The organism is Virgibacillus sp. (assembly GCF_013393565.1).
Classification (GTDB): Bacteria; Bacillota; Bacilli; order Bacillales; family Amphibacillaceae; genus Virgibacillus; species Virgibacillus dokdonensis.
In genome coordinates this window covers 1-115,343 of sequence record NZ_JABXHF010000002.1, presented here as the reverse complement: position 1 = coordinate 115,343, position 115,343 = coordinate 1, and the positions used below count along the sequence as shown (strand labels likewise).

Below are 115,343 nucleotides of genomic sequence, written 5' to 3'. Positions count from 1 at the left end.
TTTGATAAACAGTCCGATCCGTAATCCCATCTCCATTATCATCAATGTCATCTATTAATGTTTGAGCATTATGGTAATGACCGGATAATACAGCGAATACATTCTCATTTGGAATAACAACTTCTTCAAACAATTGATCGCCAGTAGGGCTTCTGCTTCCAGTAGCTAATAAATATTCATGCACATTAAGGATAGCTTTGCGATTTGGATGTGCTTGTAACACTTTATTTAACCATTCAATTCCATCCTCTTCAATCCCCCAGCCAAGATGAACCATAATAAAATCAATTCCATTCACAGACATCAGATCATAGTGGCCGCGGTTGTGTTTAAATGAACCACCATAAAATTGTTTGTCTTTAAAACGGTCTTCACCAAAGAAACGTCCATAATAACTGTAATCACGACTTTTGTTGTTTACATCATGGTTGCCAGCAACAACGCCGTAAGGGATATTAGCCTTATCTAGTATATTCATTGACCGGTTAGCTACATCCCATTGTTCTAGATCGTCGTAAACATCTACTAGATCACCTGAATGAAAGACATACTCTATATTTAAAGCTTCTTTATTCTCTGCAATCCATTCTGTTTGTCTTTCATAAATATGTGGATAACTTTCTGAATAGTATTGGGTGTCCGCCATCCAAACAAAGCTGAAGTTTTCTCCAAGGTCAGCAATTTGATCTTGAACAATAACACTAACTTTTTGGTCTTGCATATACTCTGTTCCTTTTACAGAGCCGATGAGTTCAAACGGATCTGTGCCAGCAATGGTGGATACAAGCGCATCCCACTTGCTTGTCGCATAGTTCCAAGCGTACATCGTTACTTTTCGACCCTCTAAGGAAGAACCATCCCAAACAATTTCTATTTCGTCGTTTGCATCTACTTGTTCATCAACCGTAACGTCAAAACGATGATATGGAAATTGGTAATCAGAGGTCGTATCTATTTGATTGCCATCGATTGTCTGTAAATGCTTCAGCTGTTTTTTTGTTAATCTTTCTTCGCCCTCTGGTAAATAACTTTGCGGCGGTTCTGTGTCTACAGCATTTTGTGAAATGGTGATATTTGGATCATCTGCTGTATACTGGTAGGATTGATAAAAATCAACATCCATGGCATCGTTGGTTGGGTCATGTACGGTAACAGATAAGTTGGCACTTGTGCTATCAGAATTATTCCCTAACCAATTAGGTAGCAGCGGATGTTCTTCGTCTACGTAAAATGTTACTTTCTTTTCTGTTTGGTTATTTGCTGTATCCGTAGCTTGAAAACTGAGCTCATGTTTCCCAGGCTCTAACAGGGAAGAAGAGGTATTATACGGTAAGGATATATGATCTCCATCTAACTGAGCAGTTATAGATTCAACGTTGCTTGTTGCATCTTTGGCATCAGCGTCAATGGTAAAAGCTCCTTTATATGTTTCACCATTTTTTATAGAAGGCGTGATCGTTGGAGCAGTATTATCTGTAATCACCTGTTTGGTTACTTTTTCATTCTTTAAAACCGTTTTTATTTCATGCTTTCCATCGTCCACTTTGGTTGTATCGAAAACATAAGCTGTCGATGCAAATGCCCTTTCATCCAATGTGAAAGTGAAATCATAGACAGGCTTTTTGCCTGAGCTATCGCCAATGGAGTAATCTTGATTCGGTTTACTGTACGCTGGGTCGTAAATCGTCGTCCCATCGGAAAGCACGAGGCGAATATTTTTAATTGTGAAATCATCTCGGTTCTCTTGAGATGTTGCATCAAAAGGGCTGACTTTATTACCTGCTCGAATGGAGATCGTGTTTTCTCCTTGTTTTAATTTATCAGCAGAAACTGGGACGGTAATCGTAGTAAATTTTGTATGTGTATCATCAAATATGTGGAGTATTTCATCTCTCATAGTCACCCCATTTTTAAAGTAAATATTTGTCTCACGTACATCAAACGCGAAATAAGCGTCCGCTTCCATCGCTTTAAATGTATCTGTTACTTGCTTTTGATCAACAAATAAGCTCGGTTCTACTTCTGTATTGTCAGCGGTAGCTTTTATGACTTTTTTCCCAGAAATAAATTCATTATCTTGTATATTAAGTCTTAGCCCTTCTTGCAGTGTTGGGTTATCAATGGAAACAGTGCTTATAGGAGAAGTAGTTTTGTTTACTCCATCACTCGCTGTAAAGTAATATTCTAATGTATCTTTTCCGATTAACTCTGGCTCATAAATGATATGCTCATAACGGTTAGTTGCTTGTGTCTCCAAATTCGCCTTTCTAAACTCTCCCCCTTCTGTACGATAATGAACAGATACGCTTTTGACGTCTGCATTATCGGTAATGGTGGCAGATAATGTAAAAGGCTGTTCCGATGTAATTTCTTTTTTCTTGGTTGTATTTTTAATGACAGGTTTTTCCGTATCTTTAGGAAAGACAACTTTCTTTCTAGGAACTTGTTCTGTTAATACTTCACCTGGTGTAGCATCCCATTCGCCTGCACTTATTTTAGCAGTATGCAAGCCGCCATCTGTCGGGAAACGGTAGAAAATACCTTTATCCGCTGTTGTATCATCAACATCAACTACATCGTTATACGTGGAGTAAGAAAGTTCTTTTCCAGTTTTCGTAGCAACGATGAGTGACCGTTTACTCCCGTTGGCCATTCCATTGTTATACATTTTAAACAAATTTTTACCTTCTGTTAAATGGGACCCATAGTTTGCATTGAAATCGGCTGCAGTTTTTTCTTTATTGCCGTGGTTGATGATCCAAAAAACAACTGTTTCGCCCGGTGGAATGATCACTGTGTCCTTCTCGTTTGGATTCCAAAGTAAATCGTTACCTGCGTCTGTGTTCGGATAGCGATAACGGATCGTATAGTCTTTAAAGTCAATTGCTTCTGTTGTATTGTTATAAACTTCGATAAATTCATAGGCATCAGCACTATTGCTATTCGTCGTATCAGGAGTTATTTCTGTAATGAACAGAGGTGGAACTTGTTGATAGTCTATCTCCTTCGTTGGTAGCTGATAAGAATGAACATCTGTTTTTGTCTCGCCGGCCTCATTGGATGCAGTGAAGTAGTACTTGATGCTGTCACTCCAAATCTCCTCAAGTGGGATAGTTATTGAATAGGTATTTGAACCGTCCTCAGAAGCTTGCGCTTGCCATGTTTGATATGTCGCTTCAGCACTTTGCAAGATAGAAAGACTAGCTCCTAATATTGGTTTGTCTGATTTAATCTCTATTTGAGCGGTTATTCCTTCCTCATCCATGGAAAGTTCTGGCTTGCCAAAAATAGGCTTTTTCGCAGTGTCATCCACTATGACAGGTTTTTTTGGAACTTGTCCAGGCAGGATAGACAATGGCGTCATCGCTTGTCCTAAACCAGTTTTTATCATGCTTGTCCCTTGATTCGGATAACGGTAAACAATTCCTTGGTTTGGAGATGTATCATCCTTTTCCGTATCATTATACGTAGCGGATACGATTTCGTTGTTAAATTTATCAGCAACGACTAAAGTGCGTTCTCCGCTATTAGCCATGCCAGCATTGTGAATTTCGGTTACATGACTTTCTGGCATATGTAAGCCATACTGTTCATTAAAGTCAGCTAAAGTTAAACGTTGGTTACCTTCATTTTTAATCCATACAACAAAGCTTTCCTGGGGTTTGATTTCTTTATTATCACTTATACCCCATATTTGATCAGGCATATCATCTGGATATTGATAGAATAATTGGTAATCATTCATGTTAATCGTTTGATTTGTATTGTTATAGATTTCAATGAATTCATAGGCATCTTTTTGATTTACGTTTGTCGTGTCGGGAGTAATTTCTGTAATTAACAATGGGGGTATTGTTTGTGTATCATCCGTATCAGTTTGTTTGATCGTAACATGTATAGGCTCCTGTTCAGGATAGGGTATGCTTGTACCATCTTTCGTTTGAGCAACAATTTGATAGTAAAAGTTTGGTGACCACAGTTTTTCTTTAGGAACTGTAACGGAATAGGTAGTGGCATCTTTATCTTTCGTGAATGGCAATTCCTCCATTTCCATTTTATTTGCAGTCTGGAACTGAAGGTTAAGCTCGGTTACTTCATCGGTTAAAGTTGCTGTAATTGTAAGGTCATCTGTAGCTGTCGCATCATAAATGGCTTCATGTTGGATGAACGAATCTGTTGTAACGTTCTTTTCATTTTTCTTGTTATCTAATTCTGTATCTTTTGATTGCTTTTTCTTTTCTTTCGTCACCACGTCTTCATTGGTATTTTTTTCTTTAGAGCTTTCGGGTTGTTCTGCTTTTACTTCCATTCTTTCAGCTGGAACTTGTCCAGGGAAAATCTCACCTGGGTTCGCTTCTGTTGTAAGTCCGCCACCCCGCCCTGTTTTTTGGTCTGTGTAATAGAAAAGCTGCCCTGCCATATTCTCTGTGAAGTGAACATTTCCTTCTGTTACAACTTCATTGGTGCTGTTTTCTATGAATGATAGTTTATTGATAGTGGAAGGAAGTAAAGTTTTATTTACAGCGGTTACTTGTTGTTTATTTGGTTGCATTTCATAGAAGCTATGAAACGTATTCATATCTGCTTCTTCGTTAGCAAACCAAATAATATGACTTTTTCCTGATGCGATCAATAAAGATTGTTCAAAAGAAATTTTTTGGTTCTCTACTTGTAATGAATAATCTTTTACATCAATGGGGTGTGATGAATGGTTGAAAATTTCGATAAAGGGTTGTTCACCAAACCCTACTTCTGTAATCATTATTTTAGGCAGTGCTTGTACATTCGTACTAGTTTGCGATTGTATTGGAACAGTATATGGATCTGTTTTTCCTTGGTCTGTTGCTGACTTTCCCTCAAACCAATACGTTATATGGTCAGACCAAGTTGCTGATTTGGGAATAGCACCAGTGTATTCACCATTGTCTTCTTTTTTCATGTCAATTTCAATCGGTTTAGAAACCTTTGTAGATTGATAAAACAAGCTTACTTTCTCTGCGTGAGGTGCAGTTACTAATAATGAATGCTGTTGCAGACGTTGCATCACTTTAGGTGCAACATGCTGCATAATCAATGTATCATTATTCATAGTTTCACTATCTTGATTTGGTAATTCTTGCTGTTTTTCCTCTTTAGTTTTTGTTGCTTGTTTAGGGGTGGAAACAGTGGCATAAGCAACCGATGTTGGTTGTAAGAAATTGGCGATTATTATTACGATCGCCGTCAATGCTGCTAAAAGCGTGCGAAACTTCTTGTTTTGCATTTTTTATCCTCCCTTTGCATGTATATGTCTAAGTATACGGGAGCAGTTGTTAATAATTGGTTAAAGTAGTGTAAAGATTTACTATAAATATGTGATTTATCACTAACCTCTATGGCGATAGCTGTAGTTAAAACTTAGAATTCTATCCTACTCTATAGTTTAAGCAAAACAAACATAAATACGACTATCGTTTTTACTAGTACTATAGGAAAGCATAAAAGTATAAAAGTGTATAGTATAAGAAAAACTACGCCTTTCGCCAAGTCCTATGGCGAAAGGCGTAAATGCAAGCTAACATATAAGTGCTACGTTCTTTGTTAAAATGACAGAGGTCCATGTTCATTGATGAGCATGAATTACAGAAAAAACATCATTAATTGTGTTGAAATAGCAACAAAAATAAGTGAAAATGGGTAAGCAGCGGCGTAGGCAATAACGGCATCATCGGAATCTATCACTTGATTTAATGCACCTAAAGCAGGAGTGCTCGTCCTACCGCCGCACAGTGAACCAAGTGAGTGCACAATGCTAAGCTTAAATAGTTTTTTTGCTACTAAATAACCGATAAAGAGTGGCACAAGCGTGATGATCGTTCCTCCAACCGCAAGCTTCACTCCTTCTGTTTGTATCACATTTACAAGTCCCTGTCCCGCTGTTGTTCCAGCACCTGCTAGAAATAATACAAGACCTAATTCTCGAATGACATGGTTTGCTGGGGCATAATAACGTACATGTATGGGTCCAATGTTACCGAAATGACCAACAATTAAAGCAACAAAAAGTGGCCCGCCAGCTATTCCTAGTTTAATTGTTCCTAACCCTGGAATGAAAATGGGGAGCATACCAACAATGATTCCTAATAATAGTGTTATACTGATCGAGAAAATGTGTACATTGGTGACGGCTGGGTTTTTTCGCGAAAATAGTTTTTCAACTTGGTTCAAACGATTTTCCGTGCTTACAATGGTTAAAACATCACCTCGGAGCAAGCGCATCGTAGGATGTTGCTTTAATTCTAGTCCTTCACGTTCAATTCTAGTTACGGTGGCACCATATTTTTTTCTCAATTTTAATTCCTTCATGCTTTTTCCAATAACGGACTCGTCTTCTACAGTGATTTTTTTAAACCGTATATTATCTGGGTTTTCTAGTTGCGTGGTTACTTTTTGTCCGACATAAGTACCAAAAGATTTCAGTTCATCTTCTTCTCCAACAGTAACAAGGTTGTCCCCCATAAGTACAGGAGTATCGCTGAGAGCAATCATCGTATGTCCGTTGCGAATAATTCTGCTAATTACGACATCCTTTTTACTAATCGCAAGCTCTTTTAAGGTTCTTCTATGAAGTTTTGGATTGGTTACTTTAAATGACATCACTTCAGGTGAATGTTCATCTTTAATTGGATTTTTTGATGCCTCTAAATCTTTCATTAAGTCGACTTTACTAAAACGAGGCAAAAGCTGAACAAATAAAATGATTGCTAGCACACCGAAAGGGTACCCAATTCCATAACCGACAGAAGCGATGGAATCGTTTGTTGCTTGTAATGCTGCAGCTAAACCAGGAGTACTTGTTAATGCTCCGGTCATTAATCCAATGCTTAGCGCTGCTTCAAGATCAAATGTTTTTGCAACTATAATGGTAGTGATGACTGCACTGGTAACAATACATAAAGAGATACTACAAAATATAATTCCATTAGAACGGATCATTCTGAAAAATCGTGGGCCAGCCTGTAAACCGATAGCTACTATAAATAAGCTCAAACCTAGGTTTTGTACAATTGGCGATACGTTATATCCAAAATGTCCAAAAATCATAGCAACAAGTAAAACTCCGGCAGAACCGAAGCTTAGTCCTTTTAATTTAAGTTGACCAAGAAAAGAGCCAATTAGTAAAATGGCAAAAACTAAAATAAGTTGTTCGTCTAGTAAATCGTGAAGTAATGTTTCCATTTTCCTCTCCTCTTTCTTTCATAGTATCTATTTTACTACAACGAAAGAAAAAATCTTGTTCTTGGGAAGATTGTTCAAAAATTTTTCAAGCTTTGAATGATTGAAAAACATTGTAATCGCTTTAATATCCTGTTCCAACCATTTTTAAAATATATTACTGAAAGGTGGGTGAGAATCTATGAAATTTATCAGTTGTTGAATGAAGGGGAAAGAGGTAAAAATGTATAGTAAAAGGAATTTTTCAACTTTTAAATGCATTGTGTAACCTCGAAGTTGTAACAAAAGTATTCAGAACAAAGAAAAACATGAACGAGTAGAAGTAGTTCATGCCTCTAAAATGCTCTGCAAAACATGTTGCTTTTCGTAAGTGGTTGGATAACCCCTCGTGCAGGCACAATGTAGGGGCTCACCAATGCCTTCTTATTACAGTGTCTACGTCTATTTCCTCTGCACACCTTTAGAACGTACAACTTGAGATATAATGAAAATGGAAACCAAACTTTTAATAGAAAATGCTCTAGAATTCATAAACTTGTCGAACTGCTTCCGTTAGAATTTCAACACCGTTGATGAGTGCATCAGAATTAAATGTCATTTGTGGGTGATGTAATCCTGGCGTTAAATCACAACCGAGACCTAGCATAGTCGCTTTTAATTCTGGCTTCTTAATCGTATAGAAGTGAAAATCATCTCCTCCAGGAGTAATTAAAGGGGGCTGAACGGCTTCTTGCCCTAACACATTGGTAATTGCAGTTGTCATTATAGATGTTGCTTCCTTATTTGTTTTGGCTGCAGCAATGCCATGGTTCTCCATAATGTCTATCTTAATTGGGTAAAGATGTTGTATTGAATCAAAAATGGCTCCTACTTGCTTATCTAGCTCATCCATCGCTTCGTTCGTTTGTGCCCGCATGTCGATTGCAAAGGTAGCACTTCCAGGTATAATGTTGGTGCTCTTACTACCAGCTTGGAAGTTCGTCATTTTTACAGAATGGGGGACGGTTGGATCTAAATGAATCTTACTCAGTAATTGTACAATTTGTGCACCAACTTCAATCGCATTCGTATTTAAGTGCGGTCTTGCCCCATGTGCGTCTACACCAATAATCTTCGCTTTGTATGTTTTACATGCTCCATGCACAATAACTGGAGCTGCATCGTGCATCGGTGTCTCTTGTTTTGGTCGTAAATGGACGCCAAATAAATAATCGACATCTTCTACAACACCTTTTTCTACTAATTTTAATGCGCCAGTTCCTGTTTCTTCTGCAGGTTGAAAAATAAACTTTATCGCTACCTTGTCTTGAAGACTGGGGCTTTGTTTTATTTTCCATAACACCCCTAATACCATAGCCATATGTGCGTCATGTCCACAAGAATGATTGGCTTGAAATGTGCCATCTACCTCTTGCCAAAGTGCGTCGATATCAGCTCGAATGGCTACCACTGGTAAATCTTTTTCAAAGTTTCCAAATCGCCCAATAACCCCTGTGTGATCTGTGAATGTATGCACATCACACCCTGCTTTTTGAAGAATGTACTTGATATAGTTGGTCGTTTCTTTCTCTTCCCAACTAATTTCTGCATGGTTATGTAAATGATGGAACGTGCCTTTTATCTTTTGTTCTAAGCTAGTCATGAGAGGTAATCTCCTTTCCTGTTTATAAAGTGTTGTAAGTCTTCCACTTTAAGAATTGAAAGAGATGGGTTGAAAAATCAAAGTCAGCTAACAGCATCTCCATTCCTTTTTTGTAAGAGGGGTGTAGGTCATACCCATAAAATACGAAACAATTAGGGGAGAATGAAAGACTGCCCTAATTGATATTCACTTTACAAGAGTGGAAGTTTAAAAAGTTTTTAAACTATTATTTTAATTTAGTATTGAAATAAATTATATGCTTTATTATAATATCATGCAAGTTAATAAAATTTAGAAAAATCGGAGGAGATTATGAAAAATTCATCAGGATTCACACAAAAAGACAAGAAGAAGCTAGGCTTGCCAGATGCTTATGTTATTTTATTTATGATTTTAGTGCTAGCTGCTATTGCCACGTATATTATCCCAGCGGGGAGTTTTGAGCGGGAAACAGTGGATGACAAAACGATAGTAGTGCCTGATAGTTATCAACAAGCCGAGCAAGAGCCAGCTTCATTTATGGATTTATTTGTATCTATTCAACAGGGAATGATTGATTCAGCAGGACTTATCTTCTTAGTACTTATCATTGGTGGTGCTTTTGGAGTTATTGAGTATACAGGAGCTATCGATGCACTTATTATGAAGACAATTAATAAAACGAAGAATAAGGAATATTTACTGATTATTCTCGTTAGTACGTTATTTTCGATATTTGGAGCATTAGGAATTATAGTAAATGCTGTCATTGCATTTATACCAATTGGGATTATCCTAGCGCGTTCTATGAAATTAGACGCTATTGTTGGCGTGTCCATTATATATTTGGGAGCTTATGCAGGGTTTAACACAGCATTTCTTGATCCGTTAACAACAGGGATGGCTCAGGAAATTGCTCAAGTTCCTCTTTTCTCAGGTATTAGCTATCGAATCCTCATTTATGTAACTGTACTTGGATCTACGATTGGCTATATTTGGTGGTATGCGAATCGAATTAAAAAAGATCCAACCAAAAGTGTATTAGGAGACAACCCATTTCCAAAATCAGAAGAAAAAGCTTTCGAAAGTATTCCTGCACAACTTACCACTGTTCATAAGTTAGTATTAACATGGCTAGCGGTTGGCATAGCTATTTATGTGTTTGGTGTCTTTCAGTATGATTGGTCGCTAAACCAAATGGCCGCTATGTTTATCGTTATTGCAATAGGAACAGCTTTTCTTGCTAGAATGCATCCTAATGAACTCGTTACACAATTTTTTAATGGTTGCCGTGGTTTAGTATATGGAGCATTAATTATTGGAATGGCTCGTTCTATCGTTGTTGTTTTAGAAAACGGTCAAATTTTGGATACGATTGTCCAAGGGATGGCTACAATCATGGACCCATTCTCCAGTGCATTAGGCGCAAATATGATGTTTTTAGCTAATTTTTTGTTTAACATCATCGTTTCCTCTGGAAGTGGACAAGCAGTAATTGTCATGCCTATTATGACCCCTTTAGCAGATATGATGGAAATTCCAAGACAAGTAGCCGTTCAAGCATATAAAATGGGGGATGGATTTTCAAACGTCCTTACACCTATATCAGGAATTTTAATGGCTACCTTAGCAATAGCGGGTGTTTCCTGGGTGAAGTGGGTTAAATTTATTATACCTTTAGTAATTATTTGGTTTATTATCGGTATTGTCTACTTAACTGTTGCAGTATTTATTGGTTGGGGGCCTGTATAGGCTTTACGTGTATCAATATTGCCAAAATCATGAATGAATGGAAGAGAAAGAATATATGTGTAAAATATTTCTTGGTGAGGAAAGCCACGGAGACGAAAATGATTTCGATGTTTCGCTGTTGTGGATTTCCTTGTCCTGTGGGAAAGCGTAGTGTTTTTCCGCAGCGGTCATTAGCTACATTTCGCTTAGCTGGAAATATTGAGGTTGCAAAAATGTCGAGAAAAACTTGACATATATGAAAGGATTTGCTGAAAGCATCCTGTAATTATACATGATACTATGTAAACAGGAACCTAAATTTTTCCGAAAGGCTAATAAAGTCCCAATGGTAATTTGTTTTAATAAAGATAAAAGGAGTAGATGACTAGTGGATATTTCAGAAATTATTTTATATCAATTGAAAATGAAAATGAAACACCCATTTACAACAAGCTTTGGTACTGAGCAAGATCGTGATTTTTTATTAGTAGAGGTGAAAGATGCTAGTGGTCGATCTGGCTGGGGCGAAGGTGTAGCTTCCGAACGTCCGTTGTATAGTGAAGAATTTACGCAACAAAGCTGGATGATGCTTGAACAGTTTCTCATTCCAGAGGCAATGAAACAAGAGATAAGCCACCCAAACGATTTACAACATACGTTTAAACCGTATAAAGGCAATTATATGGCTAAATCAGCTTTGGAAGGTGCTATGTGGGATTTGTATGCAAAACAGCAAGAAAAGTCTTTATCTTCCATGCTAGGTGGAACCAAAAAGCAAATCGAAGTGGGGATTAGTTTAGGAATTGAGGAAAATATTGAAGAATTATTAGCGAATATTCGGGAAAAAGTGGCTGAAGGTTATAAACGAATTAAAATAAAAATTAAGCCTGGTAAAGATGTGGATGTAGTACGAGAAGTACGTAAGCATTTTCCAGATATTCCTTTAATGGTAGATGCAAACTCTGCTTATACACTGGATGATATTGACACGTTGAAAGCTTTGGATACGTTCCATTTAATGATGATCGAGCAGCCGCTTGCAGCAGATGATATCCTTGACCATGCTACGTTACAAAAAGAAATTGAAACACCAGTGTGTCTAGATGAAAGCATCCATTCTTATGAAGATGCTCGGAAAGCAATTGCTTTAGGAAGTTGCAAAATAATTAATTTAAAAATCGGTCGTGTAGGCGGATTGACCGAATCAAAACGAATTCATGACCTATGTGAACAAGCAGGGATACCCTTATGGTGTGGGGGGATGTTAGAGTCTGGTGTTGGACGCGCACACAATATTGCTATTGCTTCGCTAGCCAACTTTACACTTCCGGGAGACACAGCGTCTTCTTCTAGATATTGGGAAAAAGATATTATTAATCCGGAGGTAGTGGCAGAAGACGGTGTCTTAACAGTAAATGATGCGCCAGGAATTGGTTATAAAGTTTTAAAAGATGAGGTTGAAAAGCATACGATAAGAAAGAAACAGTTTAAAAAGTAATAGAAAAAATCAGTGGAGGTTGCTTTTGTCTCCACTGATTTTTAGTAGCTCAAGCGTATTACTTTAATACTTCTTACGAAAAAAGACATAGGTAATGTTATCACCCATGTAGACTTTTTACATCTTCTAATTAGTAAAGTAGGAGTCTTATAAAAGTGCTTGGTTGCATTTAAATAAACTACATTAAGCTTTTCGTCATTAAGAATGGAAGATAAGCCAAGTATGATCATCATCACTTTTCTTATGGGAATTTGCGGTCATTCAAGTTTTCTATAAACGTGAACTTTGTTTTAACATGTTAACAGATGATGATCATTTGTGAAAAAATGTTCAAATAGAGGTTGCAATATATTGGTCCCTATTTTTTTAGAAGAAAACTAACACAAATTGAGCGGCAACCGTACCAAAAATAAGTGAAAAAGGATAAGCCGCAGCATAAGCAATGGCTGGTTCTTCAGAATCTATTTGTAAATTTAAAGCACCGAGTCCAGGCGTACATGTTCTACCACCACATAAAGTACCTAGAGAGTAGACAACGCCGAACTTGAACAGTTTTCTTGCTGCAAAATATCCGCATAAGATGGACACAGTCGTTATAATAGTTCCACTAACAACTAATACGACACCTTGCTTTTGGATCACATCAATTAAACCTTGGCCTGCTGTTGTTCCAGCGCCTGCCAAAAATAAGACAAGACCTAATTCGCTTATAACGTGAATAGCTGGACCGTAATATCGTACATGGATGGGACCGAGTTTTCCAAAGTGCCCAATGATTAAAGCAACAATTAAAGGGCCTCCTGCTAGCCCAAGTTGCATCGTTCCTAATCCTGGTATAGGAATTGGAAGCATTCCAACTAAAATACCGACTAAAAGCGTGACACTGATGGATAGGATGTGAATATTTGTTACAGATAGTTTTTTACGAGAAAAGAATTTTTCTATTTCTTCTAATCGATTTTCACTACTTACCATCGTTAAAACGTCTCCACGAAGTAAAGGAGTATTTGGATTTTGATTTAGCTCGATTCCATCTCGTTCAATTCTGGTTACGGTTGCCCCATAATCTCTCCTCAGTCTAAGTTCTTTCATATTCTTACCAACTAAGTCTTCATCCTCAACCGTAATCTTCCGTAATTGTATATTATCAGGGTTATCCATCGTTGCATTGACTGGTTCACCAACATGTTCTCCAAAAGCTTTCAGTTCATCAGCTTCACCAACGGAAACGAGGTAATCTCCTAATAAAATAGTAGTGTCGTGAAGTGCAATCATGGTATGAACTCCTCGGATAATCCGGCTGATCACGACCGAATTACGACTAAAACCGAGCTCGCGTAATGTTTTTTTATGCAATTTTGGGTTCGTTACTTTAAATGTCATTACTTCTGGCGAGTGTTCTGTTTTTATCGGGCTGTTTGTTTTTTCTAAATCTTTGGCAAGGTTTATCTTCCCAATACGCGGTAAAAGCTGAACGAATAGTATAATAGCAAGCACGCCGAATGGATAGGCAATCCCATAACCAACAGATGCCATCGGGTCATTGGTTGCTTGCAGGGCTGCTGCTAAGCCTGAGGTATTTGTTAATGCTCCTGTTAATAACCCAATAGCTAGTGCTGTTGGCAGGTCGAAAATTTTAGCAACGACAACAGAAGTTACAGCTGCACTAATGACGATAAATAGAGAAATGAGACAAAAAACGATACCATTAGAACGCATCATACGGAAAAAACGCGGCCCCGCCTGTAGACCGACAGCAACTATGAATAAGCTAAGTCCCAAATTTTGTACTGCTGTTGATACTTGATAGCCAAAATGTCCAAAAAGCATCGCAATTACTAAAACGCCAGCTGATCCTAGACAGATGCCTTTCATTTTTATTTGTCCTAATAATGATCCTAAAAACAAAATAACAAAGACTAAAATAAGCTGTTCATTAAGTAAATCGTGTAGTAAATCTTCCATTTTAATCTCCCTCTTTTATTCTACCCAATCTATCTTACTACATCTAGATTGAAAAAACGAAAGAACTGATAAACGTTATTAATTTTTTACAATACAGTAGAAATCATTCTCGTTCACATAGAGCGAGTGACTATTTATCTTATAAATAAAACAAAGGCTTTTGCCATGTTTTCTCACGAACTCACGTGGCGACGCTACATCATCACCAACAAAAGTATATATTTTAAAAGTTTTATAGTAAAGGAAAACTACAGTTTCCGTTATAAGGTTTCGGAAAAGCCAAGTTTTTCTAAAGAGTAATGGGGTGATGATTATGTGAAAGGAAAATAAATTATAAATTAGAACATTGCACCAGTTGTTGAAAGTTTGTCACACATGAAGGAAAATGGCTTTGATAAACTATAAAAGAGTTCAAACATCGGAGGATAATATATGCATTATAATCAAAAGCAACTATGGGCAGAAGCTGTACACTTTTTGCAACTGTATCACAATGAATGTGGATTAGAAAAAGAGCTTGAATACCGACTACAAGAGGTACAACGTGAAATGGAACAAACAGGCACTTATGAGCATACGTATGGGGAATTAACCTACGGGGCGAAAGTAGCTTGGAGAAATTCTAACCGTTGTATTGGTAGGTTGTTTTGGGAGCGTATGGAAGTTATTGATGCGCGTTCTGTGAACAAAAGCCAACATGTTTTTGAAAAGTTATTGCATCACATTCGTTACGCTGGAAACAGCGGGAAAATTCGACCGTTAATTACGATATTTTCACCAACAAAAAATGGACATGCTCCAGTAAAAATATGGAACCATCAGTTGCTTCGCTACGCTGGTTACCAATCAGAGAATGGAGTGATAGGTGATCCTAATTCGATTACTTTTACACAGCAATGTCAAAAACTTGGCTGGAAAGGGGAGGGAACTCCTTTTGATTTGCTCCCATTAGTCATCCAAGTTGATGATGGGGAACTAGAGTGGATGGAGATTCCTAGCGATATTGTTTTAGAAATTCCCATCCAACATCCAACGGAAGATATTTTTGCTCAGCAAGAAGTAAAATGGTATGGTGTACCAATTATTTCTGATATGTGCTTGGAAATAGGTGGTATAAGTTATCATGCTGCCCCGTTTAACGGATGGTACATGGGAACTGAAATTGGGGCGAGAAACCTTGCTGATGAGAACCGTTATAATTTATTACCTTTAGTGGCGAAACAGTTAGGGTTAAACACAAAGCATTTAAATACATTATGGAAAGATCGCGCTTTAGTTGAATTAAACATTGCGGTTTTAGAGTCATTTAAACAAGCAGGGGTTTCCATTGTTGATCATCATACAGCAGCTAAACAATTTGCCGTATTTGAAAAGAATGAACAAAAACAAGGTAGAACAGTTACTGGTAAATGGTCATGGCTTATTCCTCCATTGTCACCAGCAACTACACATATTTTTCATAAGCCATTTGATAATACAGTGCATAAACCAAATTTTTTCTATTCAAAACATAATCAGGGTTGATTGCAAATTATAGAGGTTTTAACACTACTTTTATCAATTATCCAATAGCTATATGCAGAAAGCTTATTAAATTAGCACAACTGCTGAAGATATATTAACATATGCTTTTTCTGCGGTGGTCATTTCAAGCCTTAAGCTGTAAGAGATTCAATCTACTTGCAATATTTCTAGCTAATCGTGCATAATGTTTCCTGTAGTAACAACAAGTTATCATTGTACGTATTGTCAATACTGCTTTAAGGAGATAAACATTTTGAACACGTTTACGGTTAAGAAATCACTAAATAATAACGTCCTCATTGCTTTGGATAATCAACAAAATGAAGTCGTCTTGATTGGTAATGGAATTGGTTTTCATTATAAGAAAAAAGACATTATCCATAAAGAGCAAATAGAAAAGCTGTTTGTATTACGTGATGAACAGGCGCAGGCGCAATATAAGCAATTGCTTCCAAACATAGATCATACATTGTTGGATTCCATTGTTAAAGCGGTAGAATTAATTCAGAAACGATCACATGTTATGTTGAATGAATCCGTTCATGTGGCTCTAACTGATCATGTGTTGTTTGCTTACCATCGTATGCTAAAAGGTTTGGAAATAAAAAATCCTTTTCTTGCCGAAACAAAAGCATTATATCCTTTTGAGTATGAGATCGCCTCAGAAATTGTTGAAGACATGAATCATAGGTTAAATATTCATCTTCCTGAAGGGGAAATTGGCTTTATTGCTTTACATGTACACAGTGCCATATCGAATAAAGCTCTCTCCGATATTAATAAATACTCCCAATTGGTTACACAATTTGTCGATATTATTGAAGAACAATTGAAAATTAAAGTGGACAGAGGCGGGATAGAATACGTACGCCTTGTTCGGCATGTACGCTATACGATCGAACGCGTGTTAAAAGGGGAAACAGTAGATGAACCAGTTAAGATAGCTTCCCTCTTGAAAAAGGAATACCCAACATGTTATAATCTAGCGTGGAAATTGATTAAAATGATGCAACAAACATTAAAGCAACCTGTATATGAAGCGGAAGCGGTGTATTTAACGATGCACTTGCAACGCCTCTATCAAAAACATGACTCATAATACATTTTCCGTGTTACTGATACGATCAGGCATGAGTGGAAAGATTATGAAATAGGACAGTAGGGCACACGTATAGCCTACTGCTTGTTTCTGATCTCTACTCATGCCTTTTTTGTTCTCTGAAGTATAAATTTTTTAGGGTTTATCGTATAAGAAAAATGATGACGTTCGAGTGTTATAAATACTTTGGCGAAAAGCTGCGTTTTTCTAAAGTTTATAGTGTGAAGTAAAATGAAGGATTTCTTCATGATACTTGCTAATAAGTCATGTTTTTTTCATTTTTCTTATAGATTTTGGGAAGGATAAATGTTAAAGAAAGCTTCTCGAAATTTTAATGTTTGTTGTTGCATAAAGGAGGAAAAAAGATGTTTAAGAAAGCTTTTGGTGTTTTACAAAAAGTTGGTAAAGCACTTATGCTTCCAGTCGCGTTATTACCGGCTGCTGGTTTATTGCTTGGATTTGGTAATGCTGCCCAGCAAGAGACGATGTTAGGATACTTACCGTTTCTAAAAGCGGATTGGATTCAATTAGTTGCTACTGTTATGGAAGATGCCGGTGGAATTATTTTTAGTAACTTGGCGCTTATCTTTGCGATTGGTGTAGCAATCGGTTTAGCGAGTGATGGAGCAGCTGGTTTAGCAGCTCTTGTAGGTTATTTAGTCTTAAACCAAGTGATGGGTTCTTGGATCGATGTTACCCCAGAAATGATCGAATCAGACCCTGGATTTGCTTCTGTATTAGGGATTCCTACGTTACAAACAGGCGTGTTTGGAGGTATCATTGTAGGTTTGATTGCCGCGTTTTGTTATAATCGCTATCACAATATTGAAATGCCCGCTTTTCTTGGTTTCTTTGCTGGAAAGCGATTTGTACCAATTGTTACGGCCGCGTTCTCATTTCTTGCAGGTATTGCGCTATTATTTGTTTGGCCACCTGTGCAAGATGCGATGAATAGTGCATCCTATTGGTTAATTGAGGAAGGAACATATTTAGCTGTTTTCTTCTTTGGATTTGTAAAAAGATTACTTATTCCATTTGGATTGCACCATATTTTCCATGCACCGTTTTGGTATGAATTTGGTTCGTATACTACCGTAGCAGGTGATTTAGTTCGTGGAGATATGACTATTTTCTTTGCCCAGTTAAAAGATGGGGTAGAAATTACAGCTGGTAACTTTATGGCAGGGGAATTTCCAGTTATGATGTTCGGTTTACCAGCAGCAGCATTAGCTATGTATCACACAGCACGACCAGAAAAGAAAAAGATAGTTGCTGGTTTGTTAGGTTCTGCAGCATTAACATCCTTTTTAACAGGGATTACAGAGCCGCTCGAATTTTCATTTATGTTTGTTTCGCCGCTATTATTTCTCTTACATGCGGTTTTAGATGGACTTTCATTCGTACTAATGACGTTCTTTAGTGTTAATGTCGGCTATACATTCTCCGGTGGTGCGATTGACTTTGTATTATTTGGAATTTTACCGAATAAGGAACCGTGGTGGATCACCATCCTATTAGGATTAGCATTTGCTGTTATTTACTACGTCATTTTCCGCTTTTTCATTCAGAAGTTTAACTTAATGACTCCAGGTAGGGAGAAAGTAGAAGAGGAAGAGGAAAGTAATAGTGGACAAACTGGTGAGCTTGCTTATGATGTATTAGAAGCAATGGGTGGTCAAGAAAATATTGCGCATTTAGATGCATGCATTACACGTTTACGCGTATCCGTTAATTCAATTAAAAATGTCGATAAAGAAAGATTGAAGAAGCTAGGGGCTTCAGGTGTATTGGAAGTTGGCGACAACATCCAAGCCATTTTTGGTCCACGTTCCGAAACGATTAAAGGACAAATGCAAGATATTATGTCTGGTAAAACACCACGTCCTGTGGAAACAGATCAAGAAGAAGAGGTTCAGCAACAGATTGAAGAAGTCACCCCAGAGGCAATACAAAATGAAGCTGAAACAGAAGCAATTGTTTCACCAATGAAAGGGGATCTATTGCCAATTACAGAAGTTCCTGATCAAGTATTTTCTGGAAAAATGATGGGTGATGGTTTTGCAATTGTACCAGAAGACGGACTAGTTGTTTCGCCTGTAAATGGGAAAGTGGTAAATGTTTTCCCAACTAAACACGCCATTGGTTTACAGTCAGATGGTGGAAAAGAAATTCTTATTCATGTTGGTATTGATACGGTTAATTTAAAAGGAGACGGCTTTGAAATGCTCATTGAAGAAGGAGATAAAGTCGAAGCAGGACAACCACTGCTTAAAGCAGATCTGTCCTTTATTCAAAGTAAAGGAATGCCGGTTATCACACCGATTGTATTTACCAACCTCAAAGAGGGACAACAAGTATCACTTGAGAAGAGTGGAAAAGTAGAAAGTAAAGAAGAAAACATTATTACATTGTAATAAAAAAGCTAGTTAGGGTTCTGCCTTGACTAGCTTTTCTTATTACGCTATTGAAAAACATAAAATTCAGAGCAAATGGAAGGCTATTGCCAAACCTTTATGGCAGTAGCCTTTGTTTGGCTAAGAGAGCAAGCAGACTTAACTACTAAAATGACATCCTCTATCATATACTTTTTAATACGTACGATAAAGTGAAATTTTAATTAGTTGCAGTTTTTCAATCTGCTGCTGATTGTTCAGCTCAATGCTATGACGTAAAGGCTTATAAATGACTTTATGCTGTTATCTTTTATCTTTTGTTTAATGTCCAAGCTAACATTTTCACATTCTTGAAGAAGTGGTACAGCATTTTATATTCGTGATAAAGGAGGATACAACTCATGACCACCTTGAATATTGCTATTCTTGGAGGAGGTTCAACATCTACGCCACAGTTAATAAGTCAATTTATCCAACACGAGGAAGCATTACCTATAAAAAAGATATACCTTGTTGATATTTTAGCAGGGAGAGAACGTTTATCTATCATTGCATCTTTCGTTAGACGTATGATAGAACAGGAAAATAGTAACATAGAAATAATTGAAACGCTCAATAGGCGAGAGGCATTGAAGCAGGCTGATTTTATTATTAATCAAATCAGAGTAGGTGGCTTGGATATGCGTCAAGCAGATGAAACGTTATGTTTAGAGTATGGTATCATAGCAGAGGAAGCTTCAGGTCCGGTTGGATTTATGAATGCTTTAAGAACGATACCTATTATGCTTGATATTTGTGAAGATATTGAAGAATTAGCACCAGATGCTTGGTTACTTAATTTGACGAATCCTTGCAGTATAATCACAGAAGCGATAGATAAGCATACGAATGTGAAAGTTATTGGTATCAATGATGGGCCAATGGCTTTTCGTAATCAATTTGCAAAGGCGTACGGTGTTGTCAAGAATGATATAAGTATGCAACTAATAGGGACAAGTCAATTGTTATGGGTTACGGATTTATATGTTCGTGGAAAATCAAAAATAACAGATGCCATACTTTATAAAAAGTTGCATAGTAGAAGGCAACGACAAGATATTACTGTTGATGCATATTTTTTACAAACATATGGCGTCATTGGTTGCGAATATCAGCCTTATTATTATCAGGCTGACCAAATTTTAGCAAAGCAATTAGATGTGTTTAAACAAGGTGTGCTTCCATCTGATTTTGAACTGGAAGAACGCAAGCAATTATTATCTCTATATGAACATGCAAAAACAGCTACGTTACCAAATGGAGTGGGAGATAGGCGAGGTGCAGCAGCTTTAGAAGGGGTGCTCGAGGTTATCCAAACAATCCATTATGATTTAAAGCGCATTTTACCAGTAAATATTAGAAATAATGGAGCAGTAGAAGGCTTACGGAACGATGCTTGTGTCCAGGTAAATAGTGTAGTAGAAAGACATGGGATTACACCAATCCAAGTACCTGAAATCTTACCGCATGTTCACGGATTATTACAATATATGAAAGCTTATGAATCACTGACTGTGGAAGCAGGAATATCCAAAAACATCGGGGTAGCCATTCAGGCGATGACCATGCATCCATTTGTGCCATCTGCGGAAATAGCTCATAAGCTGCTTCAAGATATGTTTATTGTAAATGAAGCTTATGTTCAACCGGTCATTTATTAACTCGAAGCAAGAGGGGTGACGTGTATGCATCGTAATTATTTTACAATGTATACTTTAAATAGTAGGAAAAGGGAAGCCTTCTATAGAACAGGAGGTTTCCCTTTTGCTTCACTATAGAAAAGTATAAAATTCTACAGCTTCCGCCATAAAGACTTGACGGTAAGTTAAGCTTTTCTAATATGAAAAGAAAGTATAAAATTTGTTGCTTTGGAATACCGATTTAACGGAATAGCCACGTCCGGCTTAAGCGCCCAGAAACTAGGCGACTTCCCGAATTGCCCTACGATAAGTCATCATCGGTCGTGCTAAATAGGAAGGCCGACTAAAAACGGGCTTGTCTTAGTGCGTCGGCATACCCCTGTTTTAGTGGCATAATTCCTAAAACTTTAGTTGATTCGCTCCATTCACTACGTTGCTAAACTGGCGCCCCGAGCCTTTGTTTTACAATAGATTTCCAATCGATACGTATTTGGTTTCTAAGTAAGGTTCAATACCTTCCAGTCCACCTTCACGACCAAGCCCACTCTCCTTCATCCCACCAAATGGGGCGTGAGCGGCAGATGGTCCGCCGTCGTTCCAGCCAACAATGCCATAATCTAAATGCTCATACAAATAAGTACCAGTACGGTAATCATTTGTAAAAAAGTAGGCAGCTAAACCAAATGGCGTATCGTTAGCAAGGCGTACAGCTTCCTCGATATTTGTAAAAGTAGTTATAGGAGCTACTGGACCAAATGTTTCCTCATGCATAATTGTCATATCCGCTGTTACTTCATTAAGTATGGTTGGGTATACAAAATAATATCCTTTCTCATGGTCTGCTTCAAATGTATCTCCTAACAATACTTTAGCACCTTTTTGCTTAGCATCATCAATATGTTCTTTAATTTTGTTATAGCCTTGTTCATTAATGATTGGTCCAATATCAATATTATCATGAAGTCCATTGCCAACAGTTAAATGTTTGGCACGTTGTACAAAAGCTGCTGCAAACTGATCTACAATGTCTTCGTGAACGATAATTCGGTTTGCACACACGCATGTTTGTCCAGCATTACGAAATTTTGAGATGATCGTTTGTTCAGCTGCAAATTCAATATCCGCATCTTTAGCAACAATCAATGGCGCATGCCCACCAAGCTCCATGGTGACATGTTTGACCGTGTTTGCACTTCCTTTAATTAAGTTTTTCCCTACAGCAGTGGAACCTGTAAAGGTAATTTTACGCACATAGTTACTTTCTGTAAATAATGCGCCAATCATTTTCCCAGAACCGACGACATATTGAATAGCGTCTTCTGGGATACCTGCCTTATGAGCTAATTCAATTATTCGAATGCCTGTTAGCGGTGTTTCAGAAGCAGGTTTGACAATAAAAGTACACCCAGAAGCTAGTGCTGGTGCTGCTTTTCTTGTCATCATGGCTGCGGGAAAATTCCAAGGTGTAATAGCAGCTACTAGACCAACAGGCTCTTTACGAACGAGGATTCGTTTTGATTCGGTGTTTGCTGGAATTGTTCGCCCGTAAATTCGCTTTGCTTCTTCTGCATACCAATCAATATAACTTGCCGCATATTCTATCTCACCATAAGATTCCTTTAGTGGCTTTCCGTTTTCCTTCGTCATCAGTTTAGCAAGTTCATCCTTATGCTCTCTGATTTGTATTGCCCAATGTTGCAGTAATTCTGACCGTTTATGTGCATGTATGCTTGCCCAAGTTGGAAAGAATGCGTACCCCTTATAAAGCGCTTTCTTTACTTCCTCACTAGGCCAGGCACTCAATTCTTCCAGTATCTCTCCAGTAGCCGGGTTTGTAACGGTGATTTTGTTAGCCAAATAGAAAACCCCTTTCTTATCACTTTAAATATAATCTCTATTTTAGTATATTCCTTGATTCATCGGAAAGAAAACATATCATATCGAAAAGGTTTAAAAATTATTGTAAGTCATTTTATGCATAAAAAAGTGGTTGCGTTTTCATGAAAAGTAACCGTTTCCGTCTTTAAAAGGAAAAAGTCTATGTTTAGTTATCCACTTGCTTAACTTAAACTAAAGAAAGCAAGAGAAATAAATCAGAAATTTTTAGGAGGAAACAAAAATGAAACATATTTTACTTGCGTGTTCAGCAGGAATGTCAACGAGCCTTTTGGTTTCCAAAATGAAAGAAGTAGCAGAAGAAAAGGGGATAGATGTGAAGATTTGGGCAGTTGCTCAAGATAAAGTAACGAAAGATATTGAACAAGCAGACGTGTTATTAATTGGTCCACAAATGCGTTTTTTAAAGAAAAAATTAGCCAAACTCGCGGATGAAGTAAATGTACATCTTGATGTTATTGATCCAACTGCTTATGGAAGAATTGATGGCGAAGCAGTCTTAAATAGAGCACTCGAACTAATGGAAGAAGCTAACTAATGGGGGGTGTTGAAAAATGAATAAATTTATGGAAATGCTTGAAAATGTATTATTACCAATTGCTGATAAATTAAATAACAACCGTTATCTAACCGCTCTTCGTGATGGATTCATGGTTGCTTTACCATTAATCATCTTTGGTTCCATTTTTGTTGTTATTGCGAACCTACCATTCCTCGATCGCGTTATAAGTGAGGATGCGTTTGCTGCTTATCAAAGTGCTTTAGGTCCTGCATCAGCAGCAACGTTAAGTATTATGGGAATGTTTGTCATTATTGGGATTGGATACAAATTGACCGAGCATTACGAAAATGAAGCTATTTATGGCGGGGTAGTTGCATTAACTGCATTTTTAATTCTGACACCGCAAGTACTTGAAGGACTGACGGGAGTTATTCCAACGGCAAGTTTAGGTGCGCAAGGTATGTTTTTAGGAATTTTTACTGCATTTATAGCAGCGGAACTTTACAATTTCTTTGTTAGAAAAGATTGGACGATTAAGATGCCAGCTGGTGTTCCCCAAGCAGTATCAAGGTCATTTAGTGCATTAATTCCAATTACATTAACATTGTCATTTTTTCTAATTATTCGAATTATTTTTAGCTACACGGGCTTTGACACAGTACAGAACTTTATTTATACAATTATTCAACAACCATTAACTCAACTCGGTAGTGGGTTGCCAGCAACTATTGTAGCTGTTTTATTAATTCAGGTATTTTGGTTTTTCGGATTACATGGACAGATTATTGTTAACTCAGTTTTTGATCCGATATGGTACACGTTAAATGAGCAAAACCTATCGGCTTTCCAAGCAGGAACGGAATTACCGAATATCGTTACAAAACAATTTATCGATTCATTTATTGTTGGAATGGGTGGATCGGGAATGACGTTAGCAGTTATAATCCTCATCTTTATTATTGGTAGAAGCAGACAAATGAAAGAGTTGGGTAAACTTGGGGCGCCAGCAGGGATATTTAATGTGAATGAGCCAATTATCTTTGGTTTACCAATTATTATGAATCCGCTTATCATTATTCCGTGGTTACTTGCTCCAGTAGTGGTTACCATTATTACGTATTTTGCTATGGCGACCGGGCTTGTTCCACCACCAGCTGGAGTTATTGTTCCGTGGACAACTCCTGTTGTATTAAATGGTTTTTTAGCTACAGGAAACGCTTGGCAAGGCGGGTTGTTGCAAGCAGTCAACTTAGTTGTTGTTATGATGATTTGGTGGCCATTCTTGAAGATTATGGACAAGAGTTATTACGAGAAAGAAAAAGCAGCAAAGAAAAGTTAATGAGTAAATGGACGAGGTGAGAAATATGGATCAAACAACTGAAATTGCTTTTCAAATTATTTTACATGCTGGTAATGGAAAATCTAGTGTGATGGAAGCAATCCAAGAAGCGAAAATAGGGAATTTTAATAAAGCAGATCAATTAGTTGAAGAAGCAGCAGAAGAACTTGGAAAAGCACATGAATATCAAACGAAATTATTACACAATGAAGCTCGAGGAGAAGGAAACATTATTAACGTTATGCTCATCCACTCACAAGACCATTTAATGACTTCTATGACGATGAGGGATTTAGCAATCGAAATTATTGAGATTTATCGTAATAAATAGTTGAGGAGGTATTGCATTGACAGTAGAATATAAATTTCCAGCAAATTTTTGGTGGGGAAGTGCAACGTCTGCTACGCAAATAGAAGGTGCAGCAGAAAAAGATGGGAAAGCGAAAAACATCTGGGATTATTGGTATGAAACCGAACCGAATCGTTTTTTTGACCAAGTAGGTCCAGCGAGAGCATCTGATTTTTATCAACGATATAAGGAAGATATTCAATTAATGAAACAGATTGGACATAATAGTTTTCGTCTATCTATTTCATGGTCCCGTTTAATGCCGAACGGACAAATGAATGAACAAGCGGTAGAATTTTATAATGGTGTGATTAATGAATTAATAGACAATGATATCGAGCCATTCGTTAATCTATTTCACTTTGATATGCCACTTGCTTACCAACAATTTGGTGGATGGGAAAATCGCGAAGTTGTAGATAGCTATCAATCTTATGCGGAGATGTGTTTCAAACTTTTTGGTGATCGAGTGAAAAAATGGTTTACATTCAATGAGCCGATTGTCCCTGTTGAAGGTGGGTATCTGTACGATTTTCATTATCCTAATATTGTGGATGCTCAAAAAGCGGTGCAAGTAGCATACCATACGATGATTGCTAACGCAAAAGTAATTAAGGCTTTTCGTAAGCTAAATGATCCACATAGTCAAATTGGAATTATATTAAATTTAACACCATCTTATCCAAGAAGCAGTAACCCAACTGATCTACGTGCTTCAAAAATAGCAGATCTATTTTTTAACCGTAGTTTCTTGGATCCAGCTGTATTAGGTGAATATCCTGATGAGCTAATTGCCATCCTAAAAGAACATGGTCAGTTACCGCAAACAAAACAGGGTGATAAAGAACTACTAAAAAACAATACGGTAGATATTTTAGGAATTAATTATTACCAGCCACGTCGTGTGAAAGCAAAAGAATATTTACCTAATCCATACGCTCCATTTATGCCTGATATGTTTTTTGATCTTTATGAAATGCCAGGTAGAAAAATGAACCCGCATCGTGGATGGGAAATATACGAAAAAGGTATTTACGATATCTTAATGAATTTAAAGGAAAACTATGGTAATATATCGTCGTTTATTTCTGAAAATGGCATGGGCGTTCAGAATGAAGAGCGATTTATAAAAGAGGGTCAAATTCAAGATGAATACCGCATTGAATTTATTCGGGAACATTTAAAATGGGTACATCGAGCTGTGCAAGAAAAATGCAATGTGAAAGGGTATCATTTATGGACATTTATGGATAACTGGTCTTGGATGAATGCCTACAAAAATCGCTATGGATTTTATTCTGTGGACTTAAATACGATGGAGCGGAAACCGAAAAAGAGTGCAGAATGGTTTAAAGAAGTGTCTCTAAACAATGGTTTTTAGCATTTAGATACCCATCCACACGTCCACATGGTGTGGATGGGGTAGAACAAAGGCTTAGGGAGCCCGTTTAGCAACGTAGCGACTGGAACGAATCAACTAAAATAAAGGAATCATGCCACTAAAACAGCGGTATGCCGACGTGGGGGCGGCAAGCCCGTTTTTAGTCGGCCTTCCTCTTAGTTACGAACCGATGATGACTTACTTAGCTTAGGGCAATGGAGTGAAGTAGTATAGTTGCTGGGCGCTGGAGCCGGACGTGGCTTATTTGGTTATGGTGTTATACACAAGCCTCTAAGTTTATACTATCTTATCTTTTAAAAAAGAAGATATAGATTTAAATAAAGTTATTTGAAAAAATAAGAAAAGAGAATTTCGTTGTCTATATTGTCCTGTCCCCTTGATTTTAAAGAGAATAATGAGGAGAATTTAGATGCTTACAACTAGGATGCGAATGATATTAAAAAAATTAATGCTTGTTGATTCTCCGTTGACAGGGAAATTTTTGGCTCAGTTAAATAAGGTTACAGCAAGAACGACAAGAGAAGATATAAAAAAACTGGATTCATTAATACGTCAATATGGAGCCAAGGTAGAAGCTGTTGTGTCAAAAGGTTATCAGCTGACTATTTTTGATGAAGAAAAGTTTCGCGATTTTTTGCATACAATCGTTCATCTGGAAGATCAAAAAAATAGGTCTATCTCACAATTACCTGAAGACAGAGAGATACAAATTATTCGTCGGTTATTAGTAACGAAAGGTTATGTGAAGCTAGAGCAATTAGCTGATGAACTGTATGTTAGTAAATCTACTGTGCAAAATGATTTAAAACAAGTAAAGGAGCGGCTAAAGCTTTATTCGATTCAGATTCATGCAAGACCAAACTATGGTCTTAAATTACAAGGTGACGAATTGAAATTACGCTTTTGTATGGCTGAATACATTGTTGATCGAACACATAGACATGGTGAGCCTCCCCATCATCCTGCAATCCCATCCATACGTAAGGAAGACTTTGTTGCCATTGACAACATTATTATGGAACAAATAAAACAGAATCATATTAGTATGTCGGATGTAGCGATTCAGAATTTGCTCATTCATATATTAATTGCTTATGAACGAATAAAAGACGGCAAATATATAACATTGCAGTCTAGTGAATTGGAACAAATTGTTAATCAATCGGAATATGAAGTAGCTAAACGCATTGTTCAGAACGTAGAAAGGCATTTACACATACAGTTTCCTCATTCAGAAACAGCCTATATCGCCATTCACTTATTGGGAACAAAAATGATCGCTCCACTTGAACAGGCAGGCGGATTGGAAGAAAACTTAGTTGCACCTGATATTTTGCCAATTATTATGCAGATGCTAAAAAAAATAGATGAAGAGTATCATTTAGGGATTCAACATGATAAAGAACTGATAGTCGCTTTGGGGTTACATCTCAAGCCTGCTATTAATCGGTATAAATATGGTATGAACATTCGAAATCCATTATTAGCAGATATTAAAAAAAGCTATCCATTAGCTTTTGAATCAGCCGTTCTAGGCGGTATAATTATTGAAAAAATGACAGGTAGTGAATTTGATGAAAACGAGATCGGGTATATTTCTTTGCATATCGGTGCGGCAATGGAGCGGAAAAATTTCCACACGGGACCAAAGCGTTGCTTAATTGTATGCGCATCAGGGTTTGGTACAGCACAATTAATATATTATAAAGTAAAAACGGAATTTAGAGATGCTGTTGAAGTGATTGGTGTTATTGAATTGTATAAGTTAAAGGACTATCAACTAAGTAATATAGACTTTATTATTAGTTCTGTAGCAATTGATCAAGACATAGGCATACCTGTAATTCGAGTTAATGCTATATTAGAAAAATCAGACATGGAAAACATTACATCATTTATTCATGATCAAGAATCGATTAGAACCTATTTTCAGCCACAGCTCGTATTTTTGCAACAAGATTTGAAGAATAGGGATGAGATACTTCACTATTTATATCAGCAAATAAACCAGATGGGATTAGTACCAAATAGTTATTTAGAACACATTTATGAACGAGAGGAAATTGCTGCCACGTCATATGGTAACTTAGTTGCTATTCCTCACCCTGTCATGCCTCAATCTAAGAAAACTTTTTTAACGGTTTGCACATTAAAAAGGGCAGTGGATTGGGGAGGTAAACCTGTTCAATTTATTTGTTTATTAAATGTACAAAAAGATAGTAAAGAAGATCTGCAAGGAATGTACGATTTATTAGGAACGATCGTTAACTCAGAAAAAATCGTCCAACGTTTAATTCAAGCAACAGATTACTATGACTTTATCCGTGTTTTAGATGAATATCGTAATTGACGAGTTTATGATCCTCAAAAGCTAAATATTTTGCATGCTACCCCTTATTTCTTGATAATGAGGGGGTTTTTATGCTATCGGGAAAAACTGTGGTTTTCTACTGAATTGGCAACAAGCCAAGTTTTTAAAATATTATTTTTATTTGTGATTAGTCGAACGAAGTTATACATATGGAGAAATTGTTATGATACAGTATACTAGAGTGTGTGCTCAGTAAAGACAGTTATATAAGTTAAGTTTTCCTGTGTGCATACTGTACACAAACTATGTTAACAAGGAGGGGCTAAGATGAATGCTAGACAGAGAAAGATTATAGAAGTTCTATTATCTTATGGCAACCGTCCAATTTTAGTCAATGATCTTGCTAAACAACTTGATTGTTCAGAAAAAACAGTTCGTAATGATTTACGAACAATGGATGTTTATCTGCAAAACTACTCTTCTGCATGTTTAATTCGAAAACCTGGAACTGGTATTTATTTAGAAATAAATAAACGAGATAAGCAAAACTTGTTTCATGCACTTTTTCGTGAAAATAAATCATCGTATCAACGGCTTATGGAAATAGCTTATCGTTTATTAACTGATAAAAACCCACTCACGTTGCAACAGCTTAGTATGGATCACTTTGTCCATCATACTGCTATAAAGAGTGATCTTGAAACGATTCAGCAGTGGTTTGAAAGTTTTGGATTGGTTATTGAATCAAGGCAAAAGCTAGGTCATTACTTAAAAGGGGAAGAATTAAACAAACGAATGGCTTTGGCACATATAGAGGAAATTGCGAATCAACAAGCAACGTTTTTAAAAAATGTATTTGCGCCCTTTGAAATTGCTACAGTAAGACAAATACTAGACCAAATGATAGAAAAATGGAAAATTCCCATGACAAGTCATGCGCTAGATAATTTAGTTGTCCATATACTTGTTATGGTACAACGTACAAAGCAGTCTAACCCAATTATAATTGATAAGCATGGTTTATCTATGAATGATACGAACGAGTATCGAGCGGCTGCTTGGTGTTTAGATCAGCTTGAACACAAATTTGGGATTACGTTAGCTCATGACGAGACGATATATTTAACTTGGCATTTACGTGGAAGTAAAAAATATTCGCTACATACATCCACGGAAGAAGAAATCACCTACCAGGTATTATCGACAATGATTGAGACAATGCAACAGTTGACGCATGTATCCTTTCATGAAGATGAACAACTAATCAATGGACTTATGATTCATTTAGAAGCTGTTACCAATCGTTTGCTGTATGGATTTCCAATTAGTAATCCATTGTTACAGGACATAAAAAAGATGTACCCGTATATGCTGAGTATGGTGACGCTGTCTTTAGAGAAGGTGAGTGAGAAATTTCCATTTGATATACCTGAGGAAGAAGCAGCTTATATAGTTCTGCATTTTCAAGCTTCCATAGAAAGGTTAGATGCTGAAAATTATGCAGTACCTCGAGTGTTAATTGTTTGTGATATGGGAATAGGGATGTCTAGATTACTGCAAGCAAAAGTGGAAAAACAGTATCAAGAAATGAAAATTGTAGGAACTGTTGGGAAGGGAGAAGTGCAACGTTTTATAAAGCGAGAACAAGTGCATTTAATTATATCGACTACGCCTATAGAAAAAATTAATATCCCAACGATTATTATTTCTCCGCTTTTAGAAGCAACTGATAAAGAAAAATTGCAACGATTTCTGAAGAAAAAAGCGGGTCGTTCTTCTGTTTTGGCTACCAGTCCTCAAGTTTTACATGATTTTATGGAAGAAGAATTACTGTTTCTAAATATTAATCCTCAACATCGTTTTCAAGTAGTTGAGATGCTAGGAAATGCGTTATACAAACAAGGTAAAGTAGAGAAATCATATGTCCACCAAGCGCTTTTGCGTGAAAGGAAGTCAGCTACAGCAATTGGTGGTGGCATAGCTATTCCACATGGAGATCCGACACTTGTTATTGCTTCCACGATTGCCATTGCTGTTTTAACCGAGCCGTTGGAGTGGGGAAAAGAAGAGGTGTCAATTGTGTTTATGTTGGCTTTAGCGAATGAAAAAGCGAATCCAATTAAAGCAATTATTCATAAGCTATCATCACTATCAAACGACCCAATGACAGTAAGAGATTTATTAAATGCTACTGATAAGCAAACATTCTTACGTGTGTTGACAGAAAAAGAGTGGTAAGTAACGGTTCGTCGTGCTTTTTTATTTCCACTATAGGAAAGTATGAAATTTTAAGGTTTATAAGAAAAACTACAGCTTTCGCATAAGATAAGACTTGGCAACAAGCCAAGTTTTTCTAATAAGAGTTGAAGGTAAGCTACGTTTTCTTTCATGCGAATGGAAAAAAACAACCGTCTAGAAACATTGAAATATTAATAAAATATTATTACCATAGTTCCGGAAAGAATAAAGAATATATTGTAGGTAAAGCTACTGTATACTAAGTTTGTAAGCAATTATAAATCATAAATGTAAAATAGATGAGTAGGAGGCGTAATGATGAAAATAGTTGCTGTTACAGCGTGTCCGGTAGGAATTGCTCATACGTATATGGCGGCTGAAAACTTACAAAAAGCTGGTGAGAAACTAGGTGTTGACATAAAAGTCGAAACACAAGGTTCTATTGGTGTAGAGAATGCATTGACGGATGAGGATATTGAAGAAGCAGATGGTGTAATTATAGCAAGTGATAAAGAAGTCACGAAGGAACGTTTTATTGGAAAAAGGTTAATTGCTACTGGAGTACAGGAAGGGATAAAACGTCCAGAAGAATTAATAAACCGATTTGCCACCGAAGATGTACCTGTTTATCAAGCTGATTTAATGTCCGCAAACGACGTGAAAAAAAAGAAAAAAGAGAAAGAAAACCCCATATATCGACATTTGATGAGTGGAGTTTCCTATATGATTCCTTTTATTGTAGTTGGTGGATTGCTGATAGCTCTTGCACTAACTTTAGGTGGTGAACAAACACCAGGAGGAATTGTTATTCCTGAAGATTCGTTTTGGAAAAAGGTAGAAGAAATTGGCGCGGCATCCTTTAGCTTTATGGTGCCTATATTGGCAGGTTTTATCGCTGTTAGTATTGCTGACCGTCCAGGCTTAGCTCCCGGAATTATTGGTGGGTTTATCGCTGCAAATGGTAGCTTTTATGGAAGTGAAGCAGGTGCAGGTTTTATTGGCGGTATTATTGCAGGTTTTCTTGCGGGTTATATTACATTAGCTATTAAGAAGATTAAAGTGCCACAAGCCATTCAACCTGTAATGCCAATTATTTTTATACCAATCTTAGCAACTTTAGCAGTTGGGTTATTATTTGTTTATGTTGTTGGTGCGCCAGTAGCACAAGTGTTTGAATCGTTAACGGCATGGCTAGAAGGGATGCAAGGAGCAAGTTCTATACTGCTCGCTCTAATTTTAGGGGCTATGATTTCCATAGATATGGGTGGTCCTTTTAATAAAGTAGCCTTCTTATTTGGTTCAGCCATGATTGCAGAAGGAAATTATGAAATTATGGGACCAATTGCTGTTGCTATCTGTATTCCACCTTTAGGAATGGGACTAGCAACGTTTATGAATAAACGTAAATATCAGCCCGCAGAGCAACAAGCAGGAAAAGCAAGTTTCACTATGGGACTATTTGGCATAACGGAAGGAGCGATTCCTTTTGCTGCGCAAGATCCATTGCGAGTTATTCCAAGTATTATGATTGGTTCCATGACCGGTTCTGTCATTGCGATGATTGGGAATGTGGGTGATCGAGTAGCTCACGGTGGTCCTATTGTCGCTGTACTAGGAGCAGTAGATAATGTGCTTATGTTCTTTGTAGCTGCCATCATCGGTACGATTGTTACGGCTTTCATGGTTAACTTTCTTAAAAGAGATGTATCAGGAACGCACAAGGGAAATAATGCATCACCTAAACGAGCGGAAGAAGATGCTTCATCTAAAACGACTGAGATCACGAAATTAACGGATATTGTAACGAACGATTTAATTCATTTAGATCTTCAAGGAAATACAAAAGAAGAAGTATTAGATGAGTTAATAGCTAGTATGAAACAAGCAGGAGTAGTACTTGACGCAGAAGCATATAAGCAAGTTGTCATCGCTCGAGAGCATGAAGGGACGACAGGAATGGGGATGAGCATTGCTATCCCACATGGAAAATCCGAAGCAGTAAAAGAACCGGCTGTAGCTTTTGGTATGCATCGCGCCGGAGTTGATTGGGAAAGTTTAGACGGAAACCCTGCTAAATTAATATTCATGATTGCCGTGCCTACAGAGAGGGCTGGAGACGATCATTTAAAAATATTACAAATGCTTTCAAGGAAATTAATGGATGACAATTACAGAGAAAAATTACTTCATGTAACAACAAAAGATGAAGCGCATCGATTATTAATGGAAATTCAATAAAATGAAATTACAATAAGTTGTTTTTTTATCCCAGGCTGCTTGTTCGTAGCCAAAAAAATTATTATGGGGAAAGCCACATTTTTTGTATGAGAAATCTCTGTAAGTGCTTTTCATAGTACATGGTGGCTTTCCCAATTGAGTTATGGTTTTTTCTTATACGATAACCACTAAAATTTGATGACTTCCAAATAGTACATGGGGTTACCTAAAGGCTATGAAATAAGGTATGTAGTAGGTGCTGGCATCTCGCATTTCAACGGGTCTAACGCGCAAATTCTGTTCCTGAAATGAGAGTTTTTACAGCTCATAATATAGCGATAAACATGAACGCGGCTTCCGTTTATACTATAAGAAAAACGACAGCTTTCACCATAAGACTTGGCGCCAAAGCAAGTTTTTCTAATGAGCGAGAGGTGAGATTTAAGCTCATTCCTTTTCTTTGGTATAATAATGTCGTTCAAGCTATCACATGAGCACAATTCGTGAAGAAAAATGGGGTGCATCATTGAAGTTTGAGATGCTTTTCAACTATGTTCGTACAATTGGAGGAATGAATGTGTATCAAGAACCGATCTTTTTAAAACCTGTATTTCAAGAGAGAATATGGGGTGGAGGAAAGTTAAAGTCAATGTTTCAGTATGCTATTCCATCAAATCAAACTGGGGAAGCGTGGGTTATTTCTGCTCATCCTCATGGACCAAGTGAAATAATAAACGGCCCCCTTGCTGGTCAAACATTAGCAGATGCGTGGAATAACCATCGTGAATTATTTAACAAAGAATCTAATCGTAGTGAAGCATACCCGTTATTGGTGAAAATACTAGATGCAGATGATAATTTATCTGTACAAGTACATCCTGATGATACGTACGCAAGAAAGGTAGAAAAACAGCCGTATGGTAAAACAGAATGCTGGTACGTTTTACAAGCAGACTCGGGTTCGGAACTTATTTTAGGACACCATGCCAAAACAAAAGAAGAGCTAGCCAAGATGATGGATGAAGGAAAGTGGGACCAACTATTACAACGAATTCCTGTAAAAGCAGGTGATTTTGTTTACGTACCTAGTGGCACTATTCATGCGATAGGTAAAGGTATTGTTATACTAGAAACGCAGCAAAGTTCAGATATTACGTATCGAGTCTATGATTATGATCGCACAGATAGTCATGGAAATACACGAGAATTACATTTGGAGAAAGCAAAAGAAGTTACAAATATTCCCCACCAAGCTTCTGTATTTGATCAGAAACAGAGTCAAATAGATGATTTGCAAATAAAGCAATTGGTTAAAGAACATTATTTCACCGTCTACCACTGGAGAATAAATGGACAAGTAACAAAACAGTTAGACGCTGATTTTCTTCAATGTAGCGTAATCTCTGGGAAAGCAGAAATTGAAATAAATGAGCAGTCATTCGCCATACAAAAAGGTGATCATTTTATTTTGCCACATGGAATTACCACTTATCGCTTGGCAGGGGATGCTGAATTAATCGTTTCGCATACGTGAAGTCTATATGATGCCTTATAAGTTAGCACATTGTGAATAACGATTTTTTCTATTGCGTTCACTGTATCATTCGTCCGTTTTGCCAACCACGGATTTTAATGTAAATTCAAGATGTATAATTCCAATTCGCCTGTATCAAAATAGTAAAAAACGAATAGCAGGTTGGTGATTGAAAATGGTATACAGGCGATTTTTTTACATTTGTAGTATCACTTTATTTTGTACTATTTCTTTTGGCTGGTTGGACAGACCGAACCATTCTTATGGAGCTATTTTGCATGAATGGAAGCAAGAAAGCTCAGATATTAATTACATACATACGGGTAGTCATGAATTTACGTACTGGAAGAATTTTATGAGACATAAACGTACGTGTCATATATCACAAAAAATAAAAACAACCGTATATTATTGTGATTTACATAATCACACAAAATCCAAAACCGTTCATGTAGAAACTGTACATAGTGAACAACATTCATAAGTGAGTTATTCATAATATAAATATTGTGTTTTTTTTGTGTTTAGCAAAACACGTGTTGTCGCAATTTTCATGGCGAAAAAACGCTGTTGTTTTGCTTTTACCGCAACATTTTATACTCCCCTATAGCAAAAAGACTCTCTTATAGAAAACCTTACCTAAAAAAGTAGAGAAGATTTTAGTTATTGATGTGCTCGAAAATATACTTTTTTTCATCCAAGCAGGATGTTCTGTATTTTCCATGTTAAACGTTGGAAATTGCTGTTCAACTGCTCTACAACAATAAAAAAATAATTACATTTTATTTAACGGATGTAGGATGGGGTCTCCTGATTGAACGATCGTTTTCTTTGTGCTAATAATTGAAGTAGTCAAAGGGGAGGGATGTTACGTGATTACACATTTACAAGATACTGTCTTGTTAAATAATGGAGTAGAAATGCCTGGTTTGGGCTTAGGCGTCTATAAAGTTGAAGATGGAAAAACGGTTCAAACTGCAGTCCAAGCAGCATTGGAGACAGGCTACCGTATGATAGACACTGCCTCTTTTTATGACAATGAAGTAGGTGTTGGGGAAGCCATTAAGCAGTCAAATCTTCCCCGTGAAGAGTTATTTGTTACAACAAAGGTATGGAATGACGAACAAGGATACGCAAAGACGAAGGAAGCTTTTGAAAAGAGCTTGCAAGGGCTTGGCTTGGACTATATAGATCTCTATTTAATTCACTGGCCAGTGAAAGGGATGTATGTAGAGACTTGGAAAGCTATGGAAGAACTGTATGAAAGCGGTCAAGTCCGTGCGATTGGAGTTAGCAATTTTCACCAACAGCATGTAGAAAATTTGTTAGCTAATAGTAAAATAGTTCCTGCTATCAACCAAGTTGAATATCACCCCCATTTAACACAGGAGCCGTTGTATGCGTTTTGCAAACAACAAGGTATCCAGTTAGAGGCATGGTCCCCTTTAAAACGAGGGCGACTAATGGACGAGCCGTATTTACTAAGCTTAGCTGAAAAATATGAAAAGACTGTAGCCCAAGTTATTTTGCGTTGGGATATTCAAAACGAAGTAATAACGATTCCGAAATCAACGAATCCCAGACGAATTAAAGAAAATGCTACTATTTTTGATTTTTCATTAACTGAAAAAGAAATGCAAGAAATTAGCTGTTTAAATCAAAATGAACGAAGTGGAACAAACCCAGATAGTTACGATTAACAATGATGTCTACGGTTTCTCTCCTTATTCTACTTGTCAGCTCTAAAATCAGGCTTATTCCATTGTAAACGTATGAAAATAAACGATTTGGGAAAAACAATACATATATTGCTACTAGCATCGCAAAGCAAATATGTTACTATACGTTTGGAGGTATACAATGGAAAAGCAAATGCTTCACCAACAATTAGAGTTGGCTACACGGCAATTTACAGACGCTTACGAGCTTATCCAACAGGCTAAAACAAGTGGAAATGAGGAAGAGTTGATGCAAGCACAAAACCAGCTGTTACAGGTGGACCACTTATTGAAACAAACACAGTATCAAGCAGGACAAGATGCTTTAGACAACCCGCAATTTCAACAAACCTTTGAAAAGTTGCATAATGCAAGACAAGAAATTGAAACGTATCGACAAAATCACCAATAAAGTGAATGTACAAGCCGTGGTGGGGCCTTTCCCTCACGGCTTGTACATGTTTTTAGGGAATCTTGACTCAGCACCAGAAAATGCTATCATATATTTCCTTCTTCTTTTTTTGCAATCTATCAAACATTTCGCTAGGCTATGGCCTACATTTCCATTTTTATAACAGGTTGCTGTACTGTTATTACCCACTTGTCTTACAGTACTAAATCCCCTTTTTCGTAAGAGGTCTTTATCCCCCTTGGGCTACTAAACCTTCGTGTGAGATAAAAGAAAAGCCCCACAGAGATTTATTTTAAGGTTGGAGTGGTTTGTAGAGTATGTATAAAAACAGGCTAGCAAACGATAGAGCTAGTTGTTATATTTTCCACCTGGTGAAGTGGAAATTGATATTACAAATATAGCTACAGTTGATACTGTTAAGCAAGCGTAGTGTTTTTCTATATTGGTCTCTAGTTTCAACTGTTGTATTAAAAAAATGTGAAAATATAGATGTTATAACTATGTAGAAAAAACTTGACACACATCTCTCTACTATATCATTTGTAAAGAATTGAAAAACTTGAGACAATGAGTTGTATACATATCGGAAATGGGTTAATTTGAGGAGGGCATTTACACAGAATGAAGAAAAAAGTATACATGAACCACGATGGTGGAGTCGATGATTTAGTATCGTTATTTTTATTATTGCAAATGGAAGATGTTGATCTAGTAGGTGTTAGCGTCATCCCAGCAGACTGTTATTTGGAACCCGCAATATATGCAAGTCGCAAAATAATTGATCGGTTTGGGCAAGGAAAAGAGATAGAAGTAGCAGCTTCTACTTCACGTGGAAAAAACCCATTTCCCAAAGATTGGCGCATGCATGCTTTTTATGTAGATGCACTACCAATACTCAATGAGCATTTACCAATCCAAACGAAGGAAGCAGAATTACCAGCACATCAACACCTTATTCAAACTTTAAGAAATAGTAATGAACGAGTGACATTATTATTCGTCGGTCCATTAACGGATTTGGCAAGAGCATTGGACGAAGCACCAGATATTGAGGAAAAGATTGAAAAACTCGTTTGGATGGGTGGCACGTTTTTATCGAATGGAAATGTAGAAGAGCCTGAACACGATGGAACAGCTGAGTGGAACGCATTTTGGGACCCAGAAGCTGCAAGAATAGTCTGGGATAGTGAGATTACTATTGATTTAGTAGCATTAGAAAGCACGAATAATGTGCCACTAACGGTAGATGTTCGTAATAAATGGGCGAAAGAAAGAGAAGATATAGGAATAGACTTTTTAGGACAATGTTATGCAATGGTGCCCCCACTTGTCCACTTTCAAACGAATTCAACATATTTTCTATGGGATGTACTTACAACAGCAACGATAGGAAATTCAAATGTAATTAAAAGGAAAATCGTTCGATGTTTCGTTCATCCTGATGGAAAAAGTCAGGGACGAACAGAACTGAATAAACAAGGGCGTGAAGTAAACCTTGTCTATGAAGTGAATCGGGAACAATTTTTTTCCTACATAACAGATCTCGCTAGACAAAAGTAGTGTAGTTATATCGCCAATTCTTTAGAGAGTCTAAAATGTACTATTTTATACTTTTTTATCGTGTTGAAAATAGAATACATGCATCATGATTGACATGAAATATCATTTATGGTATTTAAAAATATGAGTTTAAGTAGAGGAGAGGATCTTATGGCAAAACAGCAATTTAAAGCGGAATCCAAACGTTTGTTAGAATTAATGATTAATTCCATTTATTCGCAGCGTGAAGTGTTTTTACGAGAATTAATTTCCAATGCAAGTGATGCGATGGATAAAATGTATTACCGTAGCTTAACAGATGAAAATTTAACTTTTAATCAAGAAGATTATTATATTAAACTTATCCCAAACAAAGAAGATCGTACTTTGCAAGTTATTGATACGGGAATTGGCATGACGAAAGACGAACTAGAAACAAACTTAGGAACAATAGCAAAAAGTGGTTCATTTGCTTTTAAAAATGACACGGAACTAAAAGATGGCCGTGATATTATTGGGCAATTTGGTGTTGGTTTTTACGCGGCATTTATGGTGGCAGATAAAGTAACGGTGATTACGAAATCAGTGGATAGCGACCAAGCATACCAGTGGGAATCAACAGGGACAGATGGTTATACTATTACACCGGCCGATAAAGAAAGCGTAGGCACAGAAATTATTGTAAAGATGAAGGAAAACGAAGAGGAAGACTCGTTTGATACATTTTTAGACGAGCATCAATTACAACAAATTATTAAAAAGTATTCGGATTTCATTCGTTATCCAATTAAAATGGATGTTACAAAGAGCAAGCCGAAAGAGGAAGAAAGTGAAGAATACGTAGATTATGTAGAAGAAGAAACGATTAATAGTATGATCCCAATCTGGAAAAAGAATAAAAGTGAATTAACAGAAGACGATTACACGAATTTTTACCAAGAAAAAAGATATGGTTTCGATAAACCGTTAAAATCAATGCATATTAATGTGGATGGTACAGTTCGCTATAATGCTATTTTATTCATTCCAGAAAATGCACCATTTGATTATTATTCGCCAGAATTTGAAAAAGGACTCGAACTTTATTCCAACGGTGTATTAATTATGGATAAGTGTGCAGATCTTCTACCAGATTATTTTAGCTTTGTTAAAGGTATGGTAGATTCAGAAGATTTGTCTTTAAATATTTCACGAGAAATGTTACAGCATGACAGACAGTTGAAAGTGATTGCAAAAAACATGACGAAAAAAATTAAAACACAACTACAGCACCTATTACGTGATGATCGTGAAAAGTATGAAACATTTTATCAAGCCTTTGGCAGACAGCTGAAATTTGGTGTATATAATGACTTTGGTGCGAATAAAGAAACACTGCAGGATTTGCTTATGTTCTATTCATCAAAGGAAAAGAAATTAGTCACGCTGGATGAATATGTACAACGTATGCCAGAAGACCAGTCGTATATTTATTATGCTGCTGGTGAATCTATTGATCGCATTGAAAAATTACCACAAACGGAGATGGTAGCAGATAAAGGGTATGAAATTTTATATTTCACCGAAGAAGTAGATGAATTTGCAATTAAAATGATGCGAGAATATAAAGAGAAAGAATTTAAATCTGTATCTAGTGGCGATCTTGGTTTAGAGGATGACACAAAAGATGAAGCAGATGAAGAGATACAAGAAGAAAATAAAGCATTGTTTACGGCCATGAAGGAACATCTAGGAGATAAAGTAAAAGATGTCCGAGCTTCTAAACGTTTGAAATCACACCCTGTATGCTTAACAGCTGAGGGCGAAATTTCTTTGGAAATGGAAAAAGTAATTAATGCAATGCCGAATAATCAACAAATAAAGGCTGAAAAGATATTAGAAATTAACGTAAATCATGACGTATTCCAAACATTAAAGTCTCATAAAGATGATAAGGAAAAAATAGGTTTATATACAAACCTATTGTATAATCAGGCGTTATTAATTGAAGGTATACCTGTAAACGACCCTGTTGAATTTACGAATGATATTTGTAAAGTCATGGTTTAAGGAACGAAGGCTCGGAGTGCCCGTTTAGCAACCAACGTAGCGACTGGAACGAATTTAGAAATCATGCCACTAAAACAGGAGTATGCCGATGCCAGGCGGCAACCTCGTCTTTAGTCGGTCTTCCTTATTAGGGACGAACCGATGATGACTTAGCTTAGGATGATTTCGTGAAGTCGCCTAGTTGCTGGGCGATGGAGCCGGATGTAGCTATTCGGTTATTTCCTTATCCCACTAGCACCTCATTTTATACTTCCTTATTTTATAAGAAAAGCCAGACGCCAATCTTCCAAACATGGGAATGCGTCTGGCTGATTTTTTTTGCACTGTAGAGATTTCACTCTGGCAAGACATCTTGTCTCGTAATTAGTGAACTACCAACGTGAAGAAAAATCGGTTCTGGTGTGGAAAAAACTTTATATACGCACCGATTTTTTCTAAAAGACTATTCGTTACTGTAAAAATTGTGTATCTACTAACCCTTTCAGATTTGGTTTGTCTTTGAGAAACTCTAAATCATAGGAAGCATTAGAAAAATCCTGTAGTACATCGCTATCCACTTCGGATGTGAAATCAATACGCTTCCACGCCTTATCAATGACTTGTTTGGACAGCTTTTGTTCCGTAATGTCTGCAATCTTTTTAATAGCAATCGTTTTGGCTTTCTCAGGATTATCTTGAATAAACGCTGTTGCTTGCTGATGTGCGTTCACCATATGTTGCACGAGCTCTTGATTGTTTTTGGCTAAATCTTGAGAAGTTACAAATACTGCAGCAGGCAATATTTCTCCCCAAGCGACTTCAGGTGTGTCGATCAACACTTTTCCGCTTCCTTCTGCTTCAATTACAGATGCCCAAGGTTCTGGCACTGTAGCAACATCAATCTTCTCAGAGATAAACATACTGTGATAAGTTGCAGGCTTTCCAGTCACATGTTTCATTTTTCCTTGGACTCGATCAGATGTTAGATTATATTCTTTCTTCATCTGAGCTTCAAATTGTACATTATGCGTACAACCAACTCGTGGAGAAATAAACGTCTTATTTGCTAAATCTTTCGGGCTTTCAATCCCTGCTTTATTGCGAGCCATAATGACAGTGCCACCAGTCGATCCTCCTGCTACAATGTTAATCTTTGCCCCGCTAGCAAAGTGGTTCATTGCGGGGCCAGGACCAACAAGACCTCCTTCAATTTCACCAGTTTCTAATGCAGTCATAAATGCAGAACCATCAGGAAAATATTGATATTCAACTTTTATACCGTTTGGCATCTCGGATTCATACATTTTTTCTTCTTCTGCGACCATTCCTGCAACATGATTAATATTGGGAAAGTAACCAATGGTTATTTTTTCTTTATTGTCAGCATCCTTATTTCCTTTAGCACAACCTGCTAACACCGCAATGAAAACAATAAATAAATATAAAAACAGTTTTCTCTTTCTCATTTTCGTCATCCTTTCTAAATACATATTTGAACTAGCATGTAAGGATAGGGAATCGGCAAAGTTTATTTTCCTATTGTTTTAATAAGCCCCAGCGTTTCATGACATTACGTTCAATTTTAGAAAAGATGCCATGATCTACAGTTGCTCCTATAACACCAATAACTATAATGATTGCAATGACTTGATCCATCCGAGCATAATCTTGCGCATATCTTAGTGAATAGCCTAACCCAGGGCCATTACTTAATAATTCTCCTGCCATTAATGCACGCCAGCTAAAGGCCCATGCAAGCCTAATACCCGTCATATAATATGGCGTGCCAGCAGGCATTTCAACTCTGTAAAAAAGTTGCAACCCACTAATCCCCATCGTTTTTGCTGCACGTATTAATGGAGGGGAAATGTTTTGAATGGCTGATCTTACTTGAAGCGCCATGACAAAAGTTCCTCCTAGCACAACTACGAATACAACAGAAAACTCGGTAAAACCAAACAACATAATCGCAAGTGGCACCCAAACAATACTTGGTATACTTTGCATTCCTATCAAATACATTCCTACCGTTTCATTGGCAACTTTTGACTTGCCAAGAATAAGCCCAATAACAGTTCCTAAGAATAATGCTGTGGTCATTCCAAGTAGAAGGTGCTTAAAGCTTGCTCCCAAAGCAAATAAAAAATCGCCGTTCATAAATCCGTTATATAGGGCATGAGCTACAGCTTTAGGGGAAGGAAATACGATTGCTTCAAAAATACCTACCGTGTGAACCAATTGCCAAATAGTTATAAGGAAAACCAAAAATAGTAGTTGCTTGCTAAGCATTTTGAATTTCATTTGACCATTCATCCTTTAATGCTTTATTCCATTCATCTTTTAAAAGCTTTCTAATCTTTTTCTCCAAAATAATGATTTGTTCATCTTCTCGTTTACGTGGCCTGTTTAGATTGATATTTACATCACTTATTATTCGTCCGGGATTGGTTCCCATGACTATGACTCTGTCAGAAAGGATGAGTGCTTCCTTAATGCTATGCGTTACAAACAATATCGTTTGCTTCTTTTTCTGCCAAATATCAAGCAATCTGTCTTGAAGGTTCTCTCTTGTTTGCTCATCTAAAGCGGCAAACGGTTCATCCATTAATAATATTTTTGGATTCATTGCTAAGGCACGAGCAATGGCTACTCGCTGTTGCATCCCACCTGAAAGTTCATGAATATAATGATGTTGAAATTTATCTAGCTGAACTAACTGTAGAAAATAAGCAACTTGCTCTTCTGCTTCCTTCTTTTTGAACCGTTTTTTAATTGGAAATAAGATGTTTTCTTTAACGTTGAGCCATGGAAGTAAGGAAGGTTGCTGGAACACCATTCCTCGATCTGGCCCAGGGCCACTGATAGGTTCGCGGTTTAGCTTTATCGTTCCTTCTGTTGTCTCCTCCAGACCAGCAATCATAGAAAGTAAAGTCGACTTCCCACAACCAGATGGGCCAAGTATAGAGACGAATTGATTTTCATTTATACTTATCATCACATCTGAAAAAACGGGGAAATGTACTTGTTGTTTGTCATCCCAAAAGGATTTATTTACATGTTCGATTTCTAAAAGCAAAGATGAAAACCTCCTTGGCAACATAAAGTTTATTATTCCTATAATAAAAGTAGGAATTATTGAGGTTATTATACGCAAACAATGGTGGTTTCGTCAACGAAAATTACAAAAATAGTACAATTAAATAAATATGTAGCCGATTGATTAAGATAGTTAACATAGCAAAAGCCGAACAATTAAATAAAATTGCTCGGCTTATTAGCGGTGCTATTAGAAAATTAAATTTTAAGATTTACCGTATAAGAAAGATGATAGCTTGTGTTAAAAAACTTGTCGATAAGCCAAGTTTTTCTTAACCTTTATCATACCTTAACGATTATTGCATATGCATTTACTACACAATAGAAGTGGTTTAAAATAATACACTTACTGTTTTATAGCATATGCTTCGCTAACTTTTTCCACCCAATCAAATGGATCTACCTCTTTACCGTATTGAATGTTCGTCAGTGTTGTATATAATGATTTAGCTAATTCACCTGTTTTCCCATTGTTAATGATTAAATCTTTACCTTCCCAACTTAGTTGACCAATTGGTGAGATAACTGCTGCTGTTCCTGTGCCGAAAGCTTCTTCCAATTCTCCATCAAGATATGCTTGATATAACTCTTCCATTGACAGCTTTTCTTCCATAACAGGAATATTCCAGTGTTTCAATAACTGAATAACAGAATTACGCGTAACTCCTTCTAGAATACTTCCATTTAGTATAGGAGTATAGACATTTCCATTTATTCTAAAGAATACATTCATACTTCCAACTTCTTCAATATATTTCTTTTCCACTCCATCAAGCCAAAGTACTTGAGCAAATCCTTTTTGGGAGCATATTTCTTGTGCCTTTAGGCTCGAAGCGTAGTTTCCGCCTGTTTTTGCTTCCCCAGTACCACCTTTCACTGCTCGCACGTACTGGTTTTCCACAGCAATTTTCACGGGGTTAATGCCTTCTTTATAATAAGCTCCCACTGGTGATAAAATGATTATGAACTTGTATTGATGGGAAGGTGCCACGCCAATATAAGGTTCTGTTGAAATAATGAATGGGCGAATATAAAGCGATGTTCCTTCTGCAGTTGGTATCCACTCTTTATCTAAATAGATTAATTGTTTTAGAGCTTCCAGTATAAACGCTTCATCAATCGCAGGAATACATAAGCGATCATTGGATTTGTTTAATCGCTGCAAATTCTTTTCCGGACGAAATAATTGAATTTCTCCTTCAGGCGTTTGATATGCCTTTAATCCTTCAAAAACGGATTGGCCATAATGAAAAATCATTGCTGATGGGTCAATCGTTAAAGGTTGATAAGGGACAATGCGAGCATCGTGCCAACCTAAAGGCTCAGAATAATCCATGACAAACATGTGATCGGTAAATATTCTCCCGAATTCTAGTTGGTCTGTTTGAGGTTTTTCCTTCTTGACTGCACAATGGTTAACTTTAACTGTCCATTCTTCCATGATACTATCCCCTTAGCTGTAAAATTTTATTAACTATATTAGTCTATATTTTCAATAAAATCAACCCTAAATACTTACTTTTTCTATTTTTCGTAAAATGTTGTATACTTTACATTATTGTATGTAAGGCTAAAAGGAGATGTATGGATGGTTAAAGCAATTATTTTTGATTTGGACGATACACTCTTATGGGATAAGAAAAGTGTTGCTGAATCTTTTCGGGCAACCTGTAATATGGCGAGAGATGTGTATCCGCAAATTGATCTCGAGCGTTTAGAGCAGAATGTGAGAACAGAAGCACGTGCCTTGTATGCGTCTTTTCCGACGTATGCATTTACACAAATGATTGGGATTAATCCTTTTGAGGGGCTTTGGGGAGACTTTGATGATGGCGGAAGAGAGTTTGACAAATTAAAGCAAATTGCCCCTGAATACCGAAAATCAGCCTGGAAACGGGGGTTAGAAAAAACTGGGGTCTTAGATGAACAATTAGGGGAAACGTTGGCGGAAGCATTTCCTAAGGTGAGAAAACAGAAACCGATTGTATTTTCTAGTACATTTAAAGTGTTAGACGCATTACGTGCAGATTATAAATTAGGTTTATTAACAAATGGTTCACCGAGTTTACAACAAACGAAACTTGATATGACCCCTCAGCTGACGCCTTACTTTGATGAAATCGTTGTTTCAGGCGCATTTGGGAGTGGGAAGCCTGATCCAGCCATTTTTCAACATATGCTTGAAAAATTAGAGGTAGATCCATTCGAAGCTTTAATGGTTGGTGATAATTTAACTACAGATATAGTAGGGGCCTTCAAAAGTGAGATGGCTTCTATATGGATAAATTGGAATAATATAGACAGTAACGGTTGCCCCACTTTTGAAGTAGATGACTTATTACAAGTATTAGATGTTGTTTATAACAGGCTTGGGAAAGCAAAAGGCACTTTCAAAATTTGAAAAAATTTTAGGGTTAGCTTATAAGCAAAAGGAAGGCTGTCGCCAAATAATTGGCGATAAGCCAAGTTTTTTATTTAATGAAGCATACCCAATACATCTGTTCTTTTTCTTGTAGCGAAATTCCCCTGTATCCTTTCTTAATCAATTGCTGTTGTTTTGTAATATCTTGTATGTTTACTGCCTGTTTGTCACTATAAAATGGAGTATCATCGGTTGTATGCAAATCACGAAATAGGATGTAGCGTAATTTACCATTGTATTTTTCTTTAAGCGAACAAATAGCCATCCTTAAAGCAAGTTTGTCTTTTAAGCTAGCAATATTTAATGGAGCAACAGTCGTAGCTACATAGCGGAAGGATTGCTGATCAATTTGATCAAATAATAATCTCCCCATGTAGGTTTGCAGCCGATTGCCTCGAAACGCAGGATGAACATTTGATATTTCCGAATAAAGCATTTTTTTACGTTGATATTCGTTTAGCCGGAGGTCTATTCCTAAATGTTCGGGATCATTCATTTTGGGAATGAGCATAGCACGAAATGCAATTAACTTGTTATTAACAAAGACCCCAATGATAGAACCATAGCCTCCTAAAATAGATTTATATTCCTCTGCTGTTAAGGGTTGAAGAAAATCTGGCACTTCCAAGGCATTTTTAACCATTGTCTGCAAATGTAAGATCTCATGTATATCTTCTTTATGTAAAAAACGAACGAAAAATGCTTGACCATGCAAAGGTAATTTCCCTGTAGTAATAATCGATGTATGCATGCAATCCCCTTCTTTTATTTAGATTTTTTGTTTACTTGATTAAAAAGTATAAATCTTTAAATATTTATAGTGTAAGCATAACGACGGCGTTTTGTCGCCATAAAAGCTTAATGATAGCTAAAGTTGGTTTAAAGGCTTACATTGATTTTTTTCTAATCAATGTCGTCTGCTGAGAGCGATCTGTTTTTTCAATTTTTGTAATGGTGAACCCAGTATAGGCATAAATCAAGGCAATAATTGGTACGGTGAAATTTAAAATAGCATAAGGTGCATAACTAAAGGCATGCACCTCTAGAGTTGTGTAGATGAAGACCCCACAAGTATTCCAAGGAATAAAGACAGAAGTTAGTGTTCCACCATCCTCTAGAGATCTTGATAAGTTCTTCGAATGTAAGCCTTTCTTTTTATATACGGTAGCAAACATTCTAGATGGAACGACAATGGAAATATACTGCTCAGAACATGTTGCATTCGTTAAAAAAGCTGCTCCTAATGTAGATGCAATTAAATTCCCAGTTGATTTTATGAATTTTAATAGTTGATCCATCATCGCTTTTAGCATCCCCGAATATTCCATGATCCCTCCAAAAGTCATAGCGACAATGGTCATCGACACGGTATACATCATAGACATCAGTCCACCGCGATTAAATAATTCAACAACCATTTCGTTGCTTGTATCTATCGTGTAGCCATTTTGCAACACTTGTAGCGCATAGGATGGGTCGTCTCCTTGCACGAATATTTGCGAGAAAAAGCCCATAACGATTCCGGTTGCGATAGCAGGCACAGCGGGTACTTTGAACATAACCAGTACGATGACAAGTAGTGGTATAAGCAAAAGATATGGAGACATGACAAAATTCGCCTGCATGTCTAAGATGGTTTGCGTAATTCTTTCATTCTCAATGGCATCTTTTCCGAAGTCTCTTCCTATGTAAGTAAAAACGAGTAAAGCAATGATTAAACTTGGTACTGTTGTATATAGCATATGTTTAATATGAACGAATAAATCTGTATTTGTCAAACCTGAAGCTAGATTCGTAGTGTCTGATAAAGGAGACATTTTATCTCCAAAATAAGAGCCTGAAATAACTGCACCTGCAACTATAGGAGCTGGGATTCCCATACTCATTCCTATTCCCATGCCAGCAACCCCAATCGTTCCCATTGTTGCCCAAGAGCTGCCAACGGTTAAAGCTACAATAGCGCATATAATTGTAATCGTTACCAAAAAAATAGACGGTGAAATGATCTTTAAACCGTAATAAATCATGGTGGCAACAATACCACCACCAATCCAAGCACCAATAGTTAATCCAACAAGCATAATAATGATAATGGCCGGTAGTGCTAATCGTATGCCGCGAAACATCATCTCTTCTATTTCTTTCCATGAATAGCCTTGTTTCCAAGCTACAAGCGCGGCTGTTCCTGTGCCAATAATGAGTGGCAAGTGGGGTTCTCCTTGAAAAGCCACAATGGTTAGTATCATGGAAGTAATCATCACACAAAGAGGTGTAAGCGCCCACCAAACGCTAATATCTTTTTTAGATATTTCGGTCATGCAAAAGCTCCTTTCTGTAAAAAATAAAATAGTAAAATTCATTTTAATTAGAAATGAAAGAATTGTCAATTTATTGTTTCTTAGTTTACAAACGTTGAGGGTGTTCTGTTGGGGGCTATTCATTGGTGAGTCATATGAAAATAGGTTAAAAAAACAATCTTTGGTAGGAGTTTTTTCGTGCTAGATAAGGGGGAGAATACGAACAGTGAACGTTTCTCATGGTACAACAAAAGCCAAACAACTAGCATTTAATTGTTCGGCTTTTGTTATATAGTAGTTGCTGATCTTCAACATGAGCGCAAAAATATAATGTGTTATAAATCGATAGAAATAGCTTTATGAATTTCTTCAAGCTGTTCTAATGCTTCTAATTCTATCTTTTCTATATGTCTGTCTACTGTCATAACCATAATGGCATTTCCACCAACATCGGCACGATCTACTTGCATGGTTGCAATGTTTATCTCTTTTGTAGCTAGCAGGCTGCCCATTTTACCAATAACGCCTGGTTGGTCTTGATGGTGGATAACTAAAAGATGTCCTTTTGGAGTTACATCAACACTATAAGGATCTACTTTAACAATTCTAGGGCCTAATCCATTAAGCAGTGTACCGGCAACGCTTTTCTTTTCAGATTTAGTTACTATTTCTACACGCATTAAGTTTGTAAAGCCTTGCGTGGAAGAAGTCATGTTTTCATGAATAGTTAAGCCTCTTTTTTCTGCGAGGTAAAGGGCATTTACATCATTTACGTGATCACCTAAATGGCGAGCTAGCAGTCCTTTCACTGCATTCCTCGTGATTGGACCAATCTTTGGTTTAGCCACATCCCCAGAATAATAAAGGTTAATTTCTTGAATTGGTTCATTTGCTAAATGAATAAGAAATTGGCCAAGCTTTTCAGCTAAGAGGAAATATGGCTTAATTTCTGTTAAGGCTTCTCGCGGAATAGAAGGGAGATTTACAGGATTATGAACAGCCTCTCCACGCATGAAGCGAATGATATCTTCACTAACATCTATCGCAACACTTTCTTGTGCTTCTACCGTACTTGCGCCTAAATGAGGAGTAGCAATTATTTCAGGTAATTCTAATAAACGGTGTTCATAAAATGGCTCTTCTTCAAATACATCGAGAGCAGCTCCAGCAACTTTTTTATTTTGGATGGCATCATACAGTGCCGCTTCATCAATGATTCCACCTCGAGCACAATTAATAATGTAAACACCGTCCTTCATTGCTTCGAAGGCTTGTTGATTTAAAAGATATCGCGTTTCCTTTAATAATGGCGTGTGAATGGTAATGAAATCCGCTTGCGCATAAACATTTTCAAGGGAACCTTTTTTAATACCTAATTTACTTGCTTGTTCTTCTGTTAAAAACGGGTCGTATGCGATTATACGCATCCGTTGTCCTTTCGCTCGGTAGGCGACTTCTGCTCCGATACGACCAAATCCAATGATGCCTAATGTCTTATTTTTTAGCTCTTTGCCAATATATTTTTTCCGATCCCATTGTTTGTTTTTTAAAGATAAATATGCTTGTGGAATTTTTCTAGATAAAGCCATCATCATTGCCATTGTATGTTCAGCTGCTGAATTTGTATTACCATTCGGTGCGTTTACAACAATGATTCCTTGCTCTGTTGCAGCATCTAGATCAATATTATCAACCCCCACACCAGCTCTGCCAATGATTTTTAAATGGGTTGCTTTCGCAATGAGTGCACGCGTTACTTGTGTTTGACTTCTAACTATTAAGGCGTCATATTCTGAAATTCGTTCAAACAGTTCCGTATTTGTCCATTCTGTTCCAATATCTAATTGAATCTCTTCTGTTTCTAATAAAGGGGTAATTCCTTCTTGGCTTAAAGGATCAGCAATTAATACTCTAAATCCCATCTTTCGTCTTCCTCCCAGTGTAATTCGTTTTATTATATATAGAATTGTTTGTTTTACAGCAATAGAATCTATGAGGCAACGTACATATCCCCAGATAAATTTATTATATGGTACAATATATTTTTTTTATTTTAGAAAGGATGAAATTTATTTACAATTTGTCATCAACCCTTCATTTTCAAATAGGCAGCTTGGGCAGCTTGTACGCCTGTTCCAAGCTCTACGTGTTTACCAATTTGTTGTAAACCAATTTCGATAATGCTTATTACTTGTAACACATCAGCAGGGGAACAGTAGCCCATATGTCCAATTCGAAAAATTTGTCCTTTTAAATGTTGCTGTCCTCCCGCTAAAGTTAAACCAAAATCGTTTTTAACGATCTTTCGTAAGTCTTCAGATGCAAAATCTCCTGGTTTTACAGCAGTAACTGTTGGGGAAGCATTTTTATCCGATGTAAGCAATGGAATGGATAAAGCTTTAAATGCTTCCCGAGTCATATTCTTCATCATCTCATGGCGATGGAAAATATTTTCTAATCCTTCTTCCTCCACGAGGGTAAGGGCTTGTTTTAAGCCTTGTAGTAAGGATACTGCTGGTGTGAAGGGGGTCGAATCTTCTTGAAGTTTAAGACGATACCTGCGCATATCTAAATAAAATCTAGCATGTGGATTTTTTTCAATAACGTCCCAGGCACGTTTGCTTGCAGCTATAAAAGCTAGTCCTGCAGGGAGCATCATTGCTTTTTGCGATCCGGTTACAACGACATCTAATCCCCATTCATCCATTTTTGTTTCTGTTCCCCCAATACAAGAGACGCCGTCAACGATAAATAGTGCTTCCGATTCATTGTGCACGACTTCTGCAAGTTGCTTAATTGGATTTAATACGGCTGTAGAAGTTTCACAGAAAGTCGCAAACACTGCTTTAACATTGGGATGTTGTTGCAGTAAAGATGCTAATTGTTTCGGGTCAGCTGCTTCCCCCCAAGGGACCAAATATTTATGGGCTTCAATGTGATACTCATCACAAATTTTTGTAAAACGTTCACCAAATGCGCCTGTGACAATTACAAGCACTTCTTCTTCCGGTTGTACGGTATTTACGACTGCTGTTTCTAATGCTGCGGTACCACTTGCAGTATAAATAAGTACATCCTCTTTTGTACCAAAGATAGGTTTTAATTTTTCCTTCACAATCTTTAACAGTTCTTTCATTTCTTGTCCTCGGTGTCCAAACATAGGCTGTGCCATTGCACGTTCTACACTAGGTGGAATTGGTGTTGGGCCAGGAATTCTAAGTAGATGTTGATCGGGTTGCATGATTATCTCCTTTCAAACTAGTTGCTTTATTTTGATATTTTTTCTGAATAATAGTTAACAGCATAGCAGAACTTTATATATTGTCAATAAATTTAAGCTATTTGTTTTAAATTTTTTGACTGTAGATAAGTATAAAATTATAGGATTCTTTACACTATAGAAAAGGATAAAAATTTAGGGGTATACCTTACTATGAGTAAAATGAAGGCTTCTACTCGAATGAATTGTCAATAGATCTTTCGTTTTTCTAAAAAGCTTCATGAACCCTTTGTCATAAAGAATGGTGACAGCTAATTTTTTCTTATACTATAACCCTTAAAACTTTTATACTTGCCTATAGTGTAAGAATAGAGCGTCGCTAATTAGATTAGCTAACTATTTTTTGTTTTCGTTCCTGAAAAATAGTTTATAATGGAAAGTATAGATGATAACTTAGCGAGGTGTAACCATGAAGTTTGTGTTTGATTTAGACGGAACGATATGTTTCAACGGTAAACCACTTTCAAATACGATTGTCCAATGTTTAAAACAGTTAAATAAAAATGACGTTATCTTTGCATCGGCTAGACCAATCAGGGATATGCTTCCAGTGCTTCCTAAAGATTTTCATTCTTATACGCTCATTGGTGGAAATGGTTCACTGATTTATCAAGATAATAAGCTATTACACGCCCAAACATTTACCAATCAACAGCTGCGTGTCATTTTAAAGCTAGTTGAGGAGCAGGAAGCGACTTTCTTAATGGATAGTGATTGGGACTATGTGTATACAGGCCCAAAGGATCATCCGATTGTACACAATCTGGACCAAGGAAAATTAGCTCAACATGTAGCCGTTGATCAACTTTCCTCTGTAGTAAAAATATTATTCATTACGATGAAGGATTACGAAATTTTATTCACTCAATTACAGCACTTGGACATAACTGTTCACGAACATCGTAATGAACAACTTATTGACGTAAGCCCAAGAAATATTGATAAGTGGAGTGCGTTACAAGTATTAGGTATAAAGCCGAACAGTTATATAGCTTTTGGCAATGATGCGAATGATATCTCCATGTTCCAACATGCTGCACAGGCAATTATGATTGACTATCACGATCAATTGTCACGATTTGCTGATGAGCACGTTTCTTACCAAGAAGATGGAGAAAAAGCAATTGTGGAAAAAATCCAATCCATCTATTCTGAAACCGTGTATATTTAGTATGGTGCTTCATGCAAGTAGCTTTGGAGTTGGAATATCGTACAGCTTTGTAATTTGTTGCAGCACGTATACAATAAAAGGAAAGTTGATATCAAATATGAGGAGAAAGATATATGTACAAAAACTCAGATCGATTCTTAACTTCTTTTAATCGAATTGAAAAAATGCTCCGTTCTTTCATGATACATAAAAAGGATGTAAGCTTTTCTAAAACAGTAAAAATTCTGCGGAATTCAAATGCATTAGTGAGCCAATACAGTGATGATTTGCTTGAGTTTGCGGAACTTAGAAATGCAATCGTGCATAATAAAGTGGATATGACTTATGCCATAGCTGAACCACATGATGAAATTGTTGAAAGAATTGAATGGATTGAAGAGGAGCTAAGAAAGCCTAAACTCGTTATTCCTACGTTTCAAAAGTATGTATATTGTTTTCAAAGTAATGATGAATTAAATAAATTGTTAAAGGTTATTCATGAAAAAAGATTGTCTAAATTTCCCATTTATGAAGGTAAAGTGTACCGAGGTTTGCTTACCCAAAAAGGAATTACAAATTGGTTGGCGAGCATAGATCAACGAGGTGAAATGTTAAAAAGTAGCTATCACTTAAAAGATATTTTTCCTTTTGAAAACAATGAGAATTCGAGGTTTATTGCTCAGGATACCACTTTGTATGAGGCAATTGAAATGTTTAAAGAACATACAAGTAGGGGCAAGCGATTAGAAGCCTTGCTCATCACTTCGAATGGTGAACCTTCAGCCGAATTATTAGGTATTATTACAGCGTGGGATATTTTGGAGATTTCATAGTTTGAAATAGCTTGAAGCGTTATGTAGCTTGTCTGTAGATGGCATGATCAATGAAATGATTGGCTATGCTATAGTAATATCATAACTAAGATAAATCATGTCGGCATAGTAACTGTTGCGAGCTTAGTAAAGGCATGTGATCTCCAATCTACCCGCTTATTAATAGTTCTTTTAAATGGATTATAAATAAATTTTAGTTTAAGATAAATAGTTTAAGTTTAATGATTAAGGTGGATTCTAATATGACTCTAGTATCAATTGATTTTGAAACTGCTAACGAAAAACGGACAAGCCCTTGTGCAGTTGGCATCGTTGTATCAGATGGGACACAAATAGTGGATGAGTACTATAGTTTGATAAATCCGCTTACAGATTTTCGAGCAATGAACATACGAATACATGGTATTACGCCAGAACATGTTCGTTATGCTCCAACTTTTACAGATGTTTGGCCAGTCCTTTCTACATACTTACAGCAAGGTATGGTTATTGCTCATAATGCGAGCTTTGATATGAGTGTTCTAAGAAATACATTAGATCGTTTTGGGTTAACATACCCTGACTTGAATTATCTATGTACAGTTATGCTTGCAAAACAAATATGGCCACAGCTACATAATCATAAATTGGATACATTGGCTACCTTCCATCAAATCCCTTTTGAACATCATCATGCTTTAGAAGATGCCCGTGTTGCAGCAAAACTTTTTTCTAAATCTTTAAATGAAAGTAAACAGCATACAATAGAAGGCTTATTAGCTATGTATCATATACAAAGTGGTAAGATTTTTCATCATGGGTATCATGCACCAAAGAAAAAGAAAATGCGTCAATATAAACAGATTTTTCTTACTTAAATCCCCTTTGTATAAAATAAAGATAACTGCATAGGAAGTTGCTGCTTGGATCACACTATTGTAGTAGGAGGTGTGATCCGTGAAAGAAGAGCAACATGCATATCGTTCTAAGCGTGCTCAAAGTAGTGTCAATCCGCAAGGTCTGTCTGAAGATAAAAAAGATCATCGTCCAAAAACGCAACTAGAAGATAGGGCGAAAAAGAAAAATACGAAGATCTAATAGTAGATAAATTGCAGAGCTATTGATTCCTAATCTAAGCATCTGTGAACAGCTTTTGAAAAATAAGTGTAATTTTTGTGGTTCAATTAATCATCCGTTGCTTTTTTTATTGATTTTTTTGTTAGCGGTGGTATAATAAATTTACAAGCTGCAATGTACGTATTTTATTTAGTTTTAACCTCTAATGAATGAATAGGGAGTTTTATATCGAAGCTTTAATGTCGTGCCGTCTTCGAGCGGAAGACAGGACAGTTTCTGCAAACACCCACTTAGCGAAGTGGTGGTTTAAAACTTTTTATTACAAAATACGGCAATTGTGGCCTGTAAGATAAATAATACGACCGACCAGTTCTTTTATTGGAACTGGTCGTTTTTAATTGTCTAGGAAATTATAAAATTTAGCAGCTGTGGATAAACTACTAAGTTATTTAGCCACGTCCGGCTCCAGCGCCCAGCAACTAGGCGACTTCACGAAATCGCCCTACGATAAGTCATCATCGGTTCGTTCCTCACCGTGATTCCTTTATCTCAGTTGATTCGTTCCAGTCGCTACGTTGCTGAACGGGCGCTTGCGCCTTTGTTCTTGGCTGCGTTTGATGTGACCTTCTATATTCTTTTGGAGATTTATTGTTGAATTGCTTAAAAACTCTGGAAAAGTAATTTTGGTCTTTAAAGCCAACAGAAATGCTAATGTTATAAATGGTTTCATTCGTATGGAGTAAAAGTTTTTTCGCACTATTTATTCTGAATTCAGTTACAATTTTTTTGAATGGTTTATTCTCCATCGAAAGTAAATGACTTAAGTAATTGGGGCTGATTTCTAGGTAATTCGCTAGATCTTCTAGGCGAAGATTTACATTATTAAAATGATGTTCTAAATACAAAAGCGATCTTTCTAAATAATTAAATTCTCGCTTTTGCTTTTGAACTTGAGCATGTTTGATGACAGTGATGCAAAATAGAATGAATTCTTGCACAATTGTGTACAGAACTGGATGATTTAAAATGATTTGAAACGTATGGTGGTACGCTTCTTCCACAACTTCTATTTTAGATAATTTACAGTTATTAATAAACCGTCGCACCTGTGCAAGAACACTTGTAAGTTGAATTCGGACAATCTCTGGTTCGGGATAATTGTTAAACGGTCTTGTAAACGTTTGATATAAATAATCTTTAATACTCTCAATATCTCCTTTTTCTAAGCTCTCCATCCAAAATCTCTGTTCATCAGAAGTTAAAAAAGGATCGAAAGATGAGAAAGTGTAAACTTGATCAACTACAAATACCTGATTAAACCCTTTGTAAAATCTCATGTTAAGCACAGTTTTTGTCACTACATAGGCTTGATGCAGATCGATAATATCCATCTCGTTTTTATAAATAGCGATATTTATGTTGAAGTCAAATGCTTCTCTCCATAACTGCATTATTTTTGAGACTTCGAATTTGATGTTCTCCGTTGTATACGGATAAGTTACATACGCTAAACAAACAATTCGGTTATGCAGTGGATAAAGCTCAATTTTAAATGGTGGGCTATTATTGTATAACCATGTAAATAAATCCTGTATGTGTGCTTGCTTTTCTGGTTCTATCAGCAAAAAAATGGGCTGAACAGGGTCTGATAAAGAAGTTTTTAAAAATAAGGAATGGTATATTTCGTGACTTCTTGAAATGTATTCCATAGGCTGACTGCTGTGCTCTATTTTTGTTGCGTTTGTTAGTGCTTTTTTTAATAGTGTAAGGTTAAGTGGTTTGACAAGTAGTGATTTGCTTTGCAGTTCAATAGCTTGCGAGGCTCTTTCAAAGACAGGCTCTGCTGTTGTTGTAATTAAGCTTTTGGAATACCTGCGAATGTTCGTAGCAAAAGCTGCAAAATTAGTAGGAGAAAGCAATTCCAGTTCGAGTATGACGACATGCGGTTTTCCTTTGCTTAAAAGCATATTTGCTTGTTTGATATTCCTTGCATGAAGAATATGCTCAAATGGCAGCTGGTTGGAACGAATAAACCATTCCATTCCAGTTCTTTCCGTTTCATCTCGATCAATAATTAAAATATCCATAATCTAGACCCTTCCCTTAACGTATTGAACATCTTAATTAGGCTGTAGTATAAGATTGGAGACATGCCTAGTTTTTCTGCTTTCAATAAAAAATCCTAACTATAAAATAGTATTGCTACAAAGGAATTGCTATATCGAATTGAGTAATAAAAATATGCTAAAGTTCGTAAAAAAATCTCTTTTTTAATGATATCAGAAAAAATATAATAAAGAAAATAATAAAAATGTAAGCGCATTATTAGTTCTGGGGGTTAAGCAATGGAAAAAACAAAAATTCGAGAGGAGCAATCGTTATCGGATAAAAGAGCCGCTTGGAAGTTTGTGCTATTCAGTTTGTTTGGGATCATTTCTTTCTTTGTTCCCGTACCAATTGGAGGAGAATCATCAATTTTACTCGACCATATTGTAAGTGGAATTAAAACCACCCTCCCCATGTTTGTCATACATAGTTATACTGTTCTCATTCTTTTTCTTGGTGCTGTCTATCCAATAGCTAATAAGACATGGAGAGATAGTTTTATTAATGTAATCCTTACTTTATTTAAAGTTGTTGGATTTGTTTTTGGAACCATGCTTGTATGGAACGTTGGGCCAGCTTGGCTCTTTCATCCTGATCTCGGGCCATTTTTATTACAACAATTAATCATACCTGTTGGTATTTTAATACCCATAGGAGCTATGTTTTTAGCATTACTTGTTAACTATGGATTTTTAGAGTTCGTTGGCGTATTTATGCAAGCAATTATGCGCCCTGTTTTTAAAACTCCAGGACGCTCAGCAATTGATGCAGTTGCATCGTTTGTCGGTAGTTATTCGATAGGTTTATTAGTAACAAATCGAGTCTTTAATCAGGGTAAATACACAATTCGAGAGGCTTCCATTATTGCTACTGGCTTTTCTACAGTTTCTGTTACGTTCATGATAGTTATTGCAAATACGTTAAATCTAATGGATTTTTGGAACTTGTACTTTTGGATGTCTTTAATCATAACGTTTGTTGTAACAGCTATTACAGTAAGAATTTGGCCCTTAAGCAGGATAAAGAATACGTACATTAGCGGAAAAGGAAATCCTGAAACGATCATCAAAAAGAATCGATTATATCATGGATGGAAAGAAGGCATTTATGCGGCAAATCGAGCTCCTAGTATATTTTCTAGTGTAGTTGCGCATTTAAAAGAAGGATTAATGATGACAATGAATACACTCCCTTCCATAATGTCTGTAGGTCTACTTGGTTTAGTACTTGCCTATTATACACCACTATTTGATTGGTTGGCTTATATTTTTGTTCCAATTACATGGCTCTTACAAGCACCTGAAGCTCTATTAACTGCGAAAGCTGCTGCTATTTCCATTTCGGAGATATTTTTACCATCTTTACTTGTGGTGGAAGCTGAGCTTGCAACTAGATTTATAGTTGCTGTGCTTTCCGTATCATCCATTTTATTTTTTTCAGCAGTAATCCCTGTCATTATTTCAACGGATATACCAATACCGATATCTAAGATGATTATTATATGGTTTCAGAGAGTTGTGCTAACGTTATTTATCATCATACCAATAGCAAAGTTAATTTTTTGAAAAAGAGTAGTTTTAAGAAAAAGCTTTTTTACACTATAGGAGTTTTTCTAAATTTAAATAGAAGGGTGACGGTTTTACTGTGAAACCATTAGAGGGGATAAAAGTGTTAGATTTTACAAGGGTTTTAGCTGGTCCATTTGCTACAAAAATACTAGCAGATTTTGGTGCTGAAGTTATAAAAATAGAAAGAACAGGGCATGGAGACGATACACGTTCTTTTGGACCATTTCAAAATGGGTTAAGTGGCTATTTTGTTTATTTAAATACTGGAAAAAAGAGCGTTGAACTAAACTTAAAAGACCCTGACTCTATTTGTTTATTAAAGGAAATGGTGAAAGATGTAGATGTCGTAATTGAAAATTTTAGACCTGGAATTATGCGCAAATTTAATTTAGATTACGCATCTCTAAAAGCTATGAAACCAAATATTATTTATGCTTCTATTTCCGGTTTTGGACAAGAAGGCGTCTGGAGTAATAAGCCTGCCTATGATCTTATTGCACAAGCCGCGGGAGGCATAATGAGTATTAATGGTTATCCTGATTCACCACCAACACGTGTTGGTGCTTCCTTAGGAGATACTAGTGCTGGTTTAAATGCAGCGATTGGGATCACTACTGCTTTATTTCATAGAGAGCGAACGGGGGAAGGGCAGCATATTGATGTGGCGATGGTAGACTCGATATATGCATTATTGGAGAGTAATGTGATGCGGTATACAGTAGATGAAAATGTTCCACAACGAATTGGAAATCGGCACCCAATAAGTGCACCGTTCGATATATATCAATCAAAAGAAGGATATTTAGCTATTGCTATTGCTAATGAATCATTGTTTGAAAGATTTACTACATTAATTCATCGGGAAGATATGCTAGAGGATGAACGTTTTCGTACAGATAACAACAGACAGAAATACCAAGAGTTATTAAAAGCCGAAATAGAAAATTGGTTACGTCCATACACTGCAACAGAGGCAGCAGCTTTACTTGAACAAGGGGGGGTACCTTGTTCTGTTATACACGACATAAAAGATATTTCTGAAAGTGCCTATATAAAAGAGAGAAATATGCTTGTAGATGTGAATCAATTAGAACATGGTTTGTTTAAAATACCTGGAAATCCTATTAAGTTATCAAGCTTAAAACAAACGAATATTCAGCCAGCCCCAGAGCTTGGAGAGCATACAGAAGCTATACTTGAAAAATATAAGGAGATGATGAAATGAATTTTGGGTATACGGAGGAACAAATCAGTATTCGAAGCATGGTTCGTGATTATGCGAAAAATGTATTGACGCCCCGAGCAAAAGAATGGGATGAGAAAAATGCATTCCCTTTGGAGCACGTAAAGTCTATGGGGGAACTTGGATTGTTAGGGATAGCATACCCAGAAGAATTTGGCGGTGTAGGTGCTGACTCTATAACGGAAGCAATAGCAGTTGAAGAAATAACATACGGCTGTGCTGCAACTGGTTCTATATTAACAGCCCATTACTTAGGAATTGATGGTTTATTCTTAGCAGGGAGTGTTGAACAAAAAAGAGAGTACTTAATCCCTGGTTGTAAAGGTGAAAAGCTCTTTGCATTTGGGTTAACAGAACCGATTGGGGGAACAGATGTAGGTTCCATGAAAACGACAGCCGTAAAAGATGGCGATGATTATGTTTTAAACGGTATGAAACATTTTATTACTAATGGTAAATATGCTGATATTATTATTGTTTATGCGAAAACGGATACATCAAAAGGAAATAAAGGCATTAGTGCTTTTATAGTAGAAAACGGAACAGAAGGCCTCTCGTTTGGAGTAGGGGATGACAAAATGGGGATTAGGGGAGCTACCACAGATGAAGTGATTTTTGAAAACTGTCGTATACCAAAAGAAAACCTTCTAGGAGAAGAGGGGGATGGTTTTAAGCTTGCTATGCAAGTTGTGGATAGGGGAAGGATTGGCATTGCGGCGATGGCTGTAGGTTTATCACAAGCTGCTTTAGATGCAGCAGTTCAATATGCTAAAGAAAGGCCAGCATTTGGCAACCCCATTGCGGAATATCAAGGTTTGCAGTGGATGATGGCTGAAATGAAAGCTGATTTAGAAGTATCTCGTATGTACACGTATTACGCAGCTTCATTAAAGGATGGTGGGGGAAGAATTTCTCAGGAAGCAGCTATTGCAAAATTAATAACGTCTGAAGCGAGTCAAAGAATTGTGCATAAAGCAGTTCAAATTCATGGCGGTTATGGATACATGAAGGAGTTTCCAGTAGAAAGATATTATCGCGATCAACGAATATTAGAGATATTTGAAGGCACGTCTCAAATACAAAAAATTGTTATCGCTAGTCACTTATTAAAATAATTACTTCATAAAGAATATAAAGGGGAGATTTAATGATGAATACAAATCAAGTCATTAAGGCACCTACGGGGTCAGAATTAACATGTAAAGGTTGGCAGCAAGAAGCAGCAATGAGGATGTTAATGAATAATTTAGACCCACAAGTAGCAGAAAATCCAGATGAATTAGTTGTCTATGGTGGGATAGGCAAAGCAGCAAGGAATTGGGAATCTTTCCATAAAATAATTGCTACGTTGAAAAAGCTGGAAAACGATGAGACACTAATTGTACAATCAGGGAAGCCTGTAGCTGTATTTAAAACACATGACCATGCACCTCGTGTATTAATCGCCAACTCAAATATCGTGCCTAGTTGGGCAAATTGGAATCACTTTTATAAATTGGAAAGTGAAGGCCTTATGATGTATGGGCAAATGACAGCTGGTAGCTGGATATATATTGGAGCACAAGGCATTTTACAAGGAACTTATTTGAGCTTTGTAGAAGCTGGCAAAAAAGCGTTTGGATCAACAGATCTATCCGGAAGACTTATTTTAACAGGTGGCATGGGAGGTATGAGTGGTGCGCAACCATTAGCAGGGAAAATGGCTGGAGCGGTTACGCTTGTAGTCGAAGTAGAAAGAAAACGAATTGAACGCAAAATAAATGAGGGCTATTGTGATTACTTGGTTACCGACATAGACGAGGCTTTACAGCTAGTGAATAAATATCGCCAAAAAAGGGAAGCCGTTTCCATTGGTCTTGTTGGTAATTGTGCTGATGTATTTCCAGCTATTTATGAAAAGGGAATCGTCCCAGACATTGTAACAGATCAAACGAGCGCGCATGACCCAATAAATGGATATATACCAAATGGGATGTGTTTCGAACAAGCTTTGGTATTAAGAAAGAAGGATCCTAAAGCTTATGAAGAAAAGGCAAAAGCTACTATGGGTGTTCATGTTCAGGCAATGTTGGATTTTCAAGCATCTGGTTCTGAAGTGTTTGATTATGGCAATAATATTCGAGCTTATGCGAAAGAAACGGGAGTGGAAAATGCTTTTGATTTTCCTGGCTTTGTTCCTGCTTATATCCGTCCGCTATTTTGTGAAGGGAAAGGGCCATTTCGTTGGGCAGCCCTTTCAGGTGATCCAGAGGATATTTACCGTACGGACCGTCTAGTTAAAGAAATGTTTGCTGAAGATGAGTCTCTTGTAAAGTGGATAAATATGGCGCAAAAAATGATACAATGGCAAGGGCTTCCTTCTCGCATCTGCTGGCTCGGATATGGAGATCGTCATCGTTTTGCATTAGAAGTTAACAAGCTGGTTGCTACAGGGGAAATTAAAGCTCCTATTGTATTCGGTCGTGATCATCTTGATTCAGGGTCGGTAGCTTCTCCAAATCGAGAGACAGAAGGGATGAAAGATGGAAGTGATGCCGTATCTGATTGGCCAATATTGAATGCACTCCTTAATACTGCAGGTGGTGCTAGTTGGGTTAGCGTACATCATGGTGGTGGAGTGGGTATGGGATATTCACAGCATGCGGGTCAAGTTATCGTAGCAGATGGCACGAAAGAAGCAACTGAAAAAATAAAGCGGGTTTTAATCACCGATCCTGGCATGGGAGTAGCAAGGCATGTGGACGCTGGATATGATATTGCTATTGAAACAGCAAAAGAGAAAGGAATTTACATTCCGATGATGGATTCCGAAGTATAGTCGAAGAACATGAACTGTTGAGGCTTTCCTTTTTATACAAATTATAAGGTTTATCGTATAAAAAAACGACAGCGTTTTTCCGCCATAAGACTTGGCGACAACCCAAATTTTTCTAATCATGATAAGTGTTCTTCCATAGAAAAATAAAGGCTTTTCGTATAGAACAATAGCTTTTGCCATAAAGATTGTGAAAGGTGGTAGGAACATGTACTCGATGACAGAAAAACAATGGTGGTCTGGGAGGGTAGATCATGCAACAGATCCAGCTTACTTTCGGTTTCACCAAGCTATTCAATTGAAAGACATTGCATCACGTAAACGAGATAATGATTTAAAGGGATCCATAGCTTTGATTGGATTTTCTTCTGATGAGGGTGTTCGCAGGAACAAAGGTCGAGTCGGTGCGGCAAAAGCGCCATATGAAATTAGATCTGTACTGGCAAATTTAGCTTACCATTTAGAAAAATTGTCTATATTTGACGTAGGGAATGTAAGTTGTATACATCAACAATTAGAAGAATCACAAGAAGAATTAGGGAAATACATGCATTATTTACTACAAGCACAATCCACACCAATCATACTTGGAGGAGGACATGAAACATTATATGGACATTATCTTGGTGCACGTCAATATGTCAATCAAACAACAAAATTGGGGATAATCAATATTGATGCGCATTTTGATTTACGAAATGATTTTCTGCCAACTTCAGGTACGATGTTTAAACAGATATTGGAGCAAGATAAGTATGCGGGGTATTTATGTTTAGGTATTCAAAAATGGGGAAACACGCAAGCTCTTTTTCAAGAAGCAGCTCAGTATCAAAGTAATTATATTTTAGCTGAGGACGTAGCCAATGATAGCCAAACTATAAAATTGATAGACGATTTTACGAAACAGCATGATTATATTATCTTTACTTTATGTATGGACGCGGTGGAAGCAACTGCAGCTCCAGGTGTGAGCGCTCCATCTCCGCTTGGGTTAGAGCCTAAAATAGTTAGAGACTTGATACGGTATATAGTAGCCAAACCGAATTTGCTTAGTATGGATATTTCCGAGGTAAACCCTGTTGTTGATGAAAATAATAAAACAGTAAAATTAGCTGCTTATTTCATTGCAGATGCTATGCAATCCATGCAAAATAGAAAAAATATGCTATGAAGGGGCGTTAAACATGTCAAACTCTATATTTGTGAAAAATGCAGCGCAGGTAATTACGATGCAAGGTCATACAGATAAACCAGCTAAAAAAGAAGCGATGCAGCAATTAAGCATTGTTGAGAATGGGAGTGTGTTAGCTCAAGACGGAGAAATTATAGCAGTAGGTACGGAAGCAGAAATAAAAAACAATTATCCAGACGTAGTTAGAAATGCGAAAGAAATTCATGCAACAGGAAAAATTGTCACACCTGGACTTATTGATCCACATACACATCTTGTGCATGCTGGAACGAGAGAAATTGAGTATGCGATGCGTTTAAAAGGAAAGACGTATATGGATATTATGCATGCAGGTGGCGGAATTCATGCAACGACAGAAGCGACGCAAAAAGCAGGTTTTGAACAACTTTATCAAACGTCAAAAAAAAGGTTAGATACGTTTCTATTACATGGTGTGACAACAGTTGAAGCGAAAAGTGGCTATGGTCTTACAACAGAGCATGAATTAAAGCAATTGGAAGTAGCGCAGCAGTTAAATAAGGACCATGTCATTGATATTGTATCTACATTTATGGGGGCGCATGCAATTCCAATTGCGGAAAAAGACCAGCCAGAAAAATTTGTCGATAAAGTGATTGATGAAATGCTCCCAGAAGTAGCCAAGCGAAATTTAGCAGTTTTTAACGATGTATTTTGTGAGCGAGGTGTATTCACGCCTGAACAATCCAAACGAATTTTAGAAGCAGGAAAGCAATATGGTCTCATCCCCAAAATTCATGCTGATGAAATAGAGCCATATGGTGGAGCGGAGTTAGCAGCGGAAGTAGGTGCTATTTCTGCTGATCATTTGTTAAAAGCTTCTGAAATAGGAATGACTAAAATGGCAGAAAACGATGTCGTTGGCGTCCTTCTTCCTGGCACTGCTTTTTTCCTAATGGCGGCATTTGCAGACGCTCGGAAGATGATTGATAATGGAGTTGCTGTTGCATTATCAACGGATGCTAATCCAGGGTCTTCTCCAACATTATCATTGCAATTCATTATGAATTTAGGTTGTTTAAAGATGGGGATGACACCAGAAGAAGTGCTTATGGCAACAACAATAAATGCTGCTCACGCTATTAACTGTGCAAAAGAGGTTGGTAGTTTAGAAGTTGGTAAAAAAGCAGATATAACGATTTTTGATGTACCTAACTACTTAACATTATCCTATCAGTATGGGATGAATCATGTAGATACAGTGATTAAAAATGGGGAAATTGTTGTGGAAGAGAGACATTTAGCGTATTACTAAGTAAATGGAAATGATGAGAATGTACGATTTTGTTAATAGTATAAAAAATTATATTACGTTTCGTTTTCACAATCTTGACGAAATTATTGGAGAACGCATATACTGAAGATAGCTATTAGTTATTAGAAAAGATGTCAGCTTAGGGGTATGTATTGATCATGAATAACCATTTGCGTATTGGCAAGATTGCGACTTTACATGTCATGCTGGATGAGGAAGAACGTACTTACTTCTCATCTGCTTTTGAAACCGTGCAGATTTGTGAGGGGAAAGTAGGGTCAATGGAATTACAGAAGGTTATTTCCTCTGTAGAAACCGCTGTTAAACGGAGTGGAATGATTGAAGAAAAGCTGTACCGTGAAACGCATGCATTATATCATGCTATATTGGAAGCGCTTGAAGGTGTGACGCGAGGGCAGTGGGCGCTTGGAGAGATGATGCGAACGGTTGGTTTGCGCTTTGCTGTCGTACGCGGAAAGCCGTACGAGCTTGAACAAGAAGGCGAGTGGATAGCGGTAGCCTTTTATGGGACAATTGGAGCGCCCATAAGAGGGCTGGAACACGAAGCAATTGGCTTAGGAATTAATCATATATAATCATTACCTATAGTCGTTAGCTAAGTAGGAGGTGATGATGGCTAGTTTTATCTGCCATTATTACCTCTTTTTTGTTGTACTATAAGAAATCTTAAGAGCTAGAGGGTTATAAACTTCGGCTTTCTTCATAAAAAAGGGAAAAAAGCCAAGTTTCTCTTATGCTATCAACAAGTTTTGGGATGAGGGAAAACCCCACTACTTGAAGATACACTTTAACAAAGACATTTCAAAAGGGGGAGTACGTATGGTGGAATTAACAGGTCATTCATTAACGGTCGATGAAGTGAGGCGTGTTTGCGTTAATATGGAAGATATATCTATATGCAAAGAAAGCATGGAAAAAGTTAAAGCAAGTCGTAATAGCGTCGATCAAATAGTAGCAAATCAGGAAACAGTTTACGGTATAAATACAGGATTTGGGAAACTTAGTGATGTTATCATTAATAATGATAACGTAAGCGATTTACAATTGAACCTAATTCGTTCGCACGCTTGTGGAGTCGGCGAGCCTTTTTCTGAAACAATTTCTCGGGCTATGCTATTACTACGACTAAATGCTCTAGTGAAAGGTTTTTCTGGTGTTAGGCCAAAATTGGTACACTTACTAGCTGATCTGATTAACAAACAAGTTCATCCAGTTATTCCGCAACAAGGATCATTAGGGGCTTCTGGTGATTTAGCTCCACTTGCGCATGTAGCTTTAGTGTTGATAGGAGAAGGCAACGTTTTTGGTAAGAACGGCGAAATAAGATCTACAGAAACTGTTTTCTCAGAAAAAGAAATAGTCCCAATCACGTTACAGTCTAAGGAAGGGCTTGCGTTAATTAATGGAACGCAAGCAATGGTGGCAGTAGGTATCATGAATTATATTGAAACGGAAAAACTAGCGTTTGATAGTGAATGGATTGCAGCAATGACGATGGAAGGACTTGAAGGTATTATCGATGCATTTCATCCAGCCGTTCATGAAGTGCGGGGTTACCCTCAACAGATAGCTGTAGCAGAGCGAATGAGGGAGTGGTTTAAAGGAAGCAAGTTAATCACACGTCAAGGTGAAAAACGAGTACAGGATGCGTATTCATTACGGTGCATTCCACAAGTTCATGGAGCTTCATGGCAGGCATTGGATTATGTGAAAGAGAAGTTAGAGATAGAAATAAATGCAGCCACAGATAATCCGTTAATTTTAAATGATGGAAAGTTGATCGTTTCAGGCGGGAATTTTCACGGGCAGCCAATTGCTTTAGCAATGGATTTTTTGAAAATTGCAGTTGCTGAGTTAGCAAATATTTCTGAGCGTAGGGTGGAAAGGTTAGTTAACCCGCAGTTAAATGATTTGCCAGCTTTCCTTAGCCCGTCACCAGGACTCGAATCAGGAGCTATGATTATGCAATATGTTGCTGCCTCCTTAGTATCAGAAAACAAGACGCTGGCGCATCCAGCTAGTGTGGACTCTATTCCGTCTTCTGCTAATCAGGAAGATCATGTAAGTATGGGGACCATCGGAGCTAGACATGCAAAAATAATTATTGATAATACGCGAAAAGTTATTACTATAGAATGTATTTGTGCTCTTGAAGCTGTAGAATATAGGGGAGTTGATAAGATGGCTCCAAAGATAAGAGGAAAATGGGAGGAACATAGGGGAATTGTTCCAAGGATTACTAAAGATCGTGTATTTTCTGAAGATATAGAAAGGTTATCCGATACACTACGAAGCTATTAAATAATTATAAATGCTACATTTGTTGCTACGTAGATATGTTTTTAATACTGTAGGAAGCATAAAATTTTTAGCGTTTATAGTTTAAGAAAAACTATAGCATTCGCCATATGAATTGCCAATAAGCCAAGTTTTTTTAAGGTAGTACTGTAGAATAACTGGAGTCCGCATGTATTTCGCTGAAGTTCCTCTATGAAAACTAAAAAAATTTAAGGTTAATCGTATAAGAAATACTGGCTACCTCCATAAGCTTTAGCGATATACCAATTTTAAAAATGGAATGTTTCCTCAAGGCAAGAGGTTCCTATTTCATAAAAAGCCTTGACAATGAATGGAAAAATTATTAGAATTATCAGTAATTATACGGTGGGTTTAGTGATCGTAGTAATTTTGCTAGATGTGCAACTGAAAGCGATTACTCTAGGTGGAGGATCTAAATATAGACAAGGGGGTAGTTAAAAATGAAGACTAACGAAGCAATTCAAGAAATGAAAGCGTCTATGCGTTTGCCAATTGTTATGGCACCAATGTTTTTAGTTTCTAGTCCTAAAATGGTTACAGAAGCTTGTGCAGCAGGAATTGTAGGGACATTTCCTGCATTAAATGCAAGAACAAAAGAAATATTGGAGCATTGGATGGAACAAATTACTAACGAGTTAGAGGAGATGAAAAAAGATAATCCAAATAAAAAAATTGCTCCGTGGGGAATAAATTTTATAACGCATCGTTCTAATAAGCGTTATACGGAGGATTTACAATTAATAGAAAAATATAAACCACCAATTGTCATTACTTCTTTAGGTGATCCTAGTCCAGTTGTGAAAATTGCTCATGAATATGGTGGAATTGTTTTTTCAGATGTCATTGATATCAAATTTGCTAAAAAAGCAATAGCAAAAGGAGCAGATGGACTTGTTTTAGTAGCAAGTGGTGCAGGTGGTCACGCAGGGCAGCTAAATCCGATATCATTTCTGCATGAGGTTCGTTCTTTCTTTTTAGGTCCGGTTATCTTAGCTGGCGGAATGTCAAAAGGAGAGGATATTCTAGCTTCTGAAGTACTTGGAGCAGATTTTGTTTATATGGGGACGCGATTTATCCCGTCAAAAGAAAGTGAAGCTTCTCAAGATTATAAGCAAATGATTGTTGATTCTGCTATTGAAGATATTATTTATACGGATGCTTTTAGTGGGGTACATGCTAATTACCTTATCCCGAGTATTACAAAAGCAGGGTTAGACCCAACTAACTTAAAACCGAAGCAGGAAATCGATTTTAATAAGCTGCAAACGGAGGCAAAAGCATGGAAAGATATTTGGGGTGCTGGACAAGGAATTGGTCCTATTAAAGAGATTCAAACTATTTCAGAAATTGTGGATGAGCTAGAAACCTCCTATGAAAAAGCCATACGAAATATAAAACAACGAAATGCTGTATACATGAAATAATCTTTTCTACTAGATTTTACAATTTGTTAAGAAACTCGTGCACGTACCGACTAATGCTTTATCCATAGAGATGTCGTATCCGTAGTTTCTGTTCGTTTACGACATCTATTGTGAAGAAGATAAAAATTACATACAAAGGGGCAGGTTGTATGCATTATCCACTAACACCAATTGATTGGAAACGAAGAGCAATTAAATATTATCCCAACAAAGTGGCAGTTATTGATGAAGAAAAAACATTTACGTATGCGCAATTTGGAGAAAGAACAGATCGACTATCACAAGCGTTAATCAATGCGGGAATCCATGAAGGAGATCACATAGCTGTTATGTTACCGAATACACATTATATGCTGGAATGTTTTTATGGGATATGTCAAACGGGGGCGGTTATGGTTCCGTTAAATTATCGTATTTCACCTGAAGACATGGCGTATATTATTAATCATAGCGATGCTAAATTACTCATTGTTGATGCAGCATTCACTTCCTCTATTAAAGAGATTGAATCTGAATTGAATCTGAATGATATTGTTGTTGTCGAGGTACCTGGTTATGATAGTCAAATAGAGGGAATAGATTATGAACATTTCATTCAATGCGTTGAGTCTACTTCATTTTCGCCACTTCACTTAGATGAAAATCAACTTTTAACCATTAATTATACAAGTGGTACAACATCTAAGCCTAAAGGAGTGATGCAAACACATCGTAGCAATTATATGAATTCCGCAGATTTTATGTTTCATTTAGGGGTAAAGCACGAAGACGTTTATCTCCACACACTTCCCATGTTTCATGTGAATGGCTGGGGCGGTGTCTGGGCGATTATGGCTGTAGGTGGTGTACATGTATGTTTACGAAAAGTTGATCCAAAGGTCATTTTAGACTTATTTGAAAAACACCATATAACGCTGTTATGTGGTGCTCCAATTGTGATTAATATGCTTGTAAACGAGCCAAAAGTAAACGAGATTTCGATTAATGTAAAATCACGAATGGCTACAGCAGGTTCTCCACCAGCAGCAGCGTTAATCCAACAAGCGCAAGATTTGCTTGGCTTGGATATCTTACATGTGTATGGTTTGACAGAAACATCCCCATTCATTTTATACAATGAGTGGAAATCTTCATTCAACCAATTATCTCTTGAAGAACAATCCGCTTTAAAAGCGAGGCAAGGTGTAGAAATGGTTTTTAATGGAGAAACAAAAGTAGTCGATCAAGATGGCGAAGAAGTTGCATGGAACGGGGAAGAACTTGGAGAAATTGTAACTAGAGGCAATGTTGTTATGGAAGGTTATTATAAAGATGAGGAGCGAACCAAAGAGGTGTTCAAGGACGGTTGGTTTCATACAGGTGATTTAGCTGTAACGCATCCTGATGGCTATATAGAAATACGTGATCGAGCTAAAGATGTTATTATCTCTGGTGGTGAGAATATTTCTTCTACGGAAATTGAAGGTGTTTTATATCGTCATCCTGCCGTATTAGAAACAGCTGTTATCGCTATTCCACATGATAAATGGGGAGAGGTACCACTAGCAATTATTATTTTGAAGAAAAACGCTACCGTTACTGAAGAAGATATTATTACGTATTGTCGTGACAATATGGCACATTTTAAAGCACCAAAAAAAGTAGCATTTGTTAAAGAATTGCCTAAAACAGCTACAGGAAAATTACAGAAATTTCGTTTGCGTCAAATGTATTGGGATAGTGAACGGCTGGTGAATTAATACGAAGAAGCGTCTTCGTTTACCAAGATAGAAAATGATTGCAGTAAGCACATCTATCCTAAAGGAATAACAATTACTTTTACAATAAATATTTTTACTATATGCAATGCTTTCTATAAATGATTGTTCATCTGTGGGGGCTTTTTTCATCCCCCACTTCACATGCTCCAATTCTTGGAGCAGTAGTCTTACAGCACTTTAATATTTTTTAGAAAAACGTTGCTTGTTGGCAAGTCTTATGGAAAAAAACGCTGTCGTTTTTCCTATACTATAAACCTTTAAACTTTCCTATAGTATAATAAAAAAGCTTTACAACAGCCTTCCGTTAACAATAAATTTCTTGTCGGGAGGCTACTTTTGTAGGCATAACTAATGACTAAAGTAGTTTATTCTAGAAAAAAATTGCAATAAAAAGTCATAAAAGATCGCTTCAGTTGGTAATAATTGTCGATGGGAAGGGGTAATCACACCAACTGTTCGAGTAATATCGTTTTCAGCTAACGGAATGGCAACCGTAGAGCGTGGTGTATTATCAATTAACGTGACTTCTGGCATAAGCGCAATGCCAAGTCCTGCTGATACCAACCCCTTTAAAGCATCTGTGTCGTCTCCTTCAAAGCCAATAATAGGAGCAAAACCTTTGGTGTAACATGCTTCCTCAACCAGATTACGTAATACAAACCCTTCTGGCAAAACAATAAAAGGATCATCCTTTAGCTCCCTGAGACGAATGGAACTTCTATCTGCAAGTGGGTGGTGAAGGGGTAGTAATGCTACAATTCTTTCAGTAAATAATGCTTTTCGTTGAAATTTGTTATTTTCTTTAGGCAACGGACCAAGCAAAGCTAAATTAAAATCTCCATCTGTAAGCCCATGCATTAATTCAGGATAAAGTGCTTGCTTCAGGTTGAATTTTGCTTCTGGATATTCTGTTCGAAAGGCATGAATAACGGTAGGTAACATATAAGCAGCGAGACTAATTGGATAGGCGACGCGAATCGTACCTTTTTTGGGGTCTACATATTCTTCTACTTCCCTACTGGCATGATCAATAACGTTCATTGCCTGCTTCATCCGTTCGAAAAAGATTTTTCCTATAGGGGTTAACTTTATTTTTCTGTTTTCTCTAATGAATAAATCAGCGCCTAACTCAGATTCTAAATTGGCAATTTGTCTACTTACAGAAGATTGGGCAACATGTAGCGCAGTCGCGGCTTCTGTAACATGTTCTCTGGAAGCTACTTCCATGAAATAACGAATTTGCCTGAGTTCCATTTTGCCTCATTCTCCTTATTAATGCGTAAAACGCATTGATTTTATCGTTTCTTTATATTGATTCGATACTTTGTTTAATTATAGAATATTCCTTATAAGGAAATCTACTATTTTTGCACGATAGAAGCCAAGTTTTTCTGAAACGTTAAGAAACCATCATGGCATTCAAAGAGTTAGCGTCTTTCATGAACAAGTGTTTGCAGACAAGTTTTTATACGAAACTAAAACATCTTTAAGATTGTTAGCAAAAATGATAATTTTCACCATTTAAACTTGGCGATAGGCCATATCTTTCTAAAACATTATGACGGATAAGGGAATGACTTGAATGAAAACAGTTGACAAAATGGAATTTACGTACATGCAAAAAGCGAAAGAATATGTAGAAACTGTATACGAAACGGTGAAAATGCGTAACCCTCATCAAGAAGAATTTCAGCAAGCAGTAAAAGAAGTCTTAGCTTCCTTAACCCCAGTTTTGGCAAAGCATCCAGAATATATGAAACAGTCTATTCTTGAACGTATTGTAGAACCAGAGAGAATGGTTTCGTTTCGTGTACCTTGGATCGATGATGAAGGCAATGTTCAGGTAAACCGTGGGTACCGTGTCCAATTTAATAGTGCTCTTGGTCCTTATAAAGGTGGAATTCGTTTTCATCCTACGGTAAACGATAGTATTATTAAGTTTTTAGGTTTTGAACAAATTTTTAAGAACGCTTTAACTGGTCAGCCAATTGGTGGAGCAAAAGGAGGGGCGGACTTTGATCCTAAAGGAAAGTCTGATACTGAGATTATGCGCTTTACACAAAGTTTTATGACAGAACTTAGTAATTATATTGGACCAGATCAAGACGTACCTGCTGGAGATATCGGTGTTGGCCAAAGAGAGATTGGCTATATGTTTGGTCAGTATAAAAAAATGCGCGGAGGCTATCAGGCTGGTGTGTTGACCGGAAAAGGAGTAGGATATGGCGGTAGTTTAGCCCGTAAAGAAGCAACTGGGTATGGGACAGTTTATTTCTTGGACGCTATGCTTAAGGATAATGGCTTAAGCATTTCAGGGAGTAAAGCGGTTGTCTCTGGCTCAGGAAATGTTTCCATTTATGCAATGGAAAAATTAACCCAATTAGGTGCAAAGGTAATTGCTTGCAGTGATTCAGATGGTTGTATTTATGATGAACAAGGTATAAATTTGGCAACAGTAAAACATCTAAAAGAAGAAGGAAATTGCCGAATTCGTGATTATCTCAACGCCCATCCTAAAGCAACCTTTTATGAAGGGTGTACAGAAATTTGGTCTATCCCTTGTGATATTGCTTTACCATGCGCGACACAAAATGAAATTAATGAGCAAGCTGCTAAACAACTCGTTTCCAATGGAGTGAAAGCAGTAGGCGAAGGTGCAAATATGCCATCCACTTTAGAGGCGGTAGAAGTTTTCATGAATAACCAAATTTTATTTGCTCCTGCTAAAGCAGCAAATGCTGGTGGTGTAGCTGTATCTGCGTTGGAGATGGCGCAAAATAGTGCACGAATTGCATGGAGTTTTGATGAAGTGGATGAAAAATTACACCATATTATGCATACGATCTACAAAGCTTCAACGGAAGCGGCAGAGGAATATGGTGAGCCAAGAAACTTAGTTATGGGTGCGAATATTGCTGGTTTCAAGAGAGTTTCTGCTGCTATGATTTCACAAGGCGTCATTTAAATGAAAGAGTAACAAAATGCAGTGTACTATTAATACATTATTCGAGCTAATTTCTCTCTTGTAGCAAAACGAACGAAGTAATTTGCTACTTAAGTAGAACATACTATTTCAAGGACCTAATTATTGGGTCCTTTTTCCTTTATAAGATAAGGGTTGATAATTTTTCTTGTTGACTGTATAAATGCATATTAATCTTTCTTTGTAATAGCCCAATTAGTTTTTGCTACTTTGCGCAGACTTATTTACGTTCATTTAAATAATCGCTCATTTTCTTTATAAATAAAATTTATACAAAGTAAATGTTCGGAAAAAAATGAATTTAATATAAGAGCAAACGCGAACATTTATTGAAGCAGAAATGGAACGCACAATAAAAGCTTCTTGCGACATGTTTCATGCTGATTATGAAATTACGTTTACTCGAGGATATCCTACTCTCGTAAACCACCCACAAGAAACGGAATTTGTTGCCAACATAGCTAAACAAGTTCCTGAGATTAAAGAAGTAACCGAAACGAAAACGCCACCAATAATGGGGGGAGAAGATTTTTCTTATTACTTACAACATGTAAACGGTGCATTCTTTTTTACAGGAGCTAGTAATTCTAGCTGGGCTATGGCATACCCGCACCATCATCCAAAATTTGATATAGATGAGCGCGCTTTATTGCATGCAGCCAAAATATTAGGAGCTGCTACGTTACAATATATGGATTAAGTAGGGAGAAAAGGATAAGCGAGGGAGCTCCCTTCATTTTTCACTTTTGTATAGTAGGAAACGCGGCTTATAGTATTGCTCCCACAATACTTCCCTATAGTGCAAAAAAGACCAAAGGAGTAGACCTCTTTGGCCTTTACGGTTATTATTCAACGAGTAGAGCTGCTTGTAGGGTTTTTACATCTGACTTGCTTAAACCGATACCTTCATTAATATATTGGTCCACGGAACCAAATTTGCTCTCCACTTCATCAAAAAAGGCTTGTAAATATTCTCGCCTTGCCTCCAGCATTGCTTGCATAAAAGCTTGATTTACTTGGATAGATTCAGGTTGTAAATTTGCACGTAAGATATCAAGGAAGTTGTTTGTATATAAGTAATCTGCAAAGATGAGCTCTTGGGGGACATCTAGCGCATACAAAGTTAATGCTGCCATGACACCAGTTCTATCTTTTCCTGCCATACAATGAAATAATAGAGGCGATGTAGGATCACTAAGCAAGGTTGAAAAAAAAGCTTTATATACGTTTGTGTTTTTAGATACTTCTCGATAAAGCTTTTCTAATATTTTTCCTGGTTCTTGTGAATGATCGACGAATTTTTGTAAATCTTTAGGTTGTCGTACCATCTCCCTATCTATTTCTATTAAGGGCAAATGCTTTATGGCGACTCCTGAAAAGGAAGGCGTAGGGTAGTTTTTTACTTCGTCACTTCCTCGAAGGTCAAATATCGTCTTTAGGCCAGTTTGATTAATTTTTTCCATATCGTTCTTTGTGATATGTTGGAGATTACCTGAACGATATAGTATTCCATTTTTAACCTTTTTTCCTGAGAGGGTTTCATAACCACCTAAGTCACGAAAATTAAAACTTCCTTCTAAGTCAATCGTTCGTACTGGGATTTTTTTCACCATACGTACTCTCCCTGCCTCTCCGATAAATAATTTGTTTGTTAAAATTTTGATTTTGAACATGTGTCTATACTTGTATTGTCTGGGTGAATCATATAAAAGTCAAGGAGAGTTTATTCTATGAGAGGAAGAATGAAAGTGCGTGGGGAAAAGATATTCCCCACGTAAGGTAGTTGTTGATTAGTTACCTGGAGGGCGATTGCGCTTGTATTTGTTTTCCTGTTTCATATCATTTAGTTCTTGCTTACTTTTGTTTTTTGTTTTTGTCTTATCTTTAGCCATCGTGTAACCTCCTTTCCCATTAATGTGCTTCAAATGAAATAAATCATGTAACTATTATCCGTTTGCGGTGTGGTAACGCTAATGCTATAATTCAGAAAAATGCATTATTTGAATTGGGTATATTTTTGCTCATTTCTTTAAAAGTAAAACCAGAAAAATATATCAATGTATTGTTGTTAAAATGACTGGGGGAGAGATAAGTTGAAAGAGGATTTTTTTGTTGAGCAGTGGATGGACACTAAAGCCCTATCTATTTCTCCATCTACGCCTCTTGAAGTAGCATTTACTACGTTATGTAATCACGCTATTACTACTATACCGGTTGTAGCTGAAGGATGTATGCAAGGTGTTGTGTCAAGTTATGATTTATGGAAGTATATAAAAATAAAGGGTCAAAAAGAGTTAGTAGCTTCCATTATGAATAAGCATTATGCCACCGCTTTTATAGGCTCGTCGATGCATGATATTTATCAAACGCCTGCTTACGTCATTGATGGTAATACAGAAGAATTGCTTGGACAAATAACGGCAAAGGAGTTACTTGCTTTTCAAAAGTATATGCATCATGAGTTAACCCAAATAGACAATCTTATGCATTGGTATGAATTAATTTTTGATACGGCATATGAAGGATTGACGGTTGTTGATGATCAAGGGGTTATTCAGTTGTTTAATCAAGCATACAGCCGGTATGTTGGAGTAGCTAAAGAAGAGGCTTTAGGGAAGAAGGCAGATGACATCATCGAAAATACGAGATTACCTGTTGTGTTAAAAACAGGTATCCCAGAACGTAGTCAGGCCCATCGGTTACAAGGGCAAAATTTAGTCGTTCATCGAATTCCAATATGGAAAGATAATAAAATTATTGGTGCAGCCGGCATCCTTGTATATGAGGGAGTGTCGGAAATTTATGAAGTAATACAAAAGATGGATCAATTGGATAAAAATACACGTGTGGAAAATGCAACAACGGTATTAGAAAGTTCAACACTAGAAGTGGTTAAATTTGAGAATATTTTAGGTGATAGTAAAGCGCTTACTGAAGCGAAAAAAATGGCTCGAAAAGCTGCTGATTCAAGTGCGGCTGTATTATTAACAGGAGAAAGTGGGGTAGGTAAAGAGCAGTTTGCAAAAGCAATTCACGATGCGAGTGCTGCTAAAAATGGGCGGTTTATTAGCGTGAATTGTGCGGCTATTCCAGATGGATTAATGGAGTCTGAATTGTTTGGTTATGCAAAAGGCGCATTTACTGGTGCACATCGAGATGGGAAACCAGGAAAGTTTGAATTGGCACATGAAGGTACAATCTTTCTTGATGAAATTGGCGATATGCCTTTCAACATGCAAGCAAAAATTTTACGTGTGTTACAAGAAAAGAAAGTGGAACGAGTAGGAGACAGGAAAGCTATTGGTGTAAACTTCCGCTTGATTACGGCAACGAATAAAAATTTGCAGCAAATGGTCAAGGATGGAGAATTTCGCGAAGATTTATATTATCGACTCTATGTTATTCCTATTGATATACCGCCGTTACGAGAACGGTTGGAGGATTTACCGACTTTAATTGCCTATCAATTACAGCAGTTAGCTAAACGGTATAAACAAGAAGAAAAAACATTTGATCAACACGTATTGCAATGGATGAAACAGCACCATTGGCCAGGGAATGTTCGTGAGTTAATGAATATAATCGAGCGTTTATATGTGTTAACAGATGGACACCAGATAACATTTGATCATTTGCCTGCTTCGGTAAAGAAGACTTTTTTACAAACGGATTATCAATATAATCATTTGAAGAACGAACTTATAGAAGAAGTTACAAAACAAGAAGAAGAAATGATTGCGCAAACATTAAAACAAGTGCAAGGAAATAAAACAAAAGCTGCTGAAAAATTAGGTATGTCAAGGGCTACACTCTACAATAAGTTGGCTCGTTATAAATTGAACAATTTTTAACAGATGGTTGGTAAGATAGATCAAAGTCTATTTGTAAGATGAATAGGAGGTGCGGAATGACTATATCTATTGTAAAACCTCAATTAATACATGTAGATGATATAGCCAGAATTTGTGCAGAAGGCTGGAATATTAAGCGAAACGTACCAAAAACAAAATATAGCCTATTGGTATCACCCGGAAAAAGTTGCTCAGGATGTACAAACTGGTTCCTACTCCTATATAGCGTTAGATGGGACGAAAGTGGTTGGCGTTATTGGCGGGACTACGGGAGATGGCTGGGCTAAAATCTATGTTTTTTATGTAGATAGTTTGTATCGCTATTTGGGCATTGACAGTAAATTGCTGGAAACATTAACGGAACAACAAGTAGTGGAGGGGGGGGCGAAAGAGCAGTGGGTATAAGTACAAGAAGGAAATCAATTAGGAATTCCTTTTTATGAAGCACGAGGTTTAATCTATAAGCAGAAAAATACGACGGAAACGGAAACAAGTGAGCGACAAGTATCGCTTCGATATTACCGAAAAATTTAATCGGAGTTTACTATAAAGCAATGCTCCCCAGAAACGGGCTGAACTAATCGTTGCAATCCCTTTTTCGTTTAGAGTTGATACCCTTGAGGTCTTGCTGAACACTAATCAAACGATGGTATTTTTCATCATAAAGAATTGGCAATAAGCCAAGTTATTTAAAGAATAAGTTTTTGAAGTGTAAAAAATGTATCATTGTTTAAACAGTTAGACAGTTGTTCCATCGTTTGTTCATTCTATTCCCGGTTATCTAACACCACTAGATGGAACCAACTATAGACTTTTTGGTATAGAAACTTGACGATAAAACTTCTCTAGTCTTACTAAAATTTCAATTTTCACCTTTTGACAAATCTTAAAGATGAGTGTTTAAAGAAAAAGTCGCATTGTTCGGTCTGATTTTTATTTTTGTAATTTTATGATTTGGCATGTAATTTGCAATAAGAAACGGAAAGGGGGATAGGTAATGGAAAAGGTAAACTTTCATGATAAGGATTCTATATTTCCAAATAAAAAGTGGGTTCTTAAGAAAGATTCCACGAATCCTTTTGCGGAGGAAGAGGAACTGCTTATAGGGATGATCGAAAAGTTTGTAGCAGAGCAAGTAATGCCAAATTTAGATAAGTTGGAAGCGCATGATTATGAAGTTGCTCGTGAATTGTTTCGAGCGACTGGTGAATTAGGGCTGTTAGGTGCGGAAGTTCCTGAAGCTTATGGTGGTTTAGAAATGGGAAAGCGTACGGCTGGAATTATTGCTGAAAAAATGGGTTTTGGCGGATCATTTAGTGTATCTTTCAATATTCATACAGGCGTAGGTACGTTACCTTTTGTATATTTTGGGACTGAAAAACAAAAAGCCAGATATCTACCGAAGTTAGTTTCCGGTGAATGGGTTGGCGCCTATGCATTAACAGAACCAGATGCTGGGTCTGATGCATTATCTGCTAAGACGACAGCTAAAAAGGCAGTAGATGGTTCAGGCTGGACATTAAATGGAGAAAAGCAATGGATAACGAATGCGCATATAGCTCAAGTATATGTAGTGTTTGCTAATACTTCAGATGGCATTACTGCTTTTGTTGTCGAGCGTGATCAGCCAGGCTTATCAGTAGGACCTGAGGAAAAGAAGTTAGGTATTAAGGGATCTTCAACAGCGACTTTAATTTTAGAAGATGTTCGTTTGGAAGAAGAAGATATACTAGGTGAAGTTGGGAAAGGGCATAAAATTGCGCTGAATATTTTAAATCTAGCACGCTTAAAGCTAGCTTTTTCTAATATTGGAACTTCCAAACAAGCGTTACGCCTCGCCGTAGAATACGGGAAAGAACGTAAGCAGTTTAAACAGCCGATCATTCAGTTTGGGATGGTGCAAGAGAAATTAGCTAATATGGCGCTTGAAATATATGGAGCAGAAAGTGCAGCCTATTACACGGTGAATAGGCTAGACGAAATGGAGCAAGACAACAAAGGAGATATATTGGAAAGGTTATCGAATTATGCAATGGCTTGCTCGATTAATAAGGTAAAAGCTTCTGAAACGCTTGATTATGTCATCGACGAAGCTGTGCAAATCCATGGCGGATATGGGTATATGCAAGAATATGAGGTAGAGCGTATATATCGAGATGCGAGAATAAATCGAATTTTTGAAGGAACAAATGAAATTAATCGATTAACAACTGCTAAGGCGTTTTTAAAGCAGTATACAAAAGACTCATCTGTCATTTTATCCGTCGAGAAGGAAGAGAATATATTTATTCGCTATGCGAATCAACTATTAAGAACGGTTTTGAATGCGCTTTCCGAAACAGGTGAACTTCCACAGCTCGATCAATTTTATTTACATCGAATAGCTCTTATATTAGAAGATATTTATCTTATGCAAGCTACTGAGATCAAGGCTATGTTGGAGAAAGATTTACTATATATCAATCTAGCTGATGTCTTTTGTGAGGAAGCTTACCAACGAGTTGAAAAGCATACAATCGTTTTACTTGCTTCTATTTCAGAAGAAAATGAAACATACGAAGAGCGAATAAGGGAGGTACGTTCGTTACCTGTGCTATACACAAATATTATTGCAAAGAAACAGACCATTGCAAAAGAAATGATTAACCGTAATGGATTTTAAATGTTTTAGCAAGGAATGTCGAAGTATTACCTTAAAATATCGTATGGATCGTATGCGAAGTAGTAATGGAAAATAATTTCGTTACGTACAATGGGAACAAGGAGGAAGAATATGAAACGAATTGGGTTTATCGGCTTAGGAAATATGGGATTGCCAATGGCGATTGGTTTAGTAAAAGAAGGATATACCGTTACTGGATATGACATTAATGAACAGGCAGTCCTTTCATTGAAAGAGCAAGGAGGAGCAATTGCGACAACTATTGGGCAAATTCTCGTTTCTAGTGATGCCATTTTAACAAGTCTTCCATCGGTGAAAGCTGTCGAGGAAGTATATTTAGCTGCCGATGGATTAATTGAACAAGGGGATAAAACGAAAATACTTGTCGATACGAGCACCGTTTCTCCCGAATTGAACCAAATCATAGATCAAGCCTGTGCAGAGAAAGAAATTCCTTTTCTTGCTTCTCCCGTAAGTGGTGGTGTCATCGGTGCAGAACAGCAAACGTTAACCGTAATGGCGGGAGGAAGAAAAGCTATCTTTGAGCGTGTATTACCAATTTTTGAAGTGATTGGTGGCAATATTTTTCATGTTAATGAACAAATTGATAGCGGTACAACGGTGAAACTAATTAATAATTTGCTAATTGGATTTTATACAGCAGGTGTCAGTGAAGCTTTGCATATTGCTACGAAGAAAAATATTAATTTAGATGACTTATATTCTATGTTAAGTGTGAGTTACGGGCAAAGTCGTATTTATGAACGAAACTATAAGGCGTTTATTGCCAACAATGATTATGAACCTGGTTTTTCTTTGAAATTATTGCGTAAAGATTTAGAGTTTGCTATGGAAGCAGCAGAAAACACGCAATTAGATTTACCAATTAGCAGAACGTTATTATCTTTATATCAACAAGTGGAAAAAGAAGGATATGGAGATCAGGATATGGCTGTTCTTTATGAACGGGTAAAGGAACAGTCGGCTAAAAAGGAGGCTGAAAAATGATATCGCAAGAAGTAAAAGTGATGAAAAATTACATTGGAAATAGCTGGGTGACTTCATCTGGTGTAGAAAAACATGATATACCTAACCCAGCAACAGGTGAAATCATTGCCCAAGTTGTGCTATCAACGGAGGAGGACGTCGATCAAGCGGTAGCAGCAGCTAAAAATGCTTATAAGGATTGGGCGAATGTCCCTATTCCAAACCGTGCGCGTTATTTGTTTAATTATTTGCATTTATTAAAAGAGCATAAAGAAAGTTTGGCAAAAATTATTACATTGGAAAATGGGAAATCGTTAAGAGATGCAAGGGGAGAAGTGCAACGCGGAATAGAAGTAGTCGAATTAGCAACATCTGCTCCGAATTTAATGATGGGTGATGCATTGCCACAAATCGCAAGTGGCATAGATGGGTCTATCTGGCGTTATCCATTAGGGGTAGTGGCAGGAATCACACCATTTAATTTTCCGATGATGGTTCCGCTATGGATGTACCCGCTAGCTATCGCTTGTGGAAATACATTTGTTTTAAAGACGTCTGAACGCACCCCGATTTTGGCAGAACGGTTAGTTGAATTATTTTATGAAGCAGGTTTCCCTGAAGGTGTACTTAACCTCGTTCACGGAGGGAAAGAGGTTGTAAATCGGGTGTTGAAGCATCCGGATATTGAGGCAATTTCTTTTGTAGGATCAGAGCCAGTAGCTAAGCATGTATATCAGACAGGTACGGCGCACGGGAAACGGGTGCAAGCATTAGCAGGTGCGAAAAATCATGCTATCGTCATGCCTGATTGTAATTTAGAAAAAACAGTCCAAGGTGTCATTGGTGCTGCGTTTGGAAGCAGTGGAGAGCGTTGCATGGCCTGTTCGGTTGTCGCTGTTGTCGATGAGGTAGCAGATGCATTTTTGCATTTATTAACGGAAGAAACAAAAAAATTAAAGGCTGGAGATGGATTAGATGATTCAACATTTGTTGGTCCACTTATCAGGCAGTCTCACAAAGATAAAGTAGTTGGCTATATTGATCAAGGAGTAGAGGAAGGGGCTGAACTACTCATAGATGGAAGAACCATTGAAGAAGAAACGCCAGATGGCTACTATGTCGGTGCGACTATTTTTGATCATGTTACACCAGATATGAAGATTTGGCAGGATGAGATTTTTGCTCCTGTGTTAAGTGTAGTGAGAGTGAAGGATTTACAAGAAGGGATAGCGCTTACGAATAAATCGAGATTTGCAAATGGAGCGGTCATTTATACGTCAAGCGGAAAACATGCGCAAACGTTCCGTGACCAAATTGATGCAGGAATGGTCGGTGTGAACGTAAATGTTCCAGCTCCGATGGCATTTTTTGCTTTCGCAGGAAATAAAGCTTCTTTTTATGGTGATTTAGGAACGAACGGAAAAGACGGAGTGCAATTCTATACAAGAAAGAAAGTAGTAACGGAGCGTTGGTTCTAGGTTATTTAAAAACAGCCGAACAATTTAACCTATTGTTCGGCTGTTTTGACATCGTTTTTTACTGAAAAAACGATTCTACGACAGATTGAGAGACGTCGGATAATTGTTTGTATTGATAGATTGGCTGTTTATCTTTGTCAATGACGACGGAACGTACCCCTTCATAAAAATCATTTGTTTTCAAGAAATTTTTAGCAATAATCAGATCGGTTTCCAAACATTCTGTTAAAGTTTGGTTCTCTCCACGAATTAGCTGCTCTAAAGTAACTTTTAGAGAAATAGGTGATTTAGAGAGAATCGTATTTTTTGTTTCTGTCGCAAATGGACTGTCATCTGACGCGAGAGAAGCAACAATTTCTTCTACTGTTTGATGTGCGAAATGACGGTTAACTTTCTCTTGATGCTGCGCCAAATTACTTTCACATTCTAATTTAGTTTCGAAGCTTTTTATCAATTGAGTTAATTTTTGTTCTGTTTCTGTTTCTTGCAGCCAATTTATATCATAAACTGCTTTGATTAGTGGTTCTATCTGAGATGTTGATAGATGGTAATCAGCAGCATTAGCATATAGAATGTCTGCACCTTTTATAATATCCGACGTTAGTGCCAAATACCGTCCAATGTAGCCAGGGGCTTGATTAAGGAAGTATGCAGCACCGACATCTGGGAAAAAGCTAATGTTCATTTCAGGCATCGCCCATTTTGTTTTTTCTGTTATGATACGATGGCTAGCTCCGTAAGAGAGTCCAACGCCACCTCCCATGACAACACCATCGAGCAATGCAATTATTGGCTTTGGGAAATTAGCGACGAAATTATCCGTTGCGTATTCAATTTCAAAAAATTCCATTGCTTTTTCAAACGTTTCCTCATTTTCTTTTGCTTGATATAATGTTTTTATATCTCCACCAGCACAAAACCCTTTTTGTCCTTCACTATTTAAAATAATTAATTGCACATCAGAATCATTTTCCCATTCTAGCAATCTATCATAAATTGGCGAAAGCATACCTTCTGTTAACGAATTAATTGCTTTTGGTCTATTTAATGTAATTGTTGCAATGCCATGTTCTTTCTTGGAAAATAAAACATCGCTCATCTTCCTATGACCTCCTATGTATTATTGGTGGCGAAAATTGGGTTTGCGTTTTTCGACAAAAGCCTGAACGCCTTCTTTAGCATCTTCTGTTAGGAATAATTCACCAAAGATTTCCTTTTCTCTCTGTAATCCATCAGAAAAAGATTTCTGTGCCCCCTGAACGACGCTTTCAACAGCTCTTGTAACACTTTGCATACTATTTCCTTCTACAAAAGAACGGGCAATCGTCTTCGCTGTTGACATTAGCTCGTCACTAGAAACTTTTGCTTGAACAATACCTAGCTCTAGTGCTTTATCACTGTCTATATGTTTTCCGGTAAGAATTAATTCTAACGCAGTGGCTACGCTAGTAATTCGCGAAAGACGTTGTGTTCCGCCGAACGATGGGACAAGTCCAAGTTTTACTTCAGGTAAGCCAATTGTTGCTTTTTCAGATGCAATTCGGAAGTGGCAGCCCATTGCTACTTCTAAACCTCCGCCAAGTGCTGGTCCATTTATTGCTGCAATTACCGGTTTTGTCATAAATTCCAATTCATTGCATAAATCCTGTCCCGCTTTAGACATATCAATTCCTTTTTGATAATCTCCCATTGCTGGTACAAACTCTTTAATATTAGCCCCAGCAGCAAAAAATTTGCCTGCTCCAGTTAAAATAATAGCATGTACATTGGAATCGTCTTGAAATTGTTTTAAAATGGTACGTAATTCCGTAATCATTGTTGATGATAGGGCGTTAGCTGGTGGTGAATCTAAGGCCAAGATAGCGATATTTTCTTCATAGGTTACTGTAACGTGATTAAATTCCATAGTAAGTTCCTCCTTCAATTTCATCAACAGTCCTGTTTCTTAATTAAAGCAAATCCTATGCCAAAGTTTACAAAGTGTATAAAAACAGAGAAGAATGTAGCTAATATAGTTAATTGCAAAGCTTTAATTCCTTTTTTAAACATAGGGTAAGCAAACAAAAAATCATGTATAACTGTCTACACAATTATACATGATTTAAAAGCAATTCTACAAATTACTATTCAACTTGCCATTTGTAAGGTGTCTGCATTTTAAACGTTAATTAAGTACATGTATCATGCCGCATTTTATCACGACATAGATGTTATAAGGTACTGCATTTTAGACATTGAACGGGAAAGAAAACGATAAATGTTAACCAATAACACGGTAATTTTTATGAGCTACAACAGTAGTAGAATAACCGTTGTTTAACTCAGCCAAATTCTGTGCTTTTGAAATATCGACAATGATACTTTGCTTACAGCTTGAAGGTAGTACTTTTCCTTGTAAAAGTACATCCTCTCTTTTAAATTCGATAATATCACCTGGCTTAGCTGTTTTTGTATCAGGTTTAAACATAGTATTTCCTCCTTTTAAACAGAATTGATGGAAAAAAGGTCATTGAATTTGTTTGCTATGGAGTAGCTGTATTTGTTTTTTTAGTGTTTCTAATTCTCGTGTTTGTTCTTTATACTTGTGTTCTAACGCATGAAATGATTCGGTAAGTTGATTCATGTTCGTTACGGTCAAACCAATGGTTTGCATCATACAACGAATCGTTTCTTTGTCTTCTGTCTGATAAACAGTTGATGCTGATTTATTTTCTATGCTTGTGAATTCAGATAGTAATAAATTTTCAATCTCTGTAAAACTATACTGCTCTTGTTTACATTGTTTAATGTATTTTAGAACATCAATTGCTTCAGGAAGATAGTAATTTTCATCCTCTTCCTGTGCTTTAGGTACATACATGGCAAATTGTTCTATCCATGTTGCCAGAATGGATGGTGGAACACCTACAATATGTGATAATCCTTGAAGGCTAAGTAATTCCACTACTGTCACCACTTTCTTGTTTGTCCAAACACTTATTTCATACAGTTGTGTTATTTAACAAGGCTTGTTTGAAATCTATCTTACCCTTGTCAAAAATTATGAACTTTACGATCTATCATAATGGATGGAGACGGTAGTATTATGTGAAAAATGTGGAATAAATAAGTAATTTTCTTTGGAATGTCTAGAAAAAGGTGATAGCTGTCATTGCTTAGGTTTGTATTGGGTGATTTTTTCGACTGAGATATCGTGTGTTAACGCTTCTGCTCATTATGAGAGTAAAAAAAAGTATAAGATTTCTTTGGTTTATAGTATGAAGCAAAACGATGCCGTTTTATTCAGCAGAGGTGATTGCTAAGTTTTTATGACAACGTTTTTCGTGTTGAGTTTGCATGCACCGAGTCGCTATTACAACTTCTTGACATAAGCTAATTCCTCTAAAAACTTGAAGTAATTTTATCATGAAAAGATATTTCTGAAAAGAAGAAAAATGAACATATGAATTTTTACGAATAGTATACGTTGCGACATGTCTTTAAAAAGTTACATCATAAAATGGGTTGACGGTACCTGAATTTTTGTAATATACTTTATTCAACAATGTTGAATAAAAATAAACATAATCGAATACATGTGAATCTTATATTGGAAAATAACAACATCGTCGTAATCTCATATTATGGATTGAAAGCGCATTCTAAATTAGCTTTGTATGTACTTATTAATAAATTTTTAAAGTACACAGGCATGAACCATTGTTTTGACTACTATTGGAAGATTAAGAGAGGGGGAGAAAAGTGAATTATCCTGACTATATTTGGCTTAAAGAAGTAGGACCAAGAGATGGGCTACAAAATGAGGAAGCGTTTATTGAGACGGACGATAAGGTTAAATGGATCAATATGTTGTCTGAGTCTGGGATTGATGAGATTGAATATTCTTCATTTGTTCATCCAAAATGGATCCCACAGCTGAGGGATGCTCGAGAAGTAGGGAGAAAAATAAAACGAAATAAGAACGTCTTTTATTCCGCGCTTGTGCCAAATCTAAAAGGTTTAGAGCATGCATTAGAAGTGGGGATTGATGGAGCATCCATATTTATGTCTGTAAGTGAAACACATAATAAAAAAAATATTAATAAATCTATTTCAGAAACGTATCCAGTATTGTATGAAGTAATCAAAGAAGCAAAGCAAGCCAATAAATATGTGACTGGTTATGTGTCAACGGTTTTCGATTGTCCTTATGAAGGTAAAGTGGACCCTGAACATGTTATTCGTGTATGTAATCAGCTAATGGAAGATGGTGTAGACGCAATTTCATTAGGAGATACAATTGGAACAGCAGTCCCTTCACAAGTTGAAGCCCTCTTAGAACGGATGTTGACGGAGTTTAGCTCGGAGCAGTTAATCATGCATTTTCATGATACAAGAGGGATGGCGATAGCGAATATTTTAACATCTCTACGATATGGAATCACTCGTTTTGATAGTTCTGTAGGAGGGTTAGGTGGTTGTCCATACGCAAGAGGAGCGGCAGGAAATGTGGCAACAAATGATGTACTTTATTTGTTGCACGGTCTAGGTATAAAAACAGGCATTAAAGAAGATAAAATGCAACAAGCGGCTTTATTTATTCAAGATAAAATTGGCAAGAAATTACCAAGTAAAACAGTAGCTTCACAAGCAAACGATTATAAAAAGACAGTATAAAGCTTTTTCTAACGAAACGGTATGATATTACTAGGAATGATTGTTTTGAAAAACGCTAGAAATCCAAAAAATGTTCATCTACCTGTAGCTCCCTATGTGCATCAAATCGAAATTTCAAACCCAATGAGGTGGTTAACTATTTCTGAGCAATTAGGTATGGGTGTAGATGGAAATGTTCCAGAAAGTCCATTAGAGCAAATGGAATTGGCGTTTCAAAATATAGATAATAATTTAGTTGCAGCTAATATGGAAATAAAAGATATTACGAAATTAGTATTTTACCTTAGTTGAAAATATAGATGCAGAAGCTCGAAAAAAGTGATTAGTGATTTTCTTGGTGATCATTTGCCATGTACTACGATAGTGTATGTAGTAGCTTTATCAGCTCCGCAATTTAAAGTTGAAATAGATGCTTGGGCGTGCAAAGAATGATAACTTCATATGAAACTAGAAGTTAAGAGTTTAATATGAAATATTTCTATGTTTTGTTCCACTATAGAAAATACACATTTTAGTATAAGCAAAAACGAAGGCTATCGCCATAAAGTTTGGCGACTAGGCCTTCGTTTTTCTAATGCCATGCCCCGCCCCGCTGCAATTAGTAAAAAAGTAATTTATTTGGTATTGACCGAATTTGTTTTATCTTATATGATGTTAATGTACTTCGCGCAATCGTTTGCGCTATATATGCTAAAATGTTATTGGATTATTCATTATTTTGTTTCGAATACGTTGTATATTTTAGTATATACAGAATATTATAAAAGAAAACGATTGCACATTATGTTTTTTTATTACGATAGAGAAAGGGAGAAAGCATGAAGAATATAATTTCATTTGATTTTTGGCAGAAGTTAGGAAAGGCTTTACTCGTTGTAGTGGCTGTTATGCCTGCAGCTGGAATCATGATTTCTTTAGGAAAAGTTTTAGGCATAACTGGGGATATTTCTTTTATCCTTGCAGCTGGACGAGTAATGGAAGATATAGGTTGGGCAATTATAAATAATTTACATATATTATTTGCAGTTGCTATTGGTGGTGCTTGGGCAAAAGAGAGAGCTGGTGGATCTTTTGCTGCACTCCTCGCCTTTATTCTAATTAACCGAATTACAGGTGCTGTTTTTGGTGTAACAAATGACATGTTTACCGATGCAAAAGCTACCGTACGTTCTTTATTTGGAAGCGACCTCATAGTAGCTAATTACTTTACAACCGTATTAGGTGCTCCAGCGTTAAATATGGGAGTATTTATTGGTATTATTTCCGGGTTTGTGGGGGCGATCATTTATAACAAATACTATAATTACAGCAAGTTACCACAAGCATTATCTTTTTTTAATGGGAAAAGATTCGTCCCGTTTGTAGTGATTCTTTGGTCTGTTATCATCGCGCTTGTGATGTCAGTCGTATGGCCTTTTATTCAAGGATTAATTAATGACTTCGGAGTGTGGTTAGCGAATTCAAAAGATGCTGCACCATTCTTAGCTCCTTTTACGATGGGAATGCTTGAACGGTTATTGCTTCCGTTTGGATTACATCATATGTTAACTGTTCCAATTAATTATACGGAATTAGGTGGCACCTATACCGTTTTAACAGGTGCGACAGCAGGTGAAATCGTAGCTGGGCAAGATCCACTATGGTTAGCTTGGGTATCTGACTTAGTAAATTTAAAAGCTAATGGTGACACAACAGCTTATCATCAATTAATGCAAGATGTAACACCAGCAAGGTTTAAAATGGGACAAATGATTTTATCCACCGCTGTGTTAATGGGAGCAGCTTTAGCAATGTATCGTAATGTGGATAAAGACAAACGTGTAACATATAAATCGATGTTCTTTTCAGCAGGTATAGCTGTATTTATTACTGGTGTAACAGAGCCACTTGAATTTATGTTTATGTTTGCGGCTCCATTACTTTACTTTGTTTATGCTATCGTAGCAGGGCTGAGCTTTGCTATTGTTGATTTGATTCATTTACGTTTACATTCGTTTGGGTTAGTTGAGTTTTTTACCAGGTTACCAATGGCTTTAAATGCAGGGCTTTTAGGAGATGTTATCAACTTTGTACTCACTTGTATGGTGTTCTTCGTGTTAAGTTACTTTCTGTTTTACTTTTTCATTAAAAAAATGAATTTAGCAACGCCAGGCCGAGCTGGTAATTATTCAGATGATGAAATGGAAAAAGGCGGAGCTGTTCAAGGAGATGAAGAGGTAGTCGCTATTGTAAACATGTTAGGTGGGAAAGAAAACATTGATGAGGTAGATGCATGTATGACCAGATTACGTGTGTCGTTGAAAGATGTAGAACAAGTAGCGCCAGAAGCAGTTTGGAAAAAAACAGGTGCTATGGGGTTAGTAGTTAGAGGGACAGGTATTCAAGCAATATATGGCCCGAAAGCAGATGTGTTGAAATCGAAAGTGATTGATTATCTGGAGGATAGACCGTGAGGCTGTTAACGTTAAATTGCCATTCTTGGCTAGAAGATTCGCAACTAGATAAGCTCTCCATTCTAGCAGAAGCAATTCATAATCAATCCTATGACGTTATTGCGTTGCAGGAAGTGAATCAAACCATTACTGCAAAAAAAGTGAGCGAGAACTTGAAAGCAGATAACTTTATTCTATTGCTACAAAATGAATTACAAGCATTAGGGTCAACGTATGAATTCATTTGGGACTATGCACATCTTGCTTATGATCGATTTGAAGAAGGAGTTGCTTTATTAACAAAGCATAAGGTAGTAAATAGACAAGCATTCTTTGTGAGTGAAAGTGAAGATACAAGCTATTGGAAGGCTCGAAAAGTGGTTGGCATGACAATAGATATAAACGGAAAAGAAGTGGACTTTTATTCCTGTCATATGGGCTGGTGGAACGATAATGCAGAGCCTTTTAAAAGGCAAATGGATCGACTAGTCCAGTCCGTCCCTAAGGATCGGCTCCATTTCTTAGTAGGTGACTTTAATAATGAAGCATCATTAGAAAATGAAGGATATGATTATGTTCAAGATTTAGGTTATTTTGACACTTATCATTTAGCTAAAGAAAGAGACTTAGGCGTTACAGTTTGTGGTGATATTGCTGGTTGGCAAGATAGTCTTACGAATAAACGGATTGATTATATTTTCTCTTCCGCAAAGGTTGAAGTCATTCGTTCGCAAGTGATTTTTAATGGAATGAATTTGCCCATTATTTCTGACCATTATGGCGTAGATGTCACCATCAATATATAAAGGGAATTTGCCGAAATAACAAATAATTTTGATTATGAAGTAGAAATATAGAAAAGGTAAGAAGGAGAAGACAGCAATGAGAAGAATTTGGTGGAAAGAAGCAACTGCTTATCAAGTTTATCCACGTAGCTTTATGGATTCAAATGGGGATGGCATTGGCGATATACCCGGTGTCATTCAAAGGCTCGATTATTTAAAGGATTTGGGAATTGATGTCATTTGGCTAAGCCCCGTTTATCAATCACCCAATGATGATAATGGGTATGATATTAGTGATTATCAAGCAATCATGCCTGAGTTTGGAACGATGGAAGATTTTGATCAATTAGTAGCTGAAGTTCATCAGCGTGGAATGAAATTGATTATGGACTTAGTAATTAACCATACATCTGATGAGCATCCGTGGTTTATTGAATCAAAATCATCAACAGATAATCCATACCGAGATTATTATATTTGGCATGCAGGAAAAAATGGGAAAGAGCCAAATAATTGGGCTTCTATTTTTGGTGGATCTGCATGGGAATATGATAAACAAACAAAAGCCTATTATTTACATGTTTTTTCCAAAAAGCAACCTGATTTAAATTGGGAAAATCCTACTGTACGTAAAAGTTTATATGATATGGTGAACTGGTGGTTAGATAAAGGCATTGATGGCTTTCGTGTAGATGCTATTTCACATATTAAAAAAGCGCCTGGTTTTCCTGATCTGCCGAATCCAGATAATAAAAAGTATGTGCCGTCTTTTGCAGGTCACATGAACCAAGCTGGTATTCATACTTTTTTAGAAGAATTGAAAAAGGAGACCTTTTCCAACTATGATATTATGACTGTCGGTGAAGCAAATGGGGTTACCATCGATGATGCTCACTTATGGGTTGGTGAAGAGCAAGGTAAATTTAATATGGTGTTTCAATTTGAACATTTGGATTTGTGGGGGAAAAGCGTTACAGGTGGCTTAGATGTGCACGCTTTAAAACAAAAATTGACAAAATGGCAAAAGGGATTAGAGGGAAATGGATGGAATGCTTTATTTTTAGAAAATCACGATCAACCTCGCTCTGTATCGACGTGGGGTGATGATGAAGTTTACTGGGAAGAATCTGCCAAATGTCTTGCCACACTTTACTTTTTAATGCAGGGGACGCCTTTTATATACCAAGGTCAAGAAATTGGTATGACAAATGTTCAATTTGATTCTATTGACGATTATAATGATGTATCTATTAAAAATATGTATGCGGAAGAACTGGAAAATGGAAAAAGTCATGAGGAAATCATGGGAATTATTTGGAAAAATGGTCGTGATAACTCGAGAACCCCAATGCAATGGAATAATCAAGCCAACGCTGGTTTTACAACGGGGACGCCGTGGTTGAAGATAAATCCAAATTATAAACAAATTAATGTTGAACAGCAACAAACAGACGGTAACTCCATCTACCATTATTATCGTAACATGGTTCAGATAAGAAAAGAAAACGATGTATTCATCTATGGACGTTATGAGCTTATTTTGGAAGATCATGACCAAATCTATGCATATACGAGAACGTTGGATAATCAACAAATGCTTGTATTAACAAATCTATTTGCTGAGAAAACTACCTTTAAATTACCAAAAACGATTACATCTAAAGAAGGGAAACTGCTTTTATCTAATTATAAAGTTGACGCGTCTGGATCGTTGGAACAGATAACTTTAAAACCGTATGAAGCTAGAGTGTATGAATTAATTTGAGTACGCTAAAAGAAAGTTAAGTGACACCGCACGTAGTTTAGCGGATCGCTTAATTTTCTTTTTTTGTACTATAAGACAGCGAAGAAAGAGCTTTCGATAAGATGCTGCTTTTTTTCAGTTAGGTTCTTGGTTTGAAGAACGTGATAGAAAAGAGCAGGACAGTAAGCAATAGCGTGGTAGTTGTTAGATTTTCTAGTACAAATAAACGACAGTTGATACTGTTAGGTTAGCGGAGGAAGAGCACAGAGAAAATGAACAGTCCTTTTCTTCGGGCGACGTTTCGCAGGCTTAGCTTTGCTTGTACTATGGAGAAACGCAGTGGGAAGCCCCTGCCGGGAAAAAAGCGAACTGCTTTCTTTTGTGGAGGCTGAGCTTGGTTCCTAGTAGTTGTAGTGTTTTTCCGCAGTTGTCACTATCTACATTACGCTTGTGCTTTTTATAAAACAATTGTTGTATTAACGCCAGTAATAGTGTATATAATAGAGTGGAAAATATAGAGGTTATAATTAGTTGAGAAAAGCTTGACATATACAAATATTTGACGGCAATTTTCTTCTATTCTATGATTAAATATATTTATGTACCCTTTATTCCAATAGAAAATTTACAAAAAGACTATCGCAAAATTTGAAAGAATGCGGGCTGAACAAATCTTATTGGAGATGACAGTACCTACATACCTAGTTTGTTCACAAGTCTTAGGTATTTTAGGGCTTATACATAACCCAAGCTTTTCTAAGACTACGAACAATTAGTGTGAGATAAAAGAACATCTTTAATAATGGAAGATCCACTAATAAAGTATGAGAAAAGAAATGTTATACATGGAAGGAGCGAGCTGCTATAAATCTGAATAACATTGGAGCAAAAATAAAGCAAATGCGTTTACGTGCAAGGAAAACGCAACAACAGGTCGCGGATGAATGTGATATATCCAAAAGTTTACTGTCAAAAATAGAAAACGGACAGACAGCTTCAGCAATTGCTACTTTATCTAAAATAAGTGAAGCGTTAAACGTGCCACTATCATGGCTTTTAGATGACCAAGAAGATCGTGATCTGGTATTACTCCCTTCTAGTAAACGGCAATTTAAAGTTGGGGACGACAATATGGGGTATTCCTATGAATTGTTGGCGAACCGTTCTCCATTCACAGGCGTTGAACCGACAATTGTATATGTTACGCCGAGGGATATGAATGTAAGGGAAGAGTCTTATACCCATTCTCAAGATGAATTCATCTATGTATTGGAAGGTGCGATTCATTTGCGTTATGAAGGTAGAAAACATTATATGGAACAAGGGGATAGCGCTTATTTTAAAGGGGATAAACCTCATTTATTTATTCCAGTCAATAATGAACCTGCACGTGTACTAACTATTTTTATTGATAATCAATTGTAAATCCAGTCAAACTTCCATCCGTGGCGTTTTTTTACTATAGGAAGGTTTATAGTTATAAGAAAATTTGCTTTCTCTATAAATATTTAGCGATAAAACAAGTTGATCTAAACCTTCCACGGATGGTTTGAACTGGATATTTTAGGCAGTAGGATCCGTTTGTACGAAGGTTCTAAGTAGTAAAAGAAATAGCCGAAAAAAGTAGGAAGCCACCATTTACTTCGCCTCCTAGTAGTGAAGGTATTATCCCTGCGTGAAAGTGGATGATAGCAGAACATAGTGTAAATAAAGCAACGCTCCTATCAATTCTCCGACGCTCTCCGTTTTTTACACGATAGGAAAGTTAAACGAAGACTTTCTCCATAAAAATTTCTCGATATGCCGCCGATTTTTTCCATAGAACTAATCATTTGTCGAAATGCATAAAAATTTAATGGGTTTATCTGTCTTATTAAACCAATAATGTGGTTTAGAAGAGTCAAGAAATACACAATCATATGGGTGTAAAACATTCACATAATTATCTACTTCAATAGTTAAGGTGCCTTCTAGGACAAACAAAAATTCCTGTCCCTTATGAGAAAAGTTGTTACCACGATTTGCACCAGGGTCGAGAATAATTAAATTTGGAATAAACGCGGGATCTTTCATGTCTCCTGATAAATTCTTATAAATAAATCTATTTTCCGTCAAGTTTGCTGTGTCTACAGTATTTCTAGTGATTGTAGAACGCGAGTCATCATCCTCTTCCGAGAAAAAATAGCTCGGATTTACATCAAGTGATTCTGAAATTTTTTTAAGTGACTCTAAAGTAGCAGAGGTTTTTCCGTGCTCTAATTGTGATAAGAAGCTAATCGATAGCCCTGTTTCCTCAGAGATGTTTTTTAACGTTAATTTTTTTCTCTTTCGCAGCTTGTTTACTCTTTTTCCTATATGTGTTGTCTGTCTCATCGTTTGCCCTCCTCCACACCATTTCTTATAAGATATATCTTTTAATTTAGAGAATAAAAGCGTTTTTATACCAATGAAAGGTATATATAAACACTTTATTTATAAAAATGAGCGTTCTTCCCTAAGAATCAGTTGACGAAAAAGATGAAACTATCTTATAATTTAGTTAACCATAATTTAAGTAATACTTAAATAGTTTCGCGTTAAATTGTGTGAAAATTACTATCGTTTGCAATTTAGTATGTGTTCAAATGCAGTTTTGCTGAAGGGGGATGCGGCGCTTTAATAGTTAAATTATGGTTGAACAAATTGCAATATTTGAAAACGCTTCCTGTAGAGTGGCGAAAATATTGAAGGAGGTTTTTGTATGGTAGTAGCTTACAAACATGAACCATTTACAGATTTTACAGTTGAAGAAAATAGGCAGGAAATGGTAAAAGCCTTGGAAAAAGTTGAAAAAGATCTTGGAAAAGAATATCCGTTAATTATTGGTGGAGAGAGAATTACGACAGAAGAAAAAATTATCTCTGTAAACCCTGCAAATAAAGATGAAGTTGTTGGTTATGTTTCCAAAGCAAATCAAGCGTTAGCAGAAAAAGCAATGCAAACAGCAGATGAAACATTTGCATCGTGGCGTAAATCAGATCCAAAGTTTCGCGCTGATTTGTTATTTCGTGCAGCTGCCATTATTCGTCGCAGAAAGCACGAATTTACTGCACACTTAGTGAAAGAAGGTGGCAAACCTTGGAAGGAAGCAGATGCTGATACCGCGGAAGCGATTGACTTTTTGGAATACTATGGAAGGCAAATGCTTACATTAAAAGACGGCATTAAAATAAATAGTCGTCCTATTGAACATAATCAATTTCACTACATCCCACTCGGTGTTGGTGTTGTTATCTCACCTTGGAACTTCTTATTTGCCATTATGGCAGGTACAACTGCTGCTGCTATGGTAACTGGGAATACAGTGTTGCTAAAGCCAGCTAGTGCTACACCTGTAATCGCTTATAAATTTATGGAAGTGCTCGAAGAAGCTGGTCTTCCAGCTGGTGTCATCAATTTTATTCCTGGGTCAGGCAAAGACGTTGGGGATTATTTAGTGGATCATCCGCGAACACGTTTTGTAAGCTTTACAGGCTCTCGTGAAGTTGGGACCCGTATTTTTGAACGAGCTGCTGTTGTACATGAAGGTCAAAAGTGGCTGAAGCGAACAATTATTGAAATGGGTGGAAAAGATACCATCGTCGTCGATCGTGAAGCTGATTTAGAATTGGCTGCCCAGTCCATTGTTCAATCTGCTTTTGGTTTCTCTGGACAAAAATGTTCTGCTTGTTCTCGTGCTGTTATTCATGAGGACGTGTATGAAGAAGTGAAAACCCGTGTTGTAGAGTTAACAGAGGCGTTAACGGTAGGTGACCCAGTAGACTATACAAATTATATGGGGCCGGTTATTGACCAAGCCGCATATGATAAAATAATGGGGTATATTGATATTGGTAAGCAGGAAGGAGAGCTTATCGCAGGTGGTGAAGGTGATGATAGCAAAGGTTGGTTTATAAAGCCAACTGTATTCGCCGATGTAGATTCGAAAGGTCGGATTATGCAAGAAGAGATATTCGGTCCTGTTGTCGGTCTTACGCAAGCTAAAGATTTTACGGAAGCAATTGAAATTGCAAATAATACCGAGTATGGTCTGACTGGTGCTGTTATTACAAACAATCGTGCTCATCTTGAACAAGCGAGAGAGGATTTTCATGTTGGAAACCTTTACTTTAATCGCGGCTGCACAGCAGCAATTGTAGGTTATCAACCATTCGGTGGATTTAATATGTCTGGAACGGATTCCAAAGCAGGAGGGCCGGACTACTTGATACACCACATGCAAGGTAAAACAACTTCAGAAATGTTTTAATTCTTAAAGTAAATAGGGCATTCTTGCCAAATTGAATAGTCACATCTCCCTCTGTTTGTGCATAACGACAGAGGGAGATAGTTTAATTACAATATAATAAGGCATTTGACGCTATCTCGTTATTAGAAAAACTTGGTTTATCTTCAGTCTCTCTATGGCGAAAAATGCTGCCGTTTTTCTTATACGATAAAGCCTAAAATTTTATACTTCCCTATAGTACAAAATAAAATGATAGCAACCAAAGCTTAGAGATAGTCGGGAGGGGAAAGTTCATGGAACAAATAATGCGAAATTTCTTTTTGTTTCTATCTAATAATAAAACTTTAACAAAAGTTGCAAAAAAATATGGCTTTCGTTTTGGAGCTTCACGTTTTGTCGCAGGGATAAATATTCAGGAAGCTGCGAAAAAAATAAAGGCTTTAAATGAAAAAGGTTTTGTTGTCACTGTGGACCACTTAGGGGAGTTTATAGATAGTGTATCAGAGGCTAGACAGTCTGCGGAGGAATGTGTCAAAGCAATTGAAATAATTGCTAAAGAAGACTTACAATCCGAATTATCTTTAAAGCTTACTTCACTTGGGTTAGATATATCTCATGAGCTTGTGATGGAGAATATGCACAAAATATTACAAGCAGGTAAAGAAAATGATGTTATTGTCACGATAGATATGGAAGACTATGCACGATTAGAGAAAACGTTACAGATTTTTACGAGTCTTAAACAGGAATATGATAATGTGGGAACTGTATTGCAAGCCTATTTATACCGTGTTGAAGAAGATTTGGAAGCACTAAACCTATATAACCCATACTTACGATTAGTAAAGGGGGCATATAAGGAATCAGAAGAAGTTGCTTTTCCAAATAAATCGGATGTAGATACGAATTATAAAAAAGTGATTAAGCAGAACTTGTTAAACGGTAATTATACGGCAATAGCTACCCATGATGATGAAATCATTGCTTATACAAAAGAGCTGGAGCAAACGTATCAAATTTCCCGTGAGCAGTTTGAGTTTCAAATGCTTTATGGAATTCGACTTGAGCTTCAGAAGCAATTACTAAAAGAAGGGTACAAAGTACGTGTATATATGCCTTATGGCGCTGATTGGTTCGGCTATAATATGCGAAGATTAGCTGAAAGGCCTGCTAATGTGGCTTTCGTAATAAAAGGAATTTTTAAGAAATAAGCGGAAAGGAATCCTATATGTTAATTTTATCGGAAAAAGAAATACGAGAAAATTATTTTATGCTCGATGCAATAAAAGATTTGAAGCAAGGGTTACAAGCAAAAAATAATGCAATGATTAAAAATCCGCATCGGACAGTTATACATCTTCCAACGTTCAATGGCTCCAATTTATATATGCCAAGTGCGGATGTATCGTTAGATATTGCTTCTGTTAAAGTAGTAAGTATTTTTCCGGATAATCCAAACCAACAAAAACCGACTACCCAGGGTGTATTAATGCTGACAAATGCTACCGATGGAGAACATATTTGTTTCATGAATGCATCTTTTTTAACAAGATTACGTACCGGTGCTTTAAGTGCTATTGCTACAGATAAGTTAGCTCGTGCGAACGCCAAAGTATTGGGAGTGATCGGAACGGGATCGATGGCTTTTGAACAAGTACTTGGTATATTAGCTGTTAGGGATATAGAAGAAATTATCTTATATAATCGTACATTAGAAAAAGCTTTCGCATTTAAGGATAAATTAATCGAATGGGGAGTAAATAACTCCATACAAGTAGTACAAACTGTCAAATCTGTCATGAAATCTGCTGATATTGTTAACTGTAGCACGAGATCTAATACACCGGTGTTTGCTGGTGAAGATATTCAGCCAGGCACACATATTAACGGGGTAGGTTCCTTTCTTCCTACAATGAGAGAGGTAGATGTAAAAACAATTAAAAGAGCTGATCAAATCGTAGTAGACGATTTGGATAGTGCAAAAGAAGAAGCGGGAGAACTGATTTATGCTGCTAGTCAAAGTAATTGGGATTTTTCCAAGGTGTTTGCGGAATTAAATGAACTGATTCGACAGGAGCATATTATTCGCCCATCTGATGAGGCAATCACTTTTTTTAAATCCGTCGGTACGGCTTACTTTGACTTAGCTGTAGCAAGGGGTATTTATGCGAAAGCTCTTTCGATTGGCTTTGGAAAAACAGTTGATTTTGCTTGAATCGTACGTTGAAAAGAAGTGGAGTTCGCTTTTTTTTCGGAAAGTAACTTTTAATAACATTAAAAACAAACATCATAATTAGTCATGATATCATGTGATAATCAAACGGTATTAGCAAGCGATGCCATTTCCCCTTATACTAAAAACAGGGAGGGGATAAGATGGTATTTTATTATGAAAAATTGGATCATGTTCAATTAACAGCACCAAAAGATGAGGAACAAACAGCAAAGGCATTTTACGTCCATATCCTGGGATTTAAAGAAATTAATAAACCAAAGACATTACAAAAAAATGGCGGGATTTGGCTACAATCAGGTGATGTTCATATACATATTGGTGTGGAAGAACCGTTTATGCCAGCGAAAAAAGCACATCCTGCTATTTACGTAAAACATTTAGAAAAGTTAAAACGATATTTACAAGAGCACGATGTAGCTTATTTGGAAGACGAGCGATTGCCAAATTATAAACGTTTCTACGTTAGCGATCCATTTGGAAATCGGCTAGAGTTTTTGGAGAAAAGTTAGAAAAATATCAGAAAAATAGTAATGTTAGTTTTATTTATTTGCGGGTTGTTTATTTAAGGTGACGTGCTATACTAATTACATTCAAATAAATACGATTTTCATATAATAGCAGGGATAAGGCTTGCGAGTTTCTACCGGTTTACCGTAAATGAACCGACTATGAAAATAACTGATATAGATTGTATTTTACACTGTAAGAAAAGTGTTCGCATTTCGCCATCACGTGAAGTCTTCTTATGCAAAATACGATCGTTTCTCTTTTAACTCGAAAATCAGTTTCCGTTCATAGTTAGGTTGACGGAAGCGAATTTTCGAGTTTTTTGCATAATAAGAAAATATGCAGGTTTACCGTATAGCCATCCCTTTCCTAATTGGACTTATTTAACTGCATAAAAGCTTCATTGAAGTCCACCTTTTAAAAATGAGAATCTTGTATGCATATTGACATGGAAAGGAAGTTTAACATCATGGAGCGTTTAAAACAGATCATTTTAGCAAAAGGAAAAGTATTATCCAATACGGTTTTAAAGGTGGATGCTTTTTTAAATCATCAAATTGACCCATCCTTAATGGAAGAGATTGGAAAAGAATTTGCAGATCGATTTGCAGATGCTGGTATAACGAAAATATTGACTTTGGAATCTTCAGGAATTGCTCCTGCCGTGATGGCGGGCTTAGTTTTAAAGGTGCCTGTTGTGTTTGCAAGAAAACGTAAATCCCTAACATTAACGGAGCACCTTTATTCTGCGCAAGTCCATTCTTTCACGAAGCAGGAAACAAATGAAATTTCAATTTCGCAATCGTTTATAACTCAGGACGATACAGTTCTAATTATTGATGATTTCTTAGCAAATGGACAAGCGGTATTTGGTTTAATTGATATTTTAAAGCAAGCTAAAGCAACGATTGCTGGGATAGGTATTGTAATTGAAAAAAGTTTTCAAGACGGTGGAAAATCCATTCGTAACGCTGGTTATCGAGTGGAGTCCCTTGCCAGAATAGCACATTTATCAGACGGAAATGTCACCTTTTTAGAGGAGGAAAACTAACATGAAGAATGCTGCTTTAGGGCTACAACATTTATTAGCAATGTATGCAGGGGCTATTTTAGTACCACTTATTGTTGGTGATGCACTTGGCTTAACGTCAGCTCAACTAACGTATCTTGTTGCTATTGATATTTTAATGTGTGGTGTAGCGACTATATTACAGGTTTTAAGAAATCGATTCTTTGGAATTGGCTTACCTGTCGTTTTGGGTTGTACTTTTACTGCGGTAGGTCCAATGATAGCAATTGGCTCTAGTTATGGAGTGACTGCTATATATGGAGCTATTCTTGTATCTGGGCTTTTTGTCATTGCTGTAAGCGGGATATTTGGTAAATTGGTGAAATTCTTTCCTCCAGTTGTAACAGGTTCTGTTGTAACGATTATTGGAATTACGCTTATTCCTGTAGCTATAAATAATATGGGGGGCGGGCAAGGAGCAAGTGACTTTGGCTCATTAGTAAACATAAGTTTATCTTTTGGGACGCTATTATTTATTATTATATTATATCGATTTGCTAAAGGATTTATGAAATCTATTGCTATTTTAGTAGGTTTAATTATTGGAACATTAGCGGCTGGTATGATGGGTTTAGTTGATTTTCAAGCTGTTCGAGAAGCTTCCTATCTTCATTTACCGCACCCCTTTTATTTTGGCACACCAACATTTGAATGGTCTGCTATTTTAACGATGATATTAGTCGCGATCGTTTCATTAGTAGAATCCACAGGTGTATATTTTGCTTTGGGGGATATAACAGATCAAAAACTCAAAGGGAAGGACTTGGCAAACGGTTACCGAGCGGAAGGATTAGCCATTTTATTGGGAGGCTTTTTTAACGCCTTTCCATACACCGCTTTTTCTCAAAATGTCGGTTTGTTGCAAATGACTGGTGTGAAAAAGAAAAGCATTATTTTTATTACTGGTGTCATGCTTATAACGCTTGGTTTCATTCCTAAAATTGCCGCTTTAACGACAATTATTCCAACTCCTGTATTAGGTGGTGCGATGATTGCCATGTTTGGTATGGTAATTTCCCAAGGAATTAAAATGCTTGGTCCTGTCATTATGAAATCATCGGAAAATGCGATGATTGTGGCATGTTCTGTAGGAATGGGGCTAGGTGTAACTGTTGTACCTGAATTGTTTGCCAAATTTCCGGAGAGCATTCAAATATTAACAAGTAATGGCATTGTGGCGGGAAGTGTTACAGCTATTGTGCTAAATATTTTATTCCATATGCTTCCACAAAGAAAAACCAATGAGCATATCAGTTTGCGTGAGCAAGAAGCATAAAGAGATAGATTCCACATATGACGAGCCGTATTTATTCTCCCTTCAAAATCTAAAAAAGTGAAGGGAGGAAATAACGTATTTTGATTTCCACTCTGTTCCACTTCTCTTCGTTTAAGCACCTTTCCTATAACTCTATTGCGTGAAGTTTCACTTTATTTATTATCCAATAGACTTATGTTAGAATAAAAGATACTTTTCTATATAAGTCGTATTTGGTTGTTTTAAAAGAAAGGGGAAATAGGATGGTACGTCAATCCGTAAAAGAAGTAGAGAATATGAATAAATTACCAATCGTTATCGTGCTGATTACTGGAGCTTTTTTAGCCATTTTAAATCAGACATTACTCACCACAGCTATACCTCCTATTATGCAAGATTTACATTTAACCGAAAATACGGCCCAATGGGTAACGACGATTTTTATGCTCGTAAACGGCATTATGATACCTATTACTGCTTTTTTAATTGAAACCTTTACTACAAGACAATTATTTATTACAGCTATGGGAACATTTTCTGTTGGTACATTTATTTGCGCCATATCACCAAGCTTTTTTCTATTAATGACAGGAAGGGTCATTCAAGCTGCTGGCGCTGGAGTTATGATGCCACTGATGATGACCATCTTCTTATTTATGTTTCCAATTGAAAAAAGAGGAACTGCCATGGGAATGGTTGGGCTTGTAATTGGATTTGCCCCTGCTTTAGGACCATCTATTTCTGGTTGGTTAGTTGAGCATTTCGATTGGAGGTCTATTTTTTATGTCGTTTTACCTTTAGCTATTATGAACGTTATCATTGCGTACTTTGTGATGAAGAATATAACAAAACGTACCTATCCAAAAGTTGATATTTTATCTATATTATACTCAACCCTCGGTTTTGGAGGAATACTTTACGGATTCAGTAGTGCTGGTAATAATGGATGGACCGATCAATTGGTGCTTGTGTCGTTAGCTATTGGGCTAATTACTTTAGCGCTATTTATTACTCGTCAATTCACACTCAAGGAACCAATTTTGGAATTTCGAGTATTTAAAAACAAAATATTTACCATTACGATGATCATTGGAATGATTGGATTTATTGGCTTAATCTCTGCAGAAACCATTCTGCCAATTTATATGCAAAATATGGCAGGGTTTACGCCATTTGAATCTGGCTTGATGATTTTGCCAGGCGCACTACTAATGGGAATTATGTCGCCGATTAATGGACGAATTTTTGACCGATTTGGTGCTAGATACTTAGTAATGATAGGACTGTTCTTATTAACGATTACGTCATTATTGTATACCAATCTATCTGTAGATACGTCATTTACTTATTTAACCATCGTCTTTGCGGTTCGAATGTTTGGTATCTCCATGATTATGATGCCTTCTACGACAGCTGGGTTAAATCAATTATCTTATCGTTTAATTCCACATGGTTCAGCAATGACGAATACAATGCGACAAGTTGCCGCCTCAATTGGAACAGCTTTGTTAATTACGATTATGACTGTGACGGCTTTGGGTACTGGTAAAGAAGCGACTGTTACAGGACAAATACATGGGGTGAACATGGCGTTTTATGTTGCAACAGCAACATCCTTCCTTGGTCTTATACTAGCTTTCTTCGTAAAAGACAAGGCGTCCAAAGAAAGGGTTTTAAAGCAACAGGAAGCTTAAGTGCAGTTTGTGCTATATAGAATAGAAAAAAGTATGAAAGTTTTCCGGCTTATCGTTTAAAAAGCTGCCATGGTAGTTTTGTGGAAACCACTTACTATTAAAGTAATTGCAGGCAATGAATTAACTAGCTACGTAGAATCATATTGGATATGCCATATGAATAGCTATTTTAGTACAAGTTTTTTCTTATATTATCCCCCTTTTTTTATGTTTAAGGGTGGTAAGTAAGTTGGGAACATACTTTAAGAGGTGATACTTGATGCATTTGTTTTCTACCGCGTTAGTCTTGATGTATGTTATTTTTATTGCTGTTACGTTTTTGCTTGCAATTATTTATAATTGCCGTGATCAATGGATTCCTTTTGCTTATGCATCTATTATTTTAGCTATTGCTTCGCCGTTAGTGGCTTTTCTATTTATTATTGGAAAACCAACCAAAATGAGTGGGTTCATGTATATTTTTGAACAAGTATTGGATGCTAATTTAATAGCTTTTATTATTGTATTGCTCCACCTCTATTTATTGTTTACATTAGGTTTATTTTTAAAAGATAGCGTAGGAAAAAAATTGTCTTCTTACTTTTATGCTTTGATAAATAAAATAAGAACTAGAAAGTATTTTCGTAACGATAGAAACAAGGAAAACTTTTAAAATCATGTACAGTGTATTAGATATGAAAAAAAGATGCTGCGGTCACGTTATTCATGATCGCAGCAACAATATTTATTTGGTGTTTATAATGATTTTTCCTTTAGCATGATGCGTTTCACTAAGCTGGTGAGCTTGTTGTATTCCTTCTTGCGTTAGCGGGAAGTTATGTCCAATAATGGATTTGACATGACCGTTTTCCATTAACTTTGCTATTTCCTCGAGTTGCTTTCCATTTTCTTGTAACCATAAAAATCCAGCTGTAATTCCTAATTCTTTCGCTAAGTCTTCATTTGGTGGTTGCACAATGGAAACTAATTTTCCACCTTCTTTTAACACATGCATGCTCTTTTCTTGAACTTCTCCACCAATTGTATCGATAACTAGGTCGTAGTCTTTAATTATTTCAGAGAAGTCTTCTTCTTTATAATTAATAAACCGGTCTGCTCCTAAAGATTCAACAAGTTCCTGATTTTTCTCACTTGCTGTAGTAGCTACATACGCCCCAAAATGTTTTGCAAATTGAATGGCGTATGTTCCGACTCCTCCAGATCCAGCGTGAATGAATACTTTGTCTTTAGCTTTGACTTGACCAAAGTCAAAAAGACATTGCCAAGCAGTTAAACCGGCTAAAGGTACAGCTGCTGCTTCATTGAATGTAATACTATCTGGAAGAAGAGCTACTTTATCTTCGTCTATCGCGGTGTATTCTGCATAAGTTCCCTGTGCGCTTGTTGCTGGACGGGCAAATACACGGTCACCAGTTTTAAATTTGGTTACGCTTGAGCCAACTTCTTGAACGATACCAGCAGCATCCCATCCAAGGATAATAGGAAATTCAAGTGGGAGCATCTCCTTTAAATATCCTTCACGAACTTTCCAATCTATTGGGTTAATACTTGTAGCGTGCATCTCTACAAGAACTTGGTTATCCTTTATTTGTGGCTTAGGAACATCGCGTTCTTCAAGTTGATTTGCATGACCATATTGGTTTATAACAATAGCCTTCATGTTTTCCCTACTTTCTAAAGATGTTAGTATTATAATCTCAGGGTTCTGTTCAGATTATGCATAAGGAGGTAGTAAGATGGAAAAACTATCATCTTTTCAACCTGTTTTACCTAAAGATCCTAAAGTGCTTATCCTTGGTTCCATGCCAGGAAAACAATCACTTCAACGGCAAGAGTATTACGGGAACCCAAGAAATCAGTTTTGGGATATCCTGCTCACTATCCTTCAAGAACCTAAGGTAATCGATTATACTCAAAAGTTGCAGGTTTGTAAAAAACATTGCTTAGCACTTTGGGATACGGTAGGGACTTGTTATCGAGCAGGCAGTTTAGATGCAAATATTAAAGATGAAACCCCTAATGATATTCCTTCTTTATTACATAAGTATCCTTCCATCAAATTAATAGCTTGTAATGGAGGGAAATCCTATCAACTGTTAAATAAGTATTTTAAGCAAGAGCATTTAGCTCAAGTAGATGTGGTTAAGCTACCTTCAACGAGCCCAATTCCAGGAAAATATACAAAGCGTTTTGTAGATAAGGTGGAAGCGTGGAAGGTGATTTTGAAATATATTTGACGAATAGCTTATGCTTTTTGTCGATTAGCAGTCAGGAAATAGGGTATACTGAATATAGTAGGAAGAAATAATTAGTTTAGAGTATAGTATGAATAAGTGTAACTGTTAACTAATAGTATAAGATGGATTGTTTTAATGAAATGGTATACTAGGTTTAGAGAGAAGCACTAAAGTGGTTTTTCAGTAGAAAGAGGGGCAGCAAAGGAGTCGTAAGCGGCAACTTACGACTCCTGCGACGGGTTATCCTTATGGCGACTTCGCTATAGGATAGCATGGCACATCATGTCATTAGTGGCGTCATCATTATCCTTTGCTAACTCCATCGGCAGAGTGGCTTTATTTGCTTTCGCGGCTATTTACAATTAACAATACAAGCGTTGCGAACGAAAACATCAGTTCTATCGTCTTGTCAATTGGTATCAATTCATTCAGCCCCTTTCTCTAAGGGATTACCAGTCGCCAAGCATGAAGAAATCTTCTTCACTTCTTTCGCCCTCTGCATAACCTGTCCCCCTCATTATACTATAATACGGCATTGATTTGTGGGAATTATTAGGAAATGGTATAAAATTCTCATTTTTCAATTAATTAAGCAATATTCCCTATGCTAAATTTGTTTTCTCTTAGGTTATAAACCTAGGTTTGTTCCTTTTCAAATTAGTTAAGTAGAAAATAGGTAATTCCCTGGGTAAATAGGCTATTGTTAGCATGAATACAAGCTTTGACAAATTGAAATATGGACAGGTTATGTTTATGCTATAAACTTTATGGATTATTGTATAAGCCACTTTTATCATAGAGATTTGGCGACAAGACTGGTTCAGTAGGTATACAAAGACCTCTTTAAGCATCGTTTTTAATAATTTGTAGACTTAGACAGTTTTTGTTGAGTAACCTAAGTATCAACTACAAACTATACTTGATGTAAGAATGTGGTCGCGCTTTTGGGTAAGCGTATTTAGAGAGCTGTATATGGTAGCTGCTGTACAATTAGGCGGTATGACGTAAATATAATCACGTCCTTATCCAGAGATGAAGATGGGAGCGTGTTTTTTGTACATAGGAAAGTAAAATTATAGGTGGCAACGCTTTCGCCATAATGACTGAATGATAAATGAAGATTTTCTAAACACATGAAACGGTACTTAAAGACATAAGTTAAATGAAAAAAGTGTAACAACTGTATACTCTAGTAGGATAAGTAAAGGGATATCCTTATGATAAAATATTGGAGGAATAGAAATGTTAAAACATGTTGTACTACAAACAGACTTTGGTTTAAGTGATGGGGCGGTAAGTGCCATGTATGGTGTTGCTAAATCGGTGGATCCATCCATTCAACTTTTTGATTTAACACATGATATTTCTCCATATAATATTTGGGAAGCATCTTACCGTTTGTATCAAACGATGTCCTATTGGCCAGAAGAAACGGTGTTTGTTTCTGTTGTCGACCCTGGGGTAGGAACGGATCGACTAAGTGTTGTTGTTAAAACAAATAGAAATCAGTATATTGTAACACCAGATAATGGAACATTGACGCATGTGAAAGGCCATATTGGTATAAAAGAAGTTCGAATCATTGATGAAAAAATAAACCGATTGCCGCGATCCGGAGAGTCACACACTTTTCATGGAAGGGATATTTACGCATATACAGCTGCAAGACTTTCTACTGGAGTTATTCGTTATGAAGAGGTCGGACCGAAGAGGGATGAAGACCGAATTACTTGTTTAAAAGAAGAAAACGCTGCAATTAATAAAGGAATCATTCGTGGATGTATCGACATACTTGATGTGCGATTTGGAAATGTGTGGACAAACATAAATCGTCGTTTATTAGTTGAAGCTGACCATCAATATGGTGATAGGTTGTATGTTACGATTTCCCATCATCAAAAAGATGTATACAAAAATAAGTTGTTATTTGTGCGTTCATTTGCTGAAACGCATTTAGGAGAGCCTTTACTATACATTAATTCATTAGATAAAGCAGCTATTGCGCTGAATCAAGGTTCTTTCGCTAAAGCGTATCATATAGGAACGGGTACAAGCTGGGGAGTGTTTATTCAGAAAGTTGACGAGTGAATGGAATGGTTTCTAAACTTGGCTTTTCTGTTACACTATAGGGAATAATCACCGCTTACCTGAGTTGATTTATCATGATTGTAGACGTTTTTATTTGAAAGTATCGGGTTTGTGGTAAAAGGAATTTGGAAAGTCAAACACTTAAATTTTGTTTTTTTTACTTGGTGCCAAGTGCATGTAGTAGGAGGGGGGAGTGAAGCTGTGGGGTTATTTTTTGGAAGGATTAGCTTGTTTAGTTGTTTATGGCTTATGCTTATTTTGTTTGATAGTAATTATATACCGTTTAGCATTAGTTTATTTGCAGTTTCTTTTGCCTTTTTTTGCTTATTAACGTTACAGAAGCATCATATCTATTTCTATGTTGTCTTGTCTGTTATTGCGATTCTACACATGTGGACAGTAGGGACTGAGCAATTTTATATCATCACTTATCTTTATTTTCTCGTTGTCGATGCTACTTTTAGGTTACAAGGATATTCATTAAAAGGCTATCGTTACGTCCGTGGACAATATGATGCGTCAAGCTTATACAGAATATGGACAACGGCAAAAAATAATAGATCATATAGGTGATTTAAAACAAACGGAGAATGCTGCGTTGCAAAAGGAAATTGACGAAGCTTTAAAAAATCCCGTTTTCTCTGTTACTACAAGCAATTTTACTACTGGTCAGGAGATGATGTACGATCCAATTTATCAGTTTTTATTTGGCTTTAGTTTGTTTTTCGTTATTTATACGGTTGCTTATAATGTATTACCAATTCTTATTGAAAAGCAGGAAGGAGTTTGGGATCGGCTTATTTTATCTCCAGTTAAGAAATGGAAAATGTACGCTGGAAATATGATTTACAGCTTTTGTATAGGGTACTTGCAAATATTGATTATATTCTCGTTTTTCTATTTTGTTTTTGGTGTTGACTTTAATGGAAAGTTTCCGGAAACATTATTATTTTTAATTCCCTATGTTTTTACTATTGTTGCATTAAGTATTTTGTTAACAGCAATAGTGAAAAATTCCAACAATTTAATGCATTTATTACCATTCTAGCAGTTTGTATGGCTATGGTTGGTGGTGCCTATTGGCCGATCGAAATTGTAGAATCCAACTTTCTAATTGCTATATCAAAAATAAATCCAATAACTTATGGAATGGAAATTTTACATGGGGTTGTCAACTATGGTTATTCGTTGGAAGAACTTTTCTACCCGATGAGTATTCTGTTACTAATGGGAATTGTTATGATTGGTGTTGGCATACATTTAACGACATATATAATTCGTGCAGTGGTTGAATAGATCCTTTTGCAATAGTGTATAATTGCTGCAAGAGGGTTTATTCTTATTCCATTAGGGGATAGGAAATACTTATTCAATTTTGGGAGAATAGTATCTAACCAAGCTTGTTTTAAGAAAAACTTACATTTTGTAGTTTGGGTGGAGTGTTTTTTGGTAATAGTCCACTGTGGAATACCACTATAATTATTTTATTAGAGTATTAAGAATTAATTAATTTCTACTTATGGCTGGTATTGTTCTATTAACGTTGTTATAATCATCCATTATATTCGTTTTTTATCACTAAAAAATGAACAGTCATTCATTTTTGGTTAGAAGGTTGCGTGAAACTATGAAAAACAGCTTAAGAATATTTATGACAGATATAAAAAAATTGAGTAAGAACTGGGTAGCGCTCATTATCATTGGTGGGCTTATTTTCTTACCCTCTTTCTATGCATGGTTTAATATTAAGGCTTCTTGGGACCCTTATGGACAAACGGATCAGATCCCTGTTGGAGTAGTGAATGAAGATGAGGGCGCGACAGTGAGAGGGGAAAGCATTGACGTTGGGAAAGATCTTGTAGATACGCTTCAAGAAAATAAAGCAATGGATTGGCGATTTACAGATCGAAAGACGGCAATGGAAGAAGTGGAATACGGCAATTATTTTGCTGTTATTGTTATTCCTAAGGATTTTTCAAAACAACTGGGTAGCGTTATGGAAGACAATCCAGAAAAGGCAAACGTAGAATACTATGTGAATGAAAAAGTCAATGCGATTGCACCTAAAATTACGGAAAAAGGTGCCTCGGTTATTGTCGAGCAAATAAGTAGTCAATTTATTTCTACGGTCAATGGTGTAATCTTTGATATGTTTAACCAATTAGGTATTGAACTAGAGAAAGATTTACCTGATATTAAACGCTTTGAAAATTACGTATTTGAAATGGAAGAAAAGCTTCCGGAAATCAATGATTTGCTTAACCAATCATTATCTGACGCAAACCAGGCACAAGATATCGTTAACAAGGCACAAAACTTAATTCCTAATGCGCAAAAAGTAACCGATAATGGGTTAACAACCATTGATAATACGACGTCTTTTTTGAAAGAAGCAGAAGATCGATTAAATAAAATGGCTCCGCAAATTGAAACGGATTTACGTAAAGTGAAAGACGTTGCAAATAAAGCAAACAACTTTCTGCAAGATATACAGAAAGTGGATGTTGATTTTAGTGGTGGAAAAGAACTTGCTAATCAAATTAACCAACAGCTTGACGATGGCGCTAATAGAGTGGGGGCAGTGATCAGTTCGTTAGAGCAATTGAAGCAACAAAATGATCAAACGGATAACAACGAAAGTGAGCAAGGCAATAGCTCAAACGTGAATCGTGAACAAATTGATCAGGTTATTAAAAGACTGACGACATTACAAGAAGCCTTAACGAATATAAAAGAGACAAATAAAGAAGTTATTCAATTTATAGATGCGAAAGATAAAGATGTAGATCAAATGGTAAATGATTTGCAGCAAGTGGCTGAAAATACATCGACAAATATTGATGCTTTTGTTAAAGAATATAAAGCATCGATTGAACCCACAGTGATGGAGGAAATTAGTCGAGCAAAAAGTACGCTTTCAGAAGCCAGAGGGATCTTGGTAGATATTCAAGAGACAATACCAGAAGTAGAACGTATTCTTGGTAGTACAGAGAGTAATTTAGGGAAAGGAGAAGATGTTCTTAAGCAAGCCTTAGGTGAATTCCCATATGTGAATAGTAAGGTTAATGAGCTAGCGGACAGAATTCGTAGCATTAAAGGTGACACGGACATTAATGAAATTATTAAACTGTTGCAAAATGACCCAGAAGCTGAGAAAGGTTTCTTTGCGGAACCTGTTCAGCTAAATCAGAATAAGCTGTTCCCAATGGAGAATTATGGTACCGGTATGACACCATTTTATACAGCTTTGGCAATATGGGTTGGTGGGTTACTGCTCATTTCTTTACTAGCCACCGATGTGCACGACCAAATTAATTATACAGAACGACAAATGTATTTCGGACGGTTATATACATTTATGGGAATTGGTTTTTTACAAACGATTATTGTAACAGCAGGTGATTTACTCTTACTTGGAGTCGACGCGGCTGCGCCATATTGGTTTATGACGTTTGGGATATTTATTAGTTTTATTTTTATGCTTATTATTTATACGGTTGTTTCCGTGTTTGGTGATGTCGGAAAAGCAATGGCAATTGTATTTCTAGTTCTGCAAATTGCTGGATCGGGAGGAACCTATCCTGTTGTATTGTTACCAGAGTTTTTCCAAATGATTAATCCATTTCTTCCGTTTACCTACGCAATTGACTTATTACGAGAATCTGTTGGCGGTATTGTTTGGGAGAGAGCGAGCAAGGATATTTTATACCTCAGCTTTTTTGGGGTTGCAGCTATAGTACTAGGTGCGTTCTTTAAACCAATCATTAATCGGCATACAAATAAACTGAAGAAAAAATCCAAAGAATCTGGTTTATTTCACTAAAACAAAGAAGCCCCATTTGATGCGAAAGACGTGTCAAATGGGGCTTTTTAATTATTCGTTTAGAGGCAATTAGGTGTAAAAGAATAGTTTAGAGACTTCATATTCAGGAAGTTCTACCCTAAGTATTTTTCATTAAATAACATTTCACGTCGTATAATTACTTGTAAACAAGTACCAGCTGCGTGTTAGTTTTATATAAGGCTTTTTCCCTATATAATTAATAAGAAAGATGTGAAAGGTGGAAAAGACTGTTGAGGAAAAAAAGAGTTTTGTATATAAGTGTTAGTGTCATTATTTTATTATTTATTATTGATATAATCGCTAGCTTCTATTTTTATCATTTAGCAATTGCACGTAATCAAAAGGATTTTTTGCAAGGAAATGAAGATCTTGAAGTTTCTGCGCAAGCGTTAGACGAAATGCTTGAAGGAGATTGGCGAGATTGGGTCCGTGAACAGAACTTTGAAACGTGGAATATGACATCTTATGACGGGCTAAAACTACAAGGCTATTATTTACCTGCAAAGAAAGAAACAAATAAAACAGTTATTTTCGCACATGGCTATTTAGGACGTGGCTTAGACATGGGGATGTTTGGTCAACACTACTGTGAAGAACTTGGTTATAATATGTTTACAGCGGATTTAAGAGGTCATGGTGAAAGTGAAGGAGATTATATTGGGTTCGGCTGGCATGATCGCCTGGATTACGTAGATTGGATTCATAGAGTAATTGAAGAACAAGGAGAAGATGCCGAAATTGTGTTACACGGGGTTTCTATGGGGGCTGCGACTGTATTAATGGCAAGCGGTGAGAAACTCCCTAATAATGTAAAAGCAATTGTAGCAGATAGTCCTTATACGAGTGTGTATGACATGTTTGCTTACCAAATGGATCGAATGTTCCATTTACCTTCATTTCCGCTGTTACCTAGTACAAGTGCGGTGACGAAAGTACGTGCTGGGTATGGTTTAAAAGAAGCTTCCGCAGTAGAACAAGTGAAAAAAACAGACATACCTATTTTGTTTATTCATGGGAGTGCAGATACATTTGTACCTACTCGTATGAGTGAAGCGTTATATGCGCAGACAAATAGTGATAAAGAATTGATTATATTCGATGGGGCAGGGCATGGTGAAGCTTTTGTTACGCATAAAGAAGATTATATAGAAAAGTTACATGAGTTTTTACACAATAGGAATTTATAAAGTGAATCTTTAATACGGTAGGGACCTGCTTTTATTCCACGCGAGTTGTTTCGTACGAAAAATGGATGAAGGTGCTGTACTCTCCCAAGTAGACTTGGTCAGCTTCCATTTTTGAATTTTTAAAGTGGAAGACTACAGCACCCTTATATCTGGGGTGAAATTTTAAGGTTTAGTATAAGAATAACCACAAGTTTCGCCATAATATTTGCCGAAAAGCAAAGTTTTTCTAAAAGGCCATGTTCTATATTAAGGATAACGGTAACCTTTTTTGTATAAATATAAATAAAATTTTATAAATATACTTGAATTAACAAAGTAGTACCTCTATAATATGGAATAATTAGAATTCAATCTAAGAGGTGAATGAATAACATGACAAAGGGACAGCTCGTTTTAGAAACTGGGGAGGTATTTTCTGGAGAATGGATAGGGTATAGAGGAGAGTGTGTAGGTGAGGTCGTGTTTAATACGAGTATGACAGGTTATCAGGAAATGTTGACAGACCCATCCTATGCTGGGCAAATTATTACACTAACCTACCCTATAATTGGGACTTATGGAATAAATCAGGAAGATTCAGAAAGCAATCATCTCCAAGTAGCAGGTGTTATTATGAATGACCTTTGTGAAGAACCAAACCATTTTCAATCGCAGGCAACTGTAACGGAGATATTAAAGAAACATCGTATTTCAGGATTAAAAAATGTGGATACGAGATCACTAGTTGTTGCTATTAGGAAACATGGAACGATAAAAGGGAAGCTGGTGTTAGAGAAACCTTTTCCAGACTATAAACATGAATTTATTTTGTCGGATGCAAAAAAGCTCGTTCAACAAGTAGCTGTAACATCTATGGTGCAAACAGGTGCAGGTAGTTGTCATATTGTCATCGTTGATTTTGGTTATAAAAAATCGATGGTACATTTCCTTGTGAATGAAGGATGTAAAGTAACAATTGTACCTTATTATTATGATATTGAAGCAATTAAAGCACTAAACCCAGACGGCATTTTGATTAGTAATGGTCCAGGAAATCCTAGTGAGCTACAAATTTATTTTCCGAAAATTAGAGCAGTTGCTGAATCCTTTCCAACACTGGGAATTTGTTTAGGGCACCAACTTATTGCCTTAGCATATGGTGCGAAAACAGAAAAATTGCCATTTGGACATAGGGGAGCAAATCATCCAGTAAAAGATTTACAAACAGGAAAAATAAATATAACTGCGCAAAATCATGGATATGTAGTAAATAGAGAAAGTGTGAACGAATCTGTTTTTCAACTTACTTTCCAACATGTTCATGACAATTCTGTCGAAGGGATGAAACATAAGCAATTGCCAATTACGACGGTGCAATTTCATCCAGAAGCTCATCCAGGTCCAAGGGATACGACATACATTTTGACTGATTTTGTTCAACAGGTCAAACAGTTAAAGGAAGAATACTTATGGGAAAAAGTTTAAGAAAAGTGCTCGTAGTAGGTTCTGGTCCAATTGTCATCGGTCAAGCTGCTGAATTTGATTATGCTGGTACACAAGCGTGCTTAGCACTACAAGAAGAAGGAATAATAGTTATTTTAGTAAATAATAACCCAGCAACGATGATGACAGATAAAGAAATTGCGGATCGTGTTTATATGGAAGACATTACGGTAAAAAATGTGGAGAAAATTATAGCGAAGGAAAACCCAGATGGGTTCATTGGCACGCTTGGAGGACAAACGGGGTTAAATGTAACGATTGCGTTGTATGATCAAGGTATTCTGGATAGATACAATGTAAAAGTGCTTGGAACGAGTGTAGCATCGATTCAAAAAGGGGAAAGCAGAGAGGCATTTCGTCAGTTAATGTTTGATATAAATGAGCCCGTTTCCCAGTCAAAAGTAGTAAAAAATGTAAAGGAAGGAATTCTTTTTACTGAAGAAATTGATTTTCCTGTTATATTAAGGCCTGCTTATACGCTTGGTGGAGAAGGTGGAGGCTTTGCCAATAATGAAACAGAACTTGTAGAAAAATTACACACGGCTCTTGCGCTTAGCCCCATTCATCAAGTCCTTGTCGAGAAAAGCATTAAAGGGTGGAAAGAAATTGAATATGAAGTGGTGCGCGACGTAAACGATACATGTGTCATTGTTTGTAATATGGAGAATTTAGATCCTGTTGGTGTGCATACAGGCGATTCGATGGTAGTTGCTCCTTCGCAAACGTTAACCGATCAGCAGTATCAGATGTTACGTTCCGCTTCTTTAAAAGTAATCCGTGCTCTTGATGTAGTAGGAGGCTGTAATATTCAATTTGCTTTAGATCCTAAATCGAATACCTATTGCATTATTGAAGTGAATCCAAGGGTAAGTAGATCGTCGGCACTCGCCTCTAAAGCAACAGGTTATCCAATAGCATGTGTAGCTACGAAATGTGCCATCGGATATCATTTAGACGAAATTATTAATCCGGTTACGGGTACAACTTCAGCGGCATTTGAACCTGCGTTAGATTATGTCGTTGTTAAATTACCACGCTTTCCTTTTGATAAATTTACCGAAGCAGACCACACACTGGGGACGCAAATGAAAGCGACTGGTGAAGTTATGGCTATTGACCGCACGTTCGAAGGAGCCCTAAATAAAGCGGTCCGTTCATTGGAAATGGGTATATATAGCTTGTTTTTACCTAAATTAATCCATGTAGCAGATGAGGTTTTGCATCAACAAATTACAGAGGCGAATGATTTGCGTTTATTTGCAATTGCTGAAGCAATACATCGCAACTGGCCTATTGATGATCTCCATGAGCTAACTCAAATAGATCTTTGGTTTTTAAATAAAATAAAACGAATAGTAGCTTTAGAAAAAGAATTAACAACCTATCGTTTGGACGAGATTCCAAAAGATTTATTATTGCAAGCAAAGCGATTCAATATAAGTGATCACCAGATTGCTAACTTAATTGGTGTAAAGCCATATGAACTAAGAAATAAATATAAACAGTTACGTATACAGCCTGCTTATAAATTAGTAGATACTTGTGCAGGAGAATTCACTGCTACGTCCCCTTATTATTATTCTACTTGGCACGGAAAAGATGAAGTGCAAGTAAGTCAAGGGAAGAAGAAAAAAATAGTAATTGTAGGATCAGGACCAATTCGGATAGGGCAAGGAGTTGAGTTCGATTATTGTTCTGTTCATGCTGCTGTAGCAGTGAAGCAACTTGGGTACGAAGCCATTGTCATCAATAATAATCCAGAAACGGTAAGTACGGATTACACTGTTGCGGATAAACTCTATTTTGAACCTTTAGTACTTGAAGATATTTTGCA

At 36.8% G+C, this 115,343-nt stretch carries 81 protein-coding genes, 2 pseudogenes and 1 riboswitch (1 of these 84 running past the window's edge); of the genes and pseudogenes, 61 read left to right on the top strand and 22 right to left on the bottom strand.

Translation table 11 applies throughout. From position 1 onward, the window contains the following. From HLX49_RS01050 to HLX49_RS01040, 3 genes are all read right to left on the bottom strand, one after another. A protein-coding gene (locus tag HLX49_RS01050; protein WP_296360490.1) for a lamin tail domain-containing protein crosses the window boundary here: on the bottom strand, nt 1-5,263 show its 5' portion. It extends 794 nt beyond the left edge of the window; 5,263 of the gene's 6,057 nt are visible here — the first part of the coding sequence; the start codon lies at nt 5,261-5,263; the stop codon falls past the left edge of the window. A gap of 356 nt (nt 5,264-5,619) precedes the next feature. Beyond that, complete coding sequence (locus tag HLX49_RS01045; protein WP_077702902.1) at nt 5,620-7,218, bottom strand: aspartate:alanine exchanger family transporter; 1,599 nt, start codon at nt 7,216-7,218, stop codon at nt 5,620-5,622. 517 nt (nt 7,219-7,735) lie between these two features. Next, the gene (locus HLX49_RS01040) at nt 7,736-8,857 is read right to left on the bottom strand and encodes a M20 peptidase aminoacylase family protein (RefSeq protein WP_101933619.1); all 1,122 of its coding nucleotides are present in this window, start codon (nt 8,855-8,857) and stop codon (nt 7,736-7,738) included. A 312-nt stretch (nt 8,858-9,169) separates the two neighbouring features. On the opposite strand from HLX49_RS01040, the gene HLX49_RS01035 reads away from it, so the two are divergent. Both HLX49_RS01035 and menC read left to right on the top strand, forming a co-directional pair. Continuing rightward, nucleotides 9,170-10,588, top strand: coding sequence for a YfcC family protein (locus HLX49_RS01035; RefSeq protein WP_077702904.1), 1,419 nt, complete (start codon nt 9,170-9,172; stop codon nt 10,586-10,588). A 367-nt stretch (nt 10,589-10,955) separates the two neighbouring features. Next, the gene (menC, locus tag HLX49_RS01030) at nt 10,956-12,065 is read left to right on the top strand and encodes an o-succinylbenzoate synthase (protein WP_101933620.1); all 1,110 of its coding nucleotides are present in this window, start codon (nt 10,956-10,958) and stop codon (nt 12,063-12,065) included. A gap of 366 nt (nt 12,066-12,431) precedes the next feature. Here menC and HLX49_RS01025 read toward each other — a convergent pair whose 3' ends face one another. Further along, nucleotides 12,432-14,030, bottom strand: a complete 1,599-nt coding sequence (locus HLX49_RS01025) for an aspartate:alanine exchanger family transporter (RefSeq protein WP_077702906.1) — start codon at nt 14,028-14,030, stop codon at nt 12,432-12,434. A 432-nt stretch (nt 14,031-14,462) separates the two neighbouring features. Here HLX49_RS01025 and HLX49_RS01020 point away from each other — a divergent pair, with 432 nt between their 5' ends. From HLX49_RS01020 to HLX49_RS01005, 4 genes are all read left to right on the top strand, one after another. Continuing rightward, nucleotides 14,463-15,554, top strand: a complete 1,092-nt coding sequence (locus tag HLX49_RS01020; RefSeq protein ID WP_077702907.1) for a nitric oxide synthase oxygenase — start codon at nt 14,463-14,465, stop codon at nt 15,552-15,554. Nucleotides 15,555-15,807: 253 nt separating this feature from the next. Beyond that, on the top strand, nt 15,808-16,653 hold the full coding sequence (glcT, locus tag HLX49_RS01015) for a glucose PTS transporter transcription antiterminator GlcT (protein WP_101933621.1): 846 nt from the start codon (nt 15,808-15,810) through the stop codon (nt 16,651-16,653). A gap of 365 nt (nt 16,654-17,018) precedes the next feature. After that, nucleotides 17,019-19,067: a glucose-specific PTS transporter subunit IIBC gene (gene ptsG / locus HLX49_RS01010; protein WP_296360484.1), complete on the top strand. Its 2,049-nt coding sequence runs from the start codon at nt 17,019-17,021 to the stop codon at nt 19,065-19,067. 380 nt (nt 19,068-19,447) lie between these two features. Beyond that, nucleotides 19,448-20,746, top strand: a complete 1,299-nt coding sequence (locus HLX49_RS01005; protein WP_077702910.1) for a family 4 glycosyl hydrolase — start codon at nt 19,448-19,450, stop codon at nt 20,744-20,746. Nucleotides 20,747-21,187: 441 nt separating this feature from the next. On the opposite strand, the gene HLX49_RS01000 is transcribed toward HLX49_RS01005, so the two are convergent. Further along, complete coding sequence (locus HLX49_RS01000; protein ID WP_077702911.1) at nt 21,188-22,582, bottom strand: NAD-dependent succinate-semialdehyde dehydrogenase; 1,395 nt, start codon at nt 22,580-22,582, stop codon at nt 21,188-21,190. A gap of 262 nt (nt 22,583-22,844) precedes the next feature. Here HLX49_RS01000 and HLX49_RS00995 point away from each other — a divergent pair, with 262 nt between their 5' ends. The 12 genes from HLX49_RS00995 to htpG all read left to right on the top strand — a co-directional run bounded on the left by HLX49_RS00995 (nt 22,845) and on the right by htpG (nt 40,231). Further along, complete coding sequence (locus HLX49_RS00995) at nt 22,845-23,159, top strand: PTS sugar transporter subunit IIB (RefSeq protein ID WP_073005838.1); 315 nt, start codon at nt 22,845-22,847, stop codon at nt 23,157-23,159. Nucleotides 23,160-23,175: 16 nt separating this feature from the next. Beyond that, nucleotides 23,176-24,462 (top strand): PTS cellobiose transporter subunit IIC, encoded by a 1,287-nt coding sequence (celB, locus tag HLX49_RS00990; RefSeq protein WP_077702912.1) that lies wholly within the window; start codon nt 23,176-23,178, stop codon nt 24,460-24,462. A gap of 25 nt (nt 24,463-24,487) precedes the next feature. Beyond that, a complete protein-coding gene (locus HLX49_RS00985) occupies nt 24,488-24,793 on the top strand; it encodes a PTS sugar transporter subunit IIA (protein ID WP_077702913.1) in 306 nt (101 codons plus the stop codon). A 16-nt stretch (nt 24,794-24,809) separates the two neighbouring features. Beyond that, nucleotides 24,810-26,192 (top strand): glycoside hydrolase family 1 protein, encoded by a 1,383-nt coding sequence (locus HLX49_RS00980; RefSeq protein ID WP_296360482.1) that lies wholly within the window; start codon nt 24,810-24,812, stop codon nt 26,190-26,192. 445 nt (nt 26,193-26,637) lie between these two features. After that, nucleotides 26,638-28,563, top strand: a complete 1,926-nt coding sequence (locus tag HLX49_RS00975) for a BglG family transcription antiterminator (RefSeq protein WP_296360480.1) — start codon at nt 26,638-26,640, stop codon at nt 28,561-28,563. A 288-nt stretch (nt 28,564-28,851) separates the two neighbouring features. Then, nucleotides 28,852-30,762: a BglG family transcription antiterminator gene (locus HLX49_RS00970; protein ID WP_296360479.1), complete on the top strand. Its 1,911-nt coding sequence runs from the start codon at nt 28,852-28,854 to the stop codon at nt 30,760-30,762. A gap of 318 nt (nt 30,763-31,080) precedes the next feature. Continuing rightward, nucleotides 31,081-33,000 carry a PTS fructose transporter subunit IIABC gene (locus HLX49_RS00965; protein WP_296360519.1) on the top strand — a complete coding sequence of 640 codons (1,920 nt, stop codon included), beginning with the start codon at nt 31,081-31,083 and terminating at the stop codon, nt 32,998-33,000. A gap of 556 nt (nt 33,001-33,556) precedes the next feature. Beyond that, complete coding sequence (gene manA, locus HLX49_RS00960) at nt 33,557-34,513, top strand: mannose-6-phosphate isomerase, class I (RefSeq protein ID WP_296360517.1); 957 nt, start codon at nt 33,557-33,559, stop codon at nt 34,511-34,513. An 872-nt stretch (nt 34,514-35,385) separates the two neighbouring features. Then, complete coding sequence (locus tag HLX49_RS00955; RefSeq protein ID WP_296360477.1) at nt 35,386-36,213, top strand: aldo/keto reductase; 828 nt, start codon at nt 35,386-35,388, stop codon at nt 36,211-36,213. Nucleotides 36,214-36,373: 160 nt separating this feature from the next. Continuing rightward, nucleotides 36,374-36,643, top strand: coding sequence for a hypothetical protein (locus HLX49_RS00950; RefSeq protein WP_296360475.1), 270 nt, complete (start codon nt 36,374-36,376; stop codon nt 36,641-36,643). Between the two features lie 621 nt (nt 36,644-37,264). Next, nucleotides 37,265-38,203, top strand: a complete 939-nt coding sequence (locus tag HLX49_RS00945) for a nucleoside hydrolase (RefSeq protein WP_101933628.1) — start codon at nt 37,265-37,267, stop codon at nt 38,201-38,203. 150 nt (nt 38,204-38,353) lie between these two features. Further along, nucleotides 38,354-40,231: a molecular chaperone HtpG gene (gene htpG, locus HLX49_RS00940; protein ID WP_101933629.1), complete on the top strand. Its 1,878-nt coding sequence runs from the start codon at nt 38,354-38,356 to the stop codon at nt 40,229-40,231. A 449-nt stretch (nt 40,232-40,680) separates the two neighbouring features. On the opposite strand, the gene HLX49_RS00935 is transcribed toward htpG, so the two are convergent. The 4 genes from HLX49_RS00935 to HLX49_RS00920 form a co-directional block, all read right to left on the bottom strand. Further along, complete coding sequence (locus HLX49_RS00935; protein ID WP_101933630.1) at nt 40,681-41,676, bottom strand: aliphatic sulfonate ABC transporter substrate-binding protein; 996 nt, start codon at nt 41,674-41,676, stop codon at nt 40,681-40,683. Between the two features lie 70 nt (nt 41,677-41,746). Then, nucleotides 41,747-42,511 carry an ABC transporter permease gene (locus tag HLX49_RS00930; RefSeq protein WP_077702921.1) on the bottom strand — a complete coding sequence of 255 codons (765 nt, stop codon included), beginning with the start codon at nt 42,509-42,511 and terminating at the stop codon, nt 41,747-41,749. Beyond that, nucleotides 42,492-43,286, bottom strand: a complete 795-nt coding sequence (locus HLX49_RS00925; RefSeq protein WP_101933631.1) for an ABC transporter ATP-binding protein — start codon at nt 43,284-43,286, stop codon at nt 42,492-42,494. Before HLX49_RS00925 ends, HLX49_RS00930 begins: the two co-directional genes overlap by 20 nt. Before the next feature lie 366 nt (nt 43,287-43,652). Then, entirely contained in the window at nt 43,653-44,747 is a 1,095-nt protein-coding gene (locus tag HLX49_RS00920) for a branched-chain amino acid aminotransferase (protein ID WP_101933632.1), read from the bottom strand. Between the two features lie 147 nt (nt 44,748-44,894). On the opposite strand from HLX49_RS00920, the gene HLX49_RS00915 reads away from it, so the two are divergent. Continuing rightward, nucleotides 44,895-45,707, top strand: coding sequence for an HAD family hydrolase (locus HLX49_RS00915; protein ID WP_077702924.1), 813 nt, complete (start codon nt 44,895-44,897; stop codon nt 45,705-45,707). 70 nt (nt 45,708-45,777) lie between these two features. On the opposite strand, the gene HLX49_RS00910 is transcribed toward HLX49_RS00915, so the two are convergent. The 4 genes from HLX49_RS00910 to HLX49_RS00895 all read right to left on the bottom strand — a co-directional run bounded on the left by HLX49_RS00910 (nt 45,778) and on the right by HLX49_RS00895 (nt 51,266). Then, on the bottom strand, nt 45,778-46,479 hold the full coding sequence (locus HLX49_RS00910) for a hypothetical protein (RefSeq protein WP_077702925.1): 702 nt from the start codon (nt 46,477-46,479) through the stop codon (nt 45,778-45,780). Between the two features lie 136 nt (nt 46,480-46,615). Beyond that, on the bottom strand, nt 46,616-48,046 hold the full coding sequence (gene nhaC, locus HLX49_RS00905; protein WP_296360467.1) for a Na+/H+ antiporter NhaC: 1,431 nt from the start codon (nt 48,044-48,046) through the stop codon (nt 46,616-46,618). Nucleotides 48,047-48,360: 314 nt separating this feature from the next. Further along, nucleotides 48,361-49,947, bottom strand: a complete 1,587-nt coding sequence (gene serA, locus HLX49_RS00900) for a phosphoglycerate dehydrogenase (RefSeq protein ID WP_296360465.1) — start codon at nt 49,945-49,947, stop codon at nt 48,361-48,363. A gap of 164 nt (nt 49,948-50,111) precedes the next feature. Beyond that, the gene (locus HLX49_RS00895) at nt 50,112-51,266 is read right to left on the bottom strand and encodes a pyridoxal-phosphate-dependent aminotransferase family protein (RefSeq protein WP_077702928.1); all 1,155 of its coding nucleotides are present in this window, start codon (nt 51,264-51,266) and stop codon (nt 50,112-50,114) included. Between the two features lie 448 nt (nt 51,267-51,714). On the opposite strand from HLX49_RS00895, the gene HLX49_RS00890 reads away from it, so the two are divergent. The 4 genes from HLX49_RS00890 (at nt 51,715) to sspL (ending at nt 54,365) form a co-directional block, all read left to right on the top strand. After that, nucleotides 51,715-52,476, top strand: a complete 762-nt coding sequence (locus tag HLX49_RS00890) for an HAD-IIB family hydrolase (protein WP_101933635.1) — start codon at nt 51,715-51,717, stop codon at nt 52,474-52,476. A 113-nt stretch (nt 52,477-52,589) separates the two neighbouring features. Continuing rightward, nucleotides 52,590-53,288: a CBS domain-containing protein gene (locus HLX49_RS00885; protein ID WP_101933636.1), complete on the top strand. Its 699-nt coding sequence runs from the start codon at nt 52,590-52,592 to the stop codon at nt 53,286-53,288. Between the two features lie 221 nt (nt 53,289-53,509). Continuing rightward, nucleotides 53,510-54,145: a 3'-5' exonuclease gene (locus HLX49_RS00880; protein ID WP_077702931.1), complete on the top strand. Its 636-nt coding sequence runs from the start codon at nt 53,510-53,512 to the stop codon at nt 54,143-54,145. A 79-nt stretch (nt 54,146-54,224) separates the two neighbouring features. Then, nucleotides 54,225-54,365, top strand: a complete 141-nt coding sequence (gene sspL / locus HLX49_RS00875) for a small, acid-soluble spore protein L (protein WP_073005888.1) — start codon at nt 54,225-54,227, stop codon at nt 54,363-54,365. A gap of 509 nt (nt 54,366-54,874) precedes the next feature. Here sspL and HLX49_RS00865 read toward each other — a convergent pair. Beyond that, entirely contained in the window at nt 54,875-56,431 is a 1,557-nt protein-coding gene (locus tag HLX49_RS00865) for a helix-turn-helix domain-containing protein (RefSeq protein ID WP_101933637.1), read from the bottom strand. Between the two features lie 258 nt (nt 56,432-56,689). Between HLX49_RS00865 and HLX49_RS00860 the strand changes: the two genes are divergently transcribed. The 10 genes from HLX49_RS00860 (at nt 56,690) to HLX49_RS00815 (ending at nt 70,044) form a co-directional block, all read left to right on the top strand. Further along, on the top strand, nt 56,690-58,015 hold the full coding sequence (locus HLX49_RS00860; protein ID WP_101933638.1) for a YjiH family protein: 1,326 nt from the start codon (nt 56,690-56,692) through the stop codon (nt 58,013-58,015). A 79-nt stretch (nt 58,016-58,094) separates the two neighbouring features. Further along, nucleotides 58,095-59,243, top strand: a complete 1,149-nt coding sequence (locus HLX49_RS00855; protein WP_077702934.1) for a CaiB/BaiF CoA transferase family protein — start codon at nt 58,095-58,097, stop codon at nt 59,241-59,243. Next, nucleotides 59,240-60,376 carry an acyl-CoA dehydrogenase family protein gene (locus tag HLX49_RS00850; RefSeq protein ID WP_077702935.1) on the top strand — a complete coding sequence of 379 codons (1,137 nt, stop codon included), beginning with the start codon at nt 59,240-59,242 and terminating at the stop codon, nt 60,374-60,376. Before HLX49_RS00855 ends, HLX49_RS00850 begins: the two co-directional genes overlap by 4 nt. Before the next feature lie 32 nt (nt 60,377-60,408). Continuing rightward, the gene (gene hutU / locus HLX49_RS00845; protein ID WP_164085487.1) at nt 60,409-62,079 is read left to right on the top strand and encodes a urocanate hydratase; all 1,671 of its coding nucleotides are present in this window, start codon (nt 60,409-60,411) and stop codon (nt 62,077-62,079) included. 205 nt (nt 62,080-62,284) lie between these two features. After that, nucleotides 62,285-63,247: a formimidoylglutamase gene (gene hutG, locus HLX49_RS00840; protein WP_101933639.1), complete on the top strand. Its 963-nt coding sequence runs from the start codon at nt 62,285-62,287 to the stop codon at nt 63,245-63,247. Between the two features lie 13 nt (nt 63,248-63,260). Next, complete coding sequence (gene hutI, locus HLX49_RS00835; RefSeq protein ID WP_101933640.1) at nt 63,261-64,541, top strand: imidazolonepropionase; 1,281 nt, start codon at nt 63,261-63,263, stop codon at nt 64,539-64,541. A 158-nt stretch (nt 64,542-64,699) separates the two neighbouring features. After that, nucleotides 64,700-65,137, top strand: coding sequence for a histidine utilization transcription antiterminator HutP (gene hutP / locus HLX49_RS00830; RefSeq protein ID WP_077702939.1), 438 nt, complete (start codon nt 64,700-64,702; stop codon nt 65,135-65,137). A 244-nt stretch (nt 65,138-65,381) separates the two neighbouring features. Beyond that, nucleotides 65,382-66,863, top strand: a complete 1,482-nt coding sequence (gene hutH, locus HLX49_RS00825) for a histidine ammonia-lyase (RefSeq protein WP_101933641.1) — start codon at nt 65,382-65,384, stop codon at nt 66,861-66,863. A 458-nt stretch (nt 66,864-67,321) separates the two neighbouring features. Then, nucleotides 67,322-68,305 carry an NAD(P)H-dependent flavin oxidoreductase gene (locus tag HLX49_RS00820; RefSeq protein WP_296360456.1) on the top strand — a complete coding sequence of 328 codons (984 nt, stop codon included), beginning with the start codon at nt 67,322-67,324 and terminating at the stop codon, nt 68,303-68,305. 149 nt (nt 68,306-68,454) lie between these two features. Beyond that, the gene (locus tag HLX49_RS00815; RefSeq protein WP_296360454.1) at nt 68,455-70,044 is read left to right on the top strand and encodes a long-chain-fatty-acid--CoA ligase; all 1,590 of its coding nucleotides are present in this window, start codon (nt 68,455-68,457) and stop codon (nt 70,042-70,044) included. A gap of 369 nt (nt 70,045-70,413) precedes the next feature. Here the strand turns inward: HLX49_RS00815 and gltC are convergent, their stop codons facing one another. After that, nucleotides 70,414-71,319, bottom strand: coding sequence for a glutamate biosynthesis transcriptional regulator GltC (gene gltC, locus HLX49_RS00810; RefSeq protein ID WP_077702943.1), 906 nt, complete (start codon nt 71,317-71,319; stop codon nt 70,414-70,416). A gap of 328 nt (nt 71,320-71,647) precedes the next feature. Between gltC and gdhA the strand changes: the two genes are divergently transcribed. Next, entirely contained in the window at nt 71,648-73,030 is a 1,383-nt protein-coding gene (gdhA, locus tag HLX49_RS00805) for an NADP-specific glutamate dehydrogenase (RefSeq protein WP_296360452.1), read from the top strand. Nucleotides 73,031-73,388: 358 nt separating this feature from the next. After that, on the top strand, nt 73,389-73,748 hold the full coding sequence (locus HLX49_RS00800; RefSeq protein ID WP_296360450.1) for a M20/M25/M40 family metallo-hydrolase: 360 nt from the start codon (nt 73,389-73,391) through the stop codon (nt 73,746-73,748). Between the two features lie 145 nt (nt 73,749-73,893). Here HLX49_RS00800 and HLX49_RS00795 read toward each other — a convergent pair whose 3' ends face one another. Then, nucleotides 73,894-74,661, bottom strand: a complete 768-nt coding sequence (locus HLX49_RS00795; RefSeq protein ID WP_164085489.1) for a tyrosine-protein phosphatase — start codon at nt 74,659-74,661, stop codon at nt 73,894-73,896. A 480-nt stretch (nt 74,662-75,141) separates the two neighbouring features. On the opposite strand from HLX49_RS00795, the gene HLX49_RS00790 reads away from it, so the two are divergent. The 5 genes from HLX49_RS00790 (at nt 75,142) to HLX49_RS00770 (ending at nt 82,026) form a co-directional block, all read left to right on the top strand. Continuing rightward, nucleotides 75,142-76,899, top strand: coding sequence for a sigma 54-interacting transcriptional regulator (locus HLX49_RS00790; RefSeq protein WP_296360448.1), 1,758 nt, complete (start codon nt 75,142-75,144; stop codon nt 76,897-76,899). Nucleotides 76,900-77,013: 114 nt separating this feature from the next. Next, complete coding sequence (locus HLX49_RS00785) at nt 77,014-77,304, top strand: GNAT family N-acetyltransferase (protein WP_237342712.1); 291 nt, start codon at nt 77,014-77,016, stop codon at nt 77,302-77,304. Nucleotides 77,305-77,896: 592 nt separating this feature from the next. After that, entirely contained in the window at nt 77,897-79,561 is a 1,665-nt protein-coding gene (locus tag HLX49_RS00780) for an acyl-CoA dehydrogenase family protein (protein ID WP_296360446.1), read from the top strand. Nucleotides 79,562-79,672: 111 nt separating this feature from the next. Further along, nucleotides 79,673-80,569, top strand: coding sequence for an NAD(P)-dependent oxidoreductase (locus HLX49_RS00775; protein ID WP_296360444.1), 897 nt, complete (start codon nt 79,673-79,675; stop codon nt 80,567-80,569). Continuing rightward, complete coding sequence (locus tag HLX49_RS00770) at nt 80,566-82,026, top strand: CoA-acylating methylmalonate-semialdehyde dehydrogenase (protein ID WP_077702950.1); 1,461 nt, start codon at nt 80,566-80,568, stop codon at nt 82,024-82,026. The genes HLX49_RS00775 and HLX49_RS00770 overlap by 4 nt, the downstream gene beginning before the upstream one ends. 58 nt (nt 82,027-82,084) lie before the next feature. Here HLX49_RS00770 and HLX49_RS00765 read toward each other — a convergent pair whose 3' ends face one another. The 4 genes from HLX49_RS00765 to HLX49_RS00750 form a co-directional block, all read right to left on the bottom strand. Beyond that, nucleotides 82,085-83,125, bottom strand: a complete 1,041-nt coding sequence (locus HLX49_RS00765) for an enoyl-CoA hydratase/isomerase family protein (protein ID WP_101933644.1) — start codon at nt 83,123-83,125, stop codon at nt 82,085-82,087. A gap of 21 nt (nt 83,126-83,146) precedes the next feature. Continuing rightward, nucleotides 83,147-83,932 (bottom strand): enoyl-CoA hydratase-related protein, encoded by a 786-nt coding sequence (locus tag HLX49_RS00760; protein WP_077702952.1) that lies wholly within the window; start codon nt 83,930-83,932, stop codon nt 83,147-83,149. A 354-nt stretch (nt 83,933-84,286) separates the two neighbouring features. Further along, a complete protein-coding gene (locus tag HLX49_RS00755; RefSeq protein WP_073005924.1) occupies nt 84,287-84,493 on the bottom strand; it encodes a YkvS family protein in 207 nt (68 codons plus the stop codon). A gap of 39 nt (nt 84,494-84,532) precedes the next feature. Next, nucleotides 84,533-84,982, bottom strand: a complete 450-nt coding sequence (locus tag HLX49_RS00750; protein WP_296360439.1) for a MerR family transcriptional regulator — start codon at nt 84,980-84,982, stop codon at nt 84,533-84,535. A 785-nt stretch (nt 84,983-85,767) separates the two neighbouring features. Here HLX49_RS00750 and HLX49_RS00745 point away from each other — a divergent pair. From HLX49_RS00745 to HLX49_RS00720, 6 genes and pseudogenes are all read left to right on the top strand, one after another. After that, nucleotides 85,768-86,682 carry a hydroxymethylglutaryl-CoA lyase gene (locus tag HLX49_RS00745; RefSeq protein WP_077702954.1) on the top strand — a complete coding sequence of 305 codons (915 nt, stop codon included), beginning with the start codon at nt 85,768-85,770 and terminating at the stop codon, nt 86,680-86,682. 45 nt (nt 86,683-86,727) lie between these two features. Beyond that, nucleotides 86,728-87,114 (top strand): annotated as a pseudogene (locus tag HLX49_RS00740) (RidA family protein). A gap of 386 nt (nt 87,115-87,500) precedes the next feature. After that, nucleotides 87,501-89,135, top strand: coding sequence for a PTS transporter subunit IIBC (locus tag HLX49_RS00735; protein ID WP_296360437.1), 1,635 nt, complete (start codon nt 87,501-87,503; stop codon nt 89,133-89,135). Further along, nucleotides 89,132-89,920 carry an endonuclease/exonuclease/phosphatase family protein gene (locus HLX49_RS00730; RefSeq protein ID WP_077702957.1) on the top strand — a complete coding sequence of 263 codons (789 nt, stop codon included), beginning with the start codon at nt 89,132-89,134 and terminating at the stop codon, nt 89,918-89,920. The genes HLX49_RS00735 and HLX49_RS00730 overlap by 4 nt, the downstream gene beginning before the upstream one ends. A gap of 76 nt (nt 89,921-89,996) precedes the next feature. After that, the gene (locus tag HLX49_RS00725) at nt 89,997-91,664 is read left to right on the top strand and encodes a glycoside hydrolase family 13 protein (protein WP_296360435.1); all 1,668 of its coding nucleotides are present in this window, start codon (nt 89,997-89,999) and stop codon (nt 91,662-91,664) included. Between the two features lie 843 nt (nt 91,665-92,507). Continuing rightward, nucleotides 92,508-93,068 (top strand): helix-turn-helix domain-containing protein, encoded by a 561-nt coding sequence (locus tag HLX49_RS00720; protein WP_296360516.1) that lies wholly within the window; start codon nt 92,508-92,510, stop codon nt 93,066-93,068. A 399-nt stretch (nt 93,069-93,467) separates the two neighbouring features. On the opposite strand, the gene HLX49_RS00715 is transcribed toward HLX49_RS00720, so the two are convergent. Then, complete coding sequence (locus tag HLX49_RS00715; protein WP_077702960.1) at nt 93,468-94,016, bottom strand: helix-turn-helix domain-containing protein; 549 nt, start codon at nt 94,014-94,016, stop codon at nt 93,468-93,470. A 367-nt stretch (nt 94,017-94,383) separates the two neighbouring features. Here HLX49_RS00715 and pruA point away from each other — a divergent pair, with 367 nt between their 5' ends. From pruA to HLX49_RS00675, 8 genes are all read left to right on the top strand, one after another. After that, nucleotides 94,384-95,931: an L-glutamate gamma-semialdehyde dehydrogenase gene (gene pruA / locus HLX49_RS00710; RefSeq protein ID WP_296360433.1), complete on the top strand. Its 1,548-nt coding sequence runs from the start codon at nt 94,384-94,386 to the stop codon at nt 95,929-95,931. Between the two features lie 272 nt (nt 95,932-96,203). Then, nucleotides 96,204-97,121 (top strand): proline dehydrogenase family protein, encoded by a 918-nt coding sequence (locus HLX49_RS00705; protein ID WP_101933651.1) that lies wholly within the window; start codon nt 96,204-96,206, stop codon nt 97,119-97,121. A 17-nt stretch (nt 97,122-97,138) separates the two neighbouring features. After that, entirely contained in the window at nt 97,139-98,125 is a 987-nt protein-coding gene (locus HLX49_RS00700; RefSeq protein WP_101933652.1) for an ornithine cyclodeaminase family protein, read from the top strand. Between the two features lie 161 nt (nt 98,126-98,286). Further along, a complete protein-coding gene (locus tag HLX49_RS00695; protein ID WP_077702964.1) occupies nt 98,287-98,655 on the top strand; it encodes a VOC family protein in 369 nt (122 codons plus the stop codon). A gap of 78 nt (nt 98,656-98,733) precedes the next feature. Beyond that, a riboswitch (purine riboswitch) is annotated at nt 98,734-98,835 on the top strand. A 287-nt stretch (nt 98,836-99,122) separates the two neighbouring features. Continuing rightward, on the top strand, nt 99,123-99,704 hold the full coding sequence (locus HLX49_RS00690; RefSeq protein WP_077702965.1) for a xanthine phosphoribosyltransferase: 582 nt from the start codon (nt 99,123-99,125) through the stop codon (nt 99,702-99,704). 1 nt (nt 99,705) lies between these two features. Next, complete coding sequence (locus HLX49_RS00685) at nt 99,706-100,998, top strand: nucleobase:cation symporter-2 family protein (protein ID WP_077702966.1); 1,293 nt, start codon at nt 99,706-99,708, stop codon at nt 100,996-100,998. A 242-nt stretch (nt 100,999-101,240) separates the two neighbouring features. Further along, entirely contained in the window at nt 101,241-102,671 is a 1,431-nt protein-coding gene (locus HLX49_RS00680) for a DHA2 family efflux MFS transporter permease subunit (RefSeq protein WP_101933653.1), read from the top strand. A 256-nt stretch (nt 102,672-102,927) separates the two neighbouring features. After that, on the top strand, nt 102,928-103,323 hold the full coding sequence (locus HLX49_RS00675; protein WP_141130701.1) for a hypothetical protein: 396 nt from the start codon (nt 102,928-102,930) through the stop codon (nt 103,321-103,323). Nucleotides 103,324-103,395: 72 nt separating this feature from the next. On the opposite strand, the gene HLX49_RS00670 is transcribed toward HLX49_RS00675, so the two are convergent. Beyond that, a complete protein-coding gene (locus tag HLX49_RS00670; RefSeq protein ID WP_296360426.1) occupies nt 103,396-104,331 on the bottom strand; it encodes an NADP-dependent oxidoreductase in 936 nt (311 codons plus the stop codon). 76 nt (nt 104,332-104,407) lie between these two features. On the opposite strand from HLX49_RS00670, the gene HLX49_RS00665 reads away from it, so the two are divergent. The 7 genes and pseudogenes from HLX49_RS00665 to HLX49_RS00630 form a co-directional block, all read left to right on the top strand. Then, a complete protein-coding gene (locus HLX49_RS00665; RefSeq protein ID WP_077702970.1) occupies nt 104,408-104,908 on the top strand; it encodes a DNA-deoxyinosine glycosylase in 501 nt (166 codons plus the stop codon). A 1,242-nt stretch (nt 104,909-106,150) separates the two neighbouring features. After that, nucleotides 106,151-106,996, top strand: coding sequence for an SAM hydrolase/SAM-dependent halogenase family protein (locus tag HLX49_RS00660; protein ID WP_077702971.1), 846 nt, complete (start codon nt 106,151-106,153; stop codon nt 106,994-106,996). 511 nt (nt 106,997-107,507) lie between these two features. Continuing rightward, nucleotides 107,508-108,292 (top strand): annotated as a pseudogene (locus tag HLX49_RS00655) (ABC transporter permease). Between the two features lie 331 nt (nt 108,293-108,623). Then, nucleotides 108,624-110,819 carry a YhgE/Pip domain-containing protein gene (locus tag HLX49_RS00645; RefSeq protein ID WP_077702976.1) on the top strand — a complete coding sequence of 732 codons (2,196 nt, stop codon included), beginning with the start codon at nt 108,624-108,626 and terminating at the stop codon, nt 110,817-110,819. Nucleotides 110,820-111,070: 251 nt separating this feature from the next. Then, nucleotides 111,071-112,027 carry an alpha/beta hydrolase gene (locus HLX49_RS00640; RefSeq protein WP_483372438.1) on the top strand — a complete coding sequence of 319 codons (957 nt, stop codon included), beginning with the start codon at nt 111,071-111,073 and terminating at the stop codon, nt 112,025-112,027. 372 nt (nt 112,028-112,399) lie between these two features. Continuing rightward, nucleotides 112,400-113,491, top strand: coding sequence for a carbamoyl phosphate synthase small subunit (locus tag HLX49_RS00635; protein WP_296360422.1), 1,092 nt, complete (start codon nt 112,400-112,402; stop codon nt 113,489-113,491). Next, nucleotides 113,470-115,343: carbamoyl-phosphate synthase large subunit (locus HLX49_RS00630; RefSeq protein WP_483372439.1), on the top strand; the 1,874-nt coding region annotated here is incomplete at its 3' end. The genes HLX49_RS00635 and HLX49_RS00630, both read left to right, overlap by 22 nt.

Excerpts from the sequence above, each read along its gene's own strand:
- HLX49_RS00765 (WP_101933644.1), bottom strand. The coding sequence starts at position 83,125 with ATGAGCGATGTTTTATTTTCCAAGAAAGAACATGGCATTGCAACAATT.
- HLX49_RS00660 (WP_077702971.1), top strand. The coding sequence starts at position 106,151 with ATGTTAAAACATGTTGTACTACAAACAGACTTTGGTTTAAGTGATGGG.
- HLX49_RS00860 (WP_101933638.1), top strand. The coding sequence starts at position 56,690 with ATGGAAAAAACAAAAATTCGAGAGGAGCAATCGTTATCGGATAAAAGA.
- HLX49_RS00680 (WP_101933653.1), top strand. The coding sequence starts at position 101,241 with ATGGTACGTCAATCCGTAAAAGAAGTAGAGAATATGAATAAATTACCA.
- HLX49_RS00795 (WP_164085489.1), bottom strand. The coding sequence starts at position 74,661 with ATGGTGAAAAAAATCCCAGTACGAACGATTGACTTAGAAGGAAGTTTT.
- HLX49_RS00850 (WP_077702935.1), top strand. The coding sequence starts at position 59,240 with ATGAATTTTGGGTATACGGAGGAACAAATCAGTATTCGAAGCATGGTT.
- HLX49_RS01025 (WP_077702906.1), bottom strand. The coding sequence starts at position 14,030 with ATGGAAGATTTACTACACGATTTACTTAATGAACAGCTTATTTTAGTC.
- HLX49_RS00965 (WP_296360519.1), top strand. The coding sequence starts at position 31,081 with ATGAAAATAGTTGCTGTTACAGCGTGTCCGGTAGGAATTGCTCATACG.
- HLX49_RS00930 (WP_077702921.1), bottom strand. The coding sequence starts at position 42,511 with ATGAAATTCAAAATGCTTAGCAAGCAACTACTATTTTTGGTTTTCCTT.
- nhaC (WP_296360467.1), bottom strand. The coding sequence starts at position 48,046 with ATGACCGAAATATCTAAAAAAGATATTAGCGTTTGGTGGGCGCTTACA.
- HLX49_RS01045 (WP_077702902.1), bottom strand. The coding sequence starts at position 7,218 with ATGGAAACATTACTTCACGATTTACTAGACGAACAACTTATTTTAGTT.
- HLX49_RS00815 (WP_296360454.1), top strand. The coding sequence starts at position 68,455 with ATGCATTATCCACTAACACCAATTGATTGGAAACGAAGAGCAATTAAA.
- HLX49_RS00800 (WP_296360450.1), top strand. The coding sequence starts at position 73,389 with ATGGAACGCACAATAAAAGCTTCTTGCGACATGTTTCATGCTGATTAT.
- HLX49_RS00820 (WP_296360456.1), top strand. The coding sequence starts at position 67,322 with ATGAAGACTAACGAAGCAATTCAAGAAATGAAAGCGTCTATGCGTTTG.
- HLX49_RS00975 (WP_296360480.1), top strand. The coding sequence starts at position 26,638 with ATGCGAATGATATTAAAAAAATTAATGCTTGTTGATTCTCCGTTGACA.
- HLX49_RS00685 (WP_077702966.1), top strand. The coding sequence starts at position 99,706 with ATGAAGAATGCTGCTTTAGGGCTACAACATTTATTAGCAATGTATGCA.
- HLX49_RS00970 (WP_296360479.1), top strand. The coding sequence starts at position 28,852 with ATGAATGCTAGACAGAGAAAGATTATAGAAGTTCTATTATCTTATGGC.
- HLX49_RS00885 (WP_101933636.1), top strand. The coding sequence starts at position 52,590 with ATGTACAAAAACTCAGATCGATTCTTAACTTCTTTTAATCGAATTGAA.
- HLX49_RS00780 (WP_296360446.1), top strand. The coding sequence starts at position 77,897 with ATGGAAAAGGTAAACTTTCATGATAAGGATTCTATATTTCCAAATAAA.
- pruA (WP_296360433.1), top strand. The coding sequence starts at position 94,384 with ATGGTAGTAGCTTACAAACATGAACCATTTACAGATTTTACAGTTGAA.
- htpG (WP_101933629.1), top strand. The coding sequence starts at position 38,354 with ATGGCAAAACAGCAATTTAAAGCGGAATCCAAACGTTTGTTAGAATTA.
- HLX49_RS00735 (WP_296360437.1), top strand. The coding sequence starts at position 87,501 with ATGAAGAATATAATTTCATTTGATTTTTGGCAGAAGTTAGGAAAGGCT.
- celB (WP_077702912.1), top strand. The coding sequence starts at position 23,176 with ATGAATAAATTTATGGAAATGCTTGAAAATGTATTATTACCAATTGCT.
- HLX49_RS00895 (WP_077702928.1), bottom strand. The coding sequence starts at position 51,266 with ATGCAACCCGATCAACATCTACTTAGAATTCCTGGCCCAACACCAATT.
- HLX49_RS00890 (WP_101933635.1), top strand. The coding sequence starts at position 51,715 with ATGAAGTTTGTGTTTGATTTAGACGGAACGATATGTTTCAACGGTAAA.
- hutP (WP_077702939.1), top strand. The coding sequence starts at position 64,700 with ATGAATAACCATTTGCGTATTGGCAAGATTGCGACTTTACATGTCATG.
- HLX49_RS00645 (WP_077702976.1), top strand. The coding sequence starts at position 108,624 with ATGAAAAACAGCTTAAGAATATTTATGACAGATATAAAAAAATTGAGT.
- HLX49_RS01020 (WP_077702907.1), top strand. The coding sequence starts at position 14,463 with ATGCATTATAATCAAAAGCAACTATGGGCAGAAGCTGTACACTTTTTG.
- HLX49_RS00695 (WP_077702964.1), top strand. The coding sequence starts at position 98,287 with ATGGTATTTTATTATGAAAAATTGGATCATGTTCAATTAACAGCACCA.
- HLX49_RS00865 (WP_101933637.1), bottom strand. The coding sequence starts at position 56,431 with ATGGATATTTTAATTATTGATCGAGATGAAACGGAAAGAACTGGAATG.
- HLX49_RS00760 (WP_077702952.1), bottom strand. The coding sequence starts at position 83,932 with ATGGAATTTAATCACGTTACAGTAACCTATGAAGAAAATATCGCTATC.
- serA (WP_296360465.1), bottom strand. The coding sequence starts at position 49,947 with ATGGGATTTAGAGTATTAATTGCTGATCCTTTAAGCCAAGAAGGAATT.
- hutI (WP_101933640.1), top strand. The coding sequence starts at position 63,261 with ATGTCAAACTCTATATTTGTGAAAAATGCAGCGCAGGTAATTACGATG.
- HLX49_RS00665 (WP_077702970.1), top strand. The coding sequence starts at position 104,408 with ATGGAAAAACTATCATCTTTTCAACCTGTTTTACCTAAAGATCCTAAA.
- HLX49_RS00635 (WP_296360422.1), top strand. The coding sequence starts at position 112,400 with ATGACAAAGGGACAGCTCGTTTTAGAAACTGGGGAGGTATTTTCTGGA.
- HLX49_RS00775 (WP_296360444.1), top strand. The coding sequence starts at position 79,673 with ATGAAACGAATTGGGTTTATCGGCTTAGGAAATATGGGATTGCCAATG.
- HLX49_RS00915 (WP_077702924.1), top strand. The coding sequence starts at position 44,895 with ATGGTTAAAGCAATTATTTTTGATTTGGACGATACACTCTTATGGGAT.
- HLX49_RS00985 (WP_077702913.1), top strand. The coding sequence starts at position 24,488 with ATGGATCAAACAACTGAAATTGCTTTTCAAATTATTTTACATGCTGGT.
- HLX49_RS00690 (WP_077702965.1), top strand. The coding sequence starts at position 99,123 with ATGGAGCGTTTAAAACAGATCATTTTAGCAAAAGGAAAAGTATTATCC.
- HLX49_RS00670 (WP_296360426.1), bottom strand. The coding sequence starts at position 104,331 with ATGAAGGCTATTGTTATAAACCAATATGGTCATGCAAATCAACTTGAA.
- HLX49_RS00910 (WP_077702925.1), bottom strand. The coding sequence starts at position 46,479 with ATGCATACATCGATTATTACTACAGGGAAATTACCTTTGCATGGTCAA.
- gltC (WP_077702943.1), bottom strand. The coding sequence starts at position 71,319 with ATGGAACTCAGGCAAATTCGTTATTTCATGGAAGTAGCTTCCAGAGAA.
- HLX49_RS00715 (WP_077702960.1), bottom strand. The coding sequence starts at position 94,016 with ATGAGACAGACAACACATATAGGAAAAAGAGTAAACAAGCTGCGAAAG.
- HLX49_RS00880 (WP_077702931.1), top strand. The coding sequence starts at position 53,510 with ATGATTAAGGTGGATTCTAATATGACTCTAGTATCAATTGATTTTGAA.
- HLX49_RS00700 (WP_101933652.1), top strand. The coding sequence starts at position 97,139 with ATGTTAATTTTATCGGAAAAAGAAATACGAGAAAATTATTTTATGCTC.
- HLX49_RS00770 (WP_077702950.1), top strand. The coding sequence starts at position 80,566 with ATGATATCGCAAGAAGTAAAAGTGATGAAAAATTACATTGGAAATAGC.
- HLX49_RS00920 (WP_101933632.1), bottom strand. The coding sequence starts at position 44,747 with ATGGAAGAATGGACAGTTAAAGTTAACCATTGTGCAGTCAAGAAGGAA.
- HLX49_RS00995 (WP_073005838.1), top strand. The coding sequence starts at position 22,845 with ATGAAACATATTTTACTTGCGTGTTCAGCAGGAATGTCAACGAGCCTT.
- HLX49_RS01005 (WP_077702910.1), top strand. The coding sequence starts at position 19,448 with ATGACCACCTTGAATATTGCTATTCTTGGAGGAGGTTCAACATCTACG.
- gdhA (WP_296360452.1), top strand. The coding sequence starts at position 71,648 with ATGAAAACAGTTGACAAAATGGAATTTACGTACATGCAAAAAGCGAAA.
- HLX49_RS00935 (WP_101933630.1), bottom strand. The coding sequence starts at position 41,676 with ATGAGAAAGAGAAAACTGTTTTTATATTTATTTATTGTTTTCATTGCG.
- hutU (WP_164085487.1), top strand. The coding sequence starts at position 60,409 with ATGATGAATACAAATCAAGTCATTAAGGCACCTACGGGGTCAGAATTA.
- HLX49_RS00945 (WP_101933628.1), top strand. The coding sequence starts at position 37,265 with ATGAAGAAAAAAGTATACATGAACCACGATGGTGGAGTCGATGATTTA.
- HLX49_RS01040 (WP_101933619.1), bottom strand. The coding sequence starts at position 8,857 with ATGACTAGCTTAGAACAAAAGATAAAAGGCACGTTCCATCATTTACAT.
- HLX49_RS01035 (WP_077702904.1), top strand. The coding sequence starts at position 9,170 with ATGAAAAATTCATCAGGATTCACACAAAAAGACAAGAAGAAGCTAGGC.
- HLX49_RS00705 (WP_101933651.1), top strand. The coding sequence starts at position 96,204 with ATGGAACAAATAATGCGAAATTTCTTTTTGTTTCTATCTAATAATAAA.
- ptsG (WP_296360484.1), top strand. The coding sequence starts at position 17,019 with ATGTTTAAGAAAGCTTTTGGTGTTTTACAAAAAGTTGGTAAAGCACTT.
- HLX49_RS00950 (WP_296360475.1), top strand. The coding sequence starts at position 36,374 with ATGGAAAAGCAAATGCTTCACCAACAATTAGAGTTGGCTACACGGCAA.
- HLX49_RS00755 (WP_073005924.1), bottom strand. The coding sequence starts at position 84,493 with ATGTTTAAACCTGATACAAAAACAGCTAAGCCAGGTGATATTATCGAA.
- hutH (WP_101933641.1), top strand. The coding sequence starts at position 65,382 with ATGGTGGAATTAACAGGTCATTCATTAACGGTCGATGAAGTGAGGCGT.
- hutG (WP_101933639.1), top strand. The coding sequence starts at position 62,285 with ATGTACTCGATGACAGAAAAACAATGGTGGTCTGGGAGGGTAGATCAT.
- HLX49_RS00725 (WP_296360435.1), top strand. The coding sequence starts at position 89,997 with ATGAGAAGAATTTGGTGGAAAGAAGCAACTGCTTATCAAGTTTATCCA.